A 110,346-nucleotide genomic window follows, 5' to 3' on the forward strand; every position below is an offset into this window, starting at 1 on the left:
GACTGGGGCCACGTCGTCGACATCAACCTCAAGGGCGTCTTTTACGGCATGCGCGCCGCCCTGCCCGTGATGCTCAAGGCGGGCGCAGGCACCATCCTGACCATCAGTTCGGGTGCCGCCCACGGCCCGGTCGAAGCCTGGTCGCACTACTGCGCGTCCAAGGCGGGCGCCGCCATGCTCACCCGCTGCGTCGACAAGGAAAACGGCCCCGCGGGCATCCGCGCCATGGGCCTGTCGCCCGGTACCGTCGCCACCCAGATGCAGCGCGAGATTAAGGCAAGCGGGATCAACCCTGTCAGCCAGCTCGACTGGTCCGACCACATCCCGGCGGACTGGCCGGCCAAGGCACTCTTGTGGATGTGCTCCCCCGACGCCGACGACTGGATCGGGCAGGAGATTTCCCTGCGCGACCCCGACATCCGCACGCGGGTGGGTCTGACATGATCGACATCGACCGCACCGGCCCGATCTGGACCCTGACGATCAACCGCCCCGACAAGGCGGGCGCGCTGACCGAACAGATGCTCACCGACCTGCGCGACACTGTGCGCGATGCCCAAGACGCAGCGGCCCTAATCCTGACCGGCACGGGCAAGGTGTTCAGCGCCGGTGCCGACCTTGACGCCGCGCGCGCGGGCCTTGCCACCTCGCCACTATGGGAGGAACTGTCCGGGGCCATCGCCGACCTGCCGGGCCTGACCATCGCTGCGCTGAACGGCACCGTCGCGGGTGGGGCCACCGGCATGGTGCTGGCCTGCGATCTGCGCATCGCCGTCCCATCGGCCAAGTTCTTCTACCCGGTCATGAAACTCGGCTACCTGCCGCAGCCCAGCGACCCGGTGCGCATGGCGGCGCTGATCGGCCCCGCACGGACCAAGATGATCTTTCTCGCCGGGCAAAAGATCACCGCGGATCAGGCGCTGTCCTTCGGCCTTGTCGATGAACTGGTTGAAGGTGAGGATGTGACCGAACGGGCGCGCGCGCTCTGCACCGACATCGCAGCAGCCACACCTGAAACGGCACACGCGATCAAGGCGCTCTGCTAGGGCGAGTGTAAAGCATTTCAACACAACAGTTGTCAACTTTATATTACATAATGTAGGGTTGGCCCAATGGCCCGTGACAACCGGATAGAGCGCGCTAAACGCGATCTCCGCCCCGCCCAGACCGAGCGGGCGCTGACGACGTCCGACCGTGTGCAACTGCTGGTCACAGACGTGCTGACCAAAGTCAGCGCACGGATCGAGGAAAAGCAGGTCAAAGAACCGTCATCCCGCAAACGCTAACGTTTGCGCCGCGCGCCCGGCACTTTCGATGCAAAGCCGGGCGGTCGCTTTGCCACCCATTTGTAAAACTTCGCCAGCCGAGGATGCGCCCGCAGCGCCTCCGGTGTATTGTAGTCACGGGCCAGTTCCGCCTCGGTCAGCGCCGCATGGATTTCCTTGTGGCAGATGTGGTGCAGCAGCACGACCGGCCCGCCCTTGCCCCCTTTCAGCTTCGGGATCAGATGATGCAGGCTTTGCGGCACATCTGGTGGGATGGGACGGCCACATAGGGGACAGATCGGGTCGGACAGGGCCATGTTTCCTTGCACTGGCGGGGACGTCCGTGACAATTGGCGCGGTGTGAGGACGAGGCAAGAGGTACGCCTTTGGAGTTTGATCTCGAAAACCAGCCCGAGATTGTGCAGACCATCGCAGGCTATGCGCTGCAAGGGTGGGATCTGGCGCTGACATGGCTGCTCAGCCCGGCGGCGTGGTCGCAATTCGCGCTGCTGATCGTCGCCTATCTGGCTGCGGTCGTCATCACGCGGCGACTGCGCCCAATGCTGGCGCGCCTGCTTGATCCCGGCGACAGCGACACCGTCGTGGCCAAATCACGCCGCTTTGTGGCGCAATTCCTGCCGCTGCTCCTACCGCTGATGGCCTATGTCCTGACCGGCATCGGCGAAAGTGTTGTCCGCTCGATCTTTGACAGCGGCGCTGTCATCGCCTTTGGCAAACGGGTCTTTCTGTTCCTCGCCGTGCGCGCGCTGGTGCGCGACATCATCTCCGATCCGTTCCTCAAGCTGCTGGGCCGCTACGTGCTGGTGCCGATTGCTGCCCTTTACGCGCTGGGCCTGCTGGAAGCGGTTGCGACCCGGCTCGAAGAAACGGTCGTGCCGCTGGGCAACCTGTCCTTCAACCTGTTGTGGCTTCTGCAGTTCGTGGCCGTGGGTGGCGTGATCTTCTGGCTCGGCCAATGGTCCAACAGCCAGTCCACAACCTTCATCCAGAAGCAGGAGGAGATGCGGCCATCGCTCCGCCAACTGGTGGCAAAATCGGTCGAGTTCCTGATCTTCGGCGTCGCCTTCCTCGTGCTGATGAACATCATGGGCATCAACCTCTCGGCCCTTGCGGTGCTGGGTGGTGCCATCGGCGTAGGCCTCGGCTTCGGCCTGCAAAAGATCGCGTCGAATTTCATCTCCGGCGTGATCCTTCTGGTTGAGGGCCAAGCGACGGTTGGCGACTATGTCGAGTTGGACGGGGGTGAGGCCGGCACAATCGTCAAAATGACCGCCCGTGCGGCTATCTTGGAGACCTACGATGGCCGCTGGATCGTCGTCCCGAATGAGGATTTCATCACCACCCGCGTCGTGAACTACTCCGACAGCGGCTCCGCCAACCGCTACGAGGCGCCGTTTTCGGTCAGCTACAACACGGACATCAACGCCGTGCCGGACATCATCAACGCGGCGGTGTCCAAACTGGACTTTGTCCTCGACGTGCCCGAAGGGCCGGATTGCGAGCTTGTCGGTTTCGGCGACAGCGGCATCGACTTCGCCGTCGAATACTGGGTCAACGGCATCGACGACGGCAAGAACAAGTACAAAAGCCACGTCCTCTTCGCGATCTGGAACGCGCTGAAAGAGCACGACATCGAAATCCCCTATCCGCACCGCGTGGTCGAGATGAAGGGCGAGTTGCGGACCCTGTCCGAGTGAGCAGCGTTGCCGTCATCGGTGGCGGCCCCGCAGGTTTGGCGGCGGCAGAGTTGATGGCCGAAGCCGGTCTGTCGGTCACGGTCTACGAGGCGAAACCAACCGTCGCTCGCAAGTTCCTGATGGCGGGCAAGTCGGGCTTGAACCTGACCAAGGCCGAAGACGTGGAGGCGATGCTGCCCCACTACACAGAGGCCGCCCCCTGGCTCGCCCCCGCCCTGCACGCCTGGGACGCCGACGCAATCGTGGCATGGGCCGAAGGCTTGGACCAAGAGATGTTCACAGGCTCCACCGGCCGCGTTTTTCCAAGGGCCATGAAAGCCTCCCCCCTCCTGCGCGCATGGCTCGCGCGGCTGGACGCATTGGGCGTCACCATCCGCACCCGCCACCGCTGGACCGGCTGGGAAGGCAGCGTCCCCCGCATCACCGGCCCCGACGGCGCTTCCGTGACTGTGGACGCAAACGCAACGCTCCTCGCCTGCGGCGGCGCAAGCTGGGCAAGGCTTGGCTCCGACGGCGCGTGGAGCGACTGGATCGGGCTCGACACCGCCCCCTTCGCCGCCTCCAACGCCGCGATCTCCGTGCCGTGGTCCCCGCACATGGACAAACACATGGGCCACCCGATCAAGGGCGTCGCCTGGCGCGCAGGCCCCTACCGCTCGCGCGGCGAAGCGGTCGCCTCCAAACGCGGGCTAGAAGGCGGCGGCATCTATTCCATCTCACGCGGCGTGCGCGAAGGGCACGAACTCTATATCGACCTCCTGCCCGACCTCAGCGTCGACGATGTCGCAAACCGGCTCGCCCGCCCGCGCGGCAAGGCGAGCTTTGCAAACCATCTACGCAAGACGCTGAAACTCACCCCTCTGAAAATCGCACTGGCACAGGAATGGGGCCGCCCCTGGCCCGACGACGCCCTGCGCATCGCACGACGGCTCAAAAAGCTGCGGGTCGCACACGACGGCCTACGCCCCATGGACGAGGCAATCTCCACTGCAGGCGGTGTAGCCGCCACGGCGCTGGACGACGCACTCATGCTGCGTGCAAAACCCGGCGTATTTTGCGCGGGCGAAATGCTGGATTGGGAGGCACCGACGGGCGGCTATCTGCTGACAGCCTGCCTCGCCACCGGGCGATGGGCGGGGCAGGGCGTGGTGCGCTACCTGAACGGTTAAGCGGCGGCGGCCGCGCGAAAGGCCGGGCGGGCGCGCAAGCGCCTGCTGTAGGCCTTGACCGGCTCGGGCAGCGGCGGAAATTCCGCGCCAAAGGCCCAGCCAAGGCAGTGCACGGCCAAGAGATCGGGCAGCGTGATCTTATCCCCCATCAAGAAATCGCCGGACTGCTCCAGCATCCCGGCCAACGCCTCTGCATTCCGGGCAAACTCTTTGTGCAGCGTCGGCACAACATCCGGCACCCGCAGCTTTTCAGGCAGGACAAAGGCGTGCTTGCTGGCGGTCCACAAAAGCGCGTCCATCTCGTCGATCAACCACAGGGTCATGGCATCCTGCTTGGCGCGCTCCGGCGTGCCAGCGGGCGCGGTCAGACCACCATGCTTGTCGGCCAGATACGTCATGATGGCGACGCTGTCGGTCAGCACCGCATCGCCATCCACCAGCGCCGGGATCTTGCCCAGCGGGTTGAATTCGCGCGCCACATCCGAACGCGGGCCAGCCTCGACCAGCTCATACGGTTGACCCAGCTCTTCCAACACCCACAGCACCCGAAAGGCGCGGCTTTTGACGGTTCCGATGACGCGGTACATGGCTGTGCCCTCCCTTTGACGCGCACGATTGCAGGACATGGGCAGGGCCACAACCCTACTGTCAGAAATTGTCGCAGCCTCCGGCTAGAGTATTCGCAGCATTCATGCCCAAGGAGAGTTCAATGGCACATACAGGGTCCTGCGTCTGCGGCGCGGTCAAGTTCACCGTCACTCATCCCGTCACCGAAACAGGCGCCTGCCACTGCGGCATGTGTCGCAAATGGTCGGGCGGCGTGTTCATGGGGATCGAGGTGCCAAAAGGCGGCATGGAGATCGAGGGCGAAGAGAACATGGGCATCTACACCTCGTCCCCCTGGGCCGAGCGGGTGTTTTGCAAGACCTGCGGGTCGTCCCTGTTCTACCGCATCACTGCGCCGGGGCCGCTGAATGGGCAAATGCATGTGGGCATGGGCAGCTTTGATGACCCGTCAGACATCGCATTCACGGGCGAGATCTATATCGACCGCAAGCCGGACGCCTATGCCTTTGCCGGCGAGGGGCGGCACGTGATGACTCAGGCCGAGGTGGAAGCGATGTTTGCCGCACCGCCTTCGGATCAGGCGTGATCCAAAGGCCGCTGCGCGACACGATTGATTCTTGGAATGGGGGCTCTGCCCCCAAACCCCCGAGGTATTTTCAGCCAGAAGAAAAGGCTATCTGCGCGCGAGCATGGCGAGCCGGATGAAGCAGCGCTCGACCAGGGCGAGGGCCGGGGCGTTTTGACCGGCTGAGCGGAGTTGCAGGTCGGTGTCCGTCAGTTCGGTCAGGGCCATTTCCAGTTTCGGTGCCCCCCAGTTGCGGGCCTGCGCCAGCATCTTGTCGCGGTTGGGGCCCCAGATTTGCGGGCGGCCCGATGTATCGCTTGCAGCCCGGTGCAGGCTGCGGAAATGGCGCATCGCCCCGATGCACAGGGCAACAGCGTTGACGCCTTGGGCTTGCAGGCGTTGCATCACCGGGCCGATGGCCGCGGCATTGCCGTCACCGACCACGAGCAAGACGTCGTCCACGTCCGCCTCGACCGACGCAGGCGCGCAGGCGGCAATGTCATCCGCGCTTAGCGGTGCGGGGTCGTTCAGCTTGTAGAGCCCGACTTTCTCCAGCGTTTGGCGGAAATCACCGGGTTCGAGTTGCCGGGCCAGGTCCATGAGCAGGTGCATCGCCTCTTGCGGTGGGTTGGTGATGCCTGCGGCCGTCAGGTCGCGTTCAATCTCATCGCGTGTAGGCGGGTTGTCGTAGATGCCTGCGGCATATGCCTTGGTATGTGCCTCGAACGCCTTGCGCATCTTCGACGTGGGCTTGAGTGCGCCCGCAGTCACAACGATCTGCGCGTCGCCCGGTGCCCAGTCCGACAGCGCTTCGGTGATGATGGGGCCTGTGTTCTCGTTGGCATCTTCCACCAGTGCGACACGGGGACCGGGGAAAAAGCCGATGGCCTTGACCGCGTCCAGCAGCAGCGCGGGTTCCTTGCGCAGATCGCTCGCGGCGATGCGGGTCAGGCGCATTTCTTCTTCACCCTGTGGGCCGATCAATGCACCCACCACCTGTTGCCGTTTCAGGGCGATCCGCATGCCGTCCGCGCCGTATATCAACAGCCCCGCCGCATCCGGGTCCGGTTTGGCGAAATACGCTGCCGCCTGGCCCGTGTTCAGCTTCATAGGTCAGATGTTTGCAATTGCAGCACAATTTCGTCTGCAAGGATGGTCATCAGCCGCTCTGTTGCATCCCGCTGCGCCGAAAGGGTCGCAACGGTGGTCCCCGTCGCAGAATAACCCACGAAGTTATCCACAAGGTCGGAAACGATAACTTCTCCGGTTGTGGCATCCGACAGGGTGAAAGCCGCCGACCCGATCATGTGGTAGCGGCGAATCTCACCGTCGGGGTCGATGGCGCGTGCTTGCTCCCCGACGGACAGGTCGATGGCCAGTTTGTAGGTCGGATCGCTTGCCCGGCCCAGCCGCTCTTCAAGCTGGCGGACCAGAAGAAACCCTGGCCGGTCCCGTGGCGGGTCCACCAGCACGCTGTTTTGCAGCTTGGTGCCCGTGCCGCCCGGGCCATAGACCGGCTCAAAGCCGCAGGCTGCGACTGTGATAGCAAGGGCGAGAGCAGCAAGCAGGCGCATATCGGATCAGACCACCACGTTGACGATACGGCCCGGGACCACGATCACTTTCTTGGGTGATCCGCCGTCCAGCGCCTTTTGCACAGCTTCGGTTGCCAGCGCTTGTTTTTCAACCTCGGCCTTGGACAGATCGGCAGCCACGGTGATTTCGCCGCGCCGCTTGCCGTTGATCTGGATGGGCAATGTGACCGTGTCGGACACCAGCATCGCTTCATCCGCAACGGGCCATGGGGCGTTGATGATCAGCCCATCGCCGCCCTGATGCGCCCAGATGTCTTCAGCCAGGTGTGGCGTCATGGGCGCCATGAGTTGCGCGAGCGTCATCACGGCCTGCCGTTGCGCGGCATGGCTCGCCTTGGACTTTTGCAGCGTCGCGGTGAAGCCATAAAGCTTGGCGATGGCCGCGTTGAAGCCGAAGGAATCGATGCCCACCGTCACGTCGTGAATGGTTTTGTGCATGGCGCGCAGCAGGTCCTCGTCGCCCGTGCCCGGCGCGTTTTTATCCATCTCGCCGATCCGGTCGCACAGGTTCCAGACACGGGCGAGGTGTTTATAAGCTGCTTCGGCCCCCGAGGCTGTCCATTCCACGTCCCGTTCCGGCGGCGAGTCGCTTAGCACGAACCAGCGGGCGGTGTCCGCGCCGTAGAGCGCGATGATGCTGGCCGGGTCGACCACATTTTTTTTCGACTTCGACATCTTGGCCGATGGGATGATTTCGACCTCCGTCCCGTCGGCGAGTTTGCCGTCGGTGACGTCTTCGGGCAGGTGGTAGACCGGGCGGTCGTTGTCGTCGCGCGTCTGGTAGATCTCGTGCGTGACCATCCCTTGGGTAAAGAGCGCATCGAAAGGCTCTTCGCACCCTTGCGGCAAGTGCCCAGTGATCCGCATCGCCCGCGAGAAAAAGCGGGAGTAGAGCAGGTGCAGAATCGCGTGTTCAATGCCGCCGATGTATTGGTCGACATTCATCCAGTAGGCCGCGTCGTCCAGATCGGTGGGGTCTGCTGCGCGCGGGGCCGTGAAGCGCGCAAAGTACCAGGACGAATCGACAAAAGTGTCCATCGTGTCCGTCTCGCGCTTGGCGGGCTTGCCGCAGGCCGGGCAGGGCACGTCGCGCCAGGTCGGGTGGCGATCCAGCGGGTTGCCGGGGATGTCAAAGCTGACGTCATCGGGAAGTTCGACCGGCAGGTTTTCCTTTTTCTCCGGCACCACGCCGCAATCGTCGCAATGGACGACAGGGATGGGGCAGCCCCAATAGCGCTGGCGGCTGAGGCCCCAGTCGCGCAGGCGGTACTGGGTCTGTCCTGTGCCCAGATCATGCTTTTCGAAATAGTCGATAGTGGCGTTGATGCCCTCCTGGCTCGTCGCGTTCACGATGCCCGCGAAGTGGTCGATATACACAACCGGTTCCGTCTTGGCCGGGACAAGCGCCTCGTTCTCCACCTCAACAGCATCACCCGGCATGTGGAACGCATTCTGCACCGGCAAATCGTACTTCCGCGCAAAATCCAGATCGCGCTGATCATGCGCCGGGCAGCCAAAGACGGCGCCTGTCCCATAATCCATCAACACGAAATTCCCGATCCACACGGGCAACTCGACGTCGGCATAGACCGGATGCTTGACGCGAATACCCGTATCCACGCCCTTCTTCTCGGCCTTCTCCATGGCGGCCTCGGTCGTGTCCATCTTACGGCATTCATCGATAAAGGCGGCGAGGTCCGGATTGTCCGCCTCAAGCGCCTTCGCCACCGGATGGTCCGGGGCCACGGCAATGAAGGACGCACCGCGCATCGTATCGGGGCGGGTCGAGTAGCACTGGATCGTGCCCGCCCCATCCGTACGGTGAAAGGTGATCTCGATGCCCCGGCTCTCGCCGATCCAGTTCTCCTGCATCAACCGCACCTTGGCGGGCCAGTTCTCAAGCCCGCTCAGCGCATCCTTCAACTCCCCCGCCATGTCCGAGATCTTGAAGAACCACTGCGTCAACTCACGCCGTTCTACCTCGGCGCCCGAACGCCAGCCCTTGCCGTCAATCACCTGCTCATTGGCAAGCACGGTCATATCAACGGGGTCCCAGTTCACCTGCGCGTTCTTGCGGTAGACCAAACCGGCCTCAAGCATGTCGAGAAACAGCGCCTGCTGCTGACCGTAATACTCAGGATCGCAGGTCGCGAACTCCCGGCTCCAGTCGATGGACAGGCCCAGCGGTTTCATCTGCCCACGCATGTCGGCGATGTTGTCATAGGTCCAGGTCTTCGGATGCCCGCCAATGGCCATGGCGGCGTTCTCGGCTGGCATGCCAAAGGCGTCCCAGCCCATGGGATGCAGCACGTTGTAGCCGGTCGACATCTTATAACGGGCGATCACATCGCCCATCGTGTAGTTGCGCACGTGGCCCATGTGGATGCGGCCCGACGGATAGGGAAACATCTCAAGCACGTAATACTTGGGCTTGTTGGCGCTGCGCTTGGCGGTGAAGACATCGGCCTCTTCCCAGGTGGCCTGCCAGCGGGCTTCGATCTCGGATGGGGTATAGGTTGCCATGGTCTGGTCCTGAATGTGCAAACGCCGGGCGATGGGCCCGGCGCGTGTGATAAAGTGGAAACTGGTGCGCGGAAAGGGCCTATAGCCGGTTGTCGGCCACCCGTAGCTGACGTGCGCGCGTTAGGATCGCGTCTTCGATGGCACGCACTGTCGCCGCACTGGCCGGACCGCTGCGGGTCTGCAACGCGACGTTCAACGAACGGGCATCAAGTGCGGGATCGCCGATCAAGACAGTGGCGCGATAGGCGCGGCCACCACCGGGTGGCGTCCCAAAACCGGTCACGATCACGCCTGTGAAAGGGTCAACCGATTGAACGGGCAGAAAATCCAGAACCTGGAGCGATGCAGACCAGATGTACTTGTTGACGCGCACGATAGATTCTTGATTGCGCCGCGCCCGCAAGGCCTCTCCCAGCGTGGTGCCTGTTCGAATGTCGCGTTCACGCGCACTGTCGCCGTCACCGACAATACGCTCGGAATCAGGGTCAGTCACGCCAATCCGACCACCGCAGGCAGCCAGAAACACCGCCAATGACAGGGCCGTCACCCGGCCAACTACTCGCATTTTGCGCATTGGATGTCCCAATCCCAGTTCTTTCGCCCCGTGATAGACAAGTTGCCTGACGCTCGCAAGACAGGCCCGCGTGCACAGGCAACTCACGTGAAAGCCGCCAGTGGCCATGCGGCAGCACTGTGGCAAAGCTGCACCAACCATGCCGTAATTGGATGCGGTGTGCGATGCGTCGCTTGAGATGCCACCGCAAATGGTTGAGACAGCATCCATCCCCTCGCCGGATTCCCCGGTTAGGGCGTGTGACTGAAAACCGAGGGAAAACTCATGAAAAAAGTTCTCTTCGCTACAACCGCGCTCATCGCCACAACCGGCATGGCAGCAGCGGAAGTGACGTTTGGTGGCTTTGGCCGCTTTGGCTTCTTCTACGACGAAGGCAACGACTCCGCGACAACCGACGAACTGCGCATCGAACAGCGCTTCCGTCTGACAGCTACAGGCACAGCAACTTCCGACAACGGTCTGGAGTTCGAAGGTCGTATCCGTTTCCAAACAGACGATCAATCGAGCGGCGCATCCAACGTTGCTAACAACTCTGCAGCAGGCTTTGCTGTGTCGACCGGTGGTTTCCGTCTGGACGTGGGTCACGTTTCCGACGTGATCGACTCCGGTGACGTGGTTGACTACTACGGCTTCGGCGTTGGTCTGACAGCGTTCGCTGAACAGTCGTCGGCATTCAACGGCGTTCCTGCTTCCGGCTTCGGCACGGGCACAGACGAAGTCGCTCCGACCGTCAAACTGCGTTACACAGCCGGTGACTTCACCGTTGCTGCGTCGATCACCGACGATTCCGCTGCTGTTGCAACCGAAGCGTCCACCGGCATCGCCGTTGGTGACACGGTCAACCGTTCCGAGTATCAGATTGGCTTCGGCTACAACTTCGGCAACTACTCGGCCGGCATCGCATTCGGTAACGAAGAATCCGACGTGAACGGCGTTACCGCACCTGCAACCGACAATGACTTCTGGGTCATCTCGTTCGGTGGTGAGATTGGTGCGTTCGCCTTCTCGATCCTGGTTGGCGACTCCGACAGCAACGATGAGACCATGTATGGTCTGTCCGCCAAGTACGACATTGGTGCCGCGACTGAAATCCGCTTCGCGTTCTCCGACTCCGGTCTGGACAACGAAGACGAAGTCGTCGCAATCGGCTTCCGTCACTCGCTGGGCGGCGGCGTGTCGCTGCGCGGTGGTATCGGCGAAAACACTTCCGGCAACACCGTTGCCGACCTGGGTGTGGTCTTCAACTTCTAATAGTTGACCGCATACCAACGATTTGGGGCAGGCCTTTGGTCTGCCCCTTTTCGTTTCGGGCCTTTGCAATTCGGCGCAAGCCGTGCTTTCTGCGTGAAATCCCTGACGCAATAGGCCCGCTATGTCCCTGTCCGAAATCACTGCCAAGATCGACGCCGCCTGCGCCAAGGCGGGGCGCACGCCCGACAGCGTCAAGCTGATCGCGGTCAGCAAGGTACAGCCGCTCGACCGTGTCACAGCCGTGCTGGACGACGGGCACCGCCTTTTCGGTGAAAACCGTGTGCAGGAAGCCGATGGCAAGTGGCCCGACCTGCGCGATCAATACGGCGACGTTGACGTGCACCTGATTGGCCCCCTGCAAAGCAACAAGGCCCGGCAGGCCATGCAGCTCTTTCAGGCGATCCACTCCGTGGACCGGCCCAAGCTTGCCAAATCCATCGCCCGCCTCGCGCAAGAGCTCGGGCGGTGCCCCGACCTCTTTCTACAGATCAACACCGGCGAGGAGCCACAGAAGGCTGGCGTACTCCCGACAGAGGCGGATGCTTTCGTCGCCGAGTGCCGCGCGCTCGATCTGCCGGTTCGGGGCCTCATGTGCATCCCGCCGGTGGATGAAGAACCGTCATTGCACTTTGCCCTCCTTGCCAAAATCGCTGAACGCAACGGTCTGACGGGTCTCTCCATGGGCATGAGCGGCGATTTCGAGAGCGCCATCGCACTGGGTGCCACCCATGTCCGCGTCGGCTCAGCCATCTTCGGCGCACGGGTCAAAAGTTAATGCTTTCTGAAAACGCCCTCGTAAACCCTTGATAAGTCTGGGGTGGATGCCGTGTCCCAGCGTGGGTCACCCAGCCACGATCAACCGCGTCTCAAACCGGATCCGCCGGGCAATCCATTTCAGATGATCAGGCCGCAACCCGATGCACCCTTCGGTCGGATATCCCGGCCTCCGCCAGCGATGGATGAAAATGGCCGACCCCCGCCCCGGCACGGCATATGGCCAGTTCCAGTCCGTCAGGATCACCAGATCATAGAGCGGATCAGCCCTCCGCAAGACCTCATGGCTGCCTCCATAGGGCGCGCGAACCATATGGTTGTAATCCTCATCCCCAACATCATCGGACCACAGATCCCCCGGCCGGATCGGCACCGCCCAATCCGCCGGGGCTGCCATACGGTCGGGCCGGTAGAGCATGCCCACAATCCGGTGCGTGCCCCAGGGCGTTGCCCCATCCCCCTCCCGCTTTTTTTGGCTGACACCGCCCCGGCCAATGGTGCAGGGAAACACCCGCCCGCCAAAACGCACCCCCTGCGGCGTCACCACCATATCCAGCGGCGTCACAGCAAGTGCCCCGATTTCGCGGCCTTGGTCGCCAGGTAATCCCGGTTGAACCTGTTCTCACCGACCTTGAGCGGCACCCGCTCGGTCACGGCGATCCCACTGGCCTCCATCATCGCCACCTTGGCCGGGTTATTGGTCAGCAGCCGGACCGAGGCAAATCCCATGGACTTCAGAATGTCCGACCCCAGCCGAAAATCCCGCTCATCATCCTCGAACCCAAGCCGGTGGTTCGCATCGACCGTATCAAAACCCTGATCCTGCAGGGCATAGGCGCGCATCTTGTTGGCCAGCCCGATCCCGCGCCCCTCCTGGTTCATGTAGAGCAGAACGCCTGCGCCCTCAGTCCCCATCTGAGCAAGGGCACCGCGCAGCTGCGGCCCGCAATCACATTTCAAACTGCCCATAACATCCCCGGTAAAACAGGCGGAGTGCAGACGGGCCAGCACGGGTTTGCTTCGATCCGGGCGCCCGATCTCGAATGCATAGTGTTCTTCGCCACCATCCTCGGGGCGGAACACATGCAATCGGCCAGCTTCCGAGGCCTCAACCGGCAAACGAGCCTGCACGACCGGATGCAACAGGCTCGACCGGGCCATCAAAGGCTCCGCCAAGGCCTGCGGAATTGCGGTCAGGCTGTGAGTGACGGCAAATTTCAACCCATCTTGAACCTGAGCGCACAGGGCCGCAGGCAACAGCCGCGCAGCCTTGCAAAGCTGAATGGCAATCCGGTGCGCCGCGGCGTCACCATCGCGAAGCGACCGCAAGGGCCCTTTCATCGGGGTGGCCAGATCATCTGCGGGATCAGCAAGGGACTGCATCCAACCCAAAGCTGCTGCCTCTGGCACTGCGATCCGGGCGACGTCGCCATCATAGACACGGGCCTTCAACGTCTCAGCCCGCCAGCCGGTCAGGGCGAGTTCCAGTGGGGTGCCAAGGGCACGCAGGGCCGCCAGCCGTTCGGGCGACATCGCTTCGACCGCGACGGCCAGCACAGAAACCTCGCCCAAGACCACGATGGGCACGCCCATACGCAGATCGGCACGCGCGCGCGCCAGCATCTCTACGATATCCGGGCCCAGTCCCATGTAACAAATCCTTCGCTTCGCACCGCCTGACATATGCAAATCGCACCGGAATTGAAACATTTGGCCGTTCAGCGACACATGGGCGTGAAACATTTGGCCCACAACTTGCTGAAACCGATGCGGGACCGCATCTATCCTGCAACATCAAGGGAGAAGACACCCATGGCACAATTGAAGAAAATCCTTCTGGTCGACGATGACGAGGACCTGCGCGAGGCGCTCAGCGAACAGCTGGTCATGACCGAAGACTTCGACGTGTTCGAGGCGGGCAACGGCCAGGACGCTTTGGTCAAGGCCAAGGAAGCGATCTATGACCTCGTGATTCTCGACGTGGGCCTGCCCGACACCGACGGGCGCGAATTGTGCCGTGTGATGCGCAAGCAGGGGGTCAAGTCGCCCGTCCTGATGCTTACGGGCCACGATACGGACGCCGACACGATCCTTGGCCTAGACGCAGGTGCTAATGATTACGTGTCCAAACCGTTCAAGTTCCCAGTCCTTCTGGCCCGCATTCGCGCTCAGCTGCGCCAGCACGAACAGTCTGAGGACGCTGTGTTCACGCTTGGGCCGTACACGTTCAAACCGTCAGTAAAGATGTTGGTGACCGAGGATGACCGCAAGATCCGCTTGACCGAGAAAGAGACGAACATTCTCAAGTTCCTCTACCGTTCGACCGAAGGCGTGGTGGCCCGCGATGTGCTGCTGCACGAGGTCTGGGGCTATAATGCCGGTGTCACGACGCACACGCTGGAAACGCATATCTACCGTTTGCGCCAGAAAATCGAACCGGATCCGTCCAATGCGCGCCTTCTTGTGACCGAAAGCGGCGGATATCGTCTCATTGCGTGATGTTGACGTGGGTCAAGGTGGAACCTTTCGCCGCGACGCATGTTAATGGAACGAAGCCCGCGCATGTCGGGGCCGCCTCGCGGCTAAACATGCACCTCCCTGTTGGACTTGCCCGGGCCTTTGTGCCCGGGTTTTTTTGTGAGGTCGTTCGTTCGAGGCGTCCGTTCTTCTGAGATTGGAGCCGTCGGCTATGCGGCTTCAGCGGTCATTCGAACTTGGCATGCCAAAGGCCGCTGACACTAAATCATGTTCCGGATAGTCAACCGAGCCGAGCCAAGACACGTTCGGGAAGCAGCGCCAGTAGCCAACTAACTATGCGCCAACGTTTCGTAACATAGATAACTGCGCGCTTGTTTTCGATCCCATTGGCTATTTGGCGCGCCGCGATCTCAGGCTTTGAAACCCAAAACAATCCACCTCCGTTGCCGTCCCCTTTGGCCATTGCGGTATCCACAAAACCCGGGCGAACATCTAACGCCTGCAATGGTAGTTTTCGTTTCATCCAACGCAGGCGTAAGCCTTGTAGATAGTTGGACTGATACGCCTTTGTTGCTGCGTAACTTGTCGCGTCACCACTGCCTGCGCAGCCAGCAATTGATGAGATCCCAACCAGCACGCCATCCTTGGACCCTAAAGAAAGGTTTGATCCCTCAAAGTAACGGGCAGCCGTTGCTGCCATTACAGTAAAGCCGGTAACGTTTGTCGCGATAGTTGAGAGTTCGAGGTCTCGTTCAAGTGACTTGTTCACATCCCCGACCCCTGCAGAGATCACCACCGCGTCCACTGAATCGAAACCCGTCAAAATTGCTTCTAACTTTCGCGCGTCATCGACAGACCGCACATCAATCACGTGATATGCGTCAATGCTTTTGTGAGCTTCACAGAGTTCGATAAGCCTGTCTTCACGGCGCGCAGCAACTGCTACTTTCCAGTTTCGATTGGCGAGCTCAATGGCCAGCGAATGACCTATGCCTGAGCTTGCTCCAATAATAATCGCTCGCCTGGCAGCCATTCTTTTGCGCTCGCCTCAGATATTGCTCTTGTCATTGGGTTTTGAACCAAAGCGGTCGCTGGTGTAAAGCGCGGCATCGGTGTCTTTGGGCTCATTGCGGTCACTCAACAGTGTTTCGCACATTCCGCCTTTTGTGTTTTCTGACGTCAACGAACATCGGGCGAGAGCCAGTTTTCCTCTCGCGGGATTGCCTGGCTCGAAGAAACCGCCCCGCTCCGAGGGGCAGTTTGTTTTGCGACCGGTTAAAATCTGAAGACGGGATCGCCCGTGCCCCCCACCGGCTGCACTGCAACGAAAACCACAACCTCTGCAAAACCGGGTAACCGCAAGAGGCTGTCCCCGCGGGGACAAACCTCATTTTCCGGGTGGAGGCGCCGACGGGACATGTCTACTCTGCCCAAAAGCCAGAGCCGGAGTTGTCCCCCATGTCCTTTACCCTCGCCACCTGGAACATCAATTCCGTCCGCTTGCGCGAGCCTATCGTCCTTAAGCTTTTGCAGGAGGAAGCTCCGGATGTGCTGTGCCTTCAGGAGTGTAAAAGCCCCGTCGACAAGATCCCGCGCGAGGGGTTCGAGGCGCTGGGATATACGCACATGGTTGCGCGCGGGGACAAGGGCTACAACGGCGTCGCCATACTGTCGAAGATCCCGATGATAGAAGCGGGTGCGCAGGATTTTGCAGGCCTTGGCCACGCGCGCCATATCGCAGGGCGGCTTGAGAATGGTGTGACGGTCCACAACTTTTATGTGCCAGCAGGCGGCGATGTGCCAGACCGCGAGAAGAATTTGAAGTTTGGGCAGAAGCTCGATTACCTCACTGACATGCGCGACTGGTTTCATGGAGAGAAGCCGGAGAAATCCGTCCTCGTCGGTGATCTGAACATTGCCCCGCGCGAGGATGATGTATGGTCACACAAGCAGCTTCTGAAGGTCGTCAGCCACACGCCGATTGAGGTGGAGCATCTGGCCGAGACGCAGGATGCGGGCGGTTGGGTTGACGTGACCCGCGCCGACATTCCCGAAGGCCAGCTTTACAGCTGGTGGTCCTACCGGGCCAAGGATTGGGATGCGGCTGACAAGGGCCGCCGTCTCGATCATGTCTGGGCCACGCCGGACATTTCGAACGCGGCGCATTCCAGCCGTATCCTCAGGGACGCGCGGGGATGGGAGAAGCCGAGCGACCACGCCCCTGTCTTTGCGACCTTTGATCTGTGATCCGCCCCGCGCGGCTTGATGAGCTTGAGGCGCTGACGGGCCTGATGCACCGTTCGAAGGCGCATTGGGGGTATGATGAAGACTTCATGGCCGCAGCGCGCGCGGTGCTGCAGTTGTCCGCCCAAGATGTCGAGAGCAAGCAGCTTGTCGTCTTTGACGCGGACGGGCCGCAGGGTCTGTGCAAGCTGGTCGTGGATGGTGGGGGTGCTGAGATCAATAAGCTCTTTGTCGCGCCCGAGGGCATGGGCAAGGGCGTTGGCCGTGCGTTGGTGCAGTGGGCCATCGAAACCGCACACGCAGGGGGTGCAACGCGGATAGAAATCGAGGCTGATCCGGGCGCCGTGCCTTTTTATCAACGCATGGGTGCGCACGAGATTGGCCGCGTGCCGTCCGAGGCTATCGCGGATCGCATGCTGCCGTTGATGCAGATTGACCTTACCGACTTGGCACCGGGCAGATTGAGGTCCATATAAAGCGCCATCTGCCGCCCACCAAAGGAATGCCGATATGATGGATTTGGGACTGTCCGCCGGACCCGCCGATGCCGACCTGATCAAGGACGGGTCGGAAGCCACGTTCATGCAGGATGTGATCGAAGCGTCGCAGACAGTGCCCATCATTGTCGACTTCTGGGCGCCGTGGTGCGGCCCCTGCAAGACGCTTGGCCCCATGCTTGAAGATGCGGTCAAGGCCGCGAAGGGCGCGGTCAAGATGATCAAGATCAACGTGGACGAGGCTCAGATGATCGCGGGCCAGTTGCAGATCCAGTCGATACCGACTGTATATGCGTTTTTCAAAGGGCAACCGGTGGACGGGTTTCAGGGTGCGTTGCCGGGCTCTGAACTGACGGCGTTCATCGAACGGGTGATCAAGGCGGCGGGCGGCGAAGCGCCCGGCGACACGCTGAACGATGCAGTTGCTGCCGCCGAAGAGATGCTGGTCGAAGGGGCGGCTGTGGATGCGGCTCAGACCTTTGCCGCCATTCTGGGAGAAGATCCAAACCATGCAGGTGCGTATGGCGGATTGATCCGTGCGCATATCGCGATGGAAGATCTGGATCAGGCGGAGGCGATCCTGAACGGCGCACCGGCTGAGATTTCCGAGAGCGCGGAACTGGAAGCTGCACATGCTCAATTGCAACTGGCACGGCAGGCTGCGGATGCAGGCCCGGTGGCGGAGTTGCGTGCCGCAGTTGAGGCGGATGATGGCAACCTGCAAGCCCGGTTCGATCTGGCGCAGGCGCTGCATGCAAGTGGCGATGCCGAAAGCGCTGTGAACGAGTTACTGGAGATTTTCCGGCGTGATCGGGAATGGAACGATGGGGCTGCGAAAGAGCAGCTTTTCACCATTTTTGACGCGCTGAAATCGAACGATCCGGTGGTCTTGAACGGGCGCCGCAAACTGTCGTCGATGATATTTGCCTGAGCCGTTTTGCGGGCTAGCTGACACAGCATGATCAAAGTGGCTGACCTTCCCGGAGTGATCCCGGTTTTTCCGTTGCCGGGAGCGCTGCTTTTGCCGCGTGCGCGGCTGCCGCTGCACATCTTTGAGCCGCGCTATTTGCAGATGCTGGACGATGCGTTGAAAACGCCCGGTCGGCTGATCGGGATGGTGCAACCCAACGAGGTTGAGGGGCGCAAAGGCAACGGGTTGCACACCATTGGCTGTGCAGGGCGCGTGACGCAGTTTTCGGAAACCGAGGACAACCGATATCTGATCACCCTTACCGGCATTTCCCGCTTTCGTGTGCAAACCGAGGTCGATGGGTTCACGCCTTACCGTCGCTGCGAAGTGTCCTGGGGCGGATTTGATCGCGATCAGGGCCGGACCGAGGAAGACCCGACCTTTGATCGGCCGTTGTTCCTTGACCTACTCGGTCGCTACTTTGCTGCGCAGTCATTGTCGGCGGATTGGGACACATTGAAGGAAGCGGATGACGAGTTGCTGATTAACTCGCTGTCGATGATGCTGGACTTTGACCCCGAGGACAAACAGGCCTTGCTTGAAGCCCCGTCGCTGAGTACCCGTCGCGAGACTTTGGTCACTTTGATCGAGTTCACGCTGCGTGGTGGCGAAGGGGAATTAATGCAATGAGCGTAGAAATTGATCGGCGGATGCTGGAAGCGCTGATTTGCCCGCTAACCCAGACAACCTTGCGCTATGACGCTGACAAGCAAGAGCTTGTGTCGGAGGCGGCCAGCCTTGCCTACCCCATCCGCAATGGCATCCCCGTGATGCTGGAAGACGAAGCGCGCAAGCTGGATTGATTGCGTGGGGCGGAGGAGATCTACGCCGTACGATTGTCCGTCAGAGGCGTTGGCCCTGCATCAGCCGTGGCAGATCGCCTGTGAGGCCCGCCGCCTCGCGGATGAAGCTACGGCGCAGGCCGGGCAGCGCGTTGACGACGCCCATACCTATGTCGCGTATGCCGCGGATCAGCGAGTTATCATTTGAAAACAGGCGGTTGAATCCATCTGTTGCCATCGCGAGTGCGGTGTTGTCGAAGCGGCGCCATTCTTCATAGCGTTTGAGAACTGCGATGCTGCCAATGTCTTCGCCCCGGCGGGTGGCGTCGGTGATTACTTCGGCCAGTGCCGCGATGTCGCGCATGCCTGCGTTCAGGCCCTGACCCGCGATGGGATGGACGCCGTGGGCGGCATCGCCGATCAGTGCCAGCCGGTCAGCTGCTATGGTTTGGGCAAGGGACAGCGATAGGGGGTAGGTGAACCGTTTGCCCGCGAGGCTGATATCGCCCAAAAAGTCGCCGAAGCGCGGGCGCAGCATGGTCAGGTAGTCCTCGTCGGGTAGCGCGTTGAAGCGTTGGGCGTTCTCGTCTGTCTCGCTCCAGACAATCGACGACACATTGCCGGGCAGGGGCAGGATCGCCAGCGGCCCCGGCGGCATGAAGAACTGATGGGCGATGCCGTTGTGCGGCTTTTCATGGGCGATGGCGCAGACCAGTGCCGTTTGGCCGTAGCCCCAGCCGGTGCGTTTGATCCCGGCGCGGGTCGCCGTGCCACTGCCGCGTCCGTCGGCGCCGATCAGCAGTTTGCCGGTGAGGCTCTTGCCGGTGCCGAGCGTGATCGTGACTGCGCCCGGTGTAATGTCCTGCGCCGTGACTGTTTCGCCCGCGAGGTGCGTGATGCCTTTGGTCGCTGCCATGGCGTCGAGCAGGGCGCGGCGGATATGCCGGTCCTGCACCATGTAGCCCATGGGTCCTTCCTCGATCTCGGCATGGTCGAAGTGCATGAAGAAAGGTGAGGGCCCTTCGCCCGCCCGTCCGTCCGACACCTTGATTTCCAGCATGGGCTGGCTGTGGTCGGCGATGTCATTCCACACGCCGATGCCGTCGAGCAGCCGCTGGGATGTAAGCGCCACGGCGTAGCTGCGCCCGTCGAATGCGGCGTTCTTGCGCACCTTTTCGCTGAGCGCGTCGATGACAGTGACCGAGTGCCCCGTTTGGGCGAGGGCAAGGGCGAGGATCGGGCCGGAAAGCCCGCCGCCGACAATCAGGATATCGCTGTCTTTGGTCATGCGGCGCAATATGATCGGGCGCGCGGGATTGTCCATGCGCTGCGACGTCGCTACCGTTTCGGGCAACAGGTCGGAGGTCAGGTATGCAGGACTGGTTGGGCAAGAGTGCGGCGGATTTGGGCCGCGCCATTGGGGCGGGCGAGGTTAATCCGGTTGATCTGGCCAAGGCATTTTTCGAGCGGATTGAAGGGCATGCGTTGCGGGATCGCGTCTATGCCCGCTTGACCAAGGATCGGGCGATGGCCGAGGCGCGCGCTGCGTCTGAACGGGCGAAGGCGGGGCAGCGCCTGTCCGTTCTGGATGGGGTGCCGATCAGTTGGAAGGATCTGTTTGATACCGCTGGTGATGGGACGGAGGCGGGATCGAAGTTGTTGACTGGTCGCGTGCCTGATCGGGATGCGGTGGTGGTGCAGAATGCGACCGCTGCCGGTCTGGTGTGCCTCGGCAAGACCCATATGAGCGAGTTAGCGTTTTCGGGGCTGGGGTACAATCCGTCGACCGCAACGCCGCCATGTGTGAATGATGCGGATGCTGTTCCTGGTGGGTCCTCTTCGGGTGCGGCGGCATCGGTGGCCTTTGGTTTGGCGCCTGCGGCCATCGGGTCGGATACTGGCGGGTCGGTGCGTATTCCTTCGGCTTGGAACGATTTGGTTGGCTTGAAGACGACCCATGGGCGGTTGTCGTTGGAGGGCTGTGTGCCCTTGTCGTTGAAGTTCGACACGGTGGGGCCGTTGACCCGGACCGTTGAGGATGCGGCGCTGTTGATGGCTGCGATGGAAGGGCGCGTTTCTGGTGACTTGCGCGGCGCGTCGCTGAAGGGGCGGCGGTTTGCGGCGCTGAAAACGGTCGTGTTGGATGACATCCGGGATGCGCCGCGGGCGGCCTATGAGAATGCTGTTGAGCGACTATGTGCTGCCGGGGCAGTTGTCGAGACGTTGGAGGTGCCGGAGCTTGAGGAGGCGATGGCGCAGGCGGGGCCGCTGATGCCGGGTGAGGTTTATGGCTTGTGGCGTGACGTGATCGAGGCGCAGCCGGAGGCGATGTATGCCGAGATATTGCAGCGGTTCCGGTTGGGTAAGGAGTTCAGCGCGCCGGATTACAACGCGGCCTGGGCCAAGTTGGATGCGGTGCGGCAGGCGTGGGATATGGCCGTGGCGCCCTATGACGCGGTGCTGGCGCCGTCCGCGCCGATTTTGCCGCCGAACCTGGAGCGGCTGAACAGCGACAGTGAGTACTACAAGACCGAGAACCTGCTGGCCCTGCGCAACACAAGGGTAGGCAATTTGATGGGGATTTGTGCGTTGACCCTACCCACCGGTGTGCCAAGTTCCGGAATTATGCTGATGGGGTTCCGGGATGGGGAACAGGCGCTGTTGCGCTTGGGCGTAGCGGCGGAAGAGGCGTTGAGTTGATCCGAAGGACGCGTTGCGGCGACGCGATTCATTTTTGATGACGAGGGGCGCTGCCCCTCGAGCTCCCCGTGGTATTTTCGGTCAGAAGAAACTGCGATTGGCGGAATTGCCACAAGTTGGTCGTTTGGCCGGGTTTCTCTGGACGGGGGAGTCGCGGTTGGGGTATCCTTGGTCCAAACGGGGCGCAAATGATCCCGAACCTGAGGCAGTTTGATGAAGTTTCCCGAGCGGTTTTCGAACCTTCCGGCTTATGCGTTCCCGCGTCTGCGCGCGTTGCTCGATCATCTCGAGCCGGGCGGCGATGTGGTACACATGACCATTGGTGAGCCGAAACATGCCTTTCCGGCGTGGGTTACAGATGTGATCACAGAGCACGCTGCCGGGTTCAACAACTATCCGCCGAATGAAGGTTTGCCCGAGCTGCGGCAGGCGTTTTGTGATTGGTTGGGCCGCCGCTATGGCGTGGCGATGGACGCCGATGCCAATGTGATGCCGCTGAACGGGACGCGCGAGGGGCTGTACAACGCTGGCATGGCGTTGTGCCCCGAGGTGAAGAATGGGCAACAGCCGGTCGTGCTGATGCCGAACCCGTTTTATCAAGTTTACATGCTGGCCGCGATTTCGGCGGGGGCGGAACCGGTGCTGGTGCCCGCGACGGCCGAGACGGGACATTTGCCTGACTATGCGTCGGTTGATCCGGCGATTTTGAACCGGACGGTTGCCTGCTACATGTGCTCGCCCGCCAACCCGCAGGGGGCCGTGGCGGGCAAGGACTATTGGCAGGACTTGATCGCGCTGGCAGAGCGGTATGATTTTCAGGTTTTTGCCGACGAGTGCTATTCCGAGATCTATCGCGATGTGCCACCCGTCGGTGTGCTGGAGTGCATCGGTGATGCGAACCCCGAGCGGGTTGTGGCCTTTCATTCGCTGTCCAAGCGGTCGAACCTGCCGGGCTTGCGCTCGGGCTTCATTGTCGGTGGCCCTGCGACGATCCGCGAGGCCAAACAGTTGCGGACCTACGCGGGCACGCCGTTGCCCACGCCTTTGCAACATGCGGCGGCAGCCGTGTGGGCTGATGAGGAACACGTCATCCAGAACCGTGCGCAGTATCACGAGAAATACGACATGGCCGACCGTATTCTGGGCCACGTACCGGGATACATGGCGCCCGAGGCGGGGTTCTTTCTGTGGTTGCCTGTGGGTGATGGTGAGGCAGCGGCGCTGAAGCTTTGGACAGAGACCGGGGTGCGGGTGCTGCCGGGCGCCTATCTGGCGCGCGAGATCGACGGGTTCAATCCCGGACATGAGTTTATCAGGGCTGCTCTGGTGGCCCCAAAGGCAGAGACGGAGCGGGGGCTGACCGCCATTCGCGACGTACTTTACGCCGCATAAGAAAAGACGAGGCGAGCATGGCATATCAGACACGGCGGGATCCGCTTTTCGATCAAGGGATGCAGGTGGCGCTGGAAAAGCGTGGCCGCGAGTTGGTGGGCATCGGCCTGTTGATCGCAGGCCTGATGGCAGCGGCCATGATGCTGAGCTACAGCCCCGACGATCCGAACTGGATGGCGTCGACCGACGCGCCGGTGCAGAATTGGCTGGGGCGGACCGGCGCGTCGATTGCGGCGCCGCTCTTTATGATCGGTGGTTGGGGTGTGTTTGGCATTGCGATTGTTCTGATGGCTTGGGGCGTCCGGTTCGGCCTTCACATCGGGACCGAACGGGCGCTGGGCCGTCTGATCTTTGCGCCCATCGCCATTGCGTTCGGGTCGATCTATGCCGCGACCTTGCAGCCCGGTGATCTTTGGCTGTCGACGCATGGCTTTGGCCTGGGTGGCCTTTTTGGTGACACTGTCATGGCGTTCATCCTGACGGTTTTGCCTGTCGGGTCGAGCCTTGCCGTAAAGTTGATGTCGCTGTTGATGGGCATTGGTATCGTTGTTTTTGGTGCTTTTGTTCTGGGCTTTACCCGCTCTGAAGTCGCGCGTCTGGCGCGGTTCATGCTTGTGGGGCTGGTTATGGCCTATGCTGTATTGATGACCCTTTTGGGTCGCGGGGCCAGCGGTGCAGTCCAGGCGGCGCGCACCATGCAAGAGCGGCAGGCCGAACGCCGCGCGGCGCGTGAGGCTGAGGCGGCAGAGGCCGAAGCCTATGCGGCAGCCGTGCCGGATGTGCACGCCTATGACTATGACGAGATGGTCGAGGAGCCCGCCAGACCGAGCCTTTTGTCCCGGATGCCGACCTTGATCAAGCGGTCGGAGCCAGTGCCGGATGAGATGCCGGAGCAGGAGTTGATCGAGACCTATAGCGATGTCGATGTTGGCGAGGGACCCGGCGACGAGCGGATCAAGTTGAAGATTGCGGATGTGATCAAGGCGCGCGTGCGCTCAAACCCCGCGATGCAGGTGGAAAGCGTGGCGCCGTTGACCAAGGGGCGTGGCCGCGGGCCAGATCCGCTGGTCCTGAATACGACGTCGCAACATGTCCTGCCGCCTGAGCCGCCCCTCACTGGGCCAGCGGTTGTGCGGTCCGAGCCGCCTTTGACTGCAGCGCAGGCATCGGTGGCGCAGGCGGAGCCAGTTCAAGCCTACGCGCCGGAGCCGCAGGTTGAAGAAGCGCCCGAGCAATTGTACGCACCCATGCCGGAACCCGCCCCGGCTGCGCCTGCCATTCCCGTCGCCGAGCCGCGCAAGGTCGTTCAGCAGCCCGCCCGCAAGCCCGTGCAACCCAGCACCCGTGCACAGCTTGAGGCACAGCCGAAGCTGAAGTTCGAGGACACGCATCCCGGTTTCGAACTTCCGCCGCTGAACCTGCTGGAAAGCCCAAGCGCGGTGCAGCGTCATCATCTGAGTGACGAGGCGTTGGAAGAAAACGCTCGGATGCTCGAAACCGTGCTCGATGATTACGGCGTGAAGGGGGAGATCGTGTCGGTCCGCCCCGGCCCCGTCGTCACCATGTACGAATTGGAGCCCGCGCCGGGTTTGAAAGCGAGCCGCGTGATTGGCTTGGCCGATGACATCGCGCGGTCGATGGCGGCGCTGTCGGCGCGAGTTTCGACTGTGCCCGGTCGGTCCGTGATTGGTATCGAATTGCCGAACGAGAACCGGGAAAAGGTTGTTCTGCGTGAAATCCTTGCCAGCCGGGACTTTGGTGATGGCAATCACAAGTTGCCGCTGGCCTTGGGCAAGGACATTGGCGGTGGTCCGGTTGTGGCGAACCTTGCCAAGATGCCTCACCTGCTGATCGCCGGTACGACCGGGTCGGGTAAGTCGGTGGCGATTAACACGATGATCCTGTCGCTGCTTTACAAACTGACGCCCGAGGAATGCCGGTTGATCATGATCGACCCGAAGATGCTGGAACTGAGTGTCTATGACGGCATTCCGCATCTCCTCTCCCCCGTTGTGACCGATCCGAAGAAAGCAGTTGTGGCCCTGAAATGGGTCGTGGGCGAGATGGAAGAGCGCTATCGCAAGATGTCCAAGATGGGCGTGCGCAATATCGACGGCTACAATGGCCGGGTGAAAGAGGCGCTCGCCAAAGACGAGATGTTCTCGCGCACCGTTCAGACGGGCTTTGACGATGAGACGGGCGAACCGGTGTTTGAGACCGAGGAGTTTGCGCCTGAGGCGATGCCTTACATCGTGGTCATCGTGGACGAGATGGCCGACCTGATGATGGTTGCGGGCAAGGAGATCGAGGCGTGTATTCAGCGTCTGGCGCAGATGGCGCGGGCGTCGGGCATTCACCTGATCATGGCGACGCAACGGCCGTCGGTTGATGTGATCACCGGCACGATCAAGGCGAACTTCCCGACACGGATTTCCTTCCAGGTGACGTCGAAAATCGACTCGCGCACTATTCTGGGTGAGATGGGGGCTGAGCAACTCCTTGGTATGGGCGACATGCTGTATATGGCGGGCGGGGCGAAAATCACCCGTTGCCATGGCCCGTTCGTAAGCGATGAAGAGGTCGAAGAAATTGTGAACCACCTCAAGGCCTTTGGCGCGCCGGATTACGTGTCCGGTGTTGTTGATGGGCCGGATGAGGACAAGGAAAGCAACATTGACGAGGTGCTTGGCCTCGGTGGGAACACGAATGGCGAAGATGCGCTTTACGATCAGGCGGTGGCCATTGTGATCAAGGACCGCAAGTGTTCGACATCCTACATCCAGCGGAAACTGGCGATCGGCTACAACAAGGCCGCGCGTCTGGTGGAGCAGATGGAGGACGAGGGCGTCGTGTCATCTGCCAACCATGTGGGCAAGCGCGAGATTCTGGTGCCCGAACAGTGATCGGCGGGAACCGCCCGCCGCCACACAGGGTTGATATCGCATAACACACGGTCGCGGCCTATATCTGGCTCAAGACTAGATTATGGAAGGTGAGCGGTATGACCCCTTGGACCCGGATTGCGGCTGTGGCCGTTGCAGTTATGACGGCACAGGCCGCGTGGGCGGACAAGCTGCCGCTGAATACGATTTCGAGCTATCTGAATGACCTGCAGACGGCGCAGGGTACGTTCACACAGATTAATGATGACGGAAGCGTGGACACCGGCAACATCTACATCAAGCGGCCGGGTCGGATGCGGTTTGAGTACAATCCGCCAAACGAGTCGCTGCTCGTGGCGAGTGCGAACGCGGTCTTCATCGTCGATTCAAAATCGAACCAGGCGCCAGAGACCTATCCATTGCGTCGCACGCCGCTGTCGCTGATCCTGGCACGGAATGTGAACTTGGCTCAGGCGAACATGGTGGTTGGCCACGACTTCGACGGCACTGCCACCATCGTGACGGCGCAGGATCCGGAGCATCCGGAATATGGCAATATCCAGATGAAGTTCACTGGCAACCCGGTGCAGTTGCGCCAATGGGTCGTGAATGACAGTGGGGGTGGTCAGACGACGGTTGTTCTGGGTGAGTTGCAAACAGGCGGCAATATTTCCAACCGCCTGTTCGATGCGCCGCGACGGACGAGAGACTGATCAGCAGGACCGCAGTTGCGCGGCGTACATGGCCGAGCGTTCATCGACCTCACCAGCGACGCGCATCAGCCACGCTTTGTTCCGGTAGGACCCGCGGGAATAGCCCGTGCGCCCTTCGTGATAGGCCAAGTACTGGTTGCGGGTGTCGGTGAGCGGGATGCCAAGCCGACGATTGGTTTCCGCCATGTACCAGCCCATAAAGTCCGTCGCGTCGCGGATGCTGTCCCGCCGCGCGCGGCGCTGGCCGGTCTGGTCGAGATATTCATCCCATGTGCCATCCAGCGCTTGGCTGTAGCCAAATGCGCTTGAGATGCGCCCAGTCGGGATGACGCCTGCCGCATAGCGGTAGGGCGGACGCGCGTCCGAGATGAATTTGCTTTCCTGGTAGATCGTCGCCATTTGGACATGCACAGGCACGCCGTACTTGCGCTCAACCGCCCGAAAGGCGCGAAGATATTCCGGGCGCTCGCTGACAATGGAACAGGCGTTGTCCAGCCGGTTGGGGGCCGTGCCCGACCCGCCACCACAGCTGGCAGCCAAAAGAACCAATGCCAAAGCGCGAAAGAGTCTGCTCATCTGCCTCACTCGCTTTTTATGTTTTTTGGCAGTTTACCGGAATTTTAGCCGCGTGGAAATCACGTTTTGTCACAGAACAAGGGCGAGGATCAGGGGCAGGGCGGCGACCGACATGAGAGTTGACGCGACCACAAGCCCGGCAACCTTGTCCGATTGGGCACCATACTTCTCGGCCAGCAGGTAGGATGTGACGGCGACGGGTGTGGCGACCTGCAGAACCAGCACACCAAATGCGGTTGGATCAAGGGTGAAATACTGCCCAACCACCCAGGCAATCCCGGTACAAAGCCCAAGTTTTATGGCAGAAAGCGCTGCGGCTTGCATCAGACCCTTGGCCGACAGCCGCGCCACGGCAACGCCAAGGGTGATCAGCATCATCGGGATTGCCATCTGTCCCACGAGGTCCAGCGCGTTGGTCAGGAAGATGGGCGTTTCCCAGCCTTGCCACAGAAACAGCGCACCCAGTACTGTTCCCCAAACCAGCGGCTCGCGCAAAACCTTGCCGAAGGAGCCTGCGCCGGCCACCAGCCAGATGCCGAAGGTATAGGACCATAGTGCCATGATTGCGAAAACGATGATCGCGTAGCTGAGGCCAATGTCTCCGAATGCAAACAGCGCTAGGGGCAGGCCGAGGTTGCCCGTATTGCCGAAGATCAGGGGTGCCGCGTAGGTGCGCGTGTCGAGCCGGATCAACCGGACAAGCGCTAGGATCGCCAAGGTCACTGCGCCGTAAGCTGTAACCGATGCCATCGACAGCGCGGCCAGTGCGCTGGGGTCGATGTCCGTCTGCATCAGTGAGACAAAGATCAAACAGGGCAGCGACAGGGTCATTGCAAGCTGGGTGACGAACTGGATGCGGTACTCAAGCCCTGCCTTTACCCACGTAAAGCCAATCCCCGCCAACATGAACACGGGCGCCACGATCTGCAGGACTGTTAAGGCAAGGTTCACAGACTGTTTCCAGCGAATTCGCGCTCAATTATTGGACAAATGTCCCTTGCACCGTGTAGTCACGAGCGATAGGGGGCGCAACGCTATGCTGAGAACACGCGCTAAATATCATCTGGGCCAGGTGGTCCGCCATAAGAAGCATCCATTTCGCGGTGTTATCTTTGATGTCGACCCCGAGTTTGCCAACACCGAAGAATGGTACGAAGCCATCCCAGAAGACAGCCGCCCGAAAAAGGCGCAGCCGTTCTACCACCTGCTGGCTGAAAACGACCAAAGCTACTACGTGGCCTATGTGTCGGAGCAGAACCTGGTTGCCGACTATTCCGGAGAGCCTGTGGATCATCCGGACATCCCTGATCTTTTTGGCCCGTTCGAGGACGGTGCCTATCCCCTGCATTTCCAGTTGAATTGACGCGCGGGGGCGGAGGACACCTCCGCCTTACAAGTGTCGTCAGTATCCTAGCGCACAGCCGTCTTTGCGCGGGTCGCTTGCACCTTCCAGCACGCCGTCGTCGCGGATCATGATCGCCTGAGCGCCGCCAATGGCCGTGTCGGGGATGCTGACCGCGTGACCCATATCGGCCAATTCTGCGCGCACCTGGTCTGAGTACCCGCGCTCGACCTTCATGTCGCCCGCGTCAGAGAAGGCGCGCGGAGCGTCGATGGCGCTTTGCGGATCGAGCCCGAAATCGGTGAGGTTCGACACGAACCGCGCATGCCCATTGGGTTGGTAGGCGCCGCCCATGACCCCGAACGGCATGAATGGTTTGCCGTCCTTGGCCAGCATCCCCGGAATGATCGTATGCATGGGGCGCTTGCCGCCCTTGAGTTCGTTCGGGTGCCCCTCTTCCAGCGTGAAGCCCGCGCCGCGGTTTTGGAACAGGATGCCGAACTTGTCGGTGGCGATGCCGGAGCCAAAGCCGTGAAAGATGGAATAGATCAGTGACACCGCCATACCGTCCCGGTCCACCACGGTGATGTAGATCGTGTCCTTATGCACCTGTTCGCTGATCATGGTGGCATTCGGCATGGCCTGCTTCGGGTCGATCAAGGCCGCGAGCTTGGCCGCGGTTTCAGGCGCCATCATATGGTCGAGGCGGGTGGTGTAGTCTGCGTCCGCCAAAAAGCGGTTGCGCGTGTCGTAGGCGAGCTTGGCCGCTTCGGCTTCGATATGCGTACGCTCGGTGCCCCATGGGTCCATGACTGCGATGTCGAAATGCTTGAGAATATTCAGCATCAGGTTGGCTGTTGCACCGTGGCCGTTTGGCGGGTGCTCGACCAGGTCGATGTCGTTGTAGCTGCTGCGGATTGGCGTGGTGTCGGTGCAGGCGGTGGCCGCGAAATCTTCGGCGGTGTGCTTGCCCCCGGCTGCGATCAGCGCCGCCAGCATGTCCTCGGCCACCTCGCCCGCGTAGAACCCATCGCGTCCCTCTTTGGCGATGCGGCGCAAAACCTCTGCTTGCCCGGGGGCTGTGAACATCTGGCCGGTGGTCGGCGCGGTGCCATTCACCAGAAACGCATCCCGCGCGGTCCCTTTCAGGACGGCTTGGTCATTCGCCCAATCAAAGGCTACGCGCTGTGCAACGGGTACACCAGCCTCCGCGTAGTGGATGGCTGGTGCGAGAAGGTGATCAATGCCCAGATTGCCGACGCGGTCCGAAAGGGTGCAGAATGCGTCAATGGCGCCGGGGATTGTCACCGCATGGGCGCTGTAGGTGGGTACTGTTGCTTCGCCTACGGCGCGCAGCTCTGCGGCATCAAGTGCAGCGGGGGCGCGGCCGGATCCGTTCAGGCCGTGGATCTGGCCATCGGGCGTTGACCACAGCACAAAACAGTCTCCGCCGATCCCGGTCATCTGTGGTTCGCAAATGCCCAGAAGGACCGCACCGGCAATTGCCGCGTCCATGGCGTTGCCGCCGGATTTCAGGATGTCGATTGCGGTTTGCGCAGCCAAGGGATGTGATGTGGCACACATGCCGGATGTCGCAAGCACTGGTGAGCGGCCGGGCAGGTGGAAGTCGCGCATGATGGGTCCCCAAATCTATTCGTCCGGCGCAAGGTAAGCTGCGACCCAGCGGTGTCTACTTTAAATTGGGGTAGAAGATCCTCGGTGCTGCGTACTGGGTGGGGGCAATTACACGCAGCACCGAGGGAAGCTAATGCAGCTACAGGTACGTGTATGCCGCCGGATTCGGGCAGGATTGTGGTGGATCGGCGTCGCTTTTGCGGAATTCGAACCAGCGTGCAACCCGCGGAGTACTAGCTCAAGGCGACAGCAAGGCGAAGGCGCAGCTGGTTTTGTGCCTCCTGCCTTTGGTAGGTCACGTCCTTCGCCAGATCCTTGATCAGGAACCAGCCAAAGCCGCCCTCGGGCATATCGCACAGGTCGACGTCTACGTCAGCCGCCGTTCCAATGGGAGTTTGCCCGTCCGGCATTGCACGCCCCGAATCAACGACGGTCAGATGCAAGCCGTCTGATTGATGTGCGCAGGTGATGTTGATGTGACCGGCGGTGTCTGTTTCGGGATAGGCATGTTCGACGATGTTGTTTAGCGCTTCGGCCATGACCAGTTCGACGGTTCCTGCCTCTTCGACATCCAGCGCCAGCGGTTTCAACCCGTCAAGAAGCTGCGCCAGGGCTTGGCGCACGGCGAAGCGTCCGCTGACAACAGAGATGTGAAAGGCTGGCAGGAATGTCGTACGGGTCATCGAAAGCGCCTTCATCTGGGGCGACACACTCAGGATTTCAACTCGGTCAGGGCGCCATCAAGCGTGGGAAACACTGGAAAGACGCTGTCCATCCGCGTCAGGCGAAAGACTTTTTCCACCGTAGGCGTCAGCCCGGCAAGCGCCAGTTTGCGCGACTGACCCATCTGTTTCATCGCGGCGACGATGGCGCCAAGGCCACTTGAGTCGATGAACTGCACCTCGCTCAGATCCAGCACGACGGTGTCGTTGCCGTTGTCTGTGGCGCTGCGCATCGCCTCCTTGAATTCAATTGCGACAGCCGCGTCGATGCGGCTGTCATGTACCGACACCACTTGCAGGCTGTCCTCTGATCGGCTGCGAAGATCCATGCGCGCCCTCTTGCAATTCTCTGGTTACATTGTCTGTCTAGGAGCCAATCCTTACTATTCGGTTGCCACCACCTGACGGGAGAAAGCCATGAAACCAGTCGTGATTGCCGGAGCGGCCCGGACGCCTATGGGCGGATTTCAGGGCGCTTTGTCCGATATGTCCGCGTCCGCTTTGGGCGGGATCGCGATCAAGGCCGCTTTGGATGGTGCTGGCGCATCCACCGTTGACGAAGTTCTGATGGGCTGTGTCTTGCCCGCCGGTCAGGGCCAGGCGCCCGCGCGGCAGGCTGGCTTTGCCGCCGGTCTGGGCGAGGATGTGCCTGCCACCACCCTCAACAAGATGTGCGGATCGGGGATGAAGGCGGCGATGATGGCCTTTGATCAGATCGCACTTGGTCACGCCGACACCATGATTGTTGGCGGGATGGAGAGCATGACAAACGCGCCCTACATGCTGCCAAAGATGCGGGATGGTGCCCGCCTCGGTCACGGTCAGGTTGTCGATCACATGTTTCTTGATGGTCTGGAGGATGCCTATGACAAAGGCCGCCTGATGGGCACCTTTGCCGAGGATTGCGCCGAGACATATCAGTTCACGCGCGACGCGCAGGACGCGTTCGCGTTGACATCGCTGAGCCGGGCACAGTCGGCGATTAAAACCGGCGCTTTTGACGGTGAAGTGACGGCAGTTGAGGTCAAGACGCGCAAGGGCAGTGTCACGGTCCGCGCAGACGAACAGCCCGGCACGGCGCGTCCTGACAAGATCCCGCATCTAAAACCAGCCTTCCGCGAAGGTGGCACGGTGACAGCCGCCAATTCCTCCTCAATCTCGGACGGCGCGGCGGCCTTGGTTCTTGCCTCGGAAGAGGCGGCGGAGGAACAGGACCTGACGGTGCGTGCGCGCATCCTGGGCCACGCCAGCCACGCACAGGCGCCGGGTCTCTTCACCACGGCACCGGTCCCGGCTTCACAAAAGCTGCTCGACCGCATCGGCTGGACCAAAGACGATGTGGATCTGTGGGAGGTGAACGAAGCCTTTGCTGTTGTGCCCCTCGCCTTCATGCGGGAAATGGGACTGAGCCATGACGTGGTGAACGTCAACGGCGGGGCCTGCGCGCTGGGCCATCCAATCGGCGCATCGGGCGCGCGCATCCTGGTCACGCTGCTGAACGCTCTTGAGAAACGAAACCTCAAACGGGGCATTGCCGCGATCTGCATCGGCGGCGGCGAAGGAACCGCCATCGCGATTGAGCGGCCCTAGGGCTTCTTCTGACCAGAAATACGACGGGGTCTGGGGCAGAGCCCCAGTCCAGACGGATGCTTAAGGAACGAACGGTGCCAGACTACGACACGCTTGCCAAAACAATCCAAAGCCTGACCGAAGGCGAAGATGACCCCGTCGCCCTGATGGCGACCGTGACTTGCGAGGTGCATCACAGCGACGACCGGTTCGACTGGACCGGGTTCTATCGCGTGACCGGCCCCGAAATGTTGAAGATCGGCCCGTATCAGGGTGGCCACGGATGCCTTCAGATCCCGTTTTCGCGCGGCGTCTGTGGTGCTGCGGCGCGTACGGGTGAGGTGCAGCTTGTGCCGGATGTTGATGCCTTTCCTGGCCACATTGCCTGCGCCAGTTCCACGCGGTCCGAACTTGTGCTGCCGGTTCGAAATGCTGCGGGCGACCTGATTGCCGTCTTTGACATCGACAGTGATCAGCCAAATGCCTTTTCCCAAGGCGATGCAGAGGCGTTGGAAGTGATTCTTGAGAGGGTTTTTGCGCGCACGTGAAAATCTAGCTTGATTTTTCATTTTGCTTTCCCTTACGTGAAATTCAGACAGGGAATTTCACGTATATGCTGCAATCCGATCCGAATATTGCTCACAGCCTGGGGGCCGACCTGCGCGCACTGCGCAAGGCGCGTGGGCTGACGCTGCAGGATATGGCGGATGCCCTGGGTCGCTCCGTGGGGTGGGTCAGTCAGGTTGAGCGTGATCTGTCCGAGCCGTCCATCACCGATCTGCGCCATATAGCGGTCAAGCTGGACATTGCCGTATCCACACTTTTCCGCCGGGGTGCGGCGCCCGCGCGGGAAGAGGGGTACGTCGTACGCAGCGGTGCGCGCCGTCCCATCGGGTCGCGTACGGCTGGGCTGGTCGAAGAACTCTTGTCCCCCGACCTGACCGACGATTTCGAGATGGTGCATTCTACCTTTGAACCACACAGCGAGATCACCGAAGCGGTCACACGGCCAACGCAAGAGGTTGGCTACCTGATCTCCGGCCGTTTGGAGTTGGAGATTGCAGGGCAGACTTTTGCCATCGCGCCGGGGGACAGCTTCCGCATCCGGGGCGAGCCATTTCGCTGGAAAAACCCTTATGACGCGCCTGCGGTCGCGATCTGGGCCATTGCGCCTCCGGTCTACTGATGTCGGTTGAGGGGTGGATCATATTCGCTCTGTTCTGGGTGGTCTTTGTCACCACCCCCGGACCCAACGCTGTTAACTGCATCACCAACGGCATGACCTTTGGATTTCGCCGCTCGGTTCCCGGCATCCTGGCCATCCTGACACAAGCCACGCTGTTTCTGCTGCTGTCGGCGGCTGGTGTGACGGCTCTGATCGCGGCCTCGCCAACCTTGTTCTTTGCAGCCCAGCTGATCGGCGCTGGTTTCCTGATCTATCTGGGCGTGCGCGGTTGGCTCATGGCGCGGACACTCCCGAAGGTGACGGCGCCGTCGGTGCAATCAATCTATCTGCGTGCCTTTGCCATCGCCACGATCAATCCGAAAAGCGTTGCTGGTTATCTCGCCGCCTTTTCGCAATTTGTGCAGCCGGACGTGCCTGTTTGGGACCAGATGTGGCTGATCGTGCCAACCGCGCTGACAATCACCGCGCTCAGCTATTCGGGCTACACGGCCCTTGGGGCTGGGATCGGCCGCGCCGCTCTTGGCGCGGTGTTCAATGTCTGGGTGCGCCGTGTCATGGCCGTGTGCTTCGTCATCTACGGCGTGCTGCTTGGTGCGTCCTCCACACCGGGGAGGGCCTGAGATGCAGGGCAGCTGTCTGTGCGGTGCCGTTCGTTACACGGTCACGGGCGAGATCGGGCAACCGGCCAATTGCCATTGCAACCAATGCCGCAAGCAGTCCGGGCACACGTGGGCTTCCTCCTATGCGCCAGACGGCAATATCGTGATCGAGGGCGAAGTGCGCTGGTTCGCGGCCAGCGACACGGCCAAGCGGGGTTTTTGTCCCACATGCGGGTCTTTCCTGTTCTGGAAGGACCATTCCGAGGAATGGATGAGTTTTTCCATGGGGTCGATTGACGGCCCCTCCGGGCTGCGCCTGCGCGCCCATATCTTCACCGCCGACAAGGGCGACTATTACGACATCGCGGATGACGTTCCGCAAAGGGAGCACTGAAATATGAGCGATTTTCCAACAACGGCCCGCGTGGTCATCATCGGCGGCGGTGCGGTGGGCACTTCGGCACTCTACCATCTGGCGAAGGCGGGCTGGACAGACTGCGTGCTTCTGGAAAAGAACGAATTGACGGCAGGCTCCACCTGGCACGCGGCCGGCAACTGCCCCAACTTCTCGTCCTCCTGGGCGGTGATGAACATGCAGCGCTACGGGCTGGAGATGTACCGGACCCTGGCCGACGATGTTGACTACCCGATGAACTACCACGTCACCGGTGCGATCCGTTTGGCACATTCCAAAGAGCGGATGCAGGAGTTCGAGCGGGTCGCAGGCATGGGCCGCTATCAGGGCCTTGAGATGCAGATGTGCACACCTGCGGAGCTGAAGGAATTCAACCCGTTCATGGAAACCCACGATCTGGCCGGTGGTCTGTGGGATCCGCTGGATGGCGACATCGATCCCGCTCAGCTGACCCAAGCGATGGCCAAGGGGGCACGCGACGCCGGTGGCCGCATCGAACGCTTCTGTCCTGTCATCGGCATCGACCGGGACGGCGATGAGTGGATCGTGAAGACGGAAAAGGGCGACATCCGCGCCGAATACGTCGCCAACTGTGCAGGCTACTACGCGCAGCGCGTGGGCGAGATGTTCAAGCCATTCGGCGGGCGCACCGTGCCCATGGTGGTCATGTCGCACCAGTATTTCCTGACGGAAGAAATCCCCGAGCTGGCCGAGTGGACTAAGGAAAAGGGCCACAAGATGCCGATGATCCGCGACGTGGACATCAGCTATTACCTGCGTCAGGACAAGAACGGCCTGAACCTCGGCCCGTACGAGCGGAACTGCAAAGCGCACTGGGTCACGCCCGATGATCCGATGCCCGAAGACTTCAGCTTCCAACTCTACCCCGACGATCTGGAACGGCTCGAGTTCTACATCGAGGACGCGATGGAGCGTGTGCCTGCCCTCGGCACCGCAGGCGTGGGCCGCAACATCAACGGCCCCATTCCATACGCACCCGACGGGTTGCCGATGATCGGGCCGATGCCCGGCGTCAAAAATGCGTTCGAAGCGCATTCCTTCACCTTCGGCATCGCGCAAGGCGGTGGCGCAGGCAAGGTGCTGTCGGAATGGATCATGCATGGTGAGACTGAGTGGGACATGTGGGCCGTCGATCCGCGCCGCTACACCGACTATGCCGACCACGACTACAGCCTCAAGAAAGCGCTCGAGACCTACGGCCACGAATACGCGATGCACTTCCCGCATCACGAATGGCCTGCAGGGCGGGACAAGAAACTGTCGCCCAACGACGCGCGGCTCAAGGCCGATGGCGCGCAGATGGGGGCGTATAACGGCTGGGAGCGTGCCAACTGGTTTGCGAAGGACGGCGATGACATCTCCGAAGAAGCGACGCAGACCTGGAACCGCTCGGGTCCGTGGGAGATCCGGATCAAGGAAGAGGTTGAGGCCGTCCGTGATGGCGTCGGCGTCATCGATATGTGCGGCTTCTCGCGGTACTCGCTGAAAGGCGAAGGTGCCGCGGAATTCCTGCGCACCCAGATCACAGGCGCGCTGCCCAAGGCGGGGCGGATGAACCTGTCCTACTTCGCCGACAGCCGTGGTCGCATCCTGACCGAAGTGTCGGTGATCCGTCACGGCGAGGATGACTTCACCATCATGACAGCTGCCGTTGCACAGTGGCACGACTTCGAGTTGCTGGCCTTCCGCGCGCCTGAGGGGGTCGAGGTCAAGGACCTGTCCAAAGACGTCACCACCATGCTGGTGACCGGGCCCAAGTCGCGCGATCTGTTCGCCGGTATCTCGGACGCGGACCTGTCGCTTGGCTGGCTGACACACCAGTCTGCGACCGTCGCCGGTGTGCCCGTCGTCATGGCCCGTGTGTCCTTCGTGGGCGAGCTGGGCTGGGAAGTCCACGCACCGACCGATCAGGCGGCCAAGGTCTATGACGCAATCCGCGATGCCGGTGCCACGCCGTTCGGTATGTATGCGCTGAACTCCATGCGGGTAGAGAAGGGTTACCGCACTTGGAAAGGCGACCTGTCGACCGACTACACCATGTTCGAAGGTGGCCTCGACCGCTTCGTGAAGCTCGACAAGCCGCAGGACTTCCCAGGCAAGGCCGCGTTGCAGAACGAAAAGCAGCAGGGATCGAAGAAGCGGTTCGTCACGATGCTGGTGGACGCAGGCGAGCAGGACGCGCCTTATATGTCGACGATCTGGAGCGGAGACAAGGTCGTGGGCGAGACGACCTCGGGCGCATGGGGCCACCGCATCAACGCCTCTGTCGCGTTGGGTGTCGTGCAGACCGATCTCTCGTCGCCCGGTACAACGCTTGAGGTCGAGATGTTCGGCAAGCGCTATCCCGCGACCGTGCAACCCGATCAGCCCCTGTGGGATCCGGAGAACGAACGGCTGCGCGCGTAGTCGTTTTCTGACCCAGAAAACGGACCGGAAACCGTGTCGGTTTCCGGTGCCTTTCGAGAAAGAGCAATGGCAGAGATCACACTTCTTGACGGTGGTATGGGGCAGGAACTGGTGCACCGCGCCGGTGACAAACCCACGCCGCTGTGGTCGACACAGATCATGCTGGACCACCCCGGCATGGTCACGGCCGTGCACAAGGATTTCTTTGCCGCCGGTGCCACGATTGCTACGACCAACAGTTACGCGATCCACCACGACCGCCTGACGGGCACACCGGTCGAGGGTGCGTTTTCCGCCCTCCACCAAAGCGCGCTTTACGAAGCGCGCACCGCGCGGCGTGAACATGGGTCCGGCCAAATTGCCGGAGCCATCGGACCGTTGCGCGCCAGCTACCGACCGGACTTACACCCACCGTCAGAAGAGGCGGTAGCGCTTTTTGCCGAAGTGGCGCAGCTTCTTGCACCCGCCTGCGATCTCTTGATGTGCGAAACCGTCGCATCGCTCGATCATGCGCGCGATGTGCTGGCAGCCAGCGTACCGACGGACTTGCCCATATGGCTGGCCATAACCGTGGATGATGCCGAGGGCTCAAAACTGCGCTCGGGAGAGCCTGTCGCCGATGTCATCCCGATTGCCGAAGACAGCGGTGCCAGCGCCATTCTGATCAACTGCTCTACACCCGAAGCGATCCAGCCCGCGCTGGACGCGCTCAAGGGCACCAAGCTGCCCATCGGCGCCTATGCCAACGGCTTCGAACAGATCACTGAAGGCTTCCTTGACGACAAACCGACTGTCGACAGCCTGACCTTGCGCCGCGACTTCACGCCTGAGCTTTACGCCGACCACGTCATGGAATGGGTCGCCTCTGGCGCCACCATCGTCGGCGGCTGTTGTGAAGTCAGCCCCGCCCACATTGCCGAAATCGCCAAACGCCTGCGCGCGGATGGCCATACAATCATCTGAGGATACGCCATGCCTGACCTTCCCTCCCACGCCCGCGTCGTCATCATTGGCGGCGGTGTCATCGGGTGTTCTGTCGCCTACCACCTGACCAAGCTGGGGTGGAAAGACGTTGTATTGCTGGAGCGCAAGCAGCTGACCTGCGGCACCACCTGGCACGCCGCCGGCCTGATTGCCCAGCTGCGCGCGACGGCCAACATGACCAAGCTGGCGCGTTACAGCCAGGAACTCTACGGCGATCTGGAAGCGGAAACCGGCGTTGCCACAGGCTTCAAGCGCGTGGGGTCGATCACGGCCGCGCTGACCGAAGAGCGCCTCGAAGAGTTGCGCCGTCAGGCTGGCATGGCCCGCGCCTTTGGTGTCGAGGTCGAGGAGATTTCGCCGTCCGAGGTGAAGACCCGGTACGAACACCTGAATATTGAGGATGTGACCGGCGGCGTGTACCTGCCCCTCGACGGACAAGGCGATCCGGCCAACATCGCACTGGCCTTGGCCAAGGGTGCCCGCCAGCGCGGTGCCAAGGTGCAGGAACGTGTCGCCGTCACCAAAATCGTGCGCGACGGCCGCAAGGTGACCGGTGTGGATTGGCAGGGCGAGGATGGCACCAACGGCCATATCGCCTGCGACATGATCGTGAACTGCGCAGGCATGTGGGGCCGTGAAGTGGGCAAGATGGCGGGCGTGAACGTGCCGCTGCAGGCCTGCGAACACTTCTATATCGTGACCGAGGCCATTCAAAACCTGCAGCAATTGCCCGTGCTGCGCATCCCTGATGAATGCGCCTACTACAAGGAAGACGCAGGAAAAATGCTGCTGGGCGCGTTCGAGCCGAACGCGAAGCCCTGGGCGCTGAACGGCATCCCCAAGGACTTTGAATTCGACCAACTGCCCGAGGATTTCGATCACTTCGAACCCATCCTCGAAGCGGCGGTGAACCGGATGCCCATGCTGGCCGAGGCGGGCATCCACACCTTCTTCAACGGACCCGAGAGCTTCACTCCAGATGATGCCTACCACCTCGGCCTCGCGCCCGAGATGGACAATGTCTGGGTCGCGTGCGGCTTCAACTCAATTGGCATCCAGTCGGCTGGCGGCGCCGGTATGGCTCTGGCCCAATGGATGGAAGATGGCGACAAACCCTTCGATCTGGGCGACGTGGACATCAGCCGGATGCAGCCGTTCCAGGGCAACAAGACCTACCTCGCCGAGCGCTCGACCGAGACGCTGGGCCTGCTCTACGCTGACCACTTCCCATTCAAACAAAAGGCGACGGCCCGCGGTGTGCGCCGTAGCCCGTTCCACAATCACCTGATCCAACATGGAGCAGTGATGGGCGAATTCGCAGGCTGGGAACGTGCCAACTGGATCGCGCGGAACGGTCAGGAACCGGCCTATGAATACTCGTGGAAGCGCCAGAACTTCTTTGGCAACGTGGCTGACGAACACAAGGCCATCCGCGAGAATGTGGGCATGTACGACATGTCCTCCTTCGGCAAGATCCGGGTCGAAGGGCGCGATGCCGAGGCGTTCATGAACTATGTGGGCGGCGGCAACTATACGGTGCCGGTGGGCAAGATCGTCTACACCCAGTTCCTGAACAACACAGGCGGGATCGAGGCGGATGTGACCGTCACCCGCCTGTCAGAGACGGCGTACCTTGTCGTCACCCCGGCGGCGACGCGCCTTGCCGACCAGACCTGGATGCAGCGCCATGTCGGTGATTTCAACGTTGTCATCACCGACGTGACAGCAGGCGAGGGCGTGCTGGCCGTGATGGGGCCAAACGCTCGTAAACTCTTGCAAATGGTCAGCCCAGCGGACTTCTCGAACGAGGTAAATCCGTTTGGTACAGCACAAGATATCGAGATCGGCATGGGCCTCGCCCGTGTGCACCGTGTGACCTATGTGGGCGAGCTTGGGTGGGAGGTGTACGTCTCCTCCGACATGGCGGGCCACGTGTTCGAAACGTTGTACGAGGCCGGACAGGATCTGGGCATGTCGCTCTGCGGGATGCACATGATGGACACATGCCGGATCGAAAAGGGCTTCCGCCATTTCGGGCACGACATCACCTGCGAAGATCACGTGCTGGAGGCTGGTCTTGGCTTTGCCGTGAAGAAGGACAAGCCGTCCTTCATCGGGCGTGATGCGGTGCTGCGTAAACGGGACGAGGGACTGGAGAACCGGCTGCTGCAATTCAAGCTGACGGACCCCGAGCCACTGCTCTATCACAACGAACCCATCGTGCGGAACGGTGACATTGTCGGCTATCTCAGTTCCGGTGCGTATGGTCACCATCTGGGTGCTGCTATGGGCTTGGGCTATGTGCCGTGCAAGGGCGAGACGGCGGCGGAGGTTCTCGAGTCCACTTTTGAGATCGACGTGGCAGGCACACGTGTTGTCGCAGAGGCGTCCTTGAAGCCGATGTATGACGCGAAATCCGAGCGCGTGAAGGCGTGACGCGGGTTTGAAGCGATGCTAGGGGTGGACCGGAAAGGACCACCCCCATGACACAACCGTCCGGTGACACGCACCAAGGGCTCGGCTTTGCCGTTTCCGCCTATTTTCTTTGGGGTTTTCTACCGCTCTACATGAAGCTGCTGGATCATCTGGGTCCGGCAGAGGTGGTCGCGCATCGGATCATATGGTCCGTGCCCATTGCAGCGGTGCTGCTGATCATATTGCGGCGCACGGGCGATCTGATGGCCGCGTTGCGCAACCCGCGCATGTTGGCAATGGGATGCGTCACCGCCGCGCTGATCACCTTGAACTGGGGTATCTACGTCTGGGCCATCATGAGTGGCCATGCGTTGGATGCGGCGCTTGGCTACTACATCAACCCCTTGTTTTCAGTGGCTTTGGGCGCGGTTTTGCTGCGCGAGCGGTTGACCGGTGCGCAGCTGGTGGCCATCGGTTTGGCGGCCTGTGCCGTGGTGGTTCTGACCGTCTCCGCTGGTGTGGTGCCGTGGGCTGCGCTGGGACTGACCGTGACGTGGGGGCTCTATGCGTTGGCAAAGAAACAGCTGCCGATCGGGCCGAACCAAGGGTTCCTGCTTGAGGTGCTGATCCTGTTGATCCCGGCGCTTGGCTACGTTGGTTGGTTGGCAAGTACGGGGCAGGGGCAGTTTCTGGTGGGCGATACCGGTACCGATTGGTTGCTGTTGGGCTGCGGTGCGGTGACGGCTATCCCGTTGATTTTATACGCGAATGGGGCCAAGGGGTTGCGGCTGACCACCATCGCGATCCTGCAATACATTGCGCCAACGATGATTTTTCTTTGCGCGGTGATTGTGTTCAAGGAGCCCTTTGGGCAGGCGCGGATGATCGCGTTTCCGATGATCTGGGCGGCGCTGGTGATCTATTCCGTGTCGATGGTCCGGCAGATGCGGGCGACGGCTTAGGAGGCTTCGAACCACTCTTTGGCGAGGGTCGTCCAGCCGCGGGGCATGCCGTGGCCGCCATCGTGTTCGCAGAATTTTATGGCGCCATTTGAACAGCTTGCGTTCCAGTCGCGGCAGCGGAATTGATCGCCGATGTCGATGGTGTCGGGGTGTGTGCGACATTGGTTGGCGGCGCGGGCGAGGGCGAGGCTGTCCCACAGGCTGCCCTGGTGCCAGTCGCGGATGGCACGGCCTTCGAACGGGACTTGGTTGTCGGCGAAACCGTGGATTTGGAGGAAGCGGACGGGGGCGGTTGGGCAGTCTGTGGTGTCGTTGGGCTCGCGCAAGGCTCCAGCAATTGAGACGTAGGCGGCAAAGGCGTCGGCGTCTTTGCAAGCCATGAGCCAAGCCATTGATCCACCTGCGGAAAAGCCTGCAACATAGATGCGGTTCGGGTCGATGTTTGCCTTGGTTTTGGCGTCTTCGACGACGTCCATGACAAAGGATACGTCGTCGCGTGCGCTGCCATCGCGGCCGGGCCAGAAGCGGGTTTCTCTGCCGGGGATTTGTTGGCCATTCGGGGCGATAACGACGTAGCCTGCGTCGGCGAATTCGGACTTGATGCCGCCGCGAAAAATCATCTGACCGATGGCGTTATGTCCATGAAAAAACACGAGAACTGGCGCTGGGTCGGTGCCGTTTCCTCCGTCAATCATGTGGTAGGTGCCACCGTTGATTTCGCATGCCGCGTCGGGACCGCATTGTGCAAAGGCAAGGGTGGGGAGGGCGAGCAGTAGGGCAGCTAAGTATTTCATATTGTTGGAAGATCACGGATCAGCGATTCAGACAATCGCTGTGTTCGTGCCTCTCTTAAACGTGACAGGGGTTGTCATTGGGCTGCGCATTTGTCACGCGGGCGGGATGGATGATGTCTACGACCCTCCGAACGATCCTTTGGACATTCTGCATGATGATGCGGAGGTGCTGGTGGTGGGCAAACCGTCGGGTCTGTTGAGCGTTCCGGGCAAGGGAGAACACCTATCGGATTGCCTGATTGCGCGGGTGCAGGCGGTGTGGCCGCAGGCGCTGCTGGTGCACCGGTTGGACCGGGACACGAGTGGGGTGATGGTGTTTGGATTGACGCCCCATGCGCAGCGGTTTCTGTCGAAGCAGTTTGAGCTGCGGGCGGCGAAAAAGACATATGTGGCAAGGGTTTGGGGTCGGATGACGCCCAAGACGGGGCGTGTTGATTTGCCCTTGATCGTGGACTGGCCGAACCGGCCGAAGCAGCATGTGGACCATGAGAATGGCAAGCCCGCGGTGACCGACTGGCGCGTGCTGCGGGACACGGAAACCGAGAGCCGGGTGCGGTTGATGCCGCAGACCGGGCGGAGCCATCAGTTGCGGGTCCATATGATGGAATTGGGGCATCCGATCTTGGGTGATCCGTTCTATGCGGAGGGCCCTGCGCGGGATTTTGAGCGGTTGATGCTGCATTCGGAGGAGTTGCGGATCAAGCATCCCGACTCGGGCAAGATGATGCGGTTTCGGAGTGCTGCACCGTTTTGAATTTCGTGGCACCGTGCGGTGGGGTTAATGCGGCGTGCGGTGGTTTGTGGTGGGTGAAACCGCGAACTTTCGCGCAGAAACTGCGTGTTTTTGAGGGTGTGAAAGGCGCTGTTTTCGAGGCGTTTTCGCGAAACTGCGAAGTTTGTCGGGGAAAAGTGCGTGTTTTGGGCGCGGGACTTCATGTCAGCGCGTTAACGAAGCGTTTAGGTCTTCGTCCGCGTTAAGATGTGTTGAGAATTGGTTGATTTTGGGGGGTGTGGCGGGGTGAAACCCCGCCCTACGGCATTGTGCCGTTTTGTCTTTGGGAGGTGGGCGTGGGAGGGGGGCCAGCCCCCCGGCCTGTGGCCTCCCCCCGAGGTATTTTTAGCCAGAAGAAAAGGTGGACCTATTCTGCTGCCCAGCCGGAGACGGCTTTGACTTCGAGGAAGTCTTCGAGGCCCCAGACGCCGCCCTCGCGTCCGTTGCCGGACTGTTTCATGCCGCCGAAAGGAGAGCCTGCGGCGCGGGAGGTGCCGTTCATTTCGACCATGCCGGAGCGGAGCGCCTGGGCCATACGGTTCAGTCGGGCGCCGTCCTGCGTCTGGACGTAGTTGGTGAGGCCGTAGGGGGTGTCGTTGGCGATCTCGATGGCGTCCTCTTCTGTGTCGAAGGGGATGATTGACAGGACGGGGCCGAAGATTTCCTCGCGGGCGATGGTCATGTCGTTGTTCACGTCGGCAAAGACCGTGGGGCGGACGTAGTAGCCCTTGTTGAAGCCTTCGGGGCGGCCTGTGCCGCCGGCGACGAGTTTCGCCCCTTCGTCGATGCCTTTCTGGATGAGGTCCTGGATTTTGGTCCATTGGACCTCGTTGACCACGGGGCCGATATGGCGGCCTTCGTCGCTGGCGGGGCCGACAGTGACCTTGTTTGCGACGGCGGCGGCTTCTTCGACCGCGGCGTCGTATTTGCTGCGTTGGACGAGCATGCGCGAGGGGGCGTTACAGGATTGGCCGGTGTTGTTCATCATGTGCAGGACGCCGCGTTTGACCGCCTTTTCGTCTGCGTCGTCGAAGATGACATTGGCGCCCTTGCCGCCCAGTTCGAGGTGAACGCGCTTAAGCGTTTCGGCGGCGTTTTTGGAGATGAGGCGGCCCGCGCGGGACGAGCCGGTGAAGCTGACCATGTCGACATCGGGGTGGCCCGACAAAACCGTGCCGACGCCGGGGCCGTCGCCGTTGACCAAGTTGAAAACGCCGGGCGGGAAGCCTGCCTCGTCCATCATCTCGGCAAAGATCATGGCGTTGAGGGGGGATTCCTCGGATGGCTTCAGGACCATGGTGCAGCCTGCGATGGCGGCGGCACCGACCTTGAGCGTGACCTGATTCATCGGCCAGTTCCACGGCGTGATCAGGGCCGCGACGCCGACGGGTTCGTGGATGATGCGGTCATTCGGGGCGTGGTCGCCCAGCGGTTTGATGAAGTCGAAGGACTTGGCCGCGCGGATGAAGTTTTTCAGGTGGTATGTGCCCGCGCCAACCTGCTGGCTGCGCGCCATTTCGAGGGGCGCACCCATTTCGGCGGACATGGCTTGAGCGAGGTCTTCGCCACGTGTTTGGTAGATGTCGATGAGCTTTTCGACGAGGGCGATGCGATCCTCGACCGGGGCGGCCATCCATGATGGGAAGGCGGCCTTGGCGGCGGCGATGGCCGCTTCGGCGTCCTGTGTGCCGCCGAGCGAGATGACGGCGGTTGGCTCCTCGGTCGAGGGGTCGATCACGTGGTGGTCGATGCCGTCCTGCGGGGCGACCCATTGGCCATTGATGTAGAAATCGCGTTTTTCGAGCATCTTGTCCTCCCTTGGTTTGGTTGGAATGTGGCACCTGTGCGGGCGTGCCACAAGACGGGGGATGTAATGGTGCGTGCGATGGAATAGGTTGCCGGTGACATTACTATCCCGATGGAGGACATCATGGGTTTGCGCATCAACGACACCATTCCCGATTTGACGGTTGAAACCGACCACGGCACGTTTTCGCTGCATGAGTGGATTGGCGACAGCTGGGCCATTCTGTTTTCGCATCCCAAGGATTTTACGCCTGTCTGCACGACCGAGTTTGGGGCCGTGGCGCAGCTTGCCGACGAGTGGGAGAAGCGTGGGACCAAGGTGATTGGTGTGTCCGTGGACGGCGTCGAGGACCACAAGAAGTGGAAGGGCGACATCGAGAAGGTGGCCGGGGCCAAGGCTGGGTTTCCGATCATTGCCGACGATGGGCTGGCGGTGTCGAAGGCGTTCGACATGCTGCCTGCCGAAGCCTATCTGCCGGATGGCCGGACGCCTGCTGATAGCGCCACTGTGCGGTCGGTGTTCATCATTGGCCCGGATAAGCAGTTGAAGCTGTCAATGACCTATCCCATGACCGTGGGCCGGAACTTTGCCGAGGTGGTGCGGGCGCTGGACGGTTTGCAGATGTCGGCTAAGGGGGTGGCGACGCCTGCGAACTGGGTGCCGGGTGAGGATGTGATCATTCCGCCAACCGTGTCGAACGAGGATGCCAAGGCGAAGTTTGGCGAGTTCGAGACGGTGCTGCCGTACCTGCGCAAGACGAAGGCGCCGGAGTAAGCGCTAGCTTGGGGGCGTGATCCCTTTGGAGAGCGCCCCTTTGAGAAAGCCCAGTGCCTTGGCCCGTTTGCGGGCCGATGCGAGGTTGATGGGCGAGATCAGTTGCATCAGGCCGTGGGCGATGATGCGGGGGCGGGCACCGGGTTGTCCGTGTTTTTCCATCGCGTAGATCGCGGATTGGGCCATGTGTTTGGCCTTGAACGCTGCTGTCTCGGGGGTGCGGGCTGTGCTGCGTCCTTCGGCGTGGGTAACCACCGCGTCGTGGACGAAGCGGATGGGGCCGTGGGCGGCGCTGAGGCGGAGGCTGATGTCGTCATCCTCGTGATAGAGGAAGATGCGGTCGTCGAAGCCGCTGACGTCGTTGAAGTTTGAGGTTTTTACGAAGATTGCTGCGCCGTTGAGGAGGGGGACCTCTATGTCCTGCTCTGGTGCCGGGCCGGTCCAGTGTTTCGTTTTGGGCAGGAGGCGGGAGCGGCGGCGGAAGGCTTGTTTGCCCTTGCCGTCGAGGACGCGGGGGGTGAAGGCGCAGGCCGTTGGGTGTGCGTCTGCCGCTGTGCAGAGGGTGTCGAGGCAGCCGGGTTCGAGCCTTGCGTCGGGGTTGAGGAACATGAGCCACGGGCGGTCGCAATGGGCGGCACCGATGTTGCAGGCGGCGCCGAAGCCTTTGTTTTCCGGATTGGTCACGACGGTGGCGCCGTGTTGTGCGGCGAGTGCGGCTAGGGCACCCGCGTCTGTGCTGGCGTTGTCCACGATGACTACCTGTACGCCTTCGGGGACGGAGGCGAGCATGTCGCCGATCACAGCGGTGCTGTTGTAGGCGACGGTGACGATCTGGATGTCGGTGAGGCTGGGCATGGGGTGCCTTGGTGTTCTTGGGTCGGGGTCGTGAGACCACAAACGGACCGCTGAAACAAGAAGGCCCCGGCATCGCTGCCGGGGCCTGTTTTGTAGGACTGGCGGTGGATTACTCCGCGGCCGGTTCCTCTTTCTTCACTTCTTCGCCGGTTTCCTGATCGACGACTTTCATCGACAGGCGGACCTTGCCGCGGTCGTCGAAGCCCAGGAGCTTGACCTTGACCTCTTGGCCTTCCTTCAGGACGTCCGAAGGATGGTTCAGGCGGCGGTTTTCGATCTGCGACACGTGCACCAGGCCGTCGCGCTTGCCGAAGAAGTTCACGAAGGCGCCGAAGTCCACGATCTTGACCACGGTGCCGGTGTAGATCGCGCCCTCTTCGGGCTCGGCCACGATGGCGTGGATCATGTCGTAGGCTTTCTGGATCGCTTCGCCGTTGGGCGATGCAATCTTGATGATGCCGTCGTCGTTGATGTCGACCTTGGCGCCGGAGACTTCCACGATTTCGCGGATGACCTTGCCGCCCGAGCCGATCACTTCGCGGATCTTGTCGGTGGGCACTTGCATCGTCTCGATGCGCGGTGCGTGGACGGAGAATTCGGCAGCACCCGTGATGGCTTTGCCCATTTCGCCCAGGATGTGCATCCGGCCGTCTTTGGCCTGTGCGAGGGCTTTCTCCATGATCTCGGGCGTGATGCCTGCGACCTTGATGTCCATCTGCAGCGAGGTGATGCCGTTTTCGGTGCCTGCCACTTTGAAGTCCATGTCGCCCAGGTGGTCTTCGTCACCCAGGATGTCGGACAGGATGGCGTAGCTGCCGTCTTCTTCGAGGATCAGGCCCATGGCCACGCCTGCCACTGCCGATTTCAGCGGCACGCCTGCGTCCATCATGGACAGCGAACCACCGCAGACCGACGCCATTGAGGACGAGCCGTTGGATTCGGTGATCTCGGACACGACACGGATGGTGTAGGGGAAGTCGGTCGAGGCAGGCAACACGGCTTGCAGCGCGCGCCATGCCAGTTTGCCGTGACCAATCTCACGCCGTCCGGGAGGGCCCACGCGGCCCGCTTCGCCGACCGAGTAGGGCGGGAAGTTGTAGTGCAGCAGGAAGTTCGATTTGAAGTTGCCGTGCAGGGCGTCGATGAACTGTTCGTCGTCGCCGGTGCCGAGCGTGGTCACGACCAGGCCTTGCGTCTCACCACGGGTGAAGAGCGCCGAGCCGTGGGTCCGGGGCAGCATGCCAGTCTGGCAGACGATGTCGCGAATCTCGTCCGTTTTACGGCCGTCGATGCGCGTACCTGTTTTGACCACGTCACCGCGCAGGATGGACGCTTCGAGCTTTTTCATGGCGGAGCCGAGGTTGGCGTCTTCCACTTGCTCTTCGGTCAGGGCGGCGATGATGGCCTCGCGTGCGGCGGACACGGCGCTGGTGCGCTCTTGCTTGTCCGCGATGGCGAAGGCGTCGCGCATCTGTGTCTCACCGGCTGCTTTGACCGCTTCGTAGAGGTCCGAGTAATCGGGGGCCTGGAAGTCGAACGGCTCTTTGGCCGATTCTTCGGCAAGGCTGATGATCAGGTCGATGACCGGTTGGATCTGCTCGTGCGCGAAGTTCACGGCGCCCAGCATTTCGGCTTCGGTCAGCTCGTAAGCTTCGGATTCCACCATCATCACGGCGTCTTTGGTGCCGGCGACAACCAGATCGAGGCGCTGCTCGGGGTTGAGGCGCAGGTCCTGCATGTCGTCGACGGTGGGGTTCAGGATGTATTCGCCATCCTCGAAACCGACGCGTGCACCGGCGATGGGGCCCATGAACGGCGCGCCCGAGATTGTCAGGGCAGCGGAGGCCGCGATCATCGCGACGATGTCGGGGTCATTGACCAGATCGTGGCTGAGCACGGTGCACATCACCAGCACTTCGTTCTTGAAGCCGGGGACGAACAGGGGCCGGATCGGACGGTCGATCAGGCGGGCGGTCAGGGTCTCTTTCTCGGTGGGCCGGGCCTCACGCTTGAAGAAGCCGCCGGGGATCTTGCCCGCGGCGTAGTATTTTTCCTGGTAGTGGACGGTCAGGGGGAAGAAGTCCTGACCCGGTTTGGGGGCTTTGGCGAAGGTCACGTTCGCCATGACGCTGGTTTCGCCCAGCGTGGCAATGACGGACCCGTCCGCTTGACGGGCGACCTTGCCGGTTTCCAGTGTGAGCGTTTCCTCGCCCCACTGCATGGATTTTTTCGTCTCGTTGAACATCAAGTGTTTCCTAAGTTGGCCGGATGGCCATTTGCGTAGGGGGCGTATTCTCCCTGACCCCTGTATCTTTTTTTGCGGGCGCTGGGGTCCGGGCGCCGTGCTTTCAGATTGTGCGCGCATACAGCACTTTGGTCGCAAATGAAAGCGCTGCGGCTGCGGCGCATCCGCGCTCAGGACCAGGGGCGCTTGGGTGGTTTGGCGAAGGCGATGGGCGCGTCTGGGAAGAGGTCGCCGGTTTGCGCATCGGGCGCGGCGGTGCCCCATTTCTGCATCCAGCGTGTGGGTGGGGCGAGGGTGCCGCCGGGGGACCATTCGAAGTATCCGAGCGCGCCGGGGGCCGGGATCGGGTCGCAGGGTTCGGGGTCGGCGAGCGTCAGTCCGGCTTTGCCGCCGAACCATTCGCTGTCGCTTTCCGTGATGATCCCCGTCACCTCGACCGAGCCGATGATGGCGCCGCGTGGCAGGTCAACCGGGTGCGGGCATTGCACGCCGTGTTTTTCGAGCCGCCAGTAGAGGTAGCGGAATTCGTCCTCTTTCAGCCCGGCGGCAGCGTGGAGGGCGATGCGGCCTGGTCCCATGCGCCCTGCCCGGATGGACCCTATGGTGCGGTTTTCGATGGGTTTGTGGCCCGCGATGATCGCCCATGCCGACGGTTGGCGGACGGAGAGGGCGATGCGGGGCAGGTCATGCATGTTTCGATGGTAGGCCGCGTGAGGTGCGGGTCCAACCGTCACCGGGTGGCTCTGTTTGCGCTGGTGCGCAAAGGCGCCCACCCGCCGACCCAAGGGCGTGAAGGGCAGCCAACCGCTTTTTCAGAGAGGGGAAGCTGTTGGCCGCCGTGTCGCAGCGTTGCCGCTGGGCCCTTAGTCCAGGGCGATGCCGAACAGCACCAGCGCGGCGAGACCGGCGGCAAGGAAAGCCCATGTCGGCGCGGCAATGGTCAGCGGCTTTTTGAGCCAGGCCGAGACGTCTTGTTGGTTGGTGTCTGCCCGTACTTCAGCAGTCGGGGACTTGGGTTCTTCAGTCATCGCAAATTCCCTTTCTTGACAGGTTTTTGGTCCAAGCAGACAGGGATGTGCCTGCCCCATCGAGATGGCGGTTCCAGGGGGCCGTTCAAGAGATTGGGGCGCTTAGGGCGTGGTCAGGCGGGTTTTCGCCATGCGGGCCAAGGGACGCAGTTTGGTCAGTTTTGCGTTCTGGTGGGCTGCCGAAGGCGCAAAAGCAGAAAGGCCGCGCTTGGAGTGGCGCGGCCTTGAAAACTGTTTGGTCTGAGGGCCGTCTTAGCGGCGCAGGCCCAGGCGTTTGATGAGGTCGGTGTACCGCGCCTCGTCCTTGCCCTTGAGGTAGTCGAGCAGCTTGCGGCGCTGGGCAACCATTTTCAGCAGGCCGCGGCGGCCGTGGTTGTCTTTCTTGTGCGTCTTGAAGTGCTCGGTCAGGGTGGCGATGCGCGAGGACAGGATGGCGACCTGGACTTCGGGCGAACCGGTGTCGCCGTCCTTGGTGCCGTATTCTTTCATCACGCGGGCTTTGTCTTCTGCAGTGATCGACATCGGTGTCTCCTTTTCAGGTTAGAGTGGGACGCCGCCGGCCGGGATGTCGTCCAGCACGGGGCCATGGTGCCCGGCCAGAGACCGGGGATGCGCGCGTATAGGAGAGATTCGGGGACTTGGCAACGGGGTGCTTATCGCGTTCTGCCTGGATCAGACCGGTGCCATGCCCGTGCTTTGCGCAAGGCTGAGCGGCATGACGGCGATGTTGTCCATGTCGATCTGCGCCCCATTTGCGACATTTGCCACGGCAACACCGTTCATCATGACGCGCATGGTGTCCGGGTTGTCGGGATCGACTTCCAGCGAGACTTCCGGTTCTTCCTCGGCGTCGTCGTAGACCAGCAGGATGTTGTCGTCCTGCGCGTCGAAATCCATGATCGTCGCTGCCGGACCGCCGTCGATCCAGCTGCCCGCGACGATTGTGTCCTGGCCTTCGCCTGCGGTGACGACATCCTGTTGGCCAGCGATGATGATGTCATCACCGCCGCCGCCGTTCAGGAAATCCTTGCCGTCCGTATCGTCCGCCGCTTCGGTGTTCGGATCATCCTCGACCCCGTTCAGGACATCATTGCCCCAGCCGCCAAAGAGCGTGTCCTGTCCTTTGCCGCCTGTGAGCGTGTCGTCGTCGAGGCCGCCGTGCAGCGCGTCATTGCCTGCCCCACCGGCGAGGCTGTCGTTGCCCATGCCGCCGTGCATCTGGTCATTGCCGTCACCGCCGTCGAGGCTGTCCGCGTCGTTGTGGCCAAACATCTCGTCATTGCCGGTGCCGCCGCGGATGACGTCGTCGCCGCTTTCACCCTCCAGCGTGTCGTCGCCTTCTTCGCCGTTGATCGTGTCATCACCCTCTTCGCCGTGCAGCGTATCGCTGCCATCCGAGCCGATCAGGTTGTCGTCCTCCTCCGTTCCGAGGAGGAGTGTGTCTTCGGCAGGGGGGGATGCGTTGTCAGTTTCGGAGGCGCTGAGGGGAGGCGGGGCCGTGTTTTGTGTTACGGCATCGTTGTTTTCCTGGGTTACGTCGTCTTTGGCGGCGGTTTCGCCGCCGTCGTCCTGGTCATCTGTTGTGCCGGTCATATCCATGACACCGACGGCGCCCACCGCCACTATTCCCATCAAACCGGCAAGCCACAACATGACACATGTCCACACAACAGGGCGGAATTACCCGTAGGACAGATACCGCAGACAGACCTTTGAAACAAAGGTATTTGAGCAAACTGGTTAACAGTTTGTGTCGGTCGGGGACTGGACCCAGGGCTCTGGCTGCTGCGTGTAGGGCAGGTAGAGCGGGTGTTTGGGATGCCCGGCCTTGGACAGTCCGAGGTGGAACAGGGGGCGCTGGGTGTCATGCAGAAGGGTGGCTACGGCCGTCCCTCTGTCCATATGTTCGCCGTGGGTGCCCCACGCTGCGATCACGTCATGTGCCCAGGTGGCGCGCTCGGTTATGGCGGTGTCGTTGTCGGGGCCGATCGGGTCCGCCGCGGCCCGCATCGCGCGGGGGTCCGTGTCGCGCCAGGCGAAGATGTTGGTGACCGCAAAGCTGCCGTAGCCCAGTGTCCGCGCGCGTCGTTCGCAGCGTTCCACTGTCGGGTCGTTTTGCACTTCGGTTGCGGTGGAGGGGTTGAGCATGACGAAATTGACCCGCCGTCCGCTGTCGTCCCAGATGCGTGTGAGGCTGTAGCGATATCGTTCGCAGTCGGAGTAGATGGCGGTCGAGGGCGCGTCGCCCTTGGTGTGGGTCCGAGTGATCATGGGGCGGTTCTGCCAGCCGCAGACCGCCCCATCAATCGGTTTATATGATCCGCGTTATTCGGCGGGCACGGCGAAGGGCGTGCGGCGGATGTTCAGGACGGCGCCCTTGGCTTCCATGATACCGGCGGCGACGAGGGCGTATACGATATGCCCCCAGAGCGCGACCCAGGTGATGCCGGTGAAGCCGAGGAACGGTTTGTTGCCGGTGACAAGGTGCGCCATGACGTAGAGGGCGAAGACCCAGAGCGCGATGCCGTAGGCGATGGCGGTCAGCGACCAGTGCAGGTTCGGCAGCACGGCGCGCTGGATCGGGCGGGCGATGGCGAAGTAGCCAAAGGCATAGAAGACAAGGCCCGTCAGCGCGTGCAGCAGGTAGGCGGCACCGGAGGGGTTGGCGCCGAAGATCGCCTTGATCGAGGCACCGGCGAGGCCGACGGGGGCGAGCTTGGCGTAGCCGAAGAGCGGGCTGAGCGCCTGGCCGAAGACGTCGAATGCGATTGTTGCGAAAGCGCCGGCGGTCAGGACGGTTGCGGCGGTGCGCAGGGTTGTGGTGGTCATGTCATCTCTCCCTTTCGAGGACGGTTTGGAGCGTGTGATGGGATAGATATGGACCGAATGGTTCCTTTTGAGAAGATGCCTCACGGAACGCTTATTGGAACCGCTGGATTTGTAACAATCCGCGGCATTTAAGGTATGGGATTCCGGTAGATGTCAGGCGCTTTGCGCCCGTTTGTTACAGGTTGAAGACCCGCGCGGGGTGCAATTCGCCCGCCTTGTAGCGGCCCACAGCGACCGGCACGCCGTCAAGTGAGGCCCAGCATTCCGTGCCGTAGTCGACATCTGCCGCCATCACCATGCCGGGATTGCCGTTGCGCAGCCGTGCCGCGCCCTCGGGCGTGGCGCGCAGTTCGGGCAGGTCGGCAAGGCCGTCTGCCGTGGGGCGCAGGTGTTCGTCCAATGCGGGGGTGTGCGCCATCTCTTCGATCTGGTCGAAGGTCAGGCCGTCTTCGGCATCAAAAGGTCCGGACCAGATGCGGCGCAACTCGCGCACGTGGCCATGGCAGCCCAGTGCTTCGCCCAAGTCCCGCGCAATGGAGCGGACGTAGCCGCCCTTGCCGCAGACCATTTCCAACTCCACGTGATCGGGGTCGGGGCGGTCTGTCAGCACCAATTCGTCGACCCAGAGGGGGCGGGCGGCAATCTCTACATCCTCGCCATCGCGGGCGAGTTTGTAGGCGCGCTGGCCGTCGATCTTGACGGCCGAGAATTTGGGCGGGACTTGCATGATGTCGCCGATGAAGTGGCTGAGCGCGGCTTTGATCTGTGCGTCGGATGGCCGAGTGTCGGATGTGGCGATCACTTCGCCTTCGGCGTCGTCGGTGTTGGTCGCCTGCCCCAGACGGACGGTGAAGCGGTAGGCTTTGAGGGCGTCGGTGATGTAGGGGACGGTCTTGGTCGCTTCTCCCAGCGCCACGGCCAGAACGCCTGTGGCTTCGGGGTCCAGCGTGCCTGCGTGGCCTGCCTTCTTGGCCTGCAGCGCCCAGCGCACCTTGTTCACGACGGCGGTCGAGGTCAGGCCCGCGGGCTTGTCCACCACCAACCACCCGGAAATGTCGCGCCCCTTGCGTGAACGGCCCATGATGCCCTCGCCCCTGTGAATGAGGGCTGCCGCGTATCGCAGGGGTGTGGCGCTTGTCAATTGGGGGGCTGAGGGCAGCGGTCCGTGATTAACGTCTAGGACTGCATCCGCCAGATCTGGACGTCGTCCCGATCGTCTGGTGCCGCTGTCGCAAGGCTGTTGTATTCAGTGATCTGAGGCTGGAAGCGCTTTTGTGTTTTCGCTAGCCTACGTCAAGCCAACGACAGGCATGGACCCGAAACAGAAGGGCCTGGAATGACCAAGATCATCTGGATGTCCGACCCCCATTTCCAGACCAAGGGAACAATCGCTGGGCTGGACCCGCGTGCGCGTTTGGCTGCTGCCATCGAGCACGCCAATGCGCATCACTCCGATGCGGACTTTGTCATACTGTCAGGAGATTTGGTCGGGGATGACATCGAGGGCGATTATACTGCGCTTGCAGAGTATCTTGGCCGGTCGGAGTTGCCCATACATCCGATGATGGGAAACAACGATAACAGGGATGGGTTTCGGCTGCGCCTCGCGTTGCCCGCGGACACAATGCCAGGCTTTATCCAATTCGCACGTCATACCGCTGACGGCATAGTGGTGTGTCTGGACACCCACAAGGTTGGCTCACATGCTGGGCAATTCTGCGATGCGCGGCGCGATTGGCTGGATGAGCTACTTCGCACGTACAGCGGTAAGGACGCATATATTTTCATGCACCATCCTGCGTTCGCGCTTGGTCTGCCGAAGCAGGATGAAATCATGCTGGAGGAAGGCGACGCTTTCCTGAATCTCATTTGTGGTCACCCAAACGTCAAACACTTGTTCATGGGTCATGTTCACAGACCGACCTGCGGGACGATGCGTGGCATTCCATTTGCGACATTGGGTGCGCTGTCGTTTCAAGCGCCAGCGCCGCGCCCGTCCTGGGATTGGGACAGCTTCAAGCCTGCCCGGGAGGCGCCGCAATACGGGGTGCTTGAGATATCTAACGGCAATGCAACGCTTCAATACACTCAGTTTTGCGACTTTGCTTTTGGTATGGACGGTTAGGTGGTGTCGGCAGACCCTGCTGCAGTCCTGACAAATGGTCATTTCTGTCCCGCAAGCGTCAAACAACGATCGTAGATCGGCTTAGGCCATGGGCTGGCGTGGGGTCTGTGCCTATTGCTCTTTCGGTGTTGCAACGCCGATTATTGGTCCCAAGGCGAAGCCGAAGTCGTCCCGGTTCACGTCGGGGGCATAGAGGCGCGAGATGTTGCCGTCGAAGAACAGGGCGTTGGGCATGTTCAGCGCGTCGCGGAAGAGCGAGCCGAATTCGTGGAAGGTGACGGCGTTGTTGGAGATGGCGAAGATCGCCTTGGTTCCGTCGGCGGAGGTGCCGACGCCGTTGCGGATGTAGCGGGAGGTGCTGTCGGGCAGGAACCGGGGATGCAGTGCGCCGTCGATCACCAGCATCGGGCCGGATTGGGTGGCGAAGGTGCAGTTGGGTGCGCGGTCCACGAAGTCGAGCGTTTCGAACACGTCGGCGCGGCCCGGGCGCAGGCAGAGGATGCCGTTGGGCAACAGCCCGAAGTTGCCGGGGCCGGGGTTTGAGATCACGCGCATGATCTCTTCCCCGTTTTCGACGTAGTGGCCGACGGGTGCGCGGTCTTCGTGGTACATGCCCGCGTTCATGGCGAAGGCGAGGCTCTTACCCTCGGTCGCAAGTGCGGCGTCCACCGCGCTGAATTGTCCGTAAGGCGCGCCGCCCGTGTCGTTCAGAAAGAGCCGAAGTTCTTCTGTCGCCGGATCAACGGTACAGATCGTATAGCGGTTGTCTTCGTAGCGGATGTTTTCGCAGGTCACGGCCCAGGCGGGCAGCGTCCACATCAGCAAGAAGAGCGCTGCGGCTCGGATCATTCCTGGATATCCCGCCGCACGGCGTCCTGGTTCAGCATGCGCCGTGTGTCGTCCATCCGGTCGAATGTCTCGTCCAGTTGGAAGCGCAGGTCGGGGGCGAATTTGAGGGTCAGTTTCTTCGACACCGCGCGCCGCAGCTCGCCCTTGTTGCGGGCCAGCAGCTTGAGCACGTCCTCTTGTCCCTGACCGCCGAGGGGCAGGACATAGGCGGTGGCGACCTTGAGGTCGGGTGATGTCCGCACCTCGCCCACCGTGATCGACATGCGGTTGAGGTCGGGGTCATGCACGTCGCCGCGCGCCAGCACCTCGGAGAGCGTGCGGCGGATCAACTCGCCCACGCGAAGCTGTCGCTGCGAGGGGCCGGGGCCGTCGTGAAACTTGTTCTTTGCCATAGGGTCGGTCTACGCCCTCCACTGCCCTTTGCCAAGCGGCGCGCGGCAGGCTAGGGAGGCGGGAAGTCGCCAAAAGGGGTGAGGGACATGTCTGAATTGCCGGGGATCGTGATTGCAGGGGCGTCTGGCCGGATGGGCCAGATGCTGATCAGGTCGGTGCTGGAGAGTGACAAGATGCGGCTGGTCGGCGCGCTGGAGCGTGAAGGCCACGACTGGATCGGTCGCGACGTGGGCGAGGCCATGGGTGGCGTTGCGCTGGGCGTGTCTGTTTATGACGACCCGCTGGAGCCGATGGCGCAGGCGCTGGCGGTGATCGATTTTACCGCGCCTGAGGCGACGATTGCGCTGTCTGGTATCGCGGCACAGGCGCGGGCTGCGCATATCATTGGCACGACCGGTATGAGCGACGAGCAGATTGCGCGGCTTGAGCCTGCATCGCGGCATTGCCCTATCGTGCGGGCGGGAAACATGAGCCTTGGCGTCAACCTGTTAACCCAATTGGTGAAGCAGGTGTCAGCGGCGCTGGATGAGGATTTCGACATCGAAGTCGTCGAGGCCCATCACCATCACAAGGTCGATGCGCCCTCGGGCACTGCTTTGATGCTGGGTGAGGCCGCGGCGGAGGGTCGTGGTGTCGATCTGGCCAAGGTGCGTGACGCGGCGCGGGATGGGATCACGGGCGCGCGCAATCGTGGCGACATCGGCTTTTCCGTCATTCGCGGGGGCGACATCGTGGGCGAGCATGAGGTGATCTTTGCGGGGGCGGGCGAACGGATCACGCTCAAGCATATGGCGACGGACAGGGCGCTGTTTGCCAAGGGGGCGCTGAAGGCCGCGCTTTGGGCGCAGGACAAGGCGCCGGGTCAGTACGATATGCTCGATGTTCTGGGGTTGGGCGGATAAACGCCACTTTGTTTACCTAAACACCGGTTCGAGTGAACCAAACGCCGCCGTCCTTCGTAATGTTGGTATTCTTGCCGCTGCGTGAGGGGTTTGCTGCTATGCGTATGATGATGTTTGCCGCCGCTGCGGCTTTGTCTGCTGGACCGGCTTTGGCCGAACTGGTCAAGGTCGATGATCAGAGCCGATTTGTGCAGTTGGTCAATGGCAAGACACTGACGCGCCCCTTTGTGCGCTTGAACGTGACGCCTGATGGCAAGATCGCCGGACGCGGTGCCCGGTGGGATGTCGAGGGCACGTGGTCCTGGCAGAACGGCTATTTCTGCCGTGATCTGTTCTGGGGCGGCGATCCGCTGGGCTACAACTGTCAGGAAGTTGAAGCGACGGGCGACGGTCGGATCAAGTTCACGTCTGATCGGGGTGCCGGTGACAGTGCGATGTTCCGGCTGCGCTAGGCGCTAGAAGTCGACCGCGATCCCTTTTTTCTCCCAATCGCCGAAGCGCACGGGTTCAGGTCCGTCGCGGCCCCCCAGTTCTGTCGGCAGCTCCAGGGCCTTGGCCGCCTTGCGCCGTTCCTCGGCCTCGGCCAGTGCGCGCTGGGCGGCGGGGGGCAGGTCCTTGGGCTGTTCGGGCTGCTGATCGTCGGACATCGTGGGTTCCTCTTGGCGATGTCCCTTGATATACGCGCGGCCTTGGCCCCGGCAAGCGGGTGCGACAGGAACGACCGGGACGAGACATGAGCGATACGGGACTGCCCGCGCGGCGCAGCGCGATCTACCTGCTGGATCAGATCATTGGCGAGGGCAAGTTGCTCCCTGAGTTGATCGGTGCGGGGGCGCTGGACCGGTTGGAGCCTGCGGATCGCGCCCGTGCACAAAGGCTGGCGACCGAGACTTTGCGCGGGATGGAGCGGGCCGACCGTATTTTGCAGAAGCATTTGCAGAAGTACCCGCCGCTGACTGTGCGCAATGCGTTGCGTGTCGGTACGGTGGAGCTGTGTGCTGGGGAAGCGGCGCATGGGGTCGTGAATTCGATGGTGAACATCGTGTCGCGGCACAAGCGCTACGGGCATTTGAAGGGCCTGACCAATGCCGTGTTGCGCAAGGTGGCGGACAAAGGGCCGGAGCAGTGGCCCGCTTTGCGAACGCCGCGGTTGCCCAAGTGGCTGCGCGGGCCTTTGGTGGATGCCTGGGGCGGTGAGGCTGTGCTGGCGATGGAGGCCGCGCAGTTTGCAGGCGCACCGCTGGATTTGAGTTGTAAGTCGAGTGCGGAAGATGTGGCTGCGGCCACCGGGGGTGAGGTTTTGCCAACTGGGTCCGTGCGTTTGGCCGATGCCGGGCAAGTGTCGGCATTGCCGGGCTACACCGCCGGTGACTGGTGGGTTCAGGATGCCGCAGCCGCGATGCCAGCGCGCGTGTTGGATGCGCAACCTGGTGAGGCGGTGCTGGACCTGTGCGCTGCCCCCGGTGGCAAGACGCTGCAATTGGCGGCGACCGGGGCGGATGTGACTGCCGTTGATGTTTCCGAAGGGCGGATGGAGCGGGTGAAGCAGAACCTGATCCGCACCAAGTTGGAGGCCACGACGCTGGTGTCGGACGCCTTTGAGGTCACTGGGCAATATGATGCGATCCTGCTAGATGCGCCCTGTTCCGCGACGGGGACGATCCGGCGGCACCCGGATCTGCCCTTTGCCAAGGATGGGTCGGAATTTGGTGGTCTGATCGAGTTGCAGGCCCGGATGATTGATCACGCCGTGACGCTGTTGAAACCGGGCGGGCGGATGGTGTTTTGCACCTGTTCGCTGTTGCCGGATGAGGGTGAGGTGCAGGCCGAAGAGGCGCTTGAGCGGCACACGTTGCTCACCGTGGATCGTGCGGCGCTCGACCGGCCCGGCATTGATCCTGCCTGGATCACCGAAGAGGGCGGGTTGCGCCTGCGGCCCGATCATTGGGCGGACAAGGGTGGCATGGACGGCTTCTATGTCATTTGCCTGCGCAAGCCGGGCTGACATCGCGTGACTCGCAGCGCAGCACCCGCTAGAGTGCTGCGCAAAACGCCGTAGACGCGTCGAGGCAGAGAGCATGTCCACCCTGAGCGGTTTGACCGCACGAAAAGCACGGTTCCTGAACCGTTGGCACGCGCATCGCGCGACACAGGCCAAGGCTGTGACGGCCTTTGTGTCCTCACCCGAGCCCCGAACGATTGGCAGCTTTGCAAAGGGGCGGCAGTTGGTGGCGGGGAACTACCTGTTTGCGGGTGCGCTGATAGAGGCGAAGGGGACGCCTGTTTGGCAGGTGAGCGCTCCGGATCGGGCGTATCTGAACGAAATCCATGGCTTTGCCTGGCTGGATGATCTGGCCGCCGTTGGCGATCCGTCGACCCGCGCGCTGGCGCAGGAGTGGTTGTGGGCGTGGATTGCGCGGTATGGTCGTGGCGGTGGTCCGGGTTGGACACCCGACCTGACCGGTCGGCGGCTGATCCGGTGGATCAACCACGCGATTTTCTTGTTGCGCGGGCAGGAGGCGCCTGTATCGGATGCGTTTTATCGCAGTTTGGCGCAGCAAACGCGGTTTTTGTCGAAGCGCTGGCATGCGGCGGCGCCCGGTCTGCCCCGGTTCGAGGCGTTGACCGGTCTGATTTATGCAGGGGCGTCGTTGGAGGGGATGGAGGAGCTGGCCCCACCTGCCGTCGCGGCGTTGGCCAAAGAATGCGAGGATCAGATTGACCAGCAGGGCGGGTTGCCGACGCGCAATCCCGAAGAATTGCTGGATGTGTTTACCCTTTTGACTTGGGCGGCGGCGGCGCTGGAAGAGGCGGAGAAGCCTGTGCCCGAGGCGCATACGGCTGCCATTGAACGCATCGCACCGACATTGCGCACTTTACGTCATTCTGATGGGGGTCTTGCGCGCTTTCATGGCGGAGGGCGTGGGCAGGAAGGGTGGCTGGATCATGCGCTTGCCGCGTGTGAGGTGAAGACGCGCCAGCCGGATGGTCTTTCGATGGGCTATGCGCGTCTGAGTTCCGGGCGGACGAGCGTGATCATTGATGCCTCGACCCCGCCGAAGCCGGAGGCGGGGTACAACGCTCATGCCTCGACCCTTGCCTTCGAGGTGACTTCGGGCCGCCGTCCGCTGATCGTGAACTGCGGTTCGGGTGCGAGTTTCGGCGCGGATTGGCGCCGGGCGGGCCGCGCTACTCCGTCGCATTCGGCGCTGACGGTCGATGGCTATTCCAGCGCGCGACTGGGCGATGCGGACCGCGCCACGGCGCGCGAAACGCTGATCGATGCGCCGACCCATGTGCCGATCGAGATTAATCATGCCTCCGACGGGTTGCGCTTTCAGGGCGGGCACAACGGTTATGTCCGGACCCATGGGCTGACCCACGCGCGGCAGTTGGAACTGACTTTTGACGGCCGTGGTATGGCTGGTGAGGATATGTTGCTGGCCCTCGAAGACGCCGAAAAACGATTGTTTGACAAGGTGATGGACGCCAAGAAACTGGCCGGTATCCCCTTTGACATCCGCTTTCACCTGCACCCGGAGGTGAATGCCGAACTGGACATGGGCGGCTCTGCCGTGTCGATGGCGCTCAAGAGCGGGGAGCTTTGGGTGTTTCGCCATGACGGGACGCAAAACCTGTCGCTGGAGCCGAGTGTCTACCTTGAGACCGGGCGGCTGAAGCCGCGTGCCAGCCAGCAGATCGTGCTGTCGGGGCGGGCCATGACTTTCGCGACCTGCGTCCGCTGGTCCTTGTCCAAGGCGCAGGAAACTGCCATGGGCATCCGCGACCTCAATCGGGATGAGCCGGGCGAGGTCTATGACTGAAGGATTGCTGCCCCTATGACCGACCTCTACCCCGTCCGCCGCGCGCTGATTTCCGTTTCTGACAAGACCGGGCTGGTCGAGTTTGCGACCGCTTTGGCCGGGCACGGGGTTGAGTTGCTGAGCACGGGCGGCACGGCGCGGACGCTGCGTGAGGCGGGGCTGAGCGTGAAGGATGTGAGCGAGGTCACGGGCTTTCCCGAGATGATGGATGGCCGGGTCAAGACCTTGCACCCGGTTGTGCATGGCGGCCTGCTGGCGTTGCGTGACAATGACGATCACGTGGCGTCGATGGACGAGCATGGGATCGGTGCCATCGATCTGGTTGTCGTGAACCTGTACCCGTTCGAGGAAACGGTGGCCAAGGGCGCGGAATATGCCGAGGTGATCGAGAATATCGACATTGGTGGCCCGGCCATGATCCGGTCGGCGGCGAAGAACCATGGCTTTGTGAACATCGTTGTCGATGTCGAAGACTACGACGTGGTGTTGGCTGAGATGTCAGCCAATGACGGGAAGACCACCTATGCCCTGCGTCAGCGCTTGGCGCAGACGGCCTATGCCCGAACTGCAGCCTACGACACCGCTGTCAGCACCTGGATGGCGGCCCAAGTTGAGAGCACGCCCCGCCGTCGGACCTTTGGCGGGCAGGTGGCGCAGACCTTGCGCTATGGCGAGAACCCGCATCAAGCTGCGGCGTTCTATACCGATGGCTCGGCCCGTCCGGGTGTCGCGACGGCGACCCAGCATCAGGGCAAGGAGCTGTCCTACAACAACATCAATGACACGGATGCGGCGTTCGAGTTGGTGAGCGAGTTTGCGGGTCAGGGCCCGGCCTGTGCCATCATCAAGCACGCGAACCCCTGTGGTGTGGCGACGGGGGCGACATTGAAAGAGGCTTATACCCGTGCGTTTGATTGCGACCGGACGTCGGCCTTTGGCGGGATTATCGCGCTGAACCATGAACTGGACGAGGATACGGCGCGTGAGATCACCGGGATTTTCACCGAAGTGGTGATTGCGCCTGGTGCCAGCGACGGTGCTGTCCGTATTTTTAAAGAGAAGAAGAACCTGAGGCTGCTGACAACGGATGGGTTGGCGGATGCGTCGGCTGCTGGGCTTGCGGTCAAGCAGGTGTCGGGCGGGTTTCTGGTGCAGGACAAGGATGTGGGCCGGATCACCCGCGAGGATTTGAAGGTCGTGACCAAGCGCCAGCCGTCCGAGCAGGAGATGAGCGATATGCTCTTTGCCTGGACGGTGGCCAAGCATGTGAAGTCGAACGCCATCATCTACGTGAAGGATGGCGCGACCGTGGGTGTCGGTGCAGGTCAGATGAGCCGGTTGGACAGCTCTACCATCGCAGCTACCAAGGCGGGCCGGATGGCCGCCGATTTGGGGCTGTCCGAGACGACGGCCAAGGGGTCCGTTGTGGCATCGGATGCGTTTTTCCCCTTTGCCGACGGCCTGCTGGCGGCGGCCGAGGCCGGGGCGACGGCCGTTATCCAACCCGGCGGATCCATGCGTGATGATGAGGTGATTGCCGCCGCTGACGAGGCGGGGCTTGCCATGGTCTTTACGGGCATGCGGCATTTCCGGCATTAAGCGCTGAATGAAACTTCTCTGGATCTCCGCGGCTATCGCCTTTTTGCTCGACCAGGCGTTGAAATACTGGGTGATCCATGTGCTGGGCGTGTCGCAGTTCAATCCAATCGACGTGTTCCCACCGCTGCTGAATTTCCGCTATGGCGAGAACCGGGGCATCAACTTTGGTCTGTTCGGGGATGGCGTCAGCGTCTGGGCTTTGATTGCCGTTGCGCTGGTGATCTGTATCGGGGTGCTGTGGTGGGTTTGGAAGCATCCGCAGGGGCGGCTGGCCTATGCCAGTGCCGGTTTGTTGATCGGTGGGGCGCTGGCCAATGTGTTTGACCGGTTGATGTATGGCTTTGTCCTCGATTTCCTGAACATGTCATGCTGCGGGATCAACAATCCGTTTGTTTTCAACGTGGCTGACATCTTTATCTTTGCGGGTGCCATCGGCCTTGTCTTCTTTGGGCAGGAAGGGACCGCGCAGAAAAAGGGCGCGTGACAACGGGGGCGAAGCTGCGATATTGCATGCGAGAAATGGGAGACTTCCGATGCGGCTGATCGCATGTGCCATGATTGCTGTGACCTTTCTTGCCGCTTGCGAGAACCAGGGCCTGCGCCAGGTCACGTCGCGGGGCGACGGGCCGGACGAGTTTATCGTCGTGCCTGCAAAACCGCTTGAGCAGCCCGAGAGCTTTTCGGCCCTACCACAGCCCACGCCCGGCGGGTTCAACCGCACGGATCAGCGCCCACTGGAAGACAGCGTCGCCGCTTTGGGTGGTCAGCGGGGCTCTGCCAACGCGCCCATTCCCGGAGGCGACGGTGCGCTGGTCAACCATGCCAGCCGGTTTGGGCGTGATGCCAATATTCGGGCGACCTTGGCCGCGGCGGATGCCGAATTCCGTCGGCGCCAATCCCGCCTGACCCAGATCCGCATCGTGCGCGAGGACGTTTACAACCAGGCCTATCGCCGTCAGGCGCTCGACCCGGTTCAGACCGCGCGCCAGTTCCAGCGCGCCGGTGTGCCCACGCCGCTTGCGCCGCCAAGGAACGCGCGCCGCGGACGCCGCTAAGCGTCGCACCGCTCACAAAACTGCCAGTTGCGCTTGATCCGCTCTGCGGTGGCCGTATGTCTTGTGCAACGAAAATTGCGTGAGGTTGTTGTTTCATGTCCAGATTGCGTGCCGCACTTGTCGGTCTTGTCCTGACGGTGTCCCCCTTGGCCGTGATGGCGGCGGAAGAGGCAGTGACCAGCTTTACGCTCGACAACGGGATGCAGGTCGTGGTGGTTGAAGATCACCGCGCGCCGGTGCTGCAACACATGATCTGGTACAAGGCCGGGTCTGCTGATGAGCCTGCGGGCGCGTCCGGGGTCGCGCACTTTCTGGAACACCTGATGTTCAAGGCGACCGACACGATGGCGGAGGGGGAGTTTTCTTCCGTCGTTGCGGCCAATGGTGGGCGGGACAATGCCTTTACCAGCTATGACTACACCGCCTATTTCCAGCGTGTAGCTGCCGATAGGCTTGAGTTGATGATGCGCATGGAAGCGGACCGGATGCGCAACATCAACTTCACGGACGAGAACGTGCGGACCGAGCGTGGCGTCATCCTGGAAGAGCGCAATCAGCGTACCGATAGCAACCCGCGTGCGCTGCTGTCCGAGCAGATGAACGCGGCGCAGTACCTGAACCATCGCTACGGCATTCCGATCATCGGCTGGCGGCACGAGATGGAAGAGCTGAGCATGGAAGACCTGCGCGCCTACTACGACGCGCATTATCACCCAAACAACGCGATCCTCGTGGTGTCGGGCGACGTGACACCGGAAGAGGTGCGCGCGTTGGCCGAGCAGTATTACGGTGTTATTCCGGCCAAGCCCGATCTGGCTGAACGGATCCGGGTCGAAGAGCCGCCGCAGAACGCGGAGCGCCGCCTTGTCTTTCGCGATGCGCGCGTGGCGCAGGAGTATGTAACCCGTTCTTACCTCGCGCCCGAGCGTGATCCGGGCGATCAGGAGATGGCAGCGGCCCTGACATTGTTGGCCGAGGTGTTGGGCGGTGGGCAGACCAGCTACATGACCGAAAAGCTGCAATTCGAGCAGCAGAAGGCCGTATTCTCGGGTGCGTTTTATCGCGGGACATCCTTGGATGACGCGACATTTGACGTGGTGATCGTGCCGGTGCCCGGTCTGAGCTTGCAGGAGGCCGAGGACGCAATGGACGCGACGCTGGCGCAGTTCCTGCAGGACGGTGTTGATTCTGAGCAGCTTGAGCGCATCAAGTATCAGCTTCGGGCCAGCCAGATCTATGAGCGAGACAATGTGGACGGGATTGCCCGCAGGTACGGCGCGGCCCTGTCGGTTGGGTTGACGGTTGAGGATGTACAGGCGTGGCCTGACATCCTGCAGGCTGTGACCGAAGAAGACATTATGGAGGCGGCCCGCATGGTTTTGAACCGCAACGCATCCGTGACCGGCTGGCTGACCCGCCCGCTGACCGAGGAGGTGAACTGATGATCCGCTTGTTTGCAGCCCTGACCATAGCTCTTTTCGTCAGTTTGCCCGCGCGCGCCGATGTTGAGATCACTGAAGTCACCAGCCCCGGTGGCATTACCGCTTGGCTGGTGCAGGAGCCATCCATCCCCTTCATGGCGCTGGAGTTGCGTTTCCGTGGCGGCGCGTCGCTGGATGCGCCGGGCAAGCGCGGTGCCACCAATCTGATGACCGGCTTGCTGGAGGAAGGGGCCGCCGATCTGGATGCCCGCGCCTTTGCCCGTGAGTTGGAGGCGCTGGCGGCGTCCTTTGATTACGACGTGGGTGACGATTCACTGGCCGTTTCGGCCCGTTTTTTGACGGAAAACCGCGATAAGGCCGTGGAGTTGCTGCGCACCTCGATCCTTGAGCCGACCTTTGAACAGGAGGCGCTGGACCGTGTGCGGGCGCAGGTTCTGACAGGTTTGCGGGCAGATAGCACCGACCCGGACGAGATTGCGCGCGCGGCCTTCGACAAGATGGCCTATGGTGATCATCCTTATGGCTCGAACTACCGCGGTACGATTGAGAGTGTGGAGGCGTTGACCCGCGAGGACATGCTGGATGCGCATGCAGCGGTGTTTGCCAAGGATCGGCTTTATGTCGGTGCGGTGGGTGACATCACGCCGGAGGAGCTGGGGCCATTGCTGGATGACCTGTTGGGTGCTCTGCCGGAAGAGGGCGCACCGCAGCCTGGTCCGGCGGAGATTCTGATCCAAGGCGGCACGACTGTCGTGCCCTTTGACACGCCGCAATCGGTTGCCATCTTCGGGCAGCCGGGGATTGATCAGGACCATCCTGATTTCTTTGCCGCGCGTGTGCTGAACCAGGTGCTTGGTGCGGGTGGGTTCGAGAGCCGTTTGATGACTGAGGTGCGCCAAAGGCGTGGCCTGACTTACGGCGTCTACTCTTTCCTTGTGCCGCAGGATCATGCGGCGACCATTCAGGGGCAAGTGGCGTCGTCGAACGAGACGGTTGCCGAGGCCGTGTCCGTGATCCGTGACGAATGGGCGCGTGCTGCGGCAGATGGTGTGACGGAAGAAGAGCTGGAGGCAGCCAAGCTGTATGTCACCGGTGCTTATCCCTTGCGCTTTAACGGCAACGGGCCGATTGCGCGCATCATGGTTGGTATGCAGATGCTGGGCCTGCCCATCGACTACATTGCCACCCGCAATGATAAGGTCGAGGCGGTGACGATGGAAGATGTGCAGCGAGTGGCTGCGGAGCTGCTGGACCCCGAGGGGCTGCATTTCGTTGTCGTGGGTCAGCCCGAGGGTTTGGAAAGCACCGTCGCCAATTGAGTGCTTGCGCACACGCGATCTATTTTTTCTGACGAGGGGGCTGTCTGCCCCCTCGAGCTCCCCCGAGGATTTTTTTGAAACAGGGAAGAGGGACCCTGTGGCGTTATTCGCCGTAGGGGATCCAGATGGTTTTGACCTCTGTGGTGGCTTGCAGGAAGGCTTTGCCTTCGCCATCCGGTCCCATCCAGTCACGTGCCTTGCCGTGGTTGACCCAGGTGCGTTTGAGGTTGCCCGCGGCTTCGCGTTCTACGGTGGCTGACAGGTCGCTGCCGGAGAAGGACCAGATGGCGTCTACATTCAGGTGCTTGGCCATGTGTGAGGCGAGGTCTTTGTGATCGCCTGTCAGGATGTTGACCACGCCAGCGGGCACGTCGGAGGTTTCGAGCACCTGGTAGAAATCCGTGGCGGCGAGTGGGAAGGGCTGTGATGCGGCCAGCACCACGCGGTTGCCCATAGCGATGGCAGGTGCCATGAGTGAGACGAGGCCCAACAGCGGCGCCTCGTCCGGGCAGAGGCCCGCAATGATGCCCTTGGGTTCGTTCATGGCGAGTGCTACGCCGCGGATTGGGACGCCCTTGGCCGCGCCGTCAAACTTGTCGGCCCAAGCGGCATAGGTGAAGAGGCGTTGGATTGTGGCTTCGACTTCCTGTTGGCCGGAGCGCCCGCCCTGAAGCGTGTTCAGCCGGTTTGCGAATTCACCGGCGCGGGCAGCGAGGTTTTCGGCGATGTAGTAGAGGATTTGTGCGCGCAGGTGGCCGGTGGTTTTGGCCCAGCCTTTGGCCGCCGCTGCGGCTTCGACCGCGTTGCGGACGTCCTTGCGGTTGGCGAGGCTGGTTTGGCCCAGAAGCGCGCCATTCTTGCCGTAGACGTTGCGGGAATAACCGCTGTCAGGGCGTGCTTGCTTGCCGCCGATGTAGAGTTTCGCCGTGCGGTCGAGCGGGTCTGTGGGGGTGTCTTCGCCTGTGAACGCGCTGATAGGTTTCAGTGCTTTGGCCGCGCCCTTGGGCTTGGTGTAGGCGCGCAGCCCTTCCCAGCCCCCCTCGCGTCCGAAGCCGCTTTCGCGCACGCCGCCAAATCCGGCGGCCGCGTCAAAGAGGTTGGTGGCATTCACCCAGACGACGCCTGCCGCTAGTTTGGGTGCCACGTCGAGCGCCAAGTTCACGTTTTCGGTCCAGAGCGTGGCTGCCAGCCCGTAGCGCGTGTTGTTGGCCAGTTCGACCGCTTCAGCCGGGGTGCGGAAGGTGGTGGAGACGAGGACGGGGCCGAAGATTTCCTCCTGCATCAGCGGGTCGGCGGTGTTCAGGCCGGTGATCAGGGTTGGGGGGTAGTAGCAGCCCTGGGCAGGCAGCGCGGTTTGGCTTTGGTAGGTGTCGCCTGCGGTGTTGTCGCTGACCATGCGGGTGATGGTGTCGAGTTGTACAGGGTCGACGACGGCGCCCACGTCGATGGATTTGTCCAGCGGGTCGCCGATGCGCAGCTTGTCCATGCGCGCGCGGAGTTTGGCATAGAAGGCGTCGGCTACGGGTTCATGCACCAGGAGGCGGGAGCCTGCGCAGCAGACCTGGCCCTGGTTGAACCAGATGGCATCCACCAGCCCCTCGACCGCGCTGTCGAGGTCGGCGTCGTCGAAGACGATGTAGGGGGATTTGCCACCGAGTTCGAGCGTCAGCGCCTTGCCTGTGCCAGCTGTGGCCTCGCGGATGCGGCGGCCCACAGTAGTGGAGCCGGTGAAGGCGATCTTGTCTACGTCGGCGTTCACGATCATTTCGCCCACGGCACCATCGCCGGTGACGATGTTCACCACGCCTTTGGGCACACCTGCCTGGCGGCAGATGTCTGCGAAGAGGAGGGCCGTCAGGGATGTGTATTCTGCAGGCTTCAGCACCACGGTGTTTCCCATGGCGAGGGCGGGGGCGATCTTCCATGCGAGCATAAGTAGGGGGAAATTCCACGGGATGATCTGGCCGCAGACGCCAAGCGCCTCGCGGTCGGGCAGTTCGGCGTCCATGAGCTGGGCCATGCCTGCGTGATAGTAGAAGTGACGCTGGGCGAGGGGCACGTCGATGTCGCGGCTCTCGCGGATGGGTTTGCCGTTGTCGAGTGTTTCGAGCACGGCAAAGAGACGGCTGTGTTTTTGGAGCAGCCGGGCAATGGCGTAGAGGACGCGAGCGCGGGCATGGCCGCCGGATTTGGCCCATTTGGGCTGCGCTGCGCGGGCGGCTTTGACGGCTGCGTCGACATCGGCTTGGCTGGCTTGCGACATGTTAGCCAGCACTTCGCCGGTGGCAGGGTTCTTGCTCTCGAACTCCTTGGTGGGATCTGTGAACTGACCGTTGATGAAGTGGCCGAAGGCGGCGCCTTGGTCCACGATCCAGGCCAGCGCGTCTCCGGCGGCTTCGGGGGCGGTGCCGTAGTCCATGGTTTCGAAGATTTCCTTGACGGTCATGATGTCGTCCTTCGTGTCATCCGGGTGCCGTTTTCTGGCGCAGAAAACGGTCCGGAATTTTTCTTAAAATTCCGGTCAGCCGATCGCGTGGCGGTACCCGGCGGAATAGGCGCCGGTCAGGTGGTGTTCCAATTGCCGCTCGATATCGCCGAGCAGGGACGAGGCACCGAAGCGGAACAGGTCCGGTTGCAACCAGCGGTCGCCAAGTTCTTCCTTGATCAGCGATAGGTAGACCAGCGCGTCCTTGGCTTTGGAAATCCCGCCTGCGGGTTTGTAACCGACGCGGTAGCCGGTGTGTTCGAAATAGTCCCGGATGGCGCGGATCATCACCAGCGTCACCGGCAGGGTCGCGTTTACGCTTTCCTTGCCGGTGGAGGTCTTGATGAAGTCGGCACCCGCCATCATGCAGACCAGCGAGGTGCGGGCGACGTTGCGCAGGCTGCCGAGCTCTCCGGTGGCGAGGATGGCTTTGACATGCGCCTCACCGCAAGCTTCGCGCATTTCCGCCATCTCATCGTAGAGCGCTTGCCAGTTGCCGCTCAGCACGTGGCGGCGAGAGATGACGATGTCGATTTCTTCGGCACCTGCCGCGACGCTTTCGCGGATTTCCTGGATGCGGAGGTGGAAGGGCGAGAGCCCGGCGGGAAAGCCGGTGGAGACAGCCGCCACGGGGATGCCGGTGCCCTTCAGTGCCGACACCGCCGCTGGGATCATCTCGTGATAAACGCAGACAGCGCCCGTGGTCAGGTCGGGCATGCCGAGGGCATCCAGCATCTCGGCCCGGACCGGTTGGCGCGCCTTGGCGCAGAGCCGCTGGACCCGTCGTTCCGTGTCATCGCCCGACAGGGTCGTCAGATCGATGCAGCTGATCGCCTTCAAGAGCCACGCCGCCTGGTGGTCTTTCTTGATCGACCGACGGCCCGGCAGCGTCGCGCAGCGCCGTTCGATGGCTGACGTGTTGGCCTGTACCCGCGCGACCCAATCGAGATCGAGTTTGGTGCCCGGATTGCGCGGTTCGGTGACCTGCGGCAATTGCGCGTTTGTCGTTGTGGTGGCGGTGGTCGTGGTCTGCATGGTCGGGATCCTCGCGGACAGAGACAGGCCTACGAAGTGGCATGTGCCGCACCGTTTGGCAACCACATGCGCTCTGCACAATCCCTGCACAAACGCCGCCGAGGATGTGCACAGGCGGCTATCATACCGATCCCAAAGCAAAGCAGCGAAAGGGGCAGAGCGATGCAGGCGAATGTGATACCGGGTGTGCCGGTCAGGATGCAGCAGGACGGGTGGTGGCTGGATGATCCCGTCGATCCCGTGCGCCGACGGCAGGCTGCGCGTAGGCGGGACGGTGGCAAGGCACTGCTGCTGGTGGCGCTGATTGCTCTGGGCGATGTGCTGGTTTGGGATACAGCACCGGGGATCAACTTGGCGCTATTCGCAGGTGTTGTTCTGATGGTGGGGCTTGGCCTGGCTTGGCCACGTCTGTCCGTGCGGGCGCGCTTCGCGGTCGCAATGGGCGGCGTTCTGAGCCTGTTGCCGCTGGTCGAGTTGGTGCAGCCCTTGTCCGTGCTGATTGCACTGGTCGGGCTGTCACTTTGCATGGCGGCGGTTGCGGGTCTGTCGCGCGCGGATGTGCTGCGTGGTGCGGCGCGGCTTTGGTGGGTGGCGCCGGTGCAATCCGTGTCGGACGGTGCAGGGTGCGTCAGGAGTGTTGGTGAGCTGAGCCTTGCTCGGTCTGACATGCGCAACATCGCGCTGACTTGGGTGGTTCCGGTGGCTGCGAGCGCGTTGTTCGCCGTTCTCATTCTGGCGGCCAACCCGGTTCTGGATCGCTGGGTGGCCGATGTGCTTTCGCTGGATGTATCAGGCCCCGAATGGGGGCGTGTCTGGTTCTGGGGTGTTTTGTCTGCTGCGATCTGGCCCGCACTGGTGACTTACCGGATGCGGGAACGCCTGCGGGCACGTAAGCCGGTGCGGATGACTGTGCGTCGTCCGGGTCTTGTGAATGCGGGTTCTGTTGCGCGGTCGCTTGTGGCGTTCAACCTGCTGTTTGCCGTGCAAACCGGCATGGACGTGCTGTTTCTTTATGGCGACGCGACCCTGCCGGATGGGATCAGCCCGGCGACCTATGCGCATCGCGGCGCTTACCCCTTGCTTGCCACTGCCCTGCTGGCCGGGCTGTTTGCTGTCGTGGCGCAGCCGTTTCTGGCGGGCAAGCCCATGTTGCGTGGACTGATGCTGTTGTGGCTGACACAGACCATGGCGCTGGTGGTGGCGTCGATGTGGCGGCTGGACTTGTATGTCGATGCCTTTGGCCTCACGCGCCTGCGCATCGCGGCGCATATCTGGATGTGGCTGGTGGCGATTGGTCTGGGGCTGGTTGTTTGGCAGATCTGGAAAGACAAACCGGCAAGCTGGATGATGCTGCGCAGTGGGGCGTTGGGGGCTGCTGTACTCTATGCCTGCGCGTTCTACAGTTTCGATGGCCGGGTTGCGGCGCACAATCTGTCTGTCGCGGACGCGCCGGACCTAGCCCTGCTGTGCCGGTCGTCGGAGGATGTGATCCCCGCCATGGCTGCCACCTACGGCCCAAGTTGGCGGGCAGCCTGTGTTTCGTTCTACGACATGCCGGAAGTGTTCGAGCCTGCGGACTGGCGCGAATGGGGCTTTCGCAACTGGCGCACGCGCAATAGCCTGCGCGCCATGACGACCGAGGCCGCCGTTCCATGACGCAAATGCACCTTCTGGTGATCGACGATGACCCGCACATCCGGTCGGTCCTGCGCGTCGCCCTGCAGCAGGCAGGCCATGCGGTGGACGAGGCTGGCGATGGGGCCGAGGGGCTGACCAAGGCGCGCACGGGGCGCTACGACCTGATCGTTCTGGACATTGGATTGCCCGAGATGGATGGCCTCGCACTGTGCCGTGCGCTCCGCCAGAGCGATGATACCCCGGTGTTGTTTCTGACCGCGCGTGAGGATGAGATTGATCGCGTTCTGGGGTTCGAGCTGGGTGGCGACGACTATGTGACCAAACCCTTTTCCCCGCGCGAGTTGGTGGCGCGGATCGGTGCAATTCTGAAGCGCGCGCGCTCCGGATCAAAGCCTGATCTGGCGCGAGGTGTGCTGCGTCTCGACCCGTCTCGGCATCTGTGCGAGGTGGCGGGCAAGTCGCTGACCCTGACTGCGCGCGAGATGGAGATCTTGGCGCATCTGATGGCGCGGCCCAATCATGTCGCGGCGCGGCCTGCGTTGGTCGATGCTGTCTATGGCGGCGCTGTGGTCAGCGATCGGACGCTCGACAGTCATTTACGCAACCTGCGGGCCAAGCTGGCAGAGGCGGGTTGCGCTGACGCGATTGAAACGGTGCACGGCGTCGGCATTCGGATGGGTCCATGCGCGGGATCGTAAGGAAGTGGCGCCCGCCCTTGGCCTTTGTCCTGGGCGGTACGCTTGTGGCTGTTCTGGCTATGCCACTGATTGGCATCGTGAACCTGCGCCTGTGGGGCAATGTGCTGGGCTGGGGCGAAGCGGCGGCGATTGTCGTTGGTATTGCCGTCGTGTCGACGGTTGTCCTGGCCTTTCTGTTGTGGCGGCTGGTGCTGCGCCCCGTCTGGATGCTGGACCGATATGCGCGCGCCGTCCGTTCCGGAACCCGCCCGGAGGCGCCCGTGCATTTCGGCACGCCCGAGTTCACGACACTTGCCACTAGCGTCATGGGGATGAGCGAGAGCCTGCAAAGTCGCGCGGATACCCTGCAAGCCTATGCCAACCATGTGACACACGAGCTGAAGTCGCCGCTGACTGCAATTCGAGGTGCGGCAGAGTTGCTGGAGGGCGGGGTTGCTCCTGCCGATGCAGGCGCGCTGAACACCACCATCAAAGAGGCATCTGCCCGGATGCAGACCCTGCTCGATGACCTGACACGGCACGCGCAGGCGGCGACGTCGTCCGGGCCGGGCGCGTCGCGCGTGTCGGATGTTGTGGAGGACCTGAAGGCCCCGCTGAACGTAACCGTTGTCACGGACGGAGTTGTGGGACTGAGTGCAGATGATTTACGCACCATACTCACTCAGCTTGCGGGCAATGCGCATGCTCATGGCGCGACAGAGATGACGCTTGCAGTCGTGCGCGACGCGCTTGAAATCGCGGATAACGGGCCCGGTGTCAGTGCGGGCAACCGTGACCGCATCTTTGACCCGTTTTTCACCACCCGCCGCGCACAAGGTGGGACCGGAATGGGGCTGAGTATCGTGCGCAGCCTGGTGCAGGCCCGCGGCGGGCGGATTGAGTTGCTTGAAGACGGTCTAGGTGCCCGGTTTTTGATCAGAATGGACTGATCCATCCGCTGCGCGCGAAAATGTTATTGCGAGTCACTCGCATTCCATTGACTTCTTGCGAATGGTTCTCATATTCAAACGCATGACACAGATACCCGCATTCGCCCCGTCCCGTCGTGCAGTTCTTGCTGGTCTTGGCGCATTGGTCGCCGCACCGGCCTATGCCGCATCCTCACCCCTGAACATTGTTTCGACGACTGGCATGATTGCCGATCTGGTGCGGAACATTGGAGGCGATCAGGTGTCTGTCACCGGGCTGATGGGCGCGGGCGTGGACCCGCATGCCTATCGCCAGACCCGTAGCGACATCGTTGCCATGACGCGCGCCGATGCCGTCATGTGGCATGGCTTGTACCTTGAGGCGCAGATGGAAGACTTCCTGCTCGACCTCGGGCAAACGAAACCCGTCCACGCCATCGCAGAGACCGTGAACCCCGACCTGCTGGTCGCGCACGAGGATTACGAGGGCCGCTTCGATCCCCATATCTGGATGGATCCCGAGCTGTGGGTGCAGTGCGTCCCCGCCGTGGTCGATGCGCTGGCAGAGCTGCGCCCCGAGGCGCGCGCGCAGTTCGAGGCGAACGCCGCCGCGTTCAAGGAAGAGGCGCAGGCCCTGTCGGCATATTCGGCTGATCTGTTGACCAGTGTGCCGGCTGAGCGGCGCGTTCTGCTGACGGCGCATGACGCCTTTGGGTACTTCGGCTCGGCCTACGGGTTTGAAGTGATGGGCATTCAGGGCATCTCGACTGAAAGTGAAGCGGGTTTGAACCGGATCAGCACGCTTGTCGATTTCCTGGTGGAGCGCCAATTGCCTGCCGTCTTTGTGGAAACCTCGGTGTCCGACCGCAACATTCGCGCGCTGGTCGAAGGGGCCGCGGCGCAGGGCCATGAGGTTCAGATCGGTGGGTCGCTCTTTAGCGACGCGATGGGGCCGGACGGTACATATGAAGGCACCTGGCTTGGGATGATTGACCACAATGTCACCACCATCGCCCGGGCGCTGGGTGTGGATGCGCCTGCTGGCGGGCGCCTTGGCAAGCTAAGGGCTGCTGCATGAATCTGACCCTCGTCACCGACCATGACACAGATCAGGCTGTGCGGGCTGCAAGCCCGCTGGCCGTGCGTGGGATGACTGTTTCCTATGGCCAGACGCCTGCGATTTTCTCGGTCGATATGACCCTGCGGACCGGTGCGATGACCGCGATTGTCGGTCCGAACGGGGCTGGCAAGTCGACGCTGCTCAAGGCGGCGCTTGGGGTGATCACGCCACTGGCGGGGTTGGTCACGGTCTTTGGCGGAGCGATGGCGGACATGCGCGACCGCATCGCCTATGTGCCGCAGCGGACCAGCGTGGACTGGGATTTCCCGGTGCGCGTCATCGACGTTGTCATGATGGGGATGTACCGGCGGCTTGGTCTGCTGGGCCGCATACGTGGCCGCCACCGCGCCCTGGCCCGTGATTGCCTTGACCGGGTTGGCATGACCCACTTTGCGCATCGCCAGATCGGGCAATTGTCCGGTGGCCAGCAGCAACGGGTGTTCCTGGCCCGCGCCCTTGCGCAGCAGGCCGATATCTACGTTCTGGACGAACCTTTTGCGGGCGTGGATGCGGCCACGGAAAAGGCGATTGTCGCGGTTCTTCAAGGGCTTCGCGATGCGGGCAAGACTGTTTTGGCAGTGCATCACGACCTGGCCACGGTGCCGGATTATTTCGACGATGTGGTGCTGTTGAACACCCAAGTCGTTGCTGCCGGACCGGTCGCTGACACATTTACCGAAGAGAACCTGAACGCCGCCTATGGCGGTCGTCTGACCACAGCTCGGGCGGACCCGGAAAGCGTGGCGGGCTAAGCCATGCTGGCCGATGCGCTGCTGTTGCAGCTTGGCTATAACGCGACGCTTGTGGCGATTGGGGCGGGGCTTTTGGGCGTCGCCTCTGGCGTTGCGGGCACCTTCCTGTTTTTGCGAAAGCGTGCGCTTGTCAGCGACGCGATTTCCCATGCCACTTTGCCCGGCGTTGGCCTTGCCTTTGTCGTGATGGTGGCGATGGGGGGCGAGGGGCGATCCCTCTTTGGTCTTCTTCTCGGAGCGGGCGTTTCGGCGGCCATTGGGCTCTTATGTGTGCATTGGCTGACCCGGCGGACGCGGCTGGGTGAAGATGCGGCTATTGGTGCTGTTTTATCAGTGTTTTTCGGTTTTGGCGTGGTCATGCTGACCGTGATCCAGACCATGAATGCGGGCCGTCAGGCGGGGCTCGAAGGGTTCCTGCTTGGCTCGACTGCGGGCATGTTGCGCAGCGATGCGATCCTGCTGGCGGTGTCTGCGGCGGCGGTTCTGGCCCTGGTCCTGATCCTGCGCCGACCACTGGCGCTGGCCGCCTTTGATCCCGGCTATGCCGAGGCGACCGGGTGGTCGCTGCCCCGCATTGATCTGGCGATGATGGGGATCGTGCTGGTGGTCACGGTTGTGGGGCTGAAGGTGGTGGGGCTGATCCTGATTGTTGCCTTGCTGATCGTCCCTGCAGTGACGGCCCGGTTCTGGACGGAGCGGGCAGATCATGTGGTGATCATTGCGGGCGTTGTTGGGGGGCTGTCCGGCTATGTGGGCGCGGCGGTTTCTGCAACTGCGCCTGCGCTGCCGACAGGGCCGATTGTTGTACTTGTGGGCTTTGGCATCTTTCTGTTTTCTTTGCTGTTTTCGCCACGGCGTGGCGTGCTGGCATCTGTCCTGACCCACCTGCGCTACCAGCGCCGGGTGCATGTGCGACAAGGGCTGCTGGCGCTCGCGCAAGGGCAGCCGATTTACGAGGCGCTGACGCAGCGTTTGTTGACCCGTGCGGGGCTGATCTTGCCCGACGGTGTGCCCACGGCTGAGGGGCAGGCGGCGGCGTCAAAGGCGCTGCTTGACGAGACGCGGTGGGCGATTGTGCGGGGGGATCAGGCCTATGCCTTGGCGGCAACGCGGTATGACGGTTTGACGCCGATTGAGACAGTTTTGACGCCAGATCAACTGTTTGAAATTGATGCTAAAATCAGTGCGCCAGAGGTCGTTGCGTGATGGGGGCCGAGTTCGTTGCCCTGTCCCTGCCCCCGATGGTGATCGGGGTGTTGGTCGCCATTGCTTGCGCGCTGCCGGGGAATTTTTTGTTGCTGCGTCGGCAGGCGCTGATCGGGGATGCGATCAGCCATGTGGTGTTGCCGGGGATCGTGGTAGCGTTCCTGCTGACGGGGCTTGTGGCGACTGGGCCTATGCTGCTGGGCGCTGCTGGTGCGGCGGTGATTGCGGTGGTTGCGATTGAGGCTGTGCGGCGGCTGGGGCGGATTGAATCTGGCGCTGCGATGGGGGTGATTTTCACGGCCATGTTTGCGGGTGGTGTGCTGCTGTTGGAGCAGTCGGATACGTCGAATGTGCACCTGGATGTGGAACATGCGCTCTATGGCAATCTTGAGAGTTTGATCTGGCTGGATGCGACGGGTTGGGCGTCTTTGCTGGATCCTGTGGCGCTGGCAGGACTGCCGGTCGAGCTGTCGCGGATGGTGCTGGCGCTGATCGTTATTGCCTTGTTTCTATGGCTCTTTTGGCGACCTTTGGCGCTGTCGACGTTTGATGAAGACTTTGCCCGTGGGCTGGGCATTCGCACCGGGCCGCTGGGGCTGGCGCTGGTGATCATGTCGGCGATTGCGGCTGTTGCGGCCTTTGACGCGGTGGGGTCGATCATCGTTATCGCGATGTTCATTTGTCCGCCTGCGGCGGCGCGGATGATGACGAACCGGCTTGGGCATCAGGTGGCGTGGTCATGCCTGTTTGCGGCCTTGGCGGCGGTGCTGGGATATGTGCTGGCGGGGTACGGCCCGCTGTGGATCGGGGCCGGTGCGTCGGTCAGTGCGGCGGGGATGATTGCGACCGTATCAGGGATCATTCTGGGCGTTGCCGCGGTCGCGGGGCCCCACCGTACGCGCAACAGTTAACGGCGCGATCTGCCGCAACGTCACACATTGCCGCGTTAACCCCTTATTTTGCTGGGAAATGGCGCTGTCACCCCCTGTGCACCGTCCGTACACCCCCTGTGCACCCCTTCGGCATCGTATGGGGGGATTTTGACGGGTTAACGGTGCGTGCGGTGGGAAAGGTCAGCGAGAAGTTAATGCGCGTGGGCGCTCATCCACCGGTCCGGTGTCTTCGCTGTTGAGGGCGGTCAGGTCGCCCGTTTCGAAGTGGACGTAACCGCCGGGGGCGGGTTGGATTTTCTTGGCGTCCCAGCAGGCCTTGGCCTGATCCAGTGTCAGGTCGGGATGCGTGTCGCGGGCGTCGCGCAGGTATTGCAGGTAGTTGTTGCAGGTCGCGATCTCACGCCGGAAGGTCGGGTCATCCTTGCGTGCCTCAAATGTGCGCCATGCCTGTTCTGCGTCTGCGAGCGTGGCCCCCGCATTGGCGCGCATCCAGTCCATGAAATCGCTGTGGCAGGAGAATTTCGGGCCGATCACCGATTTGAAGTATCCCCGGACATTCGGGCCGAAAGAGACATTGTCTGTGATCACCGTGTCTGGCGTGAGCTTTGCCTTGGCCCAGTTGAAGCTGCTTGTTCCGCCGCGCCTTGGTGCCTTTGGCAAGGGTGCGCCGGACAGGGCGGCGGCAACGCGATCCCGAAGGATGGCCTTGGTCCCGGTGGCGGCGATCTCGAGCCCCGCGCAGAACTCCTTGAGCGCTTCGACCGGCCAGTACCAGCGGTCGAACTCGGTCGCGGTCATTGTGATGTCAACGGGTGGGCGCGTGTCTGTCATGCCCGGCAGGTATTGCACGCGCCCGCTTCGTCAACTGCCGCGATAGGTGGAATAGCCGTAGGGTGAGAGCAGAAGTGGTACGTGGTAGTGCGCCTCGGCGTCCGTGATCCCGAAGCGGATTGGCACCTGGTCGAGAAACTTGACCTCATCCGTCGATAGCCCGTGCCGGTCGAGATAATCGCCGCAGAAGAAGATCAGCTCGTATTGCCCTTGGTCCATCTTGCCTTGGGGCAGGATCGGGCTGTCGGTGCGGCCGTCGGCGTTGGTTTCGGCCTCGGCGATTTTCTTGTGGCTGTTGCCGCTCACCCGGTAGAGCGCAATTTTTATGCCAGCGGCAGGCACCCCGCGCGCGGTGTCGAGGACATGGGTGGTGAGGTATCCGGCTGCCATTGCATATCCCCTTGTTTGGTCGCAGATTGTCGGCATCTCACCTTGATTGTCTGGGGAAGTCCATGGCCGAGTTGCCACCGCGGTATCCGCGCGATTTTCATGTCTACGGGGCCTGTCGGCCCGATGCGGCGTGGCCCGGTGGGGCGCGTATCGCCGTGTCCTTTGTCCTGAACTACGAGGAGGGAGGCGAAAACTGTCTGTTGCATGGCGATGCGGCGTCGGAGGCGTTTTTGTCCGAGATTGTGGGTGCTGCGCCGTGGCCCGGGCAGCGGCATTGGAACATGGAAAGCATCTATGACTACGGTGCGCGGGCGGGGTTCTGGCGGTTGCATCGCCTGTTTACCGAGACGGCGGTGCCGGTGACGGTTTATGGCGTGGCAACGGCTTTGGCCCGCAGCCCTGCGCAGGTCGAGGCGATGCAGGACGCCGATTGGGAGATTGCGTCGCACGGGCTGAAATGGATCGACTACAAGGATCATTCGGTTGAGGATGAGGCGGCGGATATGGATGCGGCCATTGCCCTTCATACCGAGGTGACGGGGGAGCGTCCGCGCGGTTGGTATACGGGGCGCTGTTCGGTGAACACTGTGCGTCTGGCGTCTGAACGCGGCATGGATTGGATCAGCGACACCTATGATGATGATCTGCCCTATTGGGCGCGGATCGGGGACCGGGATCAGTTGATCTTGCCCTATACGCTGGACTGCAACGACATGCGTTTTGCCACGCCGCAAGGGTTCAATTCGGGTGATCAGTTCTTTGCCTATCTGCGTGACACGTTCGATGCGCTTTATGCCGAGGGGGCCGCGGGGCGGCCCGCGATGATGTCGGTTGGTTTGCATTGCCGCTTGGTGGGTCGTCCGGGCCGTGTGCAGGCGCTGCGGCGGTTCATTGAGTATGTGCAGGGGCATGAGGGCGTGTGGTGTGCGCGGCGGCAGGACATTGCGGCCCATTGGGTCAAGGCGCACCCGCCTCTGCCTGAGCGTGGGTGGATTCATATGGATCGCGCCGCGTTCGTTGAGCGGTTTGGCGGGGTGTTCGAGCATTCGCCGTGGATTGCTGACGGGGCCTATGCGCTTGAATTGGGTCCGGCCCATGACACAGCTCAGGGCCTTCACAGCGCGTTGTGCCGGGTGTTTCGCGCTGCGTCCGAGGGCCAGCGGTTGGATGTCTTGCGCGCCCACCCCGACTTGGCAGGCAAGCTGGCCGCGGCCAAGCGGTTGACGGCGGAGAGTACCGAAGAGCAGGCGAGTGCGGGTCTGGATACGCTAACGGATGAGGAGCGTGCGGCCTTTGAGCGGTTGAATGCGGAGTACACCGAGAAGCATGGGTTTCCGTTCATCATCGCGGTGAAGGATCACGACAAGGCGGGCATCCTGCGCGCTTTTGAGCGGCGGCTTGGCAATGAGACGGATGTCGAGATGGCCGAGGCCTGTCGTCAGGTCGAACGTATCGCCCGGCTGCGGTTGGAGGCGATGGGATGAACTACGCCTTTCCCCCCGGCGGGTTGCCGAGCCAGAACGAGCATCCCGAAAGCACGGCGATCTTCACCGAAGCCTATGCCGTCATTCCGGCGTCGGTGCAGCGGGACATTGTGACCTCGTTCCTGCCCGGCTGGGACAGCACGCGGGTTTGGATTTTGGCGCGGCCCCTGAGCGGGTTTGCGGAGACCTTTGCCCAATATGCGATCGAGTTGAACCCCGAGGGGGGCAGCAATGACCCCGAGCCGGATATGGATGCGCAGGCGGTGCTGTTTGTAGCCCATGGTGAGGCGCATTTGACCTTGGGCGCAGACCTGCACGAGCTGCGGGCGGGCAGCTTTGCCTATATCCCGCCCGGTGCGCGGTGGACCTTGTGGAACCGGTCTGACGAGGTCTGCGGTGTGCATTGGGTGCGCAAGAAATACGTGCCTGGCGCGGGGCTGAGCCTGCCGGATGCGTTGGTGACGCACGAGCTGGACGTGCCCCCCGCGCCTATGCCGGATTGCGGGAACATGTGGGCCACGCAGCGTTTTTTGGACCCGCTAGATTTGCGCTATGACTGCCACGTGAACATCGTGAATTTCCAGCCCGGTGGCCGCATTCCCTTTGCCGAGACGCATGTGATGGAGCACGGGCTCTATGTGCTGGAGGGCACGGCGGAGTATCTGCTGAACAAGGATTGGGTGAGCGTGGGGCCGGGAGATTTCATGTGGCTGCGCGCGTTCTGTCCGCAGGCGTGTATTGCGACAGGAGACGGGCCGTTTCGGTATCTGCTCTATAAGGATGTGAACCGGCATGTCCCGCTATGAGATCACGGCGCAGCCCTTAACGGTAGAGGCGTTTGCGCCTTTTGGGGATGTGCTGGATTGCGCGGGTGAGCCCGACAAGATCATCAATGCCGGACTGTGCGGGCGGTATCACGACCGGGCGCGGCTGGACTTTGGTGACGGTCGGGCGGGGGTCAGCCTGTTCAATGCTGAACCGCGCAGCTTGCCTTATACGCTTGATCTGCTGGAGCGGCATCCGGAGGGGTCGCAGTGCTTTGTGCCGATGTCGGAGCATCCGTTTCTGGTGATTGTCGCCCCGGATGAAGGTGGCAAACCGGGTGAACCGCTCGCGTTCCTGACGTCACCGGGTCAGGCTATCAATTTTCATCGCGGGACATGGCACGGGGTGCTGACGCCGTTGCATGCGCCGGGGCTTTTTGCGGTGATCGACCGGATCGGGGACGGTGCGAACCTTGAGGAAGTGCACCTAGATCCGCCCTACACTGTTTCTTCTGACTGAAAATACGACGGGGTTTGGGGCAGAGCCCCAAGCAAAAAATGTCGTCGCCAAGCGGCCTTTGGATCACGTCGGGTTGCGTTCGGCCCAGCCGGCGAAGACTTTTTCCAACGCCACCACGACGTAGTAGAGGACGATGCCCATCAACGCCAAGGCGATCAGGACGGCGAACATCAGGGGGTAGTCCGCGCTGATCTTGCCGCTGTCGAAGAGATGCCCGAGGCCACGGCCGTGGGGTTCGACGATCTCCATCAAGTTGGTGCCGATGAAGGCCAGTGTGACGGCGACTTTGAGGGCTCCGAAGAACTCGGGCAGGGTCTTGGGCAGGGCGATTTTCCAGAAGATGGTGAACTTGGACGCGCCGAGGGAGGCGAGGATGTCGCGGTATTCGGGTTCAAGGGTCGAGAGGCCGATGGAGACGGAGACGGCGATGGGGAAGAAGCTGATCAGGAACGCGATCAGGATCGTGTTCATGTCGTGTTGGCCCACGAACATGAGCGCGATGATGGGCACGACAGTGGCCTTGGGGATCGCGTTGAAGCCGACGAGCAGGGGGTAGAGCGCGTCGCGCATGGTGCGCGACAGGCCCATGATCATGCCGAGGAAGACGCCGAAGACGACGGACAGGAGCAGGCCGACGACGGTGCGCCACAGCGTGTCCCAGCCGTATTCGAGGAAGAGGCCGCGGAACTTCCAGAAGGCGGGCCAGATGTCGGAGGGCGAGGCCATTTTGTAGTTGGGCCAGCCGTTGACCCAGACGAGCCATTCCCAGAAGAGGCCAAAGAGGATGAGGGCGGCGAGGGGGACGCCGATCTGGCGGAGGGTCATGCGGCCTCCCTCCCTTGGGCGATGCGGATCTGCTGGCGCAGGGTGTTGAGGGCGTCAGCGCTTTCGGGGGTGTAGAGCATTTCGATGTCGCGCTCGCCCGTCAGGTGGACGTCCATGACGTATTGGGTTTTGGCCGGGCGACCCGACAGGACGATGACTTGGTCGGCGAGGAAGATCGACTCGCGCAGGTCGTGGGTGATGAGGACGCCGGTAAAGGGTTCCTCGGCCTTGACCTTGTGCATGGTCTGCCAGAGGTCTTCGCGGGTGAAGGCATCGAGCGCGCCGAAGGGTTCGTCGAGGATCAGCACTTCGGGCTTGTGCACGATGGCGCGGCAGAGGGAGGCGCGTTGGCGCATGCCGCCTGACAGCTCTGACGGGCGTTTGTCTTCGAAGCCTGCAAGGCCGACGAGGTTCAGGAGGTGGCGGGCGCGGTCGTCGCGCGCTTTGCGGCTCATCCCCGTGTCGACGATTTCGAGGGGGAGCATGACGTTTTGCAGGATGGTCCGCCATTCAAGCAGGACTGGGTTCTGGAAGGCCATGCCGACGGTGGATTTGGGGCCTTTGACCAGTTCGCCATGGAGCCAGACTTCGCCCGCGTCAGGCTTCATCAGGCCCGCGATGAGGCGAGTCAACGTGGACTTGCCGCAGCCCGAGGGGCCCACGACGGCGGCAAAACCGCCTTCCGGTACGCTGAGTTCTAGCCCGTCCAGCACGGGCAGCGGGCCTGAAGGGGTTTTGTAGGCGTGGCGCACGCCCTTGATGTCTATGAGATTGCTCATGGGCGTGCGCTTTTCTTGTCCTCAAGTAGCGAAGCGATAGGACGTAAAAAACGTCTTACTGGAGTTTCCGCGCGTCTGCGGCGGGCAGGTATGCGTCGGTGAAGTAGAGGCTCGCGTCGGGTGTGTTCTGGAACTCGTAGGTTTCGGCCAGTTGCTCTAGCGCGGTTGCCATGCGGTCGGCATCAACCGCGCCCATGCCATTGGCTTGCACTGCGTCCGTCAGCACGTTGGCGTCGATGGCCAGTTGTAGGCGGCGTTGTTCGAGGGCTGCGTCAGCCGCCGGGTTGCGCTCGATCAGGCTGGCGATAGCGGTCTCGGGGTCTGCGATGGCGTCTTTCCAGCCTGCGGCGACAGCGGTGAGGAAGCCGGTGACGATCTCGGGGTTGGCTTCGGCGAAGTCGGTGTTGGCGATGATCGCGTTGCCGTAAAGCTCCAGGCCGTAGTCAGCCATGAGGATGGTCGAGATGTCTTCCTCTGGCACGCCGAGGCGTACGAGGTTCAGGAAGGACGAGAAGCTGAAGCCAGTGACCGCGGCTACGTTGCCTTCGGCCAGCATCGGTTCGCGTGTGGGGAAGCCCACGGGTTCCACCGTGATCTTGTCCATGTCGAGGCTGTTTGCCGTGGCGAAGGCCGGGAATTGCGCCCATGCGCCGTCGGGGGGCGGGGCGCCCAGAACGCGGCCTTCGAGATCTTTGGGTTCGGACACGCCCAGCGATTTGCGGCCCACGACAGCGAAGGGCGGTTTGTCATAGACCATCATCACAGCCGTGACGGGCGCGCCGGGGTTCTGGTCGAGGAATTTCACGAGGCTGTTGATGTCGGCAAAGCCCATAGGGAACGCGCCCGAGGCCACTTTTGGGATCGCGTCGAGCGAGCCCTGGCCTGCGGAGATTTCGACGCTCAGATCGGCGGCGCCAAAGTGGCCGTTGTCGATGGCGGTGAAATAGGGGGCGGAGGGCCCTTCGAACTTCCAGTCGAGGGCGAAGGGGACGTCTGTTTCGGCATAAGCGGCGGTGCCGAGCATGGCCGTGGCCGCAAAGGCGGCGAGGGTGCGTTTGAGCATAGGTCTCTCCCAGGTGGTGACTGCGCGACGTTAGGGGGTGGCGTTCCGGGACGGAACGGCTGCCCCCCTGCCGCGTCGTGTTCTTTGCGCCGGGACTGTGCGGTGTGCTGAAAAATTATGCAACGGATTTCAAATTGGATTGTGTGGGGCGGTGGTTCGTGGCCTTCTGGGCGCACACCCAGAGGGAGGTTCGACGATGAAAGACGACAATTTCCTGCGCGCCAACAATGCCCGGCATATGTGGCATCCGATGGGGCACCCGGGCGAAGCGATGGCCCATGCGCCGACGATCATCACGGGCGCCGATGGGTCGGTGATTGAGGATATTGACGGGCACAAGACGGTCGATGCCGTTGGGGGCCTGTGGTGTGTGAACCTTGGGTACTCAAATAACGCCGTGAAGGATGCGATTGCGAAGCAGCTTTATGATCTGCCGTACTATTCCGCGTTCTTTGGCACGTCGAACCCGACGGCGATTGAGGCGTCATATGCCGTGCGTGAGTTCTTTGCCGAGGATGGCATGGCACGGGTATTCTTTACGTCGGGCGGGTCGGATTCGGTTGAGACGTGTCTGCGGTTGGCGCGGCAGTATCACCGCATCAAGGGCGAGCCGGGGCGAACGAAGTTCCTGTCGTTGAAGAAGGGCTATCACGGGACGCATTTTGGCGGGGCGTCTGTGAACGGGAACAATCGGTTCCGGGTGGCTTATGAACCGCTGATGCCTGGGTGTTTTCACCTGCCGTCGCCGTACACCTACCGCAATCCGTTTCACGAGACGGACCCGGCTAACCTGGCGCAGCATATTGCGGCGGCGATGGAGGATGAGATCCAGTTTCAGGGGCCGGGCAGCATTGCTGCCTTTATCATGGAGCCCATTCAGGGCGCGGGCGGTGTCATTGTTCCGCACGAGACGTTCATGCCGCTGATGCGCGAGATTTGTGATCGGCACGGCATTCTGATGATCGCTGACGAGGTGATTACTGGCTTTGGCCGGACGGGCGACTGGTCCGGGTCGCGGCATTGGGGTGTGCAGCCGGATATGATGTCCTGCGCCAAGGGCATCACCTCGGGCTATTTCCCGGTGGGGGCTGCGTTGATGAGTGACGCGGTGGCGGAGGTGTTTGAGAGCGCCGATGCTGATGGGGCGATTTTTCATGGCTACACCTATTCGGCGCATCCTGTCGGGGCGGCGGCGGTGACGGCGTGTCTGGAGGAGACTTTGCGGCTGGATATCAAGGCCAACGCGGGGCCGCGGGGTGGGCAGCTTTACGAAGGATGCGTGGCCTTGATGGAAAAGCACGACATCGTGGGCGATGTGCGCGGTGGGCATGGGTTGATGACGGGTGTGGAGCTGGTCAGTGATCGGGCGACCAACGCACCGCTGGATGCCGACACGATGAAGCGCGTCCACAAAGCCACCTATGAAGCCGGGGCCATGGTGCGGGTCGGGGGAAACAACATCATGATGTCGCCGCCGCTGGTCGTGACGGAGGCCGAGATTGCCCAGGTCCTGAGCGCGCTTGATGCGGGGCTGTCGGCGGCTTGATGGATCAGCCGGTCGAGAGCAGACGTGACGCGGTCGCTTCGTTCACGGCCAAAAGGGTGTCGTAGAGGATCGCGAGCCGCAGGAGTGACTTTACATCGACGTCGTGCGGCAAGGCCGACAGCGGGTCGATGAAGAAGATCAGGGCGTCGAGTTTGCCTTCGGCAATCATTGCGCCGATCTGGGCATCGCCGCCATGGGGGCCGCTTTTCAGCCTCTGAACGTGCAGCCTGGTTTCATCGTTGATGCGCCCGCCTGTCGTGCCCGTCGCGTAGAGGGTGCTTTGGGCAAGCGTCCCTTCGTGCGCTTTGACCCAGGAGATCATCTGATCCTTCTTTTGATCATGCGCCACCAGCGCAATTGACTTGATCATATGTGATCCCTTTCAGGCGCTATTCATCCCGTTTGCCTGCATCCGCGGCCCAGGTCCATGTTAATGGCGACTTGCGTTTCAATGCGCCGCTGAGATGCTTGCGCATCTTGTGCGAGGCATCGAGGTTGTCACCCGCTTCGAGCATGTCGAGGATTTCCAGATGTTCGGTACATTGTTCGACGAGCCGCTCGTGATTCACTTCGGCGCGGTACTCCATCAGCCGTCGCATCCGGTTGACTCGCTGAAGCGCCATGAAGAAGAACAGGTTGCCTGATAGCTTGATCAGTTCCTCGTGGAAGGTTGAGCCATTTGCGAGGAGCGACTCCGCCGGAACCGAACTGAAGTCCATGTCCAGCATGCTTTCCTGAATGCGTCGCTGTTCGGACAGGATGGTGCGATCCAGTTCAAAGGATGGCTCAAGCATGGCGGCGGGCTCAATCGCCATTCTGAACCGGTAGATTTCGTCAAAGGCCTCGGGCGTGTTGGCGACCGGAAGGAACCGCCATCCGTATCCCTCCTTGCGCTCGATCCAGCCTTCGCGCGCGGCGCGCACAAGGACTTCGTTCATGCGCGCCTTGGTCCAGCCGTAGCGTTGGCGCAGGAAGTGTTCCGTGACCTCTTCGGGCAGACGATTGACCAGCCAGTCTTCGGCCAGCCTGTGATATTCGTCATCCTCGGAATTGGTTGGCGCGTCGAGCGCTTCGGTCATTGCGTCGGCATCCGGCTCGGCCACGAAGAACCCGCGATTTTCCTGCCGGATCAGGAAGCCGCCGCTTTCAAGCAGGTTCATGGCTTCGCGCACGGGGGTGCGGGATACGCCATAGCGATCCGCAAGCTGCTGCGCGCCCAGATGCTGTCCGGCAGAGATGCCGCCGGACGCTATGTCCTGAAGCAGACGTTTCGAAATCCGTTGTGCAAGATCGCTTGTGCGCATGGCTGGGCTGGCCCTTTCCTCAACATGCGGGACGTGGACGACCCGTTTCGCCAAGATTGCACGGGGAATGCAAAATGGTAAGGATATTCGCGCATTTTGATACCATCAGGTGCAATCAGCCGGCCTCAGCCTTGCATGGCGCTTTGACGCTTCCGGCTTCTGTTGATCAGGTTGAGGGCAATCGGCACTAGGATGACTGCCACCAGAATGATCGACAGAACAAGTGATACGGGGCGTTCCCAGAAGAGGCTCATGGTACCCTGCGAAATGATGTAGGTTTGCAGGAAGGTTTCTTCTGCCATCGACCCGAGCACCAGTGCCAGTACGGTGGCCGCGGGCGAGTAGCCGTATTTCTTCATGGCAAAGCCGATCAGTCCGCTGCCAACAAGGATCCAGGTTTCCACAATGCTTGCGTTGATGGCAAAGGCCCCGATCACGCAGAGCAGAACGATCACCGGGACGACATTAACGTAGGGAATGTCGAGGAATTTTACGAAGAGCGGGATGGCGAAGATGCTCATCGCGATCAGGATCATGTTGCCAAGATACATGCTGGCAATGAGGCCCCAGACGAATTCGGGGTCGTTGACGATCAACAGCGGGCCGGGTTGCAGGCCCCACATCAGGAAGGCGCCGAGCAGCACGGCCGTCGCGCCTGAACCGGGGATGCCAAGTGACAAAAGTGGCACCATTGCCCCGGCAGAGGCCGCGTTATTGGCGGCTTCCGGGGCGACCAGCCCGCGCATTTCGCCCTTGCCAAACTTTTCAGGGTCTTTGGCCACCTTCTTTTCCACCGAATAGCCGATGATCGACCCGAGCGTGGCGCCCGAGCCGGGCAGGACCCCGGCGATGAAGCCGATCACGGAGCCGCGCCAGAAGGTCCAGCGGGATTCGTGGTAGTCCGTTTTCGAGGGCCAGAACTCCTTGTCCCGGAAGCTTACCCGCAAACGCTTGGCCGGCTCACGGTGCTGCCCGTTGAAGATGCAGTGCAGGAGTTCGCCGATGCCGAACAGGCCAATGGCCACAGCCACGAAATAGACCCCGCCGATCAGTTCGGGCGAGCCGAAGGTGTAGCGTTGCTGACCGCTCATCACGTCGACGCCGACGGTTCCGATGGCAAAGCCGATCAGGGCCGAGATGAACCCCTTGAACTTGTTGTCGCCCATCATCGTGGTCAGCATCAGCAGGCCGACGGCGATGATCAGGAAGTATTCGGACGGGCCGAAGGAGGCGGCGAAGTTGGCCAGTGACGGGGCGAGGGCGGTGATGAGGATCACGCCGACCGTTCCGCCGAAGAAGGAGGCGATTGCCTGCATGACCAGCGCCGGGCCTGCGCGCCCCTTTTGCGCCAGTGGGTAGCCGTCGATGGTTGACGCCACGGTTGCCGATTCACCCGGCGTGTTGATCAGGATCGACGTGATCGTGCCGCCATACATCGACCCGTAGTAGATGCCCGCCAGCATGATGATCGCGATGGTCGGGGTCAGGCCAAAGGTCATGGGGATCAGCACGGCGATCCCGGCGGCGGGGCCGAAGCCCGGGAAGAGCCCGACGATCATGCCCAGAAAGGCACCAATCACCAGAAACAGGAACCCTTCGGGCGATCCGGCCACGCTAAGGCCAAGCGAGAGGTTGGAGACGATTTCAGCGAACATGGGGAGGAGCCTTTCGAGCGATCAGGCGTCGTATCAGAAACCAAAAGGGGATGTGGGGAGCGAGGCGTTCAGCAGGATCTTGAACAGGCCGTAGAGAAAACCCGGCAAGGCAAGACTGTAGATCACGTTGCTGACGGGATGCGCGCGATTGAAGGTGAAGAGGAAGGCGAGCATGAACATCACCATGGCGATGAGCGCGCCGACGATCTTCATGATGGCGACGAAGGCGCAGATGTAGGCGAAGACGATAAAGACGTCGCGCCCGAATTCGGGACCGCCGTCGATGGCATGCGCATCAACACCAAATGTATCGGCCTTGGCCTCTGCTTCGGGGTCGGCCAGATGGCGTGGCGCTACACCGTTTTGTCGCGCTGCCCGCCATTCCCGCACATCGCCCCACAGATTGACCGCGGTCGACAGGATCAGCAGCACACCGATCACCAGCGGAAAGAACCCCGCAGCCGGTCGACCCGAAGACGTCACAAGCGTCAGCGTGGTGAGGCCGTAGATTGTATATCCAATCGCAAGCACCAGAAGTGCTGCGGCAAACCATTTTTTCATCGGACCTCCCCCTCCGATCTGCCAGACAGCCATGGGCGCAGAGCACGCCCATGGCAGCTTTGGTTTCACTATTCCTGGATTGCGCCGATCTCGACGAGTGTTGCGCGGTACTGTGCGCTTGTCTCTTCAAGGTAGGCTGCGAATTCGTCACCCCAGATCGGGTTGCCCGACATGCCGTTGGTTGACAGGTATTCCTGCCATTCGGGCGTTTCGATCACTTTCTGGAGTGTCGCAACCCACCAGTCCTGGACCTCTGCATCCACACCGCCGGGCATGACGACACCGCGGGGCAGCGAAAAGCTGAAGTCATAGCCGAGTTCCATGAAGGTCGGCACATCGGGGTTGTTTGTGCTGCGTTCCGTGTCGGAGAAGGCAAGCGCCGTCAGGGTGCCCGCCTCAAGCTGGCCAGAGACTTCGGATGGGTTCGCCACGACAGCATCGACGCTGCCGGAGGTCAGAGCCGTGACGAGTTCACCGCCCGAGCCAATGGGCACGTATTCGAATTCGATCTCTGCGGATTGGGCAAAGAGTTCAGCCGTGACCCGCTCTGGCCCGGCAGAGCCGCTGCCTGCGATGGTCACGCGACCAGCATTTGCCGCTGCGACAAAGGCATCCACGCTGTCAAAGTCGGAATCGCTGCGCACGACCAGAAGCATCGCGTCACTGGCCAGTAGGCCCACAGGCGTGAAATCCGCATAGGTCCAGTCGGTGTCTGCCACCAGCGGTGTGCCGATGAAATTGCCGCTGGTCGAGGTCAGGCGCTGACCGTCTCCGGCTTGCCGCGCCACATAGCTGAAGCCGACGGCACCGCTGCCGCCTTCGCGGTTTTCGACCACGATGTCACCTTCATAGAGGTCATAGGACCGCAGAATATCGACGACTGTGCGCGACATCCGGTCATTTCCGCCGCCGGGGCCGAAGGCAATCGTATAGGTCAGCCGATCCGACCCATAGCTTCCAGCCATCGCCGGAAGCGATAGGGCGGCGGCCGTCAGGCTGACCGCTGCTCCTGCAACAAGGGTGCGCCGTTTGATCATGGTTTCCTCCCTTTGATCATTTTGCATTTTTAAACGCCTTTGTGCAGTAGGCGGATGAATTGCATCATGTCAAGTTAAAAAGCAAAGTATTGTTCTGCGTATTATTGCGCATCAGTGCTCGTATTGCCCCGCGTATACGCAGTCTTGCTTAGATTCCATTCAATGAATGGTGTCTGGCTTCGTCGCGCTGCATTTGATTGCGGGTTGCATTTTGCTTTTTATAATTTTAAAGAGCAAAAATACACACAAGACGAACCGATGGGAGGAAGTGTTCAATGAAGCTGATGGTGCTGCCCTGTGATGGCATCGGGCCGGAAATCATGTCCGCAACGCTGGATGTGGTGGCTGCGGCCAGTGCGCGTTTCGATCTTGGTCTTACCTTCCATGAAGAGGTTTCAGGCTTCGACAGTCTGAAGTCCCATGGAATCACCTTGCGGGAAGAGGTGCTCGACCGGGCGCGGACGGAATTTGACGGTGTCATTCTCGGCACGCAGTCGCATATGGACTATCCCCCGGTGGCCGAAGGCGGGCGCAATGTGTCAGCGGGCTTTCGCATTGGTCTTGACCTCTATGCCAATGTCCGCCCGGCGCGCAGCCGCGACTTTCTGATCAACAAGGCGCCGGGCATGGATCTTGTGATCATGCGTGAGGCGACCGAAGGCTTTTATCCCGACCGCAACATGTTCAAGGGCGTGGGTGAGATGATGCCTGACCCGGACATGGCACTGTCTGTCCGCAAGATCACGCGCCACGGGTCCATGCGGATATGCCGCGAGGCCTTCAAGCTTGCCATGCAGCGGGACAAGAAGGTCGCGGCGATCCACAAGGCCAACTCTTTCCTGATGACCGACGGTTTGTTTCTTGAATGCTTCCGCACGGTCGCCAAGGACTTTCCCGAGGTTGAGACCGAAGAGTTGATTGTTGACGCCTTTGCCGCGCTGCTCGTCCGGCAGCCCGAAAAATACGATGTGGTGGTTGCGACGAACTTCTACGGCGACATCCTGTCTGATCTGGCGTCGGAGTTGTCCGGATCGCTTGGTCTGGCGGGGTCCATCAATGCGAATGCGGAAACGGGTCTGTGCTGTGCGCAGGCGCAACACGGGTCGGCCCCCGACATCGCTGGCCAGAATGTGGCCAATCCGACATCGCTGATCCTGTCGGCAGCCATGATGCTGACTTGGTTGGGGGAACAGCGCGGTGTTGCGCCGTTGATGGATGCCGGTGCAGCGATTACGGATGCCGTTGACGCGGTTATTGACGATCCGGCCAAGCGCACCCGTGACCTTGGTGGATCAGTGAACACAGACACTTTCGGTCGTTTTGTGGCAGATGCGGTGGCGGCACAGGCTGTCGCTGCCTGATCTCCCAATCGCGAGCGTTCGGTTCGCGACAACGGTGGCGCTGCCCCCTCCCTCGCAGCGCCACCATCCCTCCTTCAAAGGATACGGTGATGCCAAGGATTGCCCTTGTCCACGCAACCAGACTTGCAATCTACCCGATAGAGAAGGCTGCACGCCGCCATTGGCCCGAGGCCGAGATGATCTCGATCCTTGATGAAGCGTTGTCGATCGATCGGCGGGCGTCGCATGACATGCCGGAGAGCCTGCGCGCGCGCATTGTTGCTTTGGCGACATATGCGGAAACCACCGGGGCTGAGGGCGTGCTTTTCACATGTTCGGCCTTTGGCGGTGCGATTGAGGAGGCGGATCGCCAAAGTGTTCTGCCGATCATGAAACCGAATGAGGCGATGTTCGACGCCGCTTTGGCCTGTGGTGATAGGGTTGCAATGATCTACACCTTTCCTCCGGCCGCCGGGGGTATGGAAGAAGAGTTCCGACAGGCTGCGTTGGCTGGCGGGCACAACGCTCGGCTGTCCTCTTACTTTTGCGAGGATGCGCTGGAGGCGAAACAGGCGGGCCATCATGCTGAGCATGATCGTCTGATCGCGCGGACCGCGCAGCAGATCGAGGATGCGGATGTGATCATGCTGGCGCAGTTTTCCATGGCGGATGCCGCAGAGGAGGTGCGCAAGCACTGCGCGGTCCCTGTGCTTTCAAGTCCGGACGCAGCCGTGACCGAGATGCGCCGCCGGGTCGAGGCGCAGGCGAGGGTGGTCGCATGTTGATCGGTGTCATCGCGGACGACTTCACCGGCGCAAGCGATATTGCCAACACGCTGGCCAAGGGGGTTGCCCCCGAGGGTGGTTTGCGCACCGCGCAGTTTGCGGGCGTTCCCGCCGGACCTGCGCCTGACGACATTGACGCGGGCGTTGTATCCCTGAAAAGCCGCACCGCCCCAGTGGCAGATGCCGTGCGTGACAGCCTGGAGGCGCTCGCGTGGCTTTGTGCGCAGGGGTGCCAGCAGATTGTTTTCAAGTATTGCTCGACCTTCGATTCCACGAAGGAGGGCAATATCGGTCCGGTCGCGGCAGCGCTTGCCGATGCGCTGGGTGCGGATAAGGTTGTGTTCTGCCCGGCCTTTCCCACGACTGGGCGCACGGTCTACCAGGGGCACCTGTTTGTTGCAGACACGCTGTTGAGTGCGTCCGGGATGGAGAACCATCCGCTCACCCCAATGTCCGATCCGGACATCCGGCGCTGGTTGTCTCATCAGACGACAGAAGCTGTCGGTCACCTGCCTTACACAGATGTCGTGCGTGGGTGCGGGGCGATTGAGCAATCCTTGCGATCAGCCAAGGATCGCTTTGTCGTGGCTGATGCTGTGACGGATGCCGACCTGCTTGAACTTGGTCAGGCGCTGGCTGATGCTGTCCTGATCACGGGTGGTTCTGGCATTGCGCTTGGCCTGCCGGGGAACCTGATCCGTGCGGGTGCTGCGGCCGGTCGTTCCCCTCTTGCGATGGAGCTGGCGGGGGCCGAGGCAATCATGGCCGGGTCGTGTTCCGGCGCGACGCTGGGCCAGATCGACGTGCACGCAGCGAACCACCCAACTCTGCCTATTGATGTGCCCGGTGTCATGCAGGGCCATGTCACGCTCGATCATCTTCTTGAATTCTATGCAGCCAATGTTGGTTATGCCCCGCTGGCCTACTCCTCTGGCACACCGGAAGAGGTGAAGGATGTGCAACGCCGCTTTGGAAAGGATGCGGTTGCCGAAAAGCTCGATGCGCTTTTTGCAGACACAGCGGTGGCGCTGGTTGAGCGCGGCTGGCGACGGATCGTCGTGGCGGGCGGTGAAACCTCGGGCGCAGTGGCGCAGGCGGTTTCGAATGCGTTTGCCGCACCCGCGATGGCAATCGGTCCAGAGATTGATCCGGGCGTCCCTGTCCTGACCCTGACGGGGCAAGAGACAGTCGCGCTTGCCCTCAAGTCGGGCAATTTCGGTGCCCCCGACTTCTTTACCAAGGCGTTGCAGGTGATGGCGGAGGGACGCGCGTGAGTTCGGAAGAAGGCGATCTGCGGAAGCAGATGGCAAAGCTGTGCCGTTCACTTTTTGAGCGCGGTTTTTCTGTTGGTACCGCGGGCAATGTGTCGGCACGGCTGTCTGACGGCATTCTGATGACGCCCACCAACGCCACCCTGGGTGACATCGACCCAGACCGGATTGCCAAGATCACGCTGGATGGCCGCCACATCGCCGGGGACAATCCCACGAAAGAGGTCTTTCTGCATCAGGCGTTCTACGAAACGCGCCTGGATGCCGGTGCCGTAGTTCATCTGCATTCCACATGGGCCACGGCCTTGTCCTGTCTGAAGGATATCAACCCCCTGGACTGCGTGCCGCCCCTGACGCCTTATGTGGTGATGCGTGTCGGGCCGGTGGGCCTTGTTCCTTATGTCAAACCGGGCGACCCTCGGGCCGGAGATCTTATCCGGGCGTTGGAGGGCCGGTATGCCGCCGTTTTGCTGGCCAATCATGGGCCGGTTGTGTCTGGCAAGACCTTGTTCTCTGCTGTTTGCGCGGCGGAAGAGCTGGAAGAAACGGCAAAGCTGCTTGTCGCGCTGCACGCCTTGCCAACCCGCTATTTGACGGCGGCGCAGGTGGATGAGTTGAACACCACATTCGGAAGGATTTGAGACATGAAGACCGCCGACCTGATAGACGCGCACGCCGACAAACTGCGGCTTCTCCACCTGCCGTTTCGAGCCTTCGGGCAGAAGGCGCATTTCGCGGGGCAGGCTCAAACCGTTAAGTGTTTTGAGGACAACACGCTGATCCGTGCGCAACTTGAGCAGCCCGGTGACGGGCGTGTTCTGGTTGTCGATGCGGCGGGTTCGACGCGGGTTGCGGTGATGGGGGACATCTTGGCTGACCTCGCCATCGTGAACAACTGGGCAGGTGTTGTTCTTGCCGGTGCGATCCGTGACAGCGTCGAAATCAACCGGATGGGCACGCTTGTGCTGGCCTTGGGCACGTCGCCCGTCAAAAGCGCAAAGGACGGGTTGGGCAAGGTGGGCGGGACGATCACCATGGGCGGCGCGGCAGTTGCGCCCGGCGATTGGATATACGCCGATGCCGATGGGGTGCTGGTCAGCGACCGCAAGCTGGTCTGAACCCGAAGTCGACGCCTGACATGCTAGAAGTACCGGGCGCGATGTGACTGCAAGACATCCATGCGGAGCGGTTGCGCGCGCGTTTTCGGCGAAAACGTCGCTGCATATTACCGGCGCACTGGCCCTCTGACCGGGGGCAAGACTGTGTGACAAAACGCGCATGTGCACCCTGTCGCACCCCCGCTGATCTGCCAGGACCGCCGTCTATATCAGGCTCAAGACGATAGGAGTAACCGTTCCGAGCGGAGGTCTTTTATGGACACCCTGATGCTGTCCCGTATTCAATTTGGGGCAAATATCTCGTTTCACATCCTGTTCCCAACGATCACCATCGCGTTGGGCTGGGTCCTTTTGTTTTTCAAGCTGCGCTACAACGCCACCGGTAATGTCCGCTGGATGGAGGCCTATCGCTTCTGGGTGAAGGTGTTTGCGCTGTCCTTTGCCATGGGCGTCGTGTCGGGAATCACCATGTCGTTCCAGTTCGGAACCAACTGGCCCGGTTTCATGGAAACGGTCGGCAACATCGCCGGGCCACTCTTGGCCTATGAGGTGATGACCGCCTTTTTCCTCGAAGCGGTGTTCCTTGGCATCATGCTGTTCGGCTTCTCGCGTGTGCCGGGATGGTTGCACACCTTGGCCACGTTCCTCGTGGCCTTTGGTACGACCATGTCGGCCTTCTGGATCCTCGTGCTGAACAGCTGGATGCACACGCCCCAGGGCTTCGAGATGCGCGATGGCGTGGCCTATGCCACCAACTGGTTCGAGATCATCTTTAACCCCTCGATGCCCTATCGCCTGATCCACATGCTGCTGGCCTCTGGCCTGACTGTGGCGTTCCTGATTGCCGGTCTCAGCGCGTTCCGCTGGTTGCTGGGTGATCGCAGCAACAGCGTGCGGGTGACACTGAAAACCGGTGTCTTCATGGGCGCTCTGCTGATCCCTATGCAAATCTTTATGGGCGACATGCACGGCCTGAACACGCTGGAGTATCAGCCGCAGAAGGTGGCGGCGATGGAGGGCAATTGGGAAACCCAGTCGAATGTGCCGCTCCTTCTATTTGCAATCCCCGATGAAGAGGCGCGCGAGAACCGGATGGAGGTTGGTATTCCCAACATGGCCTCCATCATCCTCAAGCACAAAGCGGATGGCGTGGTGCCCGGTCTGAATGACTTTGTGGCCGAAGACGGCACCGTGATGCACCCGCCGGTCGCACCTGTGTTCTGGTCGTTCCGGATTATGGTGGGCACGGGCTTTGCCATGTTGCTGCTGAGCTGGGCGGCGTCCTATCTGATGCTGCGTAGGAAGCGCGGGCCCGAGGGCGTGCCGAAGATGATGATGTTTGCGATGGTGCCCATGGCGTTCTCTGGCTGGGTGGCCACGCTGGCCGGTTGGTACACGACCGAGATCGGGCGTCAGCCATGGTTGGTGCAGGGTGTGTTGACCACTGAAACGGCCGTGGCGGATGTGCCTGCGCCGTTCGTCGGCACCACGCTGGCTGCCTATCTGGCGATCTACGCGCTGTTGCTTGCGGCTTACATCGGCGTGTTGTTTTTCCTTGCCCGCAAGGCCGTGGATGGTGATCTGCCACGTCCGCGCACGCCCCTGTCGGGGCAAGCCATTGCCCGTGAAATACCTGCGGAGTGACGTGAATGAACCTGTTTGGCGATCCAACCGTTTGGCTGCCCTTCACCTTCGCCGCCCTGATGGGTGTGTCCATCCTTGTTTACGTCGTCCTTGACGGGTTCGATCTGGGCGTCGGGGTCTTGTTCCCCTTCGCCACGGACGCGGAAAAGGATATCATGGTGGCGTCCATCGGCCCCTTCTGGGACGCGAATGAAACGTGGTTGGTGCTGGCCATCGGCCTTCTGCTGGTGGCCTTTCCGACAGCACACGGGACCATCCTGACGGCGCTTTACCTGCCGGTGGCGATCATGTTGATTGGGCTGATCTTGCGCGGCGTCGCCTTTGAGTTCCGGGTCAAGGCGCCCACGCCGCACAAAGCCACGTGGAACTGGCTGTTCTTTGCAGGCTCGTTGATGACGTCGTTGGCCCAGGGTTTTATGCTGGGCAAATACGTCATGGGACTGGAAGGCACCTTGGGCACCTGGGCCTTTGCCGCGATCACGGCCGTGTTCCTGACGGTCGCCTATTCCATGATCGGCGCGTGCTGGTTGATCCTGAAGACGGAAACGGAGCTTCAGGCCAAGGCCGTCACCTGGGCGAAGGGCGGCATCTGGGGTCTGATCCTTGGTCTGGGTGCGGTGTCGCTCGCCACGCCGCTTGTCAGCCCGCGCATTTTCGACAAGTGGTTTTCGGCGCCCGAGATATTCCTGCTGGCCCCGCTTCCCATCCTGTCGGCTGTGATGGTCCTGCTGTTGTGGCGGTCGCTGCAACGCCTGCCCAACGTAACGGACAAGGGGTCACGCGCGCCGTTCACCTATGCTATCTTGCTCTACATCCTGGCCTTCTGCGGGTTGGCGTATTCTTTCTATCCCTATGTCGTTCCAGAGCAGCTGACGATCTACGAAGCGGCAAGTGCGCCCGAAAGCCTGATGATCATTCTGGTCGGAGCCATTTTCGTTATTCCGATGATCGGGGGTTATACGGCTCTCGCCTATTGGGTTTTCAAGGGTAAGGCGGCAGAGCTGCGCTACGACTAGTCTTTCTTCTGGCTGAAAATACTTCGGGGGTGAGCGCGTAAGCGCGAGGGGGCTGGCCCCCTTTATCCCCGCTTTCCCTTGGCGCGCAGGCTGTTATTCTGCGCTGCGGAATGCAAGGGAACCGACAACATGTATGATTTCGCCGCCATGGGCGCGTGGCTGGAATTCGCGGTGCGCTGGCTGCATGTGATCACGGCCATCGCCTGGATCGGCTCGTCGTTCTACTTCATCGCGCTTGATTTGGGCCTGCACCGCGACCGCAACCTGAAGAGCGGCGCGGATGGTGAGGAGTGGCAGGTGCATGGCGGCGGCTTTTACCATATACAGAAGTATCTCGTGGCACCTGCGGGCATGCCGGATGGGCTGATCTGGCACAAATGGCAGAGCTATTGGACGTGGATCAGTGGGTTCATCCTGTTGGTGCTGGTCTATTATCTGGGGGCGGAGTTTTACCTGATTGATCCCAATGTGATGGACCTTGCCACCTGGCAGGCCGTGGGGATCTCGCTGGCCTCGCTGGCGCTGGGCTGGGTCATCTACAACACGCTGTGCAAGCTGTTTGTGAACGCGGACCAGACGGTGTTGATGGTGGCGCTCTTCGCGGTGCTCATCGCGATGTCATGGTTCTACGCGCAGGTGTTCACGGGTCGTGCGGCACTGCTGCACTTGGGTGCGTTTACCGCCACCATCATGTCGGGCAACGTCTTCTTCATCATCATCCCGAACCAGAAGATTGTGGTCGCCGACCTGATGGCCGGCCGCACGCCCGATGCGATCTACGGCAAGATCGCCAAGCAGCGGTCGACGCACAATAACTACCTGACCTTGCCCGTCATCTTCCTGATGCTCAGCAACCACTACCCGCTGGCCTTTGCCAGCGAATGGAACTGGGTGATCGCCAGCCTTGTCTTCCTGATGGGCGTCACAATCCGGCACTGGTTCAACACGCATCACGCGCGCAAAGGCAACCCGCACTGGACATGGGGTGTGACGGTGATCCTGTTCATTCTGATTGCCTGGCTGTCCGTCGCCCCATCCGACCAGCGTGAAGCTGCGGTCGTCACGCGCTTTGCGGAGGCCGAAGGGTTCACCCACGTCCACGACATCGTTCTGGGCCGTTGTTCCATGTGCCATGCGGCCGAACCTGTCTGGCCCGGCCTGCACTGGGCACCCAAAGGGGTTGCACTGGAAACGGAGGCAGATCTCACCCGGCATGCCCGTGCTGTCTATCTGCAATCCGGCGTGTCTCATGCCATGCCACCGGCCAACCTCAGCTACATGGAAGAGGATGAGCGCGCGGCCATTGTCGCCTGGTACAAGGCGGCGACGAACCGGTAAGGCGGAGCTGTCCTCCGCCAAAACCGGCATGGTCGAATCGCAGGTCTTCATGCTAAGTCTTGTGGCATGAACTCCCACGCCCCCAATATACGTCCTGTTATCCGACAGTTGGACGACGCTGCGATCAATCGCATCGCGGCGGGCGAGGTGGTGGAACGCCCGGCCTCTGCGGTCAAGGAGCTGGTCGAGAACGCGATTGACGCCGGGGCCAAGCGTATCGCCATTGATGTTGCGGACGGCGGCAAGACTTTGATCCGGGTCACGGATGACGGCTGTGGCATCGCGGCAGATGATCTTCCGCTCGCCCTGTCGCGCCATGCGACATCCAAGATCGACGGTAGCGATCTGCTCAACATCCACACGTTCGGTTTCCGGGGCGAGGCGCTGCCGAGCCTTGGTGCCGTGGGACGGCTGACCATTACCAGCCGTGTGCCTGGAGAGGCCGCTGCCGAAGTCAGCGTGACGGGAGGTGACATCGGTGCAGTCAAGCCTGCCGCGTTGAACAGCGGCACCGTTATCACTCTGCGCGATCTGTTCTATGCCACGCCTGCGCGCCTGAAATTCCTGCGCACCGACCGGGCCGAGGCGCAGGCGATCACGGATGTGGTCAAGCGCCTTGCCATGGCCGAGCCCTTCATCCGGTTCGAGCTGCGCGATGTGTCAAACGACCCACGCACAGTGTTCAAGGCCGAGGCGCAAAGTGGCGACGTGGTGGCCGCCCTCAAAGGGCGTTTGCGTGATGTGCTGGGCGCAGATTTCACCGATAATGCGATTGCCATTGATGCCGAACGCGATGGTTTGCACCTGACCGGTTTTGCAGCTCTGCCAACATATTCGCGGGGCTCGGCGGTGGCGCAGTTTCTCTATGTCAACGGTCGCCCGGTGAAAGACAAGTTGCTGACCGGTGCGCTGCGCGCCGCTTACTTCGATTTCCTCAGCCGCGACCGCCACCCTGCCGCGGCGCTGTTCGTGGACTGTGATCCGCAGCTTGTGGATGTGAACGTGCACCCGGCCAAGTCCGAGGTGCGGTTCCGTGATCCCGGCGTGGCCCGCGGGCTGATCGTATCGGGCCTGCGCCATGCTTTGGCCGAAGCCGGACATCGCGCGTCTACGACCGTCGCGGGGGCCACGCTGGGTGCGATGCGACCCGAACCAACTGAACCGCGCGTCTACCAGATGGACCGGCCAAGCCTCGGCCCGCGTACGCCGATTGAGACCGGCTTTGCCGAGATGGCACAGGACTTCAGCGCGCAGGTGGTCGAGCCCCCCCAGCCGATGAGCGACAGCGAAGAGGCCCCCGTTGACCTTCCGTTGGGTGTCGCGCGCGGGCAGGTGCACGAGAACTACATCGTGGCTCAGACTGCCACCGGTATGGTGATCGTAGATCAGCACGCGGCCCACGAGCGGTTGGTCTATGAAAAACTGAAGCGCCAGATGGCAGAAAATGGCGTAGCGGCTCAAGCGTTGCTAATCCCGGAAATCGTCGGCTTGTCATCGGGTGACTGTGCCCGGCTGCTGGAGATTGCCGACGACCTCGCACGCTTTGGTCTGGGCATTGAAGCCTTTGGTGGGGACGCCATCGCAGTCCGTGAAACGCCTGCGATCCTTGGCGAAGTCGATGCCAAAGCCATGATCCACGACATTCTCGACGAACTGGCTGATCTTGGCGCGTCCCAGTCCGTGCAGGCGAAGGTCGAGGCAATCCTGTCCCGTGTCGCGTGCCACGGCTCCATCCGCTCGGGCCGCCGTATGCGCGCCGAAGAGATGAACGCTCTGTTGCGCGAGATGGAAGCAACACCGCATTCCGGCCAATGCAACCACGGGCGGCCCACCTATGTGGAACTGAAACTGGCCGATATTGAACGGCTGTTCGGGCGCACATGATCCAGATTGGAGATACGACATTCGACACCAGCGACCCGCTGGTGATGGCCGCCCTGACCGGGGCTGCGATCCTTGGTTTGATCCTTGTCTTGCTGATCCTCGCCTTGCGTGCCGCGGGTCGATCGGCACGTGCGGCCGAGCCGCTGGCGAAGCAATTGGGCTATCTCGGCCAACATGTGCAGGGTCTGGCGCAAGGGCAGGAGGGGCTGCGCGCCTCGATCCAAACCGTGTCGGATACGGCGACGAATGGGCAGGCGCAATTGGCGCAGACGGTTGAGATGCGGCTGTCGGCAGTCCAGCAGCAAATGCAGGACCGACTGGCAGACAACGCGATGCGCCAGAATCGCGCGCTGACCGAGATGCAGGAGCGGATGAAAGAGACGCTGCACGGCTCCTCCAAGCAGACGACCACCAGCCTGACGCAATTGCAGGAACGGCTGGCCGCCATCGACAAGGCACAGGACAACATCACCAACCTGTCGGGTGATGTGCTGAAGCTGCAGGACATCCTATCGAACAAGCAAACCCGCGGCGCCTTTGGCGAGATCCAGCTGCGCGACATTGTCAGCAAGGCGCTGCCCAGCGACAGCTATGCGTGGCAGCCGACCCTGTCGAACGGCAAGCGCGCCGATTGTATGGTGCATCTGCCGAATCCGCCGGGCCCGATTGTCATCGACTCCAAGTTTCCGCTGGAAGCCTACGAAGCCCTGCGGCGGGCCGAGACAGACCATGAGTTGAAGCAGGCCGTCGCCATGATGAAGACGGCGGTGAAAAAGCACATCGCCGATATTTCTGACAAGTATATCATCGAGGGTGAGACGGCCGACGGTGCCTTGATGTTCCTGCCGTCCGAGGCGGTCTATGCCGAGCTGCACGCCAACTTTCCTGATCTTGTACGCGAGGGGTTCGATAAGCGAGTGTGGATCGTGTCGCCCACCACCTGCATGGCCACGCTGAACACGATGCGCGCGATCCTCAAGGATGCGCGGATGCGCGAACAAGCGGGTGAGATTCGCAAGATGCTACGGAACCTGCACCGCGACGTGGAACTGGTCGTCGAGCGTGCGGGCAAGCTGGAAACCCATTTCGACCAGGCCCGCCGCGATGTCGAAGGGATCACCACCGCCGCCGAACGGGCTGGCAAGCGGGCGGGCAAGCTCGATAATTTCGACTTCGAAGAATTGCAGGATCAGGGTACGCTGGCGCTGGATAATCGACCACCGGCAGCGGAATGAACCCGCAAGCACAACGCATTTTCTTCGAGGCCGAAGCGCAGGCTGAATGGTTCATCGCCATCCTGCGCCTGATTATCTCGTCGACTCTCGCCGTCGTTCTGTTCACAACCGTATGGTTCACCGGCCTGCCGGATTCAGAGGTTCTGGAGGCGCAGCTTATCTACGCGGCCATGACGATGGTCAGTTACTTCCTGCTAGGCATCACAATCCTGCTGGTCCTGCGTGCCGGACGGTTTCGGGCCTGGATGGCGTGGCCGTCGGCCTTGATTGACTGCGTGTTTGTCTTGCTGGGCTCTTGGCTGAGCCTGTCGAATATGGGGCTGTCCGGCGAGTTCATCGCCGCCTTTCCCACGATCTGGCTGATCCCCGTTATCCTGGCCTGCGGCGCGTTGCGGTTTAACCCTGCGCTTCTGGCGTCGATGGCGGTTGTGCTGATTGCAGGTTTTGCGGCGATCCTGACCATCCCATTCCTCGCAACAGAGGCTGAGGCGCGGGCCGGGCTGATCTTTCTATTCGGGATGCCGCCCAACATTGTGCGGTTGGTGATGATCGCGCTGGCATCCATCGTACTGGTCGCCGCCTCCATGCGCATCCGTGCGCTCTTGCGCCGGTCCATTGACGAGGCGCAGGCGCGCGGGCAATTGACCCGCTTCCTGCCCGCTCAGTTGGACGGGCAGTTAGCTGCACGGGGGCTGGAGGCGATGCGTGAAGGCCAACAACAGCGCATGGCGGTTGTGTTCATCGATATCCGTGGCTTCACAGCGCGGGCCGAGACGCTGCTGCCGTCCGAATTGTCAGATTTTCTGGCGCACTACCGGTCGAGCATTTCCAAGGCGGCCGAGGACACCGGGGGGATCGTCGACAAGTTCGTGGGCGATGGCGCGATGGTTGTGTTCGATGACCGGCACCGCGATGCCGCGACCTGTGCCGTCGCCTTTGGGCGCGCAGTGTTGGATGGCGCGGATGATGTGCGACTGGGGATCGGCATTCATATCGGAGAGGTGTTTGCCGGGGTCGTTGGAGGGGAAGGGCGCCTCGAATACACAGTGCTTGGCGACACGGTGAATGTTGCCGCGCGGCTAGAAACGGCGACCAAGGCCGAGGCTGTGTCCATGCTGGTGTCGGAAGACATTATGCAGGAACTTGATGTCCGACAGTCAGACTGGCGGCACTTTCCGTCCCTCGTCTTGCCTGGTCGTCAGCAGCCAATCTCGGCGTGGGGGCTGATCAACGGTCGTCAGGGCAAATCAAGTGCTTAAGGGTGCTGAAAGGTCAGAGGTGTAAGGCGGAGGTGTCCTCCGCCAAGTAACCTTAGATGCGTGCAAACCGCTGAGCAATTTTCGGCAATAGGCCCTCGAACCGCAGGGGTGCGTCGGTCACCGCCAAGCAGATGCAATCCTCGTGAATGTCGGCCACAGGCGTGTGGTGCATGTCACTGTCGGCAACCTCGACATCGCCGCGGGCGAAATAGTCATCTTCGTCCTGGAACGCGCCTTGCAGCACCATCGTCATCTCGGTCCCATGGTGGCCGTGATCGGGCATCGCTGTTCCGGCGGGGATGTAAAGAAGCCGGGCGGATGCGTCCTTGGACGTTGGCAGGATTGCCTGCTTCACGCCCATGCCGACGGGCCGCCATTTCACGCACTCCAACCCGCCGCCGATGTAGTCGAGCAAAGGTTGGGGCAGCACTGCATCCCGGGGCTGCGGTTTGCGAATTTCGTCGGGTGCGCCTCCGGCAATCAGAGCCATGGTCGCCGCGAAACTGCCGGGCGTGAGAGCAATGTCATTGCCCAGTGTCTGGTCCAGTACCTCGCCACCCAACGCATCATAGCTTTCGACCACCGCGCGACATTCGTCGCACAGTGATACATGCGTGGCGACCATCAGGTTGAAGGCCTCTGGCAGCGTCCCGGCTGCGTAAGCCATCAGGACGTCGTCCGGCAGGTGATGTGTGATCTTCTGTTTCATATCCGTCACTTCATCGTGTGGCGCAATCGCTCCAGCGCCAACCTAATTCTTGATTTGATCGTGCCCAGGGGCAGACCGGTTTGATCGGCGATTTCGCTGTGGGACAGGTCCCCGAAATACGCCTTCTGTATCAGTTCCCGCTGGGCTGGGGGCAATTCGGCAATGGCCCGGCCCAGCTGTTCGCTTTCCTGCTGCAAGGCCATCACGTCGGCCTGATCAGGTTCTTCTTCGGGGCCCCAACCCAGATCTTCGGGCTCGGGGCGGCGCTGCTTGCGCAGCACGTCAATTTTCCTGTTCCGCGCGATGGTGAAGATCCAGGTCGCCACCGAGGCCCGCGCGGGGTCAAACATGTGCGCTTTGTGCCAGCAGGTCGCCATGACCTCTTGCGCGCATTCTTCTGCCAGCGACGCATCCGCGCCTGACTTCATCAAGAACCCTTTGACCCGTGGGGCAAAGTGGTCGAACAGCGCGGCGAACGCCGCCTGGTCCTGATCGTCGCGGATCCGGATCATGTGGTCGACCCACTGCATCCGTTTCCCGTCACTGTCTTGCATGAGTGCCGGTCCTGTTGCCGCCCCCGGAAGTGCCCCGACGGCTGGCTGCGCATCTGTTTCAGACGTGTCTAAACCCGCAAACATATTCCGTCTACGCGACACAAAGCCTTTTGGATCAAAAATAAAACTCTGGTTTTTGTGCATCCGGTTGCGTCATGCCTGCGTAAATACTGGTGAAACAGAAAGACGACAGGGCCCCGCACATCATGCCATTTGAGACCGCACCAACCGCACCGAAACGCATCGCCGTCATCGGGGGCGGGATTTCAGGGATGGGCGCGGCCCATGCGCTGGCGTCCGACCACCGCGTTACGCTGTTCGAAGCCGAGCCGCGGCTGGGCGGCCACGCGCGTACAATCACGGCGGGCAAGCGCGGCGATCAGCCCGTCGACACCGGGTTTCTGGTCTTTAACTACGCGAACTACCCCAACATGGCAGAGCTGTTTGCCGAGTTGGATGTGCCTGTGGTGAAGTCGAATATGAGCTTTGGTGCGTCCATTGATGGCGGACGGCTTGAGTATGGGTTGGCCAGTCTCGATGCGCTTTTTGCCCAACGCCGCAATGCGCTGAACCCAAAGTTCCTGGGTATGGTGCGCGACATCCTTCGCTTCAACAAACATGCGCTCCGCGTCGCCAACGAAGATCGCACCCGAACCATTGCACAATTCCTGGATGTGATGGGCACAGGTGACTGGTTCCGGGATTACTATCTACTGCCGCTCAGTGGTGCGATCTGGTCAACGCCGATCGAAAAGATCATGGATTTCCCGGCCCACGCCATGATCCAGTTCTTTGAAAATCACGCGCTGCTGAACCATACGGGCCAGCATCAGTGGTATACGGTGAATGGCGGGTCCGTCGAATATGTACGCCGGATTGAAGCCGCCATGCTGGGCAATGGCGTGGACATCCGCCTTGGCGCACCCGTGCAATCCGTGCGTCGCACCGCAGGCGGCGCCCAAATCAAAGCTTGGGGTGGTGAGTGGGAGATGTTCGACGAGGTCGTCTTTGCCACCCACTCTGATGACAGCCTAAAGCTGCTGGCCGATCCGACCGAGATGGAGCAGGCGTCACTTGGCGCCGTGAAGTACCAGCCCAACGACGTCGTCTTGCACCGCGATGCTGCCATCATGCCCGAGCATCGGCAGGTCTGGTCCAGCTGGGTTTATACCGAGGACAAGGATGCGCAATCCGACCGCATTGATCTGACCTATTGGATCAATTCGCTGCAGCCCATCCCGATGGACGACATGCACTTTGTGACGCTCAATACCAAGCGCACGATCCGCGAAGAGATGATCTATGACCAGACCGTGCTGCGCCATCCGGTCTATGATTTGGCGGCACTTGCTGCGCAGGAGCAGGTGCGCGCGATGAACGGGTCGGACAACACGTGGTATTGCGGGGCCTGGATGCGTCACGGGTTCCATGAGGATGGGTTGTCCTCCGGCCTTGATGTCGCCCGCGCCCTGCTGCGCGCGCCGCAGATGCAGGTTGCGGCGGAATGACAGCGACCGTTGATCATATCGCGGGCGTGACCTTTCATGGGCGAAAAGGGGCCATCGACAACGCATTTCGCTACACCGTGGATTACATGCTGCTGGATGCAGAGGCGGAGCTGCGTCTGCCGCGCCTCTTTGGCCGCAACAAGCGCGGATTGATGGCGCTGGACGATGCTGACCACGGCGGTGCGCCCAAGGCCGGGCGTGGTGCTGCATGGGTGCGCGAAGTGCTGCAGGCGCATCAGATTACAGGCGTCGCGCGGATTGAGTTGCTTGCGCAACCAAAGGTGCTGGGCCATGTCTTCAACCCTGTCAGCTTCTGGCTGTGCCGTCGCGCGGATGAGGAAATGATCGCGGTAATCGCCGAGGTCACAAACACCTTCGGCGACCGCCACAGCTATCTTGTGAACCACCCGGACCTGCGGCCCATAGCTGCCGAAGACCGACTGCGCGCGACCAAGATATTCCACGTCTCCCCCTTCCAACCCATTGAAGGCGGGTATGAATTTCGGTTCGACATCCGCGATGACCGGATTGGTGTCTGGATCGACTATTCCCGAGACGGTGAGGGCGGGTTGATTGCCACGCTCACGGGACGTCGCTGCGCCCTTACCAACCGCGCCATCCTGCGCGCGGCCCTGCGCCGTCCGCTTGGCTCGCGCCGGGTGCTGGCGCTGATCCATTGGCAGGCGCTCAAGCTGTGGTGGAAGCGCGCGACCTACCGTGCCCGGCCCATCCCTCCGTCGGAGGAGGTGTCGCGGTGAGCAATGCGCAGCCCACACGTTTGCCAGCCTACGCGGTCTTTGCCGCGTTGCTGAGCGCGGCTGGGCTGCCGATCTACATCCATGCGCCCAAGTTTTACGTGGATGAGTATGGTGTGTCACTAGCCGCTTTGGGGGCTGTTTTGTTTGGTCTGCGGCTCTTGGACGTGGTGCAGGATCCGCTGTTTGGAAGGCTGTCAGAGGCGCTGCGGTCGCGCCGCGGTTTGGCGGTGTGGATCGGGTCCGCTGTGATGGCGCTGTCGATGCTGGGCCTCTTTGCGGTGCCCCCGCTTTTGCCCCCGCTGATCTGGTTTGCGCTGATGCTGACGGGGGTCTTTTCAGCCTTCAGTTTCCTGACCATCAACTTCTACGCCCAAGGGGTGGTCAAGGCGGATCGGCTGCCGGGGCAAGGGCATCTGATGCTTGCGCGCTGGCGGGAAACCGGGGCGCTTTTGGGCGTGTGTGTCGCCGCGATTGCGCCGGTCATGCTGGGCGGGTTCATGGGCGCGCCCTTTGCCGGGTTTGCGGTTGGATTTGCTGTTCTGGCGCTCGCCGCCATTGTGATGATGCGGGGCGAGTGGGTGAGCGAAGGCCTGCCGCCGTCGGTGGGGTTCAAAGCGGTGCTGGGAGATGCGCTGGCGCGCAAGCTATTGCTGATCGCGTTGGTCAATGCGGCCCCTGTTGCTGTCAGCTCAACCCTGTTTTTGTTCTTTGTGGAGAGCAGGTTAGAAGCGCCAGGCTTCGAGGGACCGCTGCTGCTTCTGTTCTTCCTATGCGCTGCCTTGGCCGCCCCGATCTGGGGGCGCTTGGCAGAGCGCTACGGCCCAAAACCCGTGCTGCTGAGCGCCATGGTTCTGGCCATTTGCGCCTTTGGCTGGGCCGTCACGCTAGGGCCGGGCGACTGGGTTGCGTTTGCCATCATTTGCGCCCTGTCGGGGGCAACTTTGGGCGCGGACCTGACCGTACTGCCCGCCGTGTTTGCCACCCGCATGGCACGTATCAGCCCCTCGGCCGCCGAAGGGTTTGGCTTGTGGGCCTTTGTTTCGAAATTCACCCTGGCTTTTGCTGCCGTCACCCTGCTGCCCGCGTTGGAGCGGGCCGGGTTTGACAGCACTGCAGCCACCCATCCGCCCGAAGCGCTGACGCTTCTCACGCTGCTTTATGCAGCCGTGCCTTGTGGCCTCAAGGTCGTGGCCATCGCGCTGCTTGCCACGACAGATTTGAAGGAGACGTGACATGGACGGTTTGATTTTCACCCTGTTGGGGATTGCCTTGGTTTTGTTTGTGGGTTGGAGCAAGTCGCGCTATGCCGATTTTCTGGCCCAAAGCCCCGAAGACTACGCACTGAGCAATGGACCGCAATTCGATGTCCGTACGCATCTGAATGGTCCGATCATTTGCGAGGGCGTGATTTTTGGTCCGACGGGGCGCGTGTCGTCGCGGTTTGTCGGTGAGTTTGACTGCAAGTGGGAAGGTAATACCGGCGTTATGGACGAGGTGTTTACCTACGATGACGGGTCCAAGCAGACGCGGGCATGGCGTCTAACCATCGGAAACGATGGGAAGATTTTGGCACGCGCGGATGATGTTGTGGGCGACGGGTCGGGGCAACAGTCCGGGAATTCGGTGCAGTTGAAGTACAAGTTTCGCCTGCCGGAAGCGTCGGGTGGGCATGTGCTGGATACGGTGGACTGGATGTATCTGGCGCCAAACGGAACCATCGTGAACCGGTCGCAGTTTCGGAAGTTCGGGATCAAGGTGGCTGAACTGGTCGCCACCATGCGGCCCGCAAATGAAGAGTTGAAAGAAGTGGCATGACTGAGAATACCCTGGGGGGCAAACGATACTGGCTGGTGGGCGCGGGCGACGGTTTGGGCCGTGCGCTGGCCCACTGCATGAGCCGCGCAGGGGTCGAAGTGATCGTGTCGTCGCGGGGCGAGGACAAGCTGAAAGAACTGGTCGAGGAGCTGCCGGGAAAGGCATCGTATCAGACCATCGACATTGCGGATGATGACAGCGTGAAAGCTGCTGCCGAGGCCGTGGGCGAGATCGATGGGATTGTGCTACTGGCCGGAATCTATTGGCCTTTTTCGGCCAAGGAGTGGAATGCCGAGCAGGCCACGGCCATGGCGGATGTGAACTTTACCGGCTTTATGCGGGTGCTCGGGCAGGTGGTTCCCGGCTTTGTTGAAAAGGACGCGGGGCACATTGTGATCACCTCGTCCTTGACGGGTTTTCGGGGGCTGCCGGGGTCGATTGGGTATACTGCGTCGAAGGCCGCGACGATGTCTCTGGCGGAGTGCATGTATGCTGATCTGCGAGACACGGGCGTGCGGGTGCAGGTGGCCAATCCGGGCTTTATCAAGACGCAGCTGACGGACAAGAATGACTTCAAGATGCCGTTCATCATGGAGCCGGAACAGGCGGCGCGTGAGATGTTCGAGCACATGCTGACGGATGGGTTCAAGAAGAGTTTTCCGACCTTCTTTTCGCTGCTGTTTCGCGGGTCCCAGTTTCTGCCGGATTGGTTGTATTACCGGATTTTTGCCTGAGCACCGTGCGCCGGGGTTAATGGGGCGTTCGGTGGTTAAGATCGGGTAAATTGCACATTTTGCCTTTGAAACTGCGTGTTTTTGGCGGGTGGATTCACGGCCTTTTCTGGCTGGCTTTGTGAAACCGCACATTTTGGTTTGAAAACTGCGCGTTTTGGCTGGCCCGCGGGGGTTAACGCCTTGTTCAGAAAGGCCGGTCGTTAAGGTTTAACTAGGCCGCTTTACTCTTTGTTTACATCCATGCGCTGCGGGCGAAACGGCCCGCCGGAGGAATTTTTCTGGCAAGATGAAGAGGGCGTGTGGCGCCTCCATTTGATCCGGATCAAGGCTTGGGGGCCTGCTGTGCGCAAAGGTCGTGTCAGGAGGTGAGCCATGGAGCTTGAGATTGAGCGCGCCGTTGTGGCGCAGGTGGTGCTGATGGGTCGCGAGTTGGAGCGGGCCGAGGCGGAGTTGCGTGGGCTGATCGACCGGCTGGATACGGACGAACAGGCCGAACTGATCGCCATCATGTGGGTTGGGCGCGGTGCGTTCGAGCCCGATGATTGGAACGAGGCGCTGCATACCGCCGAGTCTGAAGCGACCACGCCCTGTGCCGACTACCTGCTCGGGACGCCGCATTTCACTGATCATCTTGAGGCGGGGATGGAGGCGTTGGGCCTGCCGCTTGGGGATGATGAGGATGCGCTTTTGCGGTGAGGGTGTGGTGGGTTGAAAACCCACCTTACCGTTCACGCAGCGGGGTGAACCCCGCCTTACGCCGTGTGGTCGACGATGGCGAGGTGCTGGGCGAGGCGGCTGATTTCGTCCATCCAGTTGGCGACGAGGTGCCCGTCGGAGGGCGCTGCGTGGACGCCGGGTTTTATTGCTCCTCCCTGGGCTGCCTGCACGGCCAATGACACCGGGATCGACACGAGCCGCGCCATGGCGGTGCCGCGTGCGTCGCCCCAGGCATCCATCACATAGGTCTGGTGCCATGCGGTGCCTGTCGCGTTTTCCGCCTTGAGATCGACGCAGAGGATCACGCGGTCAGGCTCACTCTCTGCATAGCTGTTCTCGGCCAGCATCGCGTCGGACATTTCCGCCAACCGCGCGTCGCTTGGGTTGGTTTCAATCTCGGCAAAGACGTCTTTCCATGCGTCCGCCCAGCCGTTCAGTCGCAGGGTGCCGCGGACGAACTCGTGTACTTCCCATTTCGGGTCGAAGCCGTATTCGGCCATGAAGGGGAGGCTGTCGCGGTTTGGGTAGACCTCGAACGTCTCTGGCTGCGGCAGGGGGGCGGAGTAGCTGGTGATCGCGTCCCAGGGTTTGGAGACGGTGAGTTCTTCGCCGGCGCGGATGGATTTGGACGGGGATTTGAGGGCTTTGAGCACGCCGACCGGGGCCCAGCTGAATTTGTAGCGGAAGGCGTTGGCGTGTTTGGGGACACCGCCGCAATAGGATTTGAAGCTGATCCGGTTGGTGTCGTCATAGGCCCCCGAGTTGCGGTAGGCCGCGACGAGGTGGTGCGCCATCAGGTGGTCGATGCCGGGGTCGAGGCCGACCTCGTTGACCAGTGCGACGCCTGCTTCCTCGGCCTTTTGATCCAGTGCGCGCATTTCGGGGGCGATGTAGCTGGAGGAGACGAAGTGCGCGTGCGCGTCGATAGCGGCTTGCGCGAACGGTACGTGCCAGTCGCCGGGCAGCATGGAGACGACGGTGTCGCCCGGTTGCAGGGCGGCCTTGAGTGCCGCGAGGTCGAAGGCGCGGATGTCTTGCGTATAGCTGCCGATGGCGTCTTGCGC

112 protein-coding genes (2 of these 112 only partly in view) are annotated in these 110,346 nt (G+C 61.7%); 68 read left to right on the top strand and 44 right to left on the bottom strand.

Going from position 1 to position 110,346, the window contains the following annotated elements:
* From RA29_RS09820 to RA29_RS23200, 3 genes are all read left to right on the top strand, one after another.
* A protein-coding gene (locus RA29_RS09820; RefSeq protein ID WP_039685959.1) for an SDR family oxidoreductase crosses the window boundary here: on the top strand, positions 1–444 show its 3' portion. The gene continues 309 nt to the left of window position 1, outside the view; 444 of the gene's 753 nt are visible here — the last part of the coding sequence; its start codon lies off the left edge, out of view; its stop codon occupies positions 442–444.
* Positions 441–1,046 (top strand): enoyl-CoA hydratase/isomerase family protein, encoded by a 606-nt coding sequence (locus RA29_RS09825; protein WP_039685333.1) that lies wholly within the window; start codon positions 441–443, stop codon positions 1,044–1,046. The genes RA29_RS09820 and RA29_RS09825 overlap by 4 nt, the downstream gene beginning before the upstream one ends.
* Positions 1,047–1,112: 66 nt before the next feature.
* Entirely contained in the window at positions 1,113–1,286 is a 174-nt protein-coding gene (locus tag RA29_RS23200; RefSeq protein WP_193743504.1) for a hypothetical protein, read from the top strand.
* Here the strand turns inward: RA29_RS23200 and RA29_RS09830 are convergent.
* The gene (locus RA29_RS09830; protein ID WP_193743505.1) at positions 1,283–1,582 is read right to left on the bottom strand and encodes an HNH endonuclease; all 300 of its coding nucleotides are present in this window, start codon (positions 1,580–1,582) and stop codon (positions 1,283–1,285) included. The genes RA29_RS23200 and RA29_RS09830 overlap by 4 nt on opposite strands.
* 69 nt (positions 1,583–1,651) lie before the next feature.
* On the opposite strand from RA29_RS09830, the gene RA29_RS09835 reads away from it, so the two are divergent.
* Together RA29_RS09835 and RA29_RS09840 are read left to right on the top strand one after the other, a co-directional pair.
* Complete coding sequence (locus tag RA29_RS09835) at positions 1,652–2,983, top strand: mechanosensitive ion channel domain-containing protein (protein WP_039685334.1); 1,332 nt, start codon at positions 1,652–1,654, stop codon at positions 2,981–2,983.
* On the top strand, positions 2,980–4,152 hold the full coding sequence (locus RA29_RS09840; RefSeq protein WP_039685335.1) for a TIGR03862 family flavoprotein: 1,173 nt from the start codon (positions 2,980–2,982) through the stop codon (positions 4,150–4,152). The genes RA29_RS09835 and RA29_RS09840 overlap by 4 nt, the downstream gene beginning before the upstream one ends.
* Here RA29_RS09840 and RA29_RS09845 read toward each other — a convergent pair.
* The gene (locus tag RA29_RS09845; protein WP_039685337.1) at positions 4,149–4,739 is read right to left on the bottom strand and encodes a glutathione S-transferase; all 591 of its coding nucleotides are present in this window, start codon (positions 4,737–4,739) and stop codon (positions 4,149–4,151) included. The genes RA29_RS09840 and RA29_RS09845 overlap by 4 nt on opposite strands.
* A 122-nt stretch (positions 4,740–4,861) precedes the next feature.
* On the opposite strand from RA29_RS09845, the gene RA29_RS09850 reads away from it, so the two are divergent.
* Positions 4,862–5,305 carry a GFA family protein gene (locus RA29_RS09850; protein ID WP_039685338.1) on the top strand — a complete coding sequence of 148 codons (444 nt, stop codon included), beginning with the start codon at positions 4,862–4,864 and terminating at the stop codon, positions 5,303–5,305.
* Between the two features lie 87 nt (positions 5,306–5,392).
* Here RA29_RS09850 and holA read toward each other — a convergent pair whose 3' ends face one another.
* The 4 genes from holA to RA29_RS09870 all read right to left on the bottom strand — a co-directional run bounded on the left by holA (position 5,393) and on the right by RA29_RS09870 (position 9,976).
* Entirely contained in the window at positions 5,393–6,394 is a 1,002-nt protein-coding gene (gene holA / locus RA29_RS09855; protein ID WP_039685340.1) for a DNA polymerase III subunit delta, read from the bottom strand.
* Positions 6,391–6,858 (bottom strand): LPS assembly lipoprotein LptE, encoded by a 468-nt coding sequence (gene lptE / locus RA29_RS09860; RefSeq protein ID WP_039685342.1) that lies wholly within the window; start codon positions 6,856–6,858, stop codon positions 6,391–6,393. The genes holA and lptE overlap by 4 nt, the downstream gene beginning before the upstream one ends.
* A 6-nt stretch (positions 6,859–6,864) precedes the next feature.
* Positions 6,865–9,402, bottom strand: a complete 2,538-nt coding sequence (leuS, locus tag RA29_RS09865; protein WP_039685963.1) for a leucine--tRNA ligase — start codon at positions 9,400–9,402, stop codon at positions 6,865–6,867.
* A gap of 79 nt (positions 9,403–9,481) precedes the next feature.
* Entirely contained in the window at positions 9,482–9,976 is a 495-nt protein-coding gene (locus RA29_RS09870) for a DUF3576 domain-containing protein (protein WP_039685344.1), read from the bottom strand.
* Positions 9,977–10,240: 264 nt separating this feature from the next.
* Here RA29_RS09870 and RA29_RS09875 point away from each other — a divergent pair, with 264 nt between their 5' ends.
* The gene (locus tag RA29_RS09875; RefSeq protein WP_039685346.1) at positions 10,241–11,227 is read left to right on the top strand and encodes a porin; all 987 of its coding nucleotides are present in this window, start codon (positions 10,241–10,243) and stop codon (positions 11,225–11,227) included.
* A 121-nt stretch (positions 11,228–11,348) separates the two neighbouring features.
* On the top strand, positions 11,349–12,002 hold the full coding sequence (locus RA29_RS09880; protein ID WP_039685348.1) for a YggS family pyridoxal phosphate-dependent enzyme: 654 nt from the start codon (positions 11,349–11,351) through the stop codon (positions 12,000–12,002).
* 66 nt (positions 12,003–12,068) lie between these two features.
* Here the strand turns inward: RA29_RS09880 and RA29_RS09885 are convergent, their stop codons facing one another.
* Both RA29_RS09885 and ribA read right to left on the bottom strand, forming a co-directional pair.
* Positions 12,069–12,566, bottom strand: coding sequence for a L,D-transpeptidase family protein (locus RA29_RS09885; protein ID WP_039685350.1), 498 nt, complete (start codon positions 12,564–12,566; stop codon positions 12,069–12,071).
* Positions 12,563–13,651, bottom strand: a complete 1,089-nt coding sequence (gene ribA / locus RA29_RS09890; RefSeq protein ID WP_039685352.1) for a GTP cyclohydrolase II — start codon at positions 13,649–13,651, stop codon at positions 12,563–12,565. Before ribA ends, RA29_RS09885 begins: the two co-directional genes overlap by 4 nt.
* Before the next feature lie 162 nt (positions 13,652–13,813).
* Here ribA and RA29_RS09895 point away from each other — a divergent pair, with 162 nt between their 5' ends.
* Positions 13,814–14,500 carry a response regulator transcription factor gene (locus RA29_RS09895; protein WP_039685965.1) on the top strand — a complete coding sequence of 229 codons (687 nt, stop codon included), beginning with the start codon at positions 13,814–13,816 and terminating at the stop codon, positions 14,498–14,500.
* Positions 14,501–14,759: 259 nt separating this feature from the next.
* Here RA29_RS09895 and RA29_RS09900 read toward each other — a convergent pair whose 3' ends face one another.
* Positions 14,760–15,512, bottom strand: a complete 753-nt coding sequence (locus RA29_RS09900) for an SDR family NAD(P)-dependent oxidoreductase (protein ID WP_039685354.1) — start codon at positions 15,510–15,512, stop codon at positions 14,760–14,762.
* A gap of 425 nt (positions 15,513–15,937) precedes the next feature.
* Here RA29_RS09900 and RA29_RS09905 point away from each other — a divergent pair, with 425 nt between their 5' ends.
* Genes RA29_RS09905 through RA29_RS22410 form a run of 5 tightly spaced genes read left to right on the top strand, consistent with a single transcriptional unit; the run spans position 15,938 to position 18,993 of the window.
* The gene (locus RA29_RS09905) at positions 15,938–16,726 is read left to right on the top strand and encodes an exodeoxyribonuclease III (RefSeq protein WP_039685967.1); all 789 of its coding nucleotides are present in this window, start codon (positions 15,938–15,940) and stop codon (positions 16,724–16,726) included.
* Positions 16,723–17,199 carry a GNAT family N-acetyltransferase gene (locus RA29_RS09910; protein ID WP_052249576.1) on the top strand — a complete coding sequence of 159 codons (477 nt, stop codon included), beginning with the start codon at positions 16,723–16,725 and terminating at the stop codon, positions 17,197–17,199. Before RA29_RS09905 ends, RA29_RS09910 begins: the two co-directional genes overlap by 4 nt.
* 34 nt (positions 17,200–17,233) lie before the next feature.
* Positions 17,234–18,151, top strand: coding sequence for a co-chaperone YbbN (locus tag RA29_RS09915; RefSeq protein WP_039685356.1), 918 nt, complete (start codon positions 17,234–17,236; stop codon positions 18,149–18,151).
* A 27-nt stretch (positions 18,152–18,178) separates the two neighbouring features.
* Positions 18,179–18,820 (top strand): LON peptidase substrate-binding domain-containing protein, encoded by a 642-nt coding sequence (locus RA29_RS09920; protein ID WP_039685358.1) that lies wholly within the window; start codon positions 18,179–18,181, stop codon positions 18,818–18,820.
* Positions 18,817–18,993, top strand: a complete 177-nt coding sequence (locus tag RA29_RS22410) for a Trm112 family protein (RefSeq protein WP_082029498.1) — start codon at positions 18,817–18,819, stop codon at positions 18,991–18,993. Before RA29_RS09920 ends, RA29_RS22410 begins: the two co-directional genes overlap by 4 nt.
* A gap of 40 nt (positions 18,994–19,033) precedes the next feature.
* On the opposite strand, the gene RA29_RS09925 is transcribed toward RA29_RS22410, so the two are convergent.
* Positions 19,034–20,296 carry an FAD-dependent monooxygenase gene (locus tag RA29_RS09925; protein ID WP_039685360.1) on the bottom strand — a complete coding sequence of 421 codons (1,263 nt, stop codon included), beginning with the start codon at positions 20,294–20,296 and terminating at the stop codon, positions 19,034–19,036.
* A gap of 47 nt (positions 20,297–20,343) precedes the next feature.
* Here RA29_RS09925 and RA29_RS09930 point away from each other — a divergent pair, with 47 nt between their 5' ends.
* From RA29_RS09930 to RA29_RS09945, 4 genes are all read left to right on the top strand, one after another.
* Complete coding sequence (locus RA29_RS09930; protein ID WP_039685362.1) at positions 20,344–21,672, top strand: amidase family protein; 1,329 nt, start codon at positions 20,344–20,346, stop codon at positions 21,670–21,672.
* 213 nt (positions 21,673–21,885) lie between these two features.
* Positions 21,886–23,064 (top strand): aminotransferase class I/II-fold pyridoxal phosphate-dependent enzyme, encoded by a 1,179-nt coding sequence (locus RA29_RS09935; RefSeq protein ID WP_039685364.1) that lies wholly within the window; start codon positions 21,886–21,888, stop codon positions 23,062–23,064.
* A 17-nt stretch (positions 23,065–23,081) separates the two neighbouring features.
* Positions 23,082–25,967, top strand: coding sequence for a DNA translocase FtsK (locus RA29_RS09940; RefSeq protein WP_039685366.1), 2,886 nt, complete (start codon positions 23,082–23,084; stop codon positions 25,965–25,967).
* 98 nt (positions 25,968–26,065) lie between these two features.
* A complete protein-coding gene (locus tag RA29_RS09945) occupies positions 26,066–26,659 on the top strand; it encodes an outer membrane lipoprotein carrier protein LolA (protein ID WP_052249577.1) in 594 nt (197 codons plus the stop codon).
* On the opposite strand, the gene RA29_RS09950 is transcribed toward RA29_RS09945, so the two are convergent.
* Positions 26,660–27,235, bottom strand: coding sequence for a lytic transglycosylase (locus RA29_RS09950; protein WP_039685368.1), 576 nt, complete (start codon positions 27,233–27,235; stop codon positions 26,660–26,662).
* 69 nt (positions 27,236–27,304) lie between these two features.
* The gene (locus RA29_RS09955; protein ID WP_039685371.1) at positions 27,305–28,186 is read right to left on the bottom strand and encodes an AEC family transporter; all 882 of its coding nucleotides are present in this window, start codon (positions 28,184–28,186) and stop codon (positions 27,305–27,307) included.
* A gap of 85 nt (positions 28,187–28,271) precedes the next feature.
* Here RA29_RS09955 and hspQ point away from each other — a divergent pair, with 85 nt between their 5' ends.
* The gene (hspQ, locus tag RA29_RS09960) at positions 28,272–28,598 is read left to right on the top strand and encodes a heat shock protein HspQ (protein ID WP_039685373.1); all 327 of its coding nucleotides are present in this window, start codon (positions 28,272–28,274) and stop codon (positions 28,596–28,598) included.
* A 39-nt stretch (positions 28,599–28,637) separates the two neighbouring features.
* Here hspQ and RA29_RS09965 read toward each other — a convergent pair whose 3' ends face one another.
* The 3 genes from RA29_RS09965 to RA29_RS09975 all read right to left on the bottom strand — a co-directional run bounded on the left by RA29_RS09965 (position 28,638) and on the right by RA29_RS09975 (position 31,263).
* A complete protein-coding gene (locus tag RA29_RS09965; protein ID WP_039685375.1) occupies positions 28,638–30,212 on the bottom strand; it encodes a gamma-glutamyltransferase family protein in 1,575 nt (524 codons plus the stop codon).
* Positions 30,213–30,445: 233 nt separating this feature from the next.
* Complete coding sequence (locus RA29_RS09970; protein WP_039685974.1) at positions 30,446–30,895, bottom strand: ATP-binding protein; 450 nt, start codon at positions 30,893–30,895, stop codon at positions 30,446–30,448.
* 29 nt (positions 30,896–30,924) lie between these two features.
* A complete protein-coding gene (locus RA29_RS09975; RefSeq protein ID WP_039685377.1) occupies positions 30,925–31,263 on the bottom strand; it encodes an STAS domain-containing protein in 339 nt (112 codons plus the stop codon).
* Between the two features lie 88 nt (positions 31,264–31,351).
* Here RA29_RS09975 and RA29_RS09980 point away from each other — a divergent pair, with 88 nt between their 5' ends.
* The 9 genes from RA29_RS09980 (at position 31,352) to rarD (ending at position 41,491) form a co-directional block, all read left to right on the top strand.
* Positions 31,352–32,524, top strand: a complete 1,173-nt coding sequence (locus RA29_RS09980; RefSeq protein WP_039685379.1) for an acetyl-CoA C-acyltransferase — start codon at positions 31,352–31,354, stop codon at positions 32,522–32,524.
* A gap of 56 nt (positions 32,525–32,580) precedes the next feature.
* Entirely contained in the window at positions 32,581–33,051 is a 471-nt protein-coding gene (locus RA29_RS09985) for a GAF domain-containing protein (RefSeq protein ID WP_039685382.1), read from the top strand.
* Positions 33,052–33,116: 65 nt separating this feature from the next.
* Positions 33,117–33,689, top strand: a complete 573-nt coding sequence (locus RA29_RS09990; protein ID WP_039685384.1) for a helix-turn-helix domain-containing protein — start codon at positions 33,117–33,119, stop codon at positions 33,687–33,689.
* Complete coding sequence (locus tag RA29_RS09995) at positions 33,689–34,309, top strand: LysE family translocator (protein ID WP_039685385.1); 621 nt, start codon at positions 33,689–33,691, stop codon at positions 34,307–34,309. Before RA29_RS09990 ends, RA29_RS09995 begins: the two co-directional genes overlap by 1 nt.
* A 1-nt stretch (position 34,310) precedes the next feature.
* Positions 34,311–34,682 (top strand): GFA family protein, encoded by a 372-nt coding sequence (locus RA29_RS10000; protein WP_039685387.1) that lies wholly within the window; start codon positions 34,311–34,313, stop codon positions 34,680–34,682.
* A 3-nt stretch (positions 34,683–34,685) separates the two neighbouring features.
* Positions 34,686–37,130: an FAD-dependent oxidoreductase gene (locus RA29_RS10005; RefSeq protein ID WP_039685389.1), complete on the top strand. Its 2,445-nt coding sequence runs from the start codon at positions 34,686–34,688 to the stop codon at positions 37,128–37,130.
* 66 nt (positions 37,131–37,196) lie between these two features.
* Positions 37,197–38,093, top strand: coding sequence for a homocysteine S-methyltransferase family protein (locus RA29_RS10010; RefSeq protein WP_039685391.1), 897 nt, complete (start codon positions 37,197–37,199; stop codon positions 38,091–38,093).
* A gap of 9 nt (positions 38,094–38,102) precedes the next feature.
* On the top strand, positions 38,103–40,550 hold the full coding sequence (locus RA29_RS10015) for an FAD-dependent oxidoreductase (protein WP_039685393.1): 2,448 nt from the start codon (positions 38,103–38,105) through the stop codon (positions 40,548–40,550).
* Positions 40,551–40,597: 47 nt separating this feature from the next.
* Positions 40,598–41,491: an EamA family transporter RarD gene (gene rarD, locus RA29_RS10020; protein ID WP_039685395.1), complete on the top strand. Its 894-nt coding sequence runs from the start codon at positions 40,598–40,600 to the stop codon at positions 41,489–41,491.
* On the opposite strand, the gene RA29_RS10025 is transcribed toward rarD, so the two are convergent.
* Positions 41,488–42,186: an alpha/beta fold hydrolase gene (locus RA29_RS10025; protein WP_193743506.1), complete on the bottom strand. Its 699-nt coding sequence runs from the start codon at positions 42,184–42,186 to the stop codon at positions 41,488–41,490. The genes rarD and RA29_RS10025 overlap by 4 nt on opposite strands.
* Positions 42,187–42,391: 205 nt before the next feature.
* Between RA29_RS10025 and RA29_RS10030 the strand changes: the two genes are divergently transcribed.
* On the top strand, positions 42,392–43,039 hold the full coding sequence (locus RA29_RS10030) for an RluA family pseudouridine synthase (protein ID WP_039685976.1): 648 nt from the start codon (positions 42,392–42,394) through the stop codon (positions 43,037–43,039).
* A 385-nt stretch (positions 43,040–43,424) separates the two neighbouring features.
* On the opposite strand, the gene RA29_RS10035 is transcribed toward RA29_RS10030, so the two are convergent.
* Positions 43,425–44,864, bottom strand: a complete 1,440-nt coding sequence (locus RA29_RS10035) for an aldehyde dehydrogenase family protein (protein ID WP_039685399.1) — start codon at positions 44,862–44,864, stop codon at positions 43,425–43,427.
* Between the two features lie 123 nt (positions 44,865–44,987).
* Between RA29_RS10035 and RA29_RS10040 the strand changes: the two genes are divergently transcribed.
* Entirely contained in the window at positions 44,988–45,638 is a 651-nt protein-coding gene (locus RA29_RS10040; protein WP_039685978.1) for a peroxiredoxin, read from the top strand.
* 3 nt (positions 45,639–45,641) lie between these two features.
* Here the strand turns inward: RA29_RS10040 and RA29_RS10045 are convergent, their stop codons facing one another.
* The 9 genes from RA29_RS10045 to truB form a co-directional block, all read right to left on the bottom strand.
* Complete coding sequence (locus RA29_RS10045; RefSeq protein WP_039685401.1) at positions 45,642–46,493, bottom strand: glycosyltransferase family 2 protein; 852 nt, start codon at positions 46,491–46,493, stop codon at positions 45,642–45,644.
* A gap of 109 nt (positions 46,494–46,602) precedes the next feature.
* Entirely contained in the window at positions 46,603–48,738 is a 2,136-nt protein-coding gene (gene pnp / locus RA29_RS10050) for a polyribonucleotide nucleotidyltransferase (RefSeq protein ID WP_039685403.1), read from the bottom strand.
* A gap of 170 nt (positions 48,739–48,908) precedes the next feature.
* Positions 48,909–49,472, bottom strand: a complete 564-nt coding sequence (locus tag RA29_RS10055; protein ID WP_193743507.1) for a hypothetical protein — start codon at positions 49,470–49,472, stop codon at positions 48,909–48,911.
* A gap of 129 nt (positions 49,473–49,601) precedes the next feature.
* On the bottom strand, positions 49,602–49,766 hold the full coding sequence (locus RA29_RS23205; RefSeq protein ID WP_193743508.1) for a hypothetical protein: 165 nt from the start codon (positions 49,764–49,766) through the stop codon (positions 49,602–49,604).
* Positions 49,767–50,018: 252 nt separating this feature from the next.
* The gene (rpsO, locus tag RA29_RS10060; protein ID WP_039685405.1) at positions 50,019–50,288 is read right to left on the bottom strand and encodes a 30S ribosomal protein S15; all 270 of its coding nucleotides are present in this window, start codon (positions 50,286–50,288) and stop codon (positions 50,019–50,021) included.
* Positions 50,289–50,438: 150 nt separating this feature from the next.
* The gene (locus RA29_RS10065; protein ID WP_039685407.1) at positions 50,439–51,419 is read right to left on the bottom strand and encodes a calcium-binding protein; all 981 of its coding nucleotides are present in this window, start codon (positions 51,417–51,419) and stop codon (positions 50,439–50,441) included.
* Positions 51,420–51,506: 87 nt separating this feature from the next.
* The gene (locus RA29_RS10070) at positions 51,507–52,037 is read right to left on the bottom strand and encodes a DUF1643 domain-containing protein (RefSeq protein ID WP_039685409.1); all 531 of its coding nucleotides are present in this window, start codon (positions 52,035–52,037) and stop codon (positions 51,507–51,509) included.
* Between the two features lie 54 nt (positions 52,038–52,091).
* Positions 52,092–52,595: a hypothetical protein gene (locus RA29_RS10075; protein ID WP_039685411.1), complete on the bottom strand. Its 504-nt coding sequence runs from the start codon at positions 52,593–52,595 to the stop codon at positions 52,092–52,094.
* Between the two features lie 175 nt (positions 52,596–52,770).
* Complete coding sequence (truB, locus tag RA29_RS10080) at positions 52,771–53,676, bottom strand: tRNA pseudouridine(55) synthase TruB (protein ID WP_039685413.1); 906 nt, start codon at positions 53,674–53,676, stop codon at positions 52,771–52,773.
* A 255-nt stretch (positions 53,677–53,931) separates the two neighbouring features.
* Between truB and RA29_RS10085 the strand changes: the two genes are divergently transcribed.
* Complete coding sequence (locus RA29_RS10085) at positions 53,932–54,720, top strand: metallophosphoesterase (RefSeq protein WP_039685415.1); 789 nt, start codon at positions 53,932–53,934, stop codon at positions 54,718–54,720.
* Positions 54,721–54,831: 111 nt separating this feature from the next.
* Here RA29_RS10085 and RA29_RS10090 read toward each other — a convergent pair whose 3' ends face one another.
* Positions 54,832–55,569, bottom strand: coding sequence for a phosphodiester glycosidase family protein (locus RA29_RS10090; protein ID WP_039685417.1), 738 nt, complete (start codon positions 55,567–55,569; stop codon positions 54,832–54,834).
* Entirely contained in the window at positions 55,566–55,961 is a 396-nt protein-coding gene (gene rbfA / locus RA29_RS10095) for a 30S ribosome-binding factor RbfA (protein ID WP_039685418.1), read from the bottom strand. Before rbfA ends, RA29_RS10090 begins: the two co-directional genes overlap by 4 nt.
* An 87-nt stretch (positions 55,962–56,048) precedes the next feature.
* Between rbfA and dapB the strand changes: the two genes are divergently transcribed.
* Positions 56,049–56,864, top strand: a complete 816-nt coding sequence (gene dapB, locus RA29_RS10100; protein ID WP_039685420.1) for a 4-hydroxy-tetrahydrodipicolinate reductase — start codon at positions 56,049–56,051, stop codon at positions 56,862–56,864.
* 98 nt (positions 56,865–56,962) lie between these two features.
* Positions 56,963–57,316, top strand: a complete 354-nt coding sequence (locus RA29_RS10105; RefSeq protein ID WP_039685422.1) for a hypothetical protein — start codon at positions 56,963–56,965, stop codon at positions 57,314–57,316.
* Between the two features lie 3 nt (positions 57,317–57,319).
* On the opposite strand, the gene RA29_RS10110 is transcribed toward RA29_RS10105, so the two are convergent.
* Positions 57,320–57,511 carry a DUF1674 domain-containing protein gene (locus tag RA29_RS10110; RefSeq protein ID WP_039685424.1) on the bottom strand — a complete coding sequence of 64 codons (192 nt, stop codon included), beginning with the start codon at positions 57,509–57,511 and terminating at the stop codon, positions 57,320–57,322.
* 86 nt (positions 57,512–57,597) lie between these two features.
* Here RA29_RS10110 and RA29_RS10115 point away from each other — a divergent pair, with 86 nt between their 5' ends.
* The 7 genes from RA29_RS10115 to RA29_RS10145 all read left to right on the top strand — a co-directional run bounded on the left by RA29_RS10115 (position 57,598) and on the right by RA29_RS10145 (position 66,103).
* Positions 57,598–58,869: an RsmB/NOP family class I SAM-dependent RNA methyltransferase gene (locus tag RA29_RS10115; RefSeq protein WP_039685426.1), complete on the top strand. Its 1,272-nt coding sequence runs from the start codon at positions 57,598–57,600 to the stop codon at positions 58,867–58,869.
* 73 nt (positions 58,870–58,942) lie between these two features.
* Positions 58,943–60,688: a heparinase II/III family protein gene (locus RA29_RS10120; protein ID WP_039685429.1), complete on the top strand. Its 1,746-nt coding sequence runs from the start codon at positions 58,943–58,945 to the stop codon at positions 60,686–60,688.
* A 15-nt stretch (positions 60,689–60,703) separates the two neighbouring features.
* On the top strand, positions 60,704–62,287 hold the full coding sequence (gene purH / locus RA29_RS10125; RefSeq protein WP_039685431.1) for a bifunctional phosphoribosylaminoimidazolecarboxamide formyltransferase/IMP cyclohydrolase: 1,584 nt from the start codon (positions 60,704–60,706) through the stop codon (positions 62,285–62,287).
* Between the two features lie 7 nt (positions 62,288–62,294).
* Complete coding sequence (gene lspA, locus RA29_RS10130) at positions 62,295–62,771, top strand: signal peptidase II (RefSeq protein ID WP_039685433.1); 477 nt, start codon at positions 62,295–62,297, stop codon at positions 62,769–62,771.
* Positions 62,772–62,820: 49 nt separating this feature from the next.
* Complete coding sequence (locus tag RA29_RS10135) at positions 62,821–63,342, top strand: DUF3035 domain-containing protein (protein ID WP_039685434.1); 522 nt, start codon at positions 62,821–62,823, stop codon at positions 63,340–63,342.
* A 95-nt stretch (positions 63,343–63,437) separates the two neighbouring features.
* Positions 63,438–64,784 carry a pitrilysin family protein gene (locus RA29_RS10140; protein WP_039685437.1) on the top strand — a complete coding sequence of 449 codons (1,347 nt, stop codon included), beginning with the start codon at positions 63,438–63,440 and terminating at the stop codon, positions 64,782–64,784.
* On the top strand, positions 64,784–66,103 hold the full coding sequence (locus tag RA29_RS10145) for a pitrilysin family protein (protein ID WP_082029499.1): 1,320 nt from the start codon (positions 64,784–64,786) through the stop codon (positions 66,101–66,103). Before RA29_RS10140 ends, RA29_RS10145 begins: the two co-directional genes overlap by 1 nt.
* A gap of 103 nt (positions 66,104–66,206) precedes the next feature.
* Here RA29_RS10145 and RA29_RS10150 read toward each other — a convergent pair whose 3' ends face one another.
* Both RA29_RS10150 and deoC read right to left on the bottom strand, forming a co-directional pair.
* Entirely contained in the window at positions 66,207–68,549 is a 2,343-nt protein-coding gene (locus RA29_RS10150) for an aldehyde dehydrogenase family protein (protein WP_039685438.1), read from the bottom strand.
* Between the two features lie 75 nt (positions 68,550–68,624).
* Positions 68,625–69,623 carry a deoxyribose-phosphate aldolase gene (gene deoC, locus RA29_RS10155; RefSeq protein ID WP_039685440.1) on the bottom strand — a complete coding sequence of 333 codons (999 nt, stop codon included), beginning with the start codon at positions 69,621–69,623 and terminating at the stop codon, positions 68,625–68,627.
* A gap of 162 nt (positions 69,624–69,785) precedes the next feature.
* Between deoC and RA29_RS10160 the strand changes: the two genes are divergently transcribed.
* The 7 genes from RA29_RS10160 (at position 69,786) to RA29_RS10190 (ending at position 76,856) form a co-directional block, all read left to right on the top strand.
* Complete coding sequence (locus RA29_RS10160; RefSeq protein ID WP_193743509.1) at positions 69,786–71,279, top strand: DUF4173 domain-containing protein; 1,494 nt, start codon at positions 69,786–69,788, stop codon at positions 71,277–71,279.
* Positions 71,276–71,959, top strand: coding sequence for a response regulator transcription factor (locus RA29_RS10165; protein WP_039685444.1), 684 nt, complete (start codon positions 71,276–71,278; stop codon positions 71,957–71,959). The genes RA29_RS10160 and RA29_RS10165 overlap by 4 nt, the downstream gene beginning before the upstream one ends.
* Entirely contained in the window at positions 71,944–72,888 is a 945-nt protein-coding gene (locus tag RA29_RS10170; RefSeq protein WP_039685446.1) for a HAMP domain-containing sensor histidine kinase, read from the top strand. The genes RA29_RS10165 and RA29_RS10170 overlap by 16 nt, the downstream gene beginning before the upstream one ends.
* A gap of 82 nt (positions 72,889–72,970) precedes the next feature.
* Positions 72,971–73,945, top strand: a complete 975-nt coding sequence (locus RA29_RS10175; protein WP_039685984.1) for a zinc ABC transporter substrate-binding protein — start codon at positions 72,971–72,973, stop codon at positions 73,943–73,945.
* Complete coding sequence (locus RA29_RS10180; protein ID WP_039685448.1) at positions 73,942–74,739, top strand: metal ABC transporter ATP-binding protein; 798 nt, start codon at positions 73,942–73,944, stop codon at positions 74,737–74,739. The genes RA29_RS10175 and RA29_RS10180 overlap by 4 nt, the downstream gene beginning before the upstream one ends.
* 3 nt (positions 74,740–74,742) lie before the next feature.
* The gene (locus RA29_RS10185; RefSeq protein ID WP_039685450.1) at positions 74,743–75,945 is read left to right on the top strand and encodes an iron chelate uptake ABC transporter family permease subunit; all 1,203 of its coding nucleotides are present in this window, start codon (positions 74,743–74,745) and stop codon (positions 75,943–75,945) included.
* Positions 75,942–76,856, top strand: a complete 915-nt coding sequence (locus RA29_RS10190; protein ID WP_039685452.1) for a metal ABC transporter permease — start codon at positions 75,942–75,944, stop codon at positions 76,854–76,856. Before RA29_RS10185 ends, RA29_RS10190 begins: the two co-directional genes overlap by 4 nt.
* Positions 76,857–77,018: 162 nt before the next feature.
* On the opposite strand, the gene RA29_RS21875 is transcribed toward RA29_RS10190, so the two are convergent.
* Entirely contained in the window at positions 77,019–77,636 is a 618-nt protein-coding gene (locus RA29_RS21875) for a DUF6434 domain-containing protein (protein WP_193743510.1), read from the bottom strand.
* Positions 77,637–77,699: 63 nt separating this feature from the next.
* Complete coding sequence (gene uraH, locus RA29_RS10200; RefSeq protein ID WP_039685456.1) at positions 77,700–78,059, bottom strand: hydroxyisourate hydrolase; 360 nt, start codon at positions 78,057–78,059, stop codon at positions 77,700–77,702.
* A 62-nt stretch (positions 78,060–78,121) separates the two neighbouring features.
* Between uraH and puuE the strand changes: the two genes are divergently transcribed.
* The 3 genes from puuE to RA29_RS10215 are packed head-to-tail and all read left to right on the top strand — an operon-like array spanning position 78,122 to position 80,827.
* The gene (gene puuE, locus RA29_RS10205) at positions 78,122–79,543 is read left to right on the top strand and encodes an allantoinase PuuE (RefSeq protein ID WP_039685458.1); all 1,422 of its coding nucleotides are present in this window, start codon (positions 78,122–78,124) and stop codon (positions 79,541–79,543) included.
* Positions 79,540–80,349 carry a bifunctional allantoicase/(S)-ureidoglycine aminohydrolase gene (locus RA29_RS10210; protein ID WP_039685460.1) on the top strand — a complete coding sequence of 270 codons (810 nt, stop codon included), beginning with the start codon at positions 79,540–79,542 and terminating at the stop codon, positions 80,347–80,349. The genes puuE and RA29_RS10210 overlap by 4 nt, the downstream gene beginning before the upstream one ends.
* Complete coding sequence (locus RA29_RS10215) at positions 80,336–80,827, top strand: ureidoglycolate lyase (RefSeq protein ID WP_039685462.1); 492 nt, start codon at positions 80,336–80,338, stop codon at positions 80,825–80,827. The genes RA29_RS10210 and RA29_RS10215 overlap by 14 nt, the downstream gene beginning before the upstream one ends.
* Before the next feature lie 63 nt (positions 80,828–80,890).
* Here the strand turns inward: RA29_RS10215 and RA29_RS10220 are convergent, their stop codons facing one another.
* The 3 genes from RA29_RS10220 to RA29_RS10230 are packed head-to-tail and all read right to left on the bottom strand — an operon-like array spanning position 80,891 to position 83,494.
* On the bottom strand, positions 80,891–81,652 hold the full coding sequence (locus RA29_RS10220) for an ABC transporter permease (protein WP_039685464.1): 762 nt from the start codon (positions 81,650–81,652) through the stop codon (positions 80,891–80,893).
* Positions 81,649–82,431: an ABC transporter ATP-binding protein gene (locus RA29_RS10225; RefSeq protein WP_039685466.1), complete on the bottom strand. Its 783-nt coding sequence runs from the start codon at positions 82,429–82,431 to the stop codon at positions 81,649–81,651. Before RA29_RS10225 ends, RA29_RS10220 begins: the two co-directional genes overlap by 4 nt.
* Positions 82,432–82,486: 55 nt before the next feature.
* The gene (locus tag RA29_RS10230; protein ID WP_039685467.1) at positions 82,487–83,494 is read right to left on the bottom strand and encodes an ABC transporter substrate-binding protein; all 1,008 of its coding nucleotides are present in this window, start codon (positions 83,492–83,494) and stop codon (positions 82,487–82,489) included.
* A 196-nt stretch (positions 83,495–83,690) separates the two neighbouring features.
* Here RA29_RS10230 and RA29_RS10235 point away from each other — a divergent pair, with 196 nt between their 5' ends.
* Positions 83,691–85,040 (top strand): aminotransferase class III-fold pyridoxal phosphate-dependent enzyme, encoded by a 1,350-nt coding sequence (locus tag RA29_RS10235; protein ID WP_039685469.1) that lies wholly within the window; start codon positions 83,691–83,693, stop codon positions 85,038–85,040.
* A 4-nt stretch (positions 85,041–85,044) separates the two neighbouring features.
* On the opposite strand, the gene RA29_RS10240 is transcribed toward RA29_RS10235, so the two are convergent.
* The 5 genes from RA29_RS10240 to RA29_RS10260 all read right to left on the bottom strand — a co-directional run bounded on the left by RA29_RS10240 (position 85,045) and on the right by RA29_RS10260 (position 89,597).
* Positions 85,045–85,410, bottom strand: a complete 366-nt coding sequence (locus RA29_RS10240) for a methylglyoxal synthase (protein ID WP_039685471.1) — start codon at positions 85,408–85,410, stop codon at positions 85,045–85,047.
* A 19-nt stretch (positions 85,411–85,429) separates the two neighbouring features.
* A complete protein-coding gene (locus RA29_RS10245) occupies positions 85,430–86,344 on the bottom strand; it encodes a GntR family transcriptional regulator (protein ID WP_039685473.1) in 915 nt (304 codons plus the stop codon).
* 125 nt (positions 86,345–86,469) lie between these two features.
* Entirely contained in the window at positions 86,470–87,999 is a 1,530-nt protein-coding gene (locus RA29_RS10250) for a tripartite tricarboxylate transporter permease (protein ID WP_039685475.1), read from the bottom strand.
* A gap of 33 nt (positions 88,000–88,032) precedes the next feature.
* Positions 88,033–88,560, bottom strand: a complete 528-nt coding sequence (locus RA29_RS10255; protein WP_039685477.1) for a tripartite tricarboxylate transporter TctB family protein — start codon at positions 88,558–88,560, stop codon at positions 88,033–88,035.
* A 68-nt stretch (positions 88,561–88,628) separates the two neighbouring features.
* Positions 88,629–89,597, bottom strand: a complete 969-nt coding sequence (locus tag RA29_RS10260) for a tripartite tricarboxylate transporter substrate binding protein (protein ID WP_039685986.1) — start codon at positions 89,595–89,597, stop codon at positions 88,629–88,631.
* 275 nt (positions 89,598–89,872) lie between these two features.
* Here RA29_RS10260 and RA29_RS10265 point away from each other — a divergent pair, with 275 nt between their 5' ends.
* From RA29_RS10265 to RA29_RS10315, 11 genes are all read left to right on the top strand, one after another.
* The gene (locus tag RA29_RS10265; RefSeq protein WP_039685478.1) at positions 89,873–90,958 is read left to right on the top strand and encodes an isocitrate/isopropylmalate dehydrogenase family protein; all 1,086 of its coding nucleotides are present in this window, start codon (positions 89,873–89,875) and stop codon (positions 90,956–90,958) included.
* 89 nt (positions 90,959–91,047) lie between these two features.
* Entirely contained in the window at positions 91,048–91,722 is a 675-nt protein-coding gene (locus RA29_RS10270; RefSeq protein WP_039685480.1) for an aspartate/glutamate racemase family protein, read from the top strand.
* Positions 91,716–92,996, top strand: coding sequence for a 3-oxo-tetronate kinase (otnK, locus tag RA29_RS10275; RefSeq protein WP_039685482.1), 1,281 nt, complete (start codon positions 91,716–91,718; stop codon positions 92,994–92,996). Before RA29_RS10270 ends, otnK begins: the two co-directional genes overlap by 7 nt.
* Positions 92,993–93,634 (top strand): 3-oxo-tetronate 4-phosphate decarboxylase, encoded by a 642-nt coding sequence (gene otnC, locus RA29_RS10280; RefSeq protein ID WP_039685484.1) that lies wholly within the window; start codon positions 92,993–92,995, stop codon positions 93,632–93,634. Before otnK ends, otnC begins: the two co-directional genes overlap by 4 nt.
* A 3-nt stretch (positions 93,635–93,637) precedes the next feature.
* Positions 93,638–94,111, top strand: coding sequence for a ribonuclease E activity regulator RraA (rraA, locus tag RA29_RS10285; RefSeq protein WP_039685486.1), 474 nt, complete (start codon positions 93,638–93,640; stop codon positions 94,109–94,111).
* 255 nt (positions 94,112–94,366) lie between these two features.
* On the top strand, positions 94,367–95,755 hold the full coding sequence (locus tag RA29_RS10290; protein ID WP_039685488.1) for a cytochrome ubiquinol oxidase subunit I: 1,389 nt from the start codon (positions 94,367–94,369) through the stop codon (positions 95,753–95,755).
* Between the two features lie 5 nt (positions 95,756–95,760).
* A complete protein-coding gene (locus tag RA29_RS10295) occupies positions 95,761–96,771 on the top strand; it encodes a cytochrome d ubiquinol oxidase subunit II (RefSeq protein WP_039685490.1) in 1,011 nt (336 codons plus the stop codon).
* A 129-nt stretch (positions 96,772–96,900) separates the two neighbouring features.
* Entirely contained in the window at positions 96,901–98,109 is a 1,209-nt protein-coding gene (locus RA29_RS10300; protein WP_039685492.1) for a urate hydroxylase PuuD, read from the top strand.
* 66 nt (positions 98,110–98,175) lie between these two features.
* Complete coding sequence (gene mutL / locus RA29_RS10305; RefSeq protein WP_039685494.1) at positions 98,176–99,993, top strand: DNA mismatch repair endonuclease MutL; 1,818 nt, start codon at positions 98,176–98,178, stop codon at positions 99,991–99,993.
* A complete protein-coding gene (gene rmuC / locus RA29_RS10310) occupies positions 99,990–101,228 on the top strand; it encodes a DNA recombination protein RmuC (protein ID WP_039685496.1) in 1,239 nt (412 codons plus the stop codon). Before mutL ends, rmuC begins: the two co-directional genes overlap by 4 nt.
* Complete coding sequence (locus RA29_RS10315) at positions 101,225–102,487, top strand: adenylate/guanylate cyclase domain-containing protein (RefSeq protein ID WP_052249583.1); 1,263 nt, start codon at positions 101,225–101,227, stop codon at positions 102,485–102,487. The genes rmuC and RA29_RS10315 overlap by 4 nt, the downstream gene beginning before the upstream one ends.
* Positions 102,488–102,539: 52 nt before the next feature.
* Here RA29_RS10315 and RA29_RS10320 read toward each other — a convergent pair whose 3' ends face one another.
* A complete protein-coding gene (locus tag RA29_RS10320; RefSeq protein WP_039685498.1) occupies positions 102,540–103,196 on the bottom strand; it encodes a ChrR family anti-sigma-E factor in 657 nt (218 codons plus the stop codon).
* A gap of 5 nt (positions 103,197–103,201) precedes the next feature.
* Positions 103,202–103,726 carry a sigma-70 family RNA polymerase sigma factor gene (locus RA29_RS10325; protein WP_193743520.1) on the bottom strand — a complete coding sequence of 175 codons (525 nt, stop codon included), beginning with the start codon at positions 103,724–103,726 and terminating at the stop codon, positions 103,202–103,204.
* 230 nt (positions 103,727–103,956) lie between these two features.
* Here RA29_RS10325 and RA29_RS10330 point away from each other — a divergent pair, with 230 nt between their 5' ends.
* The 6 genes from RA29_RS10330 to RA29_RS10355 all read left to right on the top strand — a co-directional run bounded on the left by RA29_RS10330 (position 103,957) and on the right by RA29_RS10355 (position 109,261).
* Positions 103,957–105,258, top strand: coding sequence for an FAD-dependent oxidoreductase (locus RA29_RS10330; RefSeq protein ID WP_039685991.1), 1,302 nt, complete (start codon positions 103,957–103,959; stop codon positions 105,256–105,258).
* Positions 105,255–106,016 carry a DUF1365 domain-containing protein gene (locus tag RA29_RS10335; RefSeq protein ID WP_039685500.1) on the top strand — a complete coding sequence of 254 codons (762 nt, stop codon included), beginning with the start codon at positions 105,255–105,257 and terminating at the stop codon, positions 106,014–106,016. Before RA29_RS10330 ends, RA29_RS10335 begins: the two co-directional genes overlap by 4 nt.
* A complete protein-coding gene (locus RA29_RS10340; protein WP_039685502.1) occupies positions 106,013–107,248 on the top strand; it encodes an MFS transporter in 1,236 nt (411 codons plus the stop codon). The genes RA29_RS10335 and RA29_RS10340 overlap by 4 nt, the downstream gene beginning before the upstream one ends.
* Position 107,249: 1 nt before the next feature.
* Positions 107,250–107,831, top strand: coding sequence for a DUF3833 domain-containing protein (locus RA29_RS10345; protein ID WP_039685504.1), 582 nt, complete (start codon positions 107,250–107,252; stop codon positions 107,829–107,831).
* A complete protein-coding gene (locus RA29_RS10350) occupies positions 107,828–108,565 on the top strand; it encodes an SDR family NAD(P)-dependent oxidoreductase (protein WP_039685506.1) in 738 nt (245 codons plus the stop codon). The genes RA29_RS10345 and RA29_RS10350 overlap by 4 nt, the downstream gene beginning before the upstream one ends.
* Before the next feature lie 372 nt (positions 108,566–108,937).
* Positions 108,938–109,261, top strand: coding sequence for a DUF3775 domain-containing protein (locus RA29_RS10355; protein ID WP_039685508.1), 324 nt, complete (start codon positions 108,938–108,940; stop codon positions 109,259–109,261).
* Positions 109,262–109,317: 56 nt separating this feature from the next.
* Here RA29_RS10355 and RA29_RS10360 read toward each other — a convergent pair whose 3' ends face one another.
* Positions 109,318–110,346: the 3' portion of a saccharopine dehydrogenase C-terminal domain-containing protein gene (locus RA29_RS10360; RefSeq protein WP_039685510.1), read on the bottom strand. Its footprint extends 105 nt past the window's final position; 1,029 of the gene's 1,134 nt are visible here — the last part of the coding sequence; the start codon falls outside the window, past its right edge; it ends in the stop codon at positions 109,318–109,320.

The sequence above is a fragment of the Tateyamaria sp. ANG-S1 genome (assembly GCF_000814025.1).
Taxonomy (GTDB): Bacteria; Pseudomonadota; Alphaproteobacteria; order Rhodobacterales; family Rhodobacteraceae; genus Tateyamaria.

Excerpts from the sequence above, each read along its gene's own strand:
- RA29_RS10260 (WP_039685986.1), bottom strand. The coding sequence starts at position 89,597 with ATGATCAAACGGCGCACCCTTGTTGCAGGAGCAGCGGTCAGCCTGACG.
- RA29_RS10350 (WP_039685506.1), top strand. The coding sequence starts at position 107,828 with ATGACTGAGAATACCCTGGGGGGCAAACGATACTGGCTGGTGGGCGCG.
- dapB (WP_039685420.1), top strand. The coding sequence starts at position 56,049 with ATGTCTGAATTGCCGGGGATCGTGATTGCAGGGGCGTCTGGCCGGATG.
- RA29_RS10335 (WP_039685500.1), top strand. The coding sequence starts at position 105,255 with ATGACAGCGACCGTTGATCATATCGCGGGCGTGACCTTTCATGGGCGA.
- RA29_RS09920 (WP_039685358.1), top strand. The coding sequence starts at position 18,179 with ATGATCAAAGTGGCTGACCTTCCCGGAGTGATCCCGGTTTTTCCGTTG.
- RA29_RS09935 (WP_039685364.1), top strand. The coding sequence starts at position 21,886 with ATGAAGTTTCCCGAGCGGTTTTCGAACCTTCCGGCTTATGCGTTCCCG.
- RA29_RS10235 (WP_039685469.1), top strand. The coding sequence starts at position 83,691 with ATGAAAGACGACAATTTCCTGCGCGCCAACAATGCCCGGCATATGTGG.
- RA29_RS09975 (WP_039685377.1), bottom strand. The coding sequence starts at position 31,263 with ATGGATCTTCGCAGCCGATCAGAGGACAGCCTGCAAGTGGTGTCGGTA.
- RA29_RS21875 (WP_193743510.1), bottom strand. The coding sequence starts at position 77,636 with ATGACCGCGACCGAGTTCGACCGCTGGTACTGGCCGGTCGAAGCGCTC.
- RA29_RS10170 (WP_039685446.1), top strand. The coding sequence starts at position 71,944 with ATGCGCGGGATCGTAAGGAAGTGGCGCCCGCCCTTGGCCTTTGTCCTG.
- RA29_RS10320 (WP_039685498.1), bottom strand. The coding sequence starts at position 103,196 with ATGAAACAGAAGATCACACATCACCTGCCGGACGACGTCCTGATGGCT.
- RA29_RS09985 (WP_039685382.1), top strand. The coding sequence starts at position 32,581 with ATGCTTAAGGAACGAACGGTGCCAGACTACGACACGCTTGCCAAAACA.
- RA29_RS10135 (WP_039685434.1), top strand. The coding sequence starts at position 62,821 with ATGCGGCTGATCGCATGTGCCATGATTGCTGTGACCTTTCTTGCCGCT.
- RA29_RS10185 (WP_039685450.1), top strand. The coding sequence starts at position 74,743 with ATGCTGGCCGATGCGCTGCTGTTGCAGCTTGGCTATAACGCGACGCTT.
- RA29_RS09830 (WP_193743505.1), bottom strand. The coding sequence starts at position 1,582 with ATGGCCCTGTCCGACCCGATCTGTCCCCTATGTGGCCGTCCCATCCCA.
- RA29_RS09825 (WP_039685333.1), top strand. The coding sequence starts at position 441 with ATGATCGACATCGACCGCACCGGCCCGATCTGGACCCTGACGATCAAC.
- RA29_RS10160 (WP_193743509.1), top strand. The coding sequence starts at position 69,786 with ATGCAGGCGAATGTGATACCGGGTGTGCCGGTCAGGATGCAGCAGGAC.
- pnp (WP_039685403.1), bottom strand. The coding sequence starts at position 48,738 with ATGTTCAACGAGACGAAAAAATCCATGCAGTGGGGCGAGGAAACGCTC.
- RA29_RS09875 (WP_039685346.1), top strand. The coding sequence starts at position 10,241 with ATGAAAAAAGTTCTCTTCGCTACAACCGCGCTCATCGCCACAACCGGC.
- RA29_RS09940 (WP_039685366.1), top strand. The coding sequence starts at position 23,082 with ATGGCATATCAGACACGGCGGGATCCGCTTTTCGATCAAGGGATGCAG.
- leuS (WP_039685963.1), bottom strand. The coding sequence starts at position 9,402 with ATGGCAACCTATACCCCATCCGAGATCGAAGCCCGCTGGCAGGCCACC.
- RA29_RS10000 (WP_039685387.1), top strand. The coding sequence starts at position 34,311 with ATGCAGGGCAGCTGTCTGTGCGGTGCCGTTCGTTACACGGTCACGGGC.
- mutL (WP_039685494.1), top strand. The coding sequence starts at position 98,176 with ATGAACTCCCACGCCCCCAATATACGTCCTGTTATCCGACAGTTGGAC.
- holA (WP_039685340.1), bottom strand. The coding sequence starts at position 6,394 with ATGAAGCTGAACACGGGCCAGGCGGCAGCGTATTTCGCCAAACCGGAC.
- uraH (WP_039685456.1), bottom strand. The coding sequence starts at position 78,059 with ATGGCAGCCGGATACCTCACCACCCATGTCCTCGACACCGCGCGCGGG.
- RA29_RS09925 (WP_039685360.1), bottom strand. The coding sequence starts at position 20,296 with ATGGACAATCCCGCGCGCCCGATCATATTGCGCCGCATGACCAAAGAC.
- deoC (WP_039685440.1), bottom strand. The coding sequence starts at position 69,623 with ATGCAGACCACGACCACCGCCACCACAACGACAAACGCGCAATTGCCG.
- hspQ (WP_039685373.1), top strand. The coding sequence starts at position 28,272 with ATGCTGAGAACACGCGCTAAATATCATCTGGGCCAGGTGGTCCGCCAT.
- RA29_RS09895 (WP_039685965.1), top strand. The coding sequence starts at position 13,814 with ATGGCACAATTGAAGAAAATCCTTCTGGTCGACGATGACGAGGACCTG.
- RA29_RS10105 (WP_039685422.1), top strand. The coding sequence starts at position 56,963 with ATGCGTATGATGATGTTTGCCGCCGCTGCGGCTTTGTCTGCTGGACCG.
- RA29_RS09850 (WP_039685338.1), top strand. The coding sequence starts at position 4,862 with ATGGCACATACAGGGTCCTGCGTCTGCGGCGCGGTCAAGTTCACCGTC.
- RA29_RS09950 (WP_039685368.1), bottom strand. The coding sequence starts at position 27,235 with ATGAGCAGACTCTTTCGCGCTTTGGCATTGGTTCTTTTGGCTGCCAGC.
- purH (WP_039685431.1), top strand. The coding sequence starts at position 60,704 with ATGACCGACCTCTACCCCGTCCGCCGCGCGCTGATTTCCGTTTCTGAC.
- RA29_RS09980 (WP_039685379.1), top strand. The coding sequence starts at position 31,352 with ATGAAACCAGTCGTGATTGCCGGAGCGGCCCGGACGCCTATGGGCGGA.
- rarD (WP_039685395.1), top strand. The coding sequence starts at position 40,598 with ATGACACAACCGTCCGGTGACACGCACCAAGGGCTCGGCTTTGCCGTT.
- ribA (WP_039685352.1), bottom strand. The coding sequence starts at position 13,651 with ATGGGACTGGGCCCGGATATCGTAGAGATGCTGGCGCGCGCGCGTGCC.
- RA29_RS10295 (WP_039685490.1), top strand. The coding sequence starts at position 95,761 with ATGAACCTGTTTGGCGATCCAACCGTTTGGCTGCCCTTCACCTTCGCC.
- puuE (WP_039685458.1), top strand. The coding sequence starts at position 78,122 with ATGGCCGAGTTGCCACCGCGGTATCCGCGCGATTTTCATGTCTACGGG.
- RA29_RS10210 (WP_039685460.1), top strand. The coding sequence starts at position 79,540 with ATGAACTACGCCTTTCCCCCCGGCGGGTTGCCGAGCCAGAACGAGCAT.
- RA29_RS10140 (WP_039685437.1), top strand. The coding sequence starts at position 63,438 with ATGTCCAGATTGCGTGCCGCACTTGTCGGTCTTGTCCTGACGGTGTCC.
- RA29_RS10265 (WP_039685478.1), top strand. The coding sequence starts at position 89,873 with ATGAAGCTGATGGTGCTGCCCTGTGATGGCATCGGGCCGGAAATCATG.
- RA29_RS23205 (WP_193743508.1), bottom strand. The coding sequence starts at position 49,766 with ATGACTGAAGAACCCAAGTCCCCGACTGCTGAAGTACGGGCAGACACC.
- RA29_RS10300 (WP_039685492.1), top strand. The coding sequence starts at position 96,901 with ATGTATGATTTCGCCGCCATGGGCGCGTGGCTGGAATTCGCGGTGCGC.
- RA29_RS09915 (WP_039685356.1), top strand. The coding sequence starts at position 17,234 with ATGATGGATTTGGGACTGTCCGCCGGACCCGCCGATGCCGACCTGATC.
- RA29_RS09970 (WP_039685974.1), bottom strand. The coding sequence starts at position 30,895 with ATGACCCGTACGACATTCCTGCCAGCCTTTCACATCTCTGTTGTCAGC.
- rpsO (WP_039685405.1), bottom strand. The coding sequence starts at position 50,288 with ATGTCGATCACTGCAGAAGACAAAGCCCGCGTGATGAAAGAATACGGC.
- RA29_RS10110 (WP_039685424.1), bottom strand. The coding sequence starts at position 57,511 with ATGTCCGACGATCAGCAGCCCGAACAGCCCAAGGACCTGCCCCCCGCC.
- truB (WP_039685413.1), bottom strand. The coding sequence starts at position 53,676 with ATGGGCCGTTCACGCAAGGGGCGCGACATTTCCGGGTGGTTGGTGGTG.
- RA29_RS10165 (WP_039685444.1), top strand. The coding sequence starts at position 71,276 with ATGACGCAAATGCACCTTCTGGTGATCGACGATGACCCGCACATCCGG.
- RA29_RS10025 (WP_193743506.1), bottom strand. The coding sequence starts at position 42,186 with ATGATTGACGGAGGAAACGGCACCGACCCAGCGCCAGTTCTCGTGTTT.
- otnK (WP_039685482.1), top strand. The coding sequence starts at position 91,716 with ATGTTGATCGGTGTCATCGCGGACGACTTCACCGGCGCAAGCGATATT.
- RA29_RS10250 (WP_039685475.1), bottom strand. The coding sequence starts at position 87,999 with ATGTTCGCTGAAATCGTCTCCAACCTCTCGCTTGGCCTTAGCGTGGCC.
- RA29_RS10145 (WP_082029499.1), top strand. The coding sequence starts at position 64,784 with ATGATCCGCTTGTTTGCAGCCCTGACCATAGCTCTTTTCGTCAGTTTG.
- RA29_RS10175 (WP_039685984.1), top strand. The coding sequence starts at position 72,971 with ATGACACAGATACCCGCATTCGCCCCGTCCCGTCGTGCAGTTCTTGCT.
- RA29_RS10040 (WP_039685978.1), top strand. The coding sequence starts at position 44,988 with ATGGGTTTGCGCATCAACGACACCATTCCCGATTTGACGGTTGAAACC.
- RA29_RS10345 (WP_039685504.1), top strand. The coding sequence starts at position 107,250 with ATGGACGGTTTGATTTTCACCCTGTTGGGGATTGCCTTGGTTTTGTTT.
- RA29_RS10180 (WP_039685448.1), top strand. The coding sequence starts at position 73,942 with ATGAATCTGACCCTCGTCACCGACCATGACACAGATCAGGCTGTGCGG.
- rraA (WP_039685486.1), top strand. The coding sequence starts at position 93,638 with ATGAAGACCGCCGACCTGATAGACGCGCACGCCGACAAACTGCGGCTT.
- RA29_RS10065 (WP_039685407.1), bottom strand. The coding sequence starts at position 51,419 with ATGTTGTGGCTTGCCGGTTTGATGGGAATAGTGGCGGTGGGCGCCGTC.
- rmuC (WP_039685496.1), top strand. The coding sequence starts at position 99,990 with ATGATCCAGATTGGAGATACGACATTCGACACCAGCGACCCGCTGGTG.
- RA29_RS09845 (WP_039685337.1), bottom strand. The coding sequence starts at position 4,739 with ATGTACCGCGTCATCGGAACCGTCAAAAGCCGCGCCTTTCGGGTGCTG.
- RA29_RS10215 (WP_039685462.1), top strand. The coding sequence starts at position 80,336 with ATGTCCCGCTATGAGATCACGGCGCAGCCCTTAACGGTAGAGGCGTTT.
- RA29_RS10240 (WP_039685471.1), bottom strand. The coding sequence starts at position 85,410 with ATGATCAAGTCAATTGCGCTGGTGGCGCATGATCAAAAGAAGGATCAG.
- RA29_RS10085 (WP_039685415.1), top strand. The coding sequence starts at position 53,932 with ATGACCAAGATCATCTGGATGTCCGACCCCCATTTCCAGACCAAGGGA.
- RA29_RS10315 (WP_052249583.1), top strand. The coding sequence starts at position 101,225 with ATGAACCCGCAAGCACAACGCATTTTCTTCGAGGCCGAAGCGCAGGCT.
- RA29_RS10045 (WP_039685401.1), bottom strand. The coding sequence starts at position 46,493 with ATGCCCAGCCTCACCGACATCCAGATCGTCACCGTCGCCTACAACAGC.
- RA29_RS10150 (WP_039685438.1), bottom strand. The coding sequence starts at position 68,549 with ATGACCGTCAAGGAAATCTTCGAAACCATGGACTACGGCACCGCCCCC.
- RA29_RS09900 (WP_039685354.1), bottom strand. The coding sequence starts at position 15,512 with ATGGCTGCCAGGCGAGCGATTATTATTGGAGCAAGCTCAGGCATAGGT.
- RA29_RS10225 (WP_039685466.1), bottom strand. The coding sequence starts at position 82,431 with ATGAGCAATCTCATAGACATCAAGGGCGTGCGCCACGCCTACAAAACC.
- RA29_RS10035 (WP_039685399.1), bottom strand. The coding sequence starts at position 44,864 with ATGCTCGAAAAACGCGATTTCTACATCAATGGCCAATGGGTCGCCCCG.
- RA29_RS10230 (WP_039685467.1), bottom strand. The coding sequence starts at position 83,494 with ATGCTCAAACGCACCCTCGCCGCCTTTGCGGCCACGGCCATGCTCGGC.
- lptE (WP_039685342.1), bottom strand. The coding sequence starts at position 6,858 with ATGCGCCTGCTTGCTGCTCTCGCCCTTGCTATCACAGTCGCAGCCTGC.
- RA29_RS09905 (WP_039685967.1), top strand. The coding sequence starts at position 15,938 with ATGTCCTTTACCCTCGCCACCTGGAACATCAATTCCGTCCGCTTGCGC.
- RA29_RS09930 (WP_039685362.1), top strand. The coding sequence starts at position 20,344 with ATGCAGGACTGGTTGGGCAAGAGTGCGGCGGATTTGGGCCGCGCCATT.
- RA29_RS10220 (WP_039685464.1), bottom strand. The coding sequence starts at position 81,652 with ATGACCCTCCGCCAGATCGGCGTCCCCCTCGCCGCCCTCATCCTCTTT.
- RA29_RS09965 (WP_039685375.1), bottom strand. The coding sequence starts at position 30,212 with ATGCGCGACTTCCACCTGCCCGGCCGCTCACCAGTGCTTGCGACATCC.
- RA29_RS09870 (WP_039685344.1), bottom strand. The coding sequence starts at position 9,976 with ATGCGCAAAATGCGAGTAGTTGGCCGGGTGACGGCCCTGTCATTGGCG.
- RA29_RS10330 (WP_039685991.1), top strand. The coding sequence starts at position 103,957 with ATGCCATTTGAGACCGCACCAACCGCACCGAAACGCATCGCCGTCATC.
- RA29_RS10030 (WP_039685976.1), top strand. The coding sequence starts at position 42,392 with ATGGATGATGTCTACGACCCTCCGAACGATCCTTTGGACATTCTGCAT.
- RA29_RS10070 (WP_039685409.1), bottom strand. The coding sequence starts at position 52,037 with ATGATCACTCGGACCCACACCAAGGGCGACGCGCCCTCGACCGCCATC.
- RA29_RS10015 (WP_039685393.1), top strand. The coding sequence starts at position 38,103 with ATGCCTGACCTTCCCTCCCACGCCCGCGTCGTCATCATTGGCGGCGGT.
- RA29_RS10245 (WP_039685473.1), bottom strand. The coding sequence starts at position 86,344 with ATGCGCACAAGCGATCTTGCACAACGGATTTCGAAACGTCTGCTTCAG.
- RA29_RS10120 (WP_039685429.1), top strand. The coding sequence starts at position 58,943 with ATGTCCACCCTGAGCGGTTTGACCGCACGAAAAGCACGGTTCCTGAAC.
- RA29_RS10325 (WP_193743520.1), bottom strand. The coding sequence starts at position 103,726 with ATGCAGTGGGTCGACCACATGATCCGGATCCGCGACGATCAGGACCAG.
- RA29_RS10290 (WP_039685488.1), top strand. The coding sequence starts at position 94,367 with ATGGACACCCTGATGCTGTCCCGTATTCAATTTGGGGCAAATATCTCG.
- RA29_RS10010 (WP_039685391.1), top strand. The coding sequence starts at position 37,197 with ATGGCAGAGATCACACTTCTTGACGGTGGTATGGGGCAGGAACTGGTG.
- RA29_RS23200 (WP_193743504.1), top strand. The coding sequence starts at position 1,113 with ATGGCCCGTGACAACCGGATAGAGCGCGCTAAACGCGATCTCCGCCCC.
- RA29_RS09945 (WP_052249577.1), top strand. The coding sequence starts at position 26,066 with ATGACCCCTTGGACCCGGATTGCGGCTGTGGCCGTTGCAGTTATGACG.
- RA29_RS10270 (WP_039685480.1), top strand. The coding sequence starts at position 91,048 with ATGCCAAGGATTGCCCTTGTCCACGCAACCAGACTTGCAATCTACCCG.
- rbfA (WP_039685418.1), bottom strand. The coding sequence starts at position 55,961 with ATGGCAAAGAACAAGTTTCACGACGGCCCCGGCCCCTCGCAGCGACAG.
- RA29_RS09995 (WP_039685385.1), top strand. The coding sequence starts at position 33,689 with ATGTCGGTTGAGGGGTGGATCATATTCGCTCTGTTCTGGGTGGTCTTT.
- RA29_RS22410 (WP_082029498.1), top strand. The coding sequence starts at position 18,817 with ATGAGCGTAGAAATTGATCGGCGGATGCTGGAAGCGCTGATTTGCCCG.
- RA29_RS10115 (WP_039685426.1), top strand. The coding sequence starts at position 57,598 with ATGAGCGATACGGGACTGCCCGCGCGGCGCAGCGCGATCTACCTGCTG.
- lspA (WP_039685433.1), top strand. The coding sequence starts at position 62,295 with ATGAAACTTCTCTGGATCTCCGCGGCTATCGCCTTTTTGCTCGACCAG.
- RA29_RS10005 (WP_039685389.1), top strand. The coding sequence starts at position 34,686 with ATGAGCGATTTTCCAACAACGGCCCGCGTGGTCATCATCGGCGGCGGT.
- RA29_RS10355 (WP_039685508.1), top strand. The coding sequence starts at position 108,938 with ATGGAGCTTGAGATTGAGCGCGCCGTTGTGGCGCAGGTGGTGCTGATG.
- RA29_RS09880 (WP_039685348.1), top strand. The coding sequence starts at position 11,349 with ATGTCCCTGTCCGAAATCACTGCCAAGATCGACGCCGCCTGCGCCAAG.
- RA29_RS09990 (WP_039685384.1), top strand. The coding sequence starts at position 33,117 with ATGCTGCAATCCGATCCGAATATTGCTCACAGCCTGGGGGCCGACCTG.
- RA29_RS10075 (WP_039685411.1), bottom strand. The coding sequence starts at position 52,595 with ATGACCACCACAACCCTGCGCACCGCCGCAACCGTCCTGACCGCCGGC.
- RA29_RS10255 (WP_039685477.1), bottom strand. The coding sequence starts at position 88,560 with ATGAAAAAATGGTTTGCCGCAGCACTTCTGGTGCTTGCGATTGGATAT.
- RA29_RS10090 (WP_039685417.1), bottom strand. The coding sequence starts at position 55,569 with ATGATCCGAGCCGCAGCGCTCTTCTTGCTGATGTGGACGCTGCCCGCC.